Below are 109,854 nucleotides of genomic sequence, written 5' to 3'. Positions count from 1 at the left end.
CATTATGGGCCAATGTCTCTGCTGTACGATCTTTTACAGGAGAGAACGCATGTCTGCCCTTCAGTGTCCCGTCTGCCGGGGTGATTTCCGTGAGGTTTTGAAGGAGGGCATACTGATCGACGTCTGCACCCAGTGTCGTGGCGTCTGGCTGGACCGCGGCGAACTGGAAAAGCTGTTGTCACTGGCCGCCGGCGGTACTGTGGCGCAGCCCGCGCCGCAACCGGCCCCCTATGTGCCGCCGCAACAGCCGCACTATCAGCAACCGCCGCAACCCTACCCGCAGCAGCCCTATCATCAACAGCGCCCGCCTCAGATGGACAAGTACGGGCGGCCCGTCGAATACGACAAGTACGGTCGCAAGATCGAGTACGACAAGTACGGCCATCGCAAAAAGAAAAAGGGCTTCGATATGCTGGATATCTTCGACTTCGATTAAGGGAAAGGACGCGGGGCCTTTATCGCGCGCTAACGCTTCGCTGCCTGAGCGCCGGCCCCCCAATCTCTTTAGAACGAAGCCGCTGCTTCCGTAATCGCTTTGTTGGCCAGCCCATCGGCGCGTTCGTTCATCTCGTGCCCGGCGTGGCCCTTGACCCAGTGCCAGTGGATCTTATGTCGCTGACGGGCGGCATCAAGGCGCATCCACAGGTCGTCATTTTTCACCGGCTTCTTGTCAGCGGTCTTCCAGCCGCGCGCCTTCCAGCCGTGAATCCACTCCTTGATGCCTTTGAGGACGTACTGGCTGTCGGCGTGCAGATCAATTTCGCACGGCTCTTTCAGCGCCTCCAGCGCCATGATGACGGCCATCAGTTCCATACGGTTATTGGTCGTCTCGGCTTCATAGCCGTAGAGTTCCTTCTCATGCGGGCCGAAGGTGAGGATCGCGCCCCAGCCGCCCTTGCCGGGATTACCCTTGCAGGCCCCGTCGGTGTAGATGGTGACCTTCTTCATCTCAGGCGGACGCTTCGGTCAGGACGCGCGGCAGCTTGAAGGTCACGGTTTCGCGCACGCCATTGTCTTCGCTCATCGACACGTCGAAGCGCGCGTGAATGGCCTTGATCAGGTCTTCGATCAGGTTTTCCGGCGCCGAGGCTCCAGCGGACACGCCCACCGTTTTCGCGCCGTCGAACCAGCCCCAGTCCACCTCCGACGCGTCGTCGATCAGATACGCGCTACGGGCCCCGGCACGCAGGGCCACCTCGACCAGACGCTGCGAATTGGAGGATTTTTTCGACCCGATGACGAGGAAAAGGTCGCAGTCTTCGGCCACCCGCTTCACCGCCTCCTGACGGTTGGTGGTGGCGTAGCAGATGTCTTCCTTGTGTGGCAGGGAGATGTCCGGGAAGCGCGCCTTCAGCTCTGCTACGATATCGGCGGTGTCATCGACCGACAGGGTGGTCTGGGTGACGAAAGCGAGGTTTTTCGGGTCAACGGGTTGAAAGCTGCGGGCGTCTTCGACCGTTTCGATCAACTTGACCACGCCTTCGGGCAATTGCCCCATGGTGCCAATGACTTCGGGGTGGCCGGCGTGGCCGATCAGCAAGATTTCGCGCCCGGCTTCGTGATGACGTTCGGCCTCCACATGCACTTTGGACACAAGCGGGCAGGTGGCATCAAGGAAGAACATCTGACGCGATTGCGCTTCGGCCGGGACCGATTTCGGCACGCCGTGCGCCGAAAACACCACCGGGCGGTCCGGCGGACACTGATCCAGTTCCTTGACGAACACCGCGCCCAGGCCTTTCAGGCGGTCCACGACGTGTTTGTTGTGGACGATCTCATGGCGCACATAGACCGGCGCGCCGTAAAGTTCGAGGGCGCGCTCGACGATCTGAATGGCGCGATCGACACCGGCGCAGAAACCGCGCGGGGTCGCCAGTTTGAGAGTAAGGGCATCAGGCATGGGGCTTAGATAAGCGCTTTCGCGGCGGCGCGCCATAGAGTTTGTGCATCATACACAACACCGCTTCGCCATGAAGTCGCCCACATCCCTCTTTAGCTCTTTGAAATTCGCAGGCGAGACGCTACTAAGTGGGGGCGCTTCGCGGCGCCCTTTCGCCTTTTCAAGCTCAAGAGACCTGAATGTCTTCCAAATTGCGTGCGCTTCTGATTGGTCTGTCGCTGGCCGGTGTCGCTTCGGCGGCGATTCTGCCCGACCTTGCCTCAGCCCAGAATCGCGACCGTGACCGCGATCAATCGGAAGATGACGCGTCAAAGCGCGCCAAAAAGGAAGAAGAGTGGGAACAGAAGGACCTGCGTCTGGCCAAGCGTCGTGCGGATGGTCCGTGCCCCTATGTGAAGGTGCTGTACGAAGCCGCTCGCTATCACGAATTTGCCGACAACAAGGAGGCCTCGTCTGACGCCACCTGGACGGGTCAGATCAACGGCGTTGCGTCGGATTGCGCCTATAAGGGTGATCAGCCGATTGAAATCGCCATGATCATCGGCTTCTCGCTGGGCAAGGGTCCGAAGGCCCCGGCCGATACCAACACCTATCGCTATTGGGTGGCGGTGACCGACCGCGACAAGGCGGTGCTGGCCAAGGAATATTTTGACCTGCCGGTGCGCTTTAACGGTCAGCAGACGGTGGATGTGGCCACCCGCGTTGAAAACATCGTCATTCCGCGCGCCTCTTCGACCGTGGCGGGATCGAATTTCGAGGTTCTGGTTGGGTTTGATGTGACGCCGCAAATGGTGGACTTCAACCGTCAGGGCAAGCGCTTCCGCTTCGCCAAGGTCAAGCCGCAATAATTCTCCGGGTGGGTGAAAATAAAACTGTCACCCGAAAGATACTGACAAACGCCGAAACATGCGCTTTAGTGTTAGCAGAGGGTTAACGCTTGCGTCGTTTCGGGGTCCATGTCGCAGCCAGATAAAGCCAAAAATCATGGCACGGCACCGGTAACGGGACGCGGTCGAGGGGGCGGTTTCAGGATACCCTTTTTCCGTAAGCGCGCCGCTGTCTATTACGATGGCTTCAACCTGTATCACGCGGTGGATGCCTATAAACGACCCTATCTGAAATGGCTGGATCTCAAGGCGCTGGCGCAGGCGATCAGTCCGTCTGACGAAGTGGTCAAGCGCGTGGTGTGGTGCTCGGCCTTTCGCCCGCAAAACAAGTCGAAGATGAAGCGCCACGAAGACTATATGCGGGCGCTTCAGGCTCGCGGTGTCCTGTGCCGCATAGGCCATTTCGTGTCGGCCATCGATGGCTGCAATGCCTGCGGGCATCAGTGGCATCTGGCCATTGAAAAGCAAGGCGACGTCAATCTGGCCCTGTCGATTGCCTCGGATGCCGAAGATAACCTGTTCGATGTCTGCTATCTGGTCTCGGCCGATGGCGACCACGCAGCGACGGCGCGCTACCTCAAGGAACGCTTCCCGAAGAAGGAACTGGTGCTGGTCTGCCCGCCGGGGCGTTATCCCAACAAGCACATTCTCAAATTTGCCGATCGCGTGGTGGAGATCGAGCGAGAGCACCTTGAGGCGTCGCTGCTGCCGCAGATGACCAAATACCGGACGCGCTTGCTGGGACCGTCGTCAACAATTGAACGCCCTGAAGCCTATGACCCACCCGAACTGCGCGAAAAGGGCCACCTCAAGGTGGTGGTCAATAACGGTTAGGGACGGCCGCGCCGGTAAAACCGCGCCAGTACGAAAGCCCCGAACATCAGGGCACTGAGGAAAATCACCAGAAAGGCGAGGGTGTCGATGGCGACCTTGCCCTGCGCGCTGCCGTGAAACAGGTCGCGGACTTCGACTCTGAGGGCGGCTGCGGATTCGGTGGATTGTGAAGAGGGTGTCATGTACGGCTCCTGAACTGATGCGCTGAGTGTAGGCATAGCCACAAGGGGCGGGGACAGGTTGCAACTAACGCCTGTGAGTGAGGCGCGGCGAGAGACGGGCGGCCTATTGACTCTTGGGCCCGCCTCACGCACAAGCGAGATGACCCACGGGAGAGTGCATGACTCGTCATGCCGCCGAAGGCGCAACCGCCCCGGAAACGCTCAGGCCAAAGGACCGTGGATCATTTTACACGCTGGAAAATGGCGCCATGAGGCGCCTACCGACGGAGCAACGGCTCGTAAACCGGGTCTAAATCTCTCAGGTCACAGGGACAGCGGGGGCAGACTTTTTTAGTGAAAAGCTCTGCGATTCCGCACGTTTGCAACCCTGAGGCCGCGTATGACCGATGTCGCTCTGAAACCCACTCCGCTTGAAGACCGTCACGTCGCGCTGGGTGCGCGCATGGTGCCGTTCGCCGGCTACAACATGCCCGTTCAGTATGAAGGCGTGATGGCCGAGCACAAATGGACCCGCGCCGAAGCCGGTCTGTTCGACGTGTCGCACATGGGGCAGGCGCGCCTGAGCGGGACGGATGCGGTCCACACCCTCGAAGCCCTGACACCGACCGATTTCGCGGCGCTGAAGCCCGGTAAGCAGAAATATTCCCTGCTGCTCAACGAAGCGGGCGGCATTCTCGATGACTGGATGGTGTCGCGTCCGCAAACGGAGGGCTTCTTTCTGGTGGTCAATGCCGCCTGCAAGGATCAGGACTTCGCGATTATCGCCGACAACCTCAAGGGAGATACGACGTTCGACATCCTGGCCGACCGCGCGCTTCTGGCCTTGCAGGGGCCGCGCGCCCGCGAAGTGATGGCGCAGGTCTGCCCCGCCGCCTGTGACATGTACTTCATGGACTGCGGCACGTTCGAGATTCTGGGGGAAACGGCCTTCGTGTCGCGCTCTGGCTACACGGGCGAAGACGGTTTTGAAATCAGCTTCCCTGGTGCCCGTGCCGCCGAACTGTGGGACCTGCTGCTGACCATTCCGCAGGTGAAGCCGATCGGTCTGGGCGCGCGCGATTCGCTGCGCCTCGAAGCCGGGATGCCGCTCTATGGGCACGAAATGGACGAAACCTATGGCGTGGTCGAGTCGGGCCTGAGCTTCGGCATGTCGAAGTCGCGTCTGGAACGCGGCGATATCCGCGGCATCGAGCGTATCCGTGCGGAGCGCGACAACCCGCAGCGCACCCGCGTCGCGCTGCGTGTGCTGGAAGGCCCGCCCGCCCGCGACGGGGCCAAGATCCTCAACACCGAGGGTGAGGCCATCGGCATCGTCACCTCCGGCGTGCCTTCGCCGACGCTCGGCTATTCGATTGCCATGGGCTATGTGCCCGCCACACAATCGGCGCCCGGTACGCAACTGAAGCTGGAGGTGCGCGGCAAGCCCTATGCCTGCGAAGTCGTCACCATCCCCTTCGTCCCTAATTCATATTACCGCAAACCCAAGGCTTAAGAGGTCGTCATCATGAAATTCACCAAGGAACACGAGTGGGTCAAGGATCAGGGCGACGGTACGGCCTTCGTCGGCATCACGGCCTATGCCGCCGACGCGCTGGGCGATGTGGTCTTCGTCGAAGTCCCGGAAGCCGGCAAGACCCTGACCAAGGGCGACGCCTTCGCCGTGGTCGAGTCGGTCAAGGCCGCCTCTGACGTCTATGCGCCGGTCGATGGCGAAGTCATCGAAGGCAATGGCGAGCTGGGCAATGCGCCGGAAACCGTTAATGCTGTGCCGGAAGCCGGTGGCTGGTTCGCGAAAATCAAGCTGACCAATCCGTCGCAGCTTGATGCGCTGATGGATCGCGAAGCCTACGAAGCCTACCTGGCGACTCTGTAATCAAGTGCCTCCCCTGATGTCAGGGGAGGTGGATTCGCCGCCGGTCAGGCGGCGAAGACGGTGGGGTTAAAACCACCGGTGTAACCCCCCTCCGGCTTCGCCGGTTTCCCCCCTGAAATCAGGGGGGATGCTTAGAGGTAAATCTCATGCGTCAGTCCAATCAGCCCATCGAACAGGGCGCCTTTGTCCGTCGTCACATCGGTCCGTCCGAAGCCGAAATCTCCGCCATGCTGGCGGCGCTGGGGGTGTCCGATATCGACGCCCTGATCGACCAGACCATCCCTGTGGCCATCCGCGAACGCTCGCCCATGGGCGTGGGCGAGGCGATGGACGAAGAGGCGGTGCTGGCGCATCTGCGTGGCATTGCGGCGGAAAACAAGCCGTTCGTCTCGCTGATCGGGCAGGGCTATTACGGCACGCTGCTGCCGGGAGTCATTCAGCGCAATATTCTGGAAAATCCGGCCTGGTACACGGCCTATACGCCCTATCAGCCGGAAATCAGTCAGGGCCGCCTTGAGGCGCTGCTGAACTTCCAGACCCTGCTGTGCGATCTGACCGGGCTTGACGTCGCCAATGCCTCGCTGCTCGATGAGGCAACCGCCGCCGCCGAAGCTATGGCGCTGGCGCGTCGGTCTTCAAAGGTCAAGGCCGATCGCTTCTTCGTCGATGCCGACTGCCACCCGCAGACTCTGGCCGTCATCCGCACCCGCGCTGAACCGCTGGGCTGGGAGATCGTCGTCGGCAATCCGGAAACCGACATCGACGCCGAGGTTTTCGGCATCCTGCTGCAATATCCCGGCTCATCGGGTGAGGTGCGCGATTTCCGTCAGGTGATCGCGTCTGCCAAGGCCAATGGCGCGGTTGTGTCCATGGCTGCCGATCCGCTGGCCCTGACGCTTCTGACCTCGCCGGGCGAACTGGGTGCCGACATCGCCATCGGCTCCATGCAACGTTACGGCGTGCCGATGGGCTATGGCGGCCCGCACGCCGCCTATATGGCCGTAAAGGACGCGCTGAAACGTTCCATGCCGGGCCGCCTCATCGGCGTGTCGGTCGATAGCCGCGGGGAACCGGCCTATCGTCTGGCCCTGCAAACGCGCGAACAGCATATCCGCCGTGAAAAGGCGACCTCCAACATCTGTACCGCTCAGGTGCTGCTAGCGGTCATCGCCTCCATGTACGCCGTCTATCACGGTCCGGAAGGGTTGAAGGCCATCGCCTCGGCCATCCATGAGAAGACCAGTGCCCTTGCGGCGCATCTGCGCGGTCTGGGCTTTGAGGTCGTGACCAGGGCCGCCTTTGATACGATTACGGTGAAGACCGGTGCCGACACCGCCGCCATCCACGCGCGTGCGGTGGCCGACGGCATCAACTTCCGCCGCGTCGATGACGCTCATATCGGCGTGTCGCTGGATGAAAGCGTGACGCCGGCCGTGCTGGCGCGTGTTATCGCGGCCTTTGCCGCTGGCAAGGACGGCGGTACAGGCGAGGGCGTGGCCATTGCGGCGGCCCTGCGGCGTTCGGACGACATCCTGACCCATCCGGTCTTCCATCTGTATCGCTCGGAAACCGAGATGCTGCGCTATCTGCGCCGCCTGTCGGACAAGGATCTGGCGCTCGACCGCACCATGATACCGCTGGGGTCGTGCACCATGAAGCTCAATGCCACGACCGAGATGATCCCCATTACGTGGCCGGAGTTTTCGAACCTGCACCCCTTCGCCCCCAAGGATCAGGCGAAAGGCTATCAGCGCATGTTCGACGCGCTCGAAGCCTATCTGTGCGGCATTTCGGGCTATGACGCCGTCTCCCTGCAACCCAATTCCGGCGCGCAGGGCGAATATGCGGGCCTTCTCGCCATACGGGGCTATCACCTGTCGCGTGATGATGCGCACCGTGACATCTGTCTGATCCCGGCTTCGGCGCACGGCACCAACCCGGCCTCGGCCCAGATGGTCGGCATGAAGACGGTGGTGGTCGCCTGTGATGAGGACGGCAATGTCGATATGGCCGATCTGAAGCTCAAGGTCGATCAGTACGCGGCCAACCTGGCGGCTATCATGATCACCTATCCGTCCACGCACGGCGTGTTCGAAGAGGCGATCAAGGAGATTTGCGACCTGGTCCATGCGGCCGGCGGTCAGGTCTATCTCGACGGCGCTAACCTCAATGCGCAGGTCGGCCTGTCGCGTCCGGGGCACTACGGCTCGGACGTCAGCCACTTTAACCTGCACAAGACCTTCTGCATCCCGCACGGCGGCGGTGGCCCCGGCATGGGCCCCATTGGCGTCAAGGCGCACCTGAAACCCTTCCTGCCGTCGGACCCGCAAACGGGCGAGGCAGGGGCGGTGTCGGCGGCCCCCTATGGTTCGGCCTCCATCCTGCCGATCTCATTTGCCTATATGCTTCTGATGGGCGATCAGGGTCTGCGCAAGGCGACCGAGGTGGCCATTCTCAACGCCAACTACATCGCCGCGCGCCTCGAAGGGCACTATCCGGTGCTCTATCGCGGAGAAAAGGGCCGCGTGGCGCATGAGTGCATCATCGACCTGCGTCCGATCAAGGACGCCACGGGGGTGACGGTGGACGATGTGGCCAAGCGCCTGATCGACCACGGCTTCCATGCCCCGACCATGAGCTTCCCGGTGCCGGGCACGCTGATGATCGAGCCGACGGAGTCCGAGGCCAAGACCGAACTGGACCGCTTCTGCGACGCCATGATCGACATCAAGCGCGAAATCGACGACGTGGCCAATGGCCGCTTCACGGCGGAGCAAAGCCCGCTGCGTCACGCGCCGCACACCATCTTCGATCTGGCCTCCGATACGTGGGACCGCGCCTATAGCCGTCAGGAAGCCTGCTTCCCGACCGAGGGGGCGATGGCCAACAAGTACTGGTCGCCGGTAAACCGCATCGACAATGTCTATGGCGACCGCCATCTGGTCTGCTCGTGCCCGCCGATGGAAAGCTACATGGACGAGGCGGCGGAATAATCCGCCGACTCGGACAGCGTGCGACCGCACGCCGCCGCCCCTGCGGCGAGCCAAGCGGCGTTTGAGCGGGAAAACCGCGAGGCGGCGGAGTAGAGCCGTGTGCAGATAACCGCGAGGCGGCGTAGCTATTAACGGTTATTTCGCGTTGCGGCAAAAAAGTTACGCACCTGAATCCCAAGGCCCGCAACCGATTGCACTTTCGGTTGCGGGCCTTGTCGTATATGCGTCGCAAAAAAAATCAAAAAAACGAGATTGTTACAGGGTGGACACGCTCCTAGGCAGGGCAACCTTAAACGTTTCATATGGGGTTGTTCCTATGTCCAAGCTGATGGCCGCCAAGTCCGGCCTGCTTTTGTCCACGGCGCTCGGCGTCCTGTCTCTGGCCTGCGCCGCGCAAGCGCAAGAGTCCACGTCATCAACGGCTCAGGCCGCCGATTCGCAGGAGGTGATCGTCACCGCCCAGCGTCGTTCGGAAAACATCCAGCGCGTGCCGATTTCGGTGGCGGCGCTGAATGGCGATGCCCTGCGCAATCTGCAAACCTCGGGTGAAGACGTTCTGGCCCTGTCGGGTCGCGTTCCTGGGCTTTATGCCGAAACCACTACGGGCCGCATCTTCCCGCGCTTCTATATCCGAGGCCTTGGCAATATCGACTTCTATCTCGGTGCGTCTCAGCCTGTCTCGATCATTCAGGACGAGGTGGTGATGGAACACGTCGTGCTGAAGTCCACCCCGGTTTTTGACGTGCAGCAGATTGAAGTTATGCGCGGTCCGCAAGGCTCGCTGTTCGGCCGCAACACGACGGCGGGTATCATCAAGTTTGATTCGGTCAAGCCGTCGGAAGACTATAAGGGCCGTCTGTCGGCCGCCTACGGCACCTATGGCACGCTGACCGTCGATGGCGGCGTCGGTGGCGCCCTGATCCCCGGCAAGCTGTCGTTCCGTCTGTCGGCCCTGATGCAAAGCCGCGATAACTGGGTGGAAAACACCTACAGCGGCGTCAGCGCCGATGCGACCCAGTCGCCGAAAAAGGACGCCATGGGCGGTTATGAGGACGGCAATGTCCGCCTGCAACTGCTCTACACGCCGACCGAAGACCTCTCGATCCTCGCCGCCGTGCATGGCCGCAACTATAAGGGCACCTCGACCCTGTTCCGCCGTAAGTCCCTGACCAAGGGCTCCAACGAACCGGCGGGCGACTGGGACAAGGTCGCCTACGACGAGGCCCAGAACAATCCGCAAGCCTATCACACCAATGGCGCGTCGGTGAAGGTCGATTACGACTTCGGCGGCGTCAAGCTGACCTCGATCAGCGCCTATGAAACCGCCAATGGCTACAGCCGCGGCGATACGGACGGCGGCAATGCGGGTCAGGACACGCTGGCCTTCTACGGTCAGAGCATGGGCAAGCTGAACGACCTCGATCAGTACACGCAGGAACTGCGTCTGGCCAGCGACACCAGCGGCAACCTGTCGTGGCAGGTCGGGGCCTACTACTTCGAATCGAAGGACCTGACCGACTTCTATCAACGCGCCTATTTCACCGGTGCCAATCCGAACAACTGGGTGCGCCTGAAAAACGAGAACAAGTCGTCGGCCGTTTTTGGTCAGGTGGCCTATAAGGTGACCCCGGCCCTGACCCTGACCGCCGGTGTGCGTCAGACCGAAGACATCAAATCGACCCGCCTGCTGAAGACAGCGGACACGGCGGCAGGCGCGGTGACCTATACGGGTCGTCGCAATGTCAAGATGGTCGGCAAGGAGCCGAGCTGGGACCTGAGCGCCCTCTATGAGGTCAGTCCGGACGTCAGCCTGTTCGCCCGCGTCGCCCGTGGCTTCCGTGGCCCGACCATTCAGGGCCGTTCTGCGGTGTTCAACTCCGACTTCACCACGGCGGATTCGGAAACCACCACCTCGGTCGAGACCGGCATCAAGAGCCGCCTGTTCGACCGTACCCTGCGCCTGAATGCCTCGGTCTTTGCCTATCAGGTCAAGGACATCCAGTTGAACGGCAACGACTCCAACGGCAATGGCGTGCTGTTCAACGCCGACAAGGCCAATGCCTACGGTCTGGAAGCCGAAGCCGAATGGCGTCCGATCGCCAACCTCAGCCTGACGGGCGGTGTCAGCCTGCTGCACAGCGAGATCAAGGACAAGAAGGTCTATGCGCAGGTCTGCGCGCTGAACACCGTGCCGGCCAACCCGACCAATACGGTCGTGTGCACCGTGCAGGACCCGATCATCACGGTCGGCCGCAACACCTTCGCTCAGATCGACGGCAACCCGCTGCCGAACGCGCCGGAATATACGGTCAACCTCGGCGCGCGCTACAGCATCCCTTACGGCGCCAATGGCGAGCTGTTCGCTTCGACCGACTGGGTGTTCCAGGGCTATACCAACTTCGTCCTGTATAAGTCGGCGGAGTTCTATTCGGACAACACCTTCGAAGGCGGTCTGAAGCTCGGATATGTCAACCACAAAGACGGCTATGAGCTGGCCGTCTATGGCCGCAACATCACCAATGAGAAGAACCTCAAGGGTGTGATTGAAAACTACATGGCCTCCGTGCTGAACGAGCCGCGTATTGTCGGCGTCTCGGTCAGCGTCAAGATGCCGTAATCCGCATCCAGGCTACGATTACAGAGAAGGCGGTCCTGCGGGGCCGCCTTTTTTTGCGATAAAAAAGACACGGCTTGTGGCCATCACGTCACGTATCAGCGCTTTTACCTAAAGTGAGCCCAATTAAGGCCAAAGGGCCGCAATTTAGACCTTAGAGGCTCTTTATAAAGACGGTGACGATTCCCATATCGCGATCACGGCGGGATTATTAGCCTGAACTTACGATATCATAACCCTGGTATGGTAGCTTTGAACGGCTACTGACAGAATAGGGCCTGAAACGGTCTAGAACGACCCCACAGGACCACGGAGCAAGACGATGAGCGGGCCGAAGGGCTTATTGGCGGGACTTTTCAAACCTTCCTCCGGGAAGGCGTCGAAGTCGCGCGCGCTCGTGACCGCCTCGCCGAAAACCCGCAAGTCCAAAACCCGTCGCAAAGGCCATGTGCGCAGCGGTGCCAGCCGGCTGTGGCGCGGGGTTCTGGCCGGGCTCGGCTTCTTCATTGTGGTTCTGGGTGTGATTATCGCGCCCCTGCCGGGACCGATGGGCCTGCCCGTCTCCATCGCCGGCTTGGTTATTGTTCTGCGCAACTCTTACTGGGCCAAGCGGCAGTTTATCCGCACCTGGCGGCGTCATCCGAAGTGGCTGACCCCGGTGCGCCGTCTTCTGCGTCCGCGCGCCAGATTCCTGTCGATCATCTGGCATCAGATGTTGCGCACCGAGAAGCTGGTGATCACCAAAACCAAAGACCGCGTTCTGGGACCCGTTCGGCGGCGCTTCCTGCGCAAGGCGCGCCGCCATAGCTTCCGCCCACAGTCGGCCGATTAAAAAAACCTCCCGATCCTGGATCGAGAGGTTTTTTTGTGGTCTGAATGAGGGGCTCAGAGGGCCTTGACGCTCCCTTCGACCCTCTTCTTCGCATCGGCAAACAGCATCCCCCGCCGATGCGAAGTGATCAAAGGGCCTTGACGATCCCCTCGACCATCTTCTTCGCATCGGCAAACAGCATCATCGTATTGTCGCGGAAGAAGAGTTCGTTTTCGACACCCGCATAGCCCGACGACATGCCGCGTTTGACGAAGAGTACGGTCTGCGCCTTTTCGACGTCGAGGATCGGCATACCGAAGATGGCCGAGGTCGGGTCGGTCTTGGCCGCCGGGTTCGTGACGTCATTGGCCCCGATGACAAAGGCGACGTCCGCCGTGGCAAACTCGCTGTTGATGTCCTCCAGTTCGAAGACCTCATCATAGGGGACATTGGCTTCGGCCAGCAGCACATTCATGTGGCCCGGCATGCGGCCGGCCACAGGGTGGATGGCGTATTTGACTTCAACGCCTTCTTCTTTCAGCTTGTCGGCCATTTCGCGCAGGGCGTGCTGCGCCTGAGCCACCGCCATGCCGTAGCCCGGCACGATGATGACCTTGGAGGCGTTCTTCATGATGAAGGCGGCGTCATCGGCTGAGCCCTGCTTGACCGGGCGCGTTTCGACCTTACCACCGGCGGCGGCCGCCGAGGTATCGGCTCCGAATCCGCCCAGAATGACCGAGACGAAGGAGCGATTCATCCCCTTACACATGATGTAGCTGAGGATGGCCCCGGAGGATCCGACCAGCGCCCCGGTGATGATCAGGGCGATGTTTTCCAGCGTGAAGCCCAGCGCTGCCGCGGCCCAGCCCGAATAGGAGTTGAGCATGGAGACAACGACCGGCATGTCGGCCCCGCCAATGGGGATGATCAGGGTCACGCCCAGCACCAGAGACAGGGCAAAGATCAGCCAGAAGGCCCATTGCGCCTGACCCGCCGTGGCGATCAGCACCCCGATCAGGGCGAAGATGGCCAGACCGATGCCAATATTCAGCGCGTGTCGTGCCGGCAGGATGATGGGTGCCCCCGACATATTGCCGTTCAGCTTGGCATAGGCGATGACTGAACCGGTGAAGGTGATGGCCCCGATGGCAACGCCCAGGCTCAGTTCGATCACCGATTGCGTCTTGATGCCAAGGCCGGAGTCGATATGGAAGGCGTCGGGCGCATAGAGGGCCCCCACGGCGACCAGACAGGCCGCCAGACCGACCAGCGAGTGGAAGGCGGCCACAAGCTGCGGCATGGAGGTCATCGAGACTTTTTTAGCGATGGTCGCTCCGGCAAAACCGCCGACCGCCACGCCACCCAGGATTAGGGCGATGGTGACGGGGTCGATCTCACCGCCAATAAACAGGCCCAGAAGCGTCACGCCGACGGCGATGGCCATGCCGACCATGCCGTAAAGATTGCCCTGACGCGACGTTTCGGGTGACGACAGGCCGCGCAGGGCCAGAATGAACAGCACGCCCGAAACAAGATAGGCGAGAGCAGAGAAGTCAGCGAAAGACATCAGTGCGCCCCTTCTTTCTTAGCCTGAGCGGGACGCTCTTTTTTCTTGTACATGGCCAGCATCCGGCGCGTGACCATGAAGCCACCGAAGATATTGACGGCCGCCAGCGCGCTGGCGATGGCACCGGAGCCCTTGGCAAACCAGGTGCCGGCGCCGAAACCGGAGGCCGCTGCGGCGATCAGAGCGCCGACGATAATGACCGAGGAAATAGCATTGGTGACGGCCATCAGCGGCGTATGCAGGGCCGGGGTCACCGACCAGACGACGTAATAGCCGACAAAGACCGCCAGCACGAAGATGGCGAAATGGAAGACGGTGGGATTGATGTGTTCCACGGTTTCCCCCTTAATTTTGTAAGTTGGGGTGCACCACGGCACCGTTTTGCGTGACCAGAGCGGCCTTGAGAATCTCATCCTCAAAATCCGGGCTCAGCGCGCCGTCCTTGATCAAAAGCCCCAGAAAGGCCTGAAGATTTTTGGCGTAAAGCGCTGAGGCGTCGTTGGCGATGGCCGCGACGATATTGGTCGGGCCATAGATTTTGACGCCATTCGTTTCCGCCACGCTATCGGGCACGCAGCCCTCGACATTGCCGCCCTGTGGGGCCGCGATATCGACCAGCACTGAACCGGCCTTCATCGAGGCGACCTGCGCCGCCGTGACCAGTCGGGGGGCCGGGCGGCCGGGGATCAGGGCCGTGGTGATGACGATGTCCTGCTTGCCGATATGGCCGCTGATCAGTTCGGCCTGTTTGGCCTTATAGTCGTCGGACATTTCCTTGGCATAGCCGCCGGCGGTCTGGGCGTTTTTGAACTCTTCGTCCTCGACCGCGATGAACTTGGCCCCCAGCGATTCGACCTGTTCCTTGGTGGCCGGGCGCACATCGGTGGCGGAGACGACCGCCCCCAGACGCCGCGCCGTAGCAATGGCCTGAAGCCCGGCCACGCCGACCCCCATTACAAACACCTTGGCCGGGGCGACGGTGCCCGCCGCCGTCATCATCATCGGAAAAGCCTTACCGTACAGGTGCGCGCCTTCGATCACAGCGCGGTAACCGGCCAGATTGGCCTGAGACGACAGGGCGTCCATCACCTGAGCGCGGGTGATGCGCGGCACGAACTCCATGGCGTAGGCGGTAGCACCGGCCTCGGCCAGCGCTTTCAGCGCGTCTTTTTCGCGGTAGGCGTCGAGCAGGGCGACGACGGTCGCGCCTTTTTTCAGCGTTTTCGCTTCGGTGGTGGACGGACCGCGCACCTTGAGCAGGATGTCTGCCGACGACCACACGGCTTTGGTGTCCGCAATCTCTGCGCCCGCAGCGGTGAACGCTTCGTCGGTAAAGGCTGCGCTGAGGCCGGCGCCTGTTTCCACAACAACGCGCTGGCCGCTGGCGACCCATTTCTTCACCGTGTCGGGTGTCGCGGCGACCCGCGTTTCGCCTGTCAGGCTTTCCTTCGGTATTCCGATGACAAGAACCAAGTGTCTCTCCCCGGATTTGTCTGATTACATCAGAAAAATCCTCACAATTGCAACGATTTACGCCACTTTATTCTTCTTATGCTTTGGCCTTACGGCCTTGCCGGGGTTTAGTAAAGACAGTTTTAGAGGCTCAAGCGTTGAGCCAGGCTGACCTGCGGCGGGTGTCAACCTATCACGGTTCTGCGGATTTACGGTCTTCAACTTCCTGTGGGGCACGTGGCGGGATGACGAGGCTGACCATGACGAAGCTGAGAACCAGCAGCAGCGCCCACGCCCCCATCTTGTGCAGGCTGACCATGTGCCAGACGTCCTGATCCGGATAGACCCAGGTGCGCGTGGCCGTGCCGATATTTTCCGCCACCCACAGGAAGAAGGCCGTCAGGGCGTTGGCGAGGGTGAAGGGCATGCGCCGGTCTGTCTGATCGACACGGAAGACGATCCAGCTTCGCCACCACAGCCCGCCGATGGCGGCGAACAGCAGATAGCGAAAATCCCAGATATAGTGATGGGTGAAGAAGTTGAGATAGATCAGCGCCGCCAGCAAATAGGTCGCCCATAAGGGCGGATAGTGGGTGTATCTGAGGTCCATTACCCGACTGGCGCGGGCAATGAATGAGCCGACGCAGGCATACATGAAGCCTGTAAACAGCGGCACACCCGCGATGCGGATGACGGCTTCGTCCGGATAGGTCCAGGAGCCCATATGCGTCTTGAAAATCTCCATCACCGTGCCGACGACGTGATAGAGGAAGATGACCCGCGCCTCTTCGAAGGTTTCCAGACGCAGGACAAGCATCAGGATTTGCAGGATCACCGCCGCGACGAACAGGAAGTCGTAGCGCAGCAGCGGGGCCTTATCCGGCCAGAACAGGTGCGTGACGATCAGAAGCCCTAGCATGGCCGCGCCAAACAGGCATGACCACGCCATCTTCAGACCAAACAGGATGAATTCGGCCAGTGGCGCGGGCAACCGGTCGAGCGTGCGGTGGATGAGCCGCCGCGCCGGTTGCAAAAAAGGCCCCAGCGGGTGGGGCCTTGGGCTCTGATCTGCTGGCGCGCTCAGTGGGCGTCCGGCTTCTTCTTGAGCAGCAGAAAGCCAATCACGGCCACCACGGCCGAAACGAAGCCGGCGATGAAGAAGCCTGCACCCTTGACGGCGAACAGAAGCACGAAGAACAGGATGCCGACGGCGATGATCAGGCTGCCCCACTTGGTCAGGCCCATGAACAGATCGTAGGTTTCCGACTGTTCGTGAATGTTCATCTCGCCCTTGTGGTAGTCGCCCGATTGATGTCCGGCCATTGGATTCGTGTCCCTGAAAAAGTCTGTCGTTCGTACTTTTCTACAAAAGCAGGGCTTTGCGGTCAACGGCTGATGGACGCAGGCGCTGAAATCGCCTAAAACGGTTGCAAGTGAAATTATAAGACAGGTTCCGGCGTGATCCGGACAGGGATGAACGACAGGCGGGTGGAATTGGGTTTAGAGCCACACGCATGATTTTTGCCAGACTTTGGGCCTCACTGAAGCCCGGTAACACCAATGATGGATCGACGGAGCGTCTGAAGCACACGCCTCTGGAGGACGCCTATGCCTTCGCTATCGGCTGTTCGATGATCGTGCTGGGCATCGTCCTGCTGAAGACCGTCGGGCTGGTCACCGGCGGCGTGGCCGGGATTGCGCTGCTGGTCTCCTATCTGATCCCGCTGCCGGTCGGCGTGTTGTTCATGCTGATCAACGTGCCCTTTTTCATCTTTGCCTATCTGGGCATGGGCCGGGTCTTCATGATCAAGACGATCATCGTTTCCATGGCGATCATGGGGCTGGCCGTGCTGATGCCTATGGCCGTGCATATCGACTATGTGCAGCCCTTGTTTGCCGCCGTTTTCGGTGGGACGATCATCGGCATGGGGATATTGTCGCTGGCCCGGCACGGGGCCGGAGCCGGGGGAACCGGCGTCCTCTGCCTCTATCTGCAGAAAAAGCGCGGCATCAATGCCGGTCAGACGCAACTGATCATCGACCTCATCATAATGGCGGCGTCGATGTTCGTCATACCGGGTGAGCGGCTATTGTACTCGGTCGTGTCCGCAGCCGCCATGAGTCTGGTCATGATGAGCTGGCACCGCCCGGAGCGCTATATCGGGCGGTAAGAGATTTGCCACAAAAAACACGAAAAGCCGTTTGACGGCAAAGCCTGAGGTCAGTGCACGTCCGGTTTATGTGCAAACACGTTCTTATTTTTCGAGTTTTTCGTGTTTTTCGTGGCCATACCCTAAACCAACGCCTCGAACTGGTCGATCAGGCCTTTCAGCCGCTGGCAACCCATCTCCCAGAAGGCCTTTTCGCGCGGATTGAGCCCAAACGGGGCCAGTGCTTCGACATAGGTCTTCGTCCCGCCCGCCGACAGAAGCTGCGCGTAGAGCGGCGTGAAGGCTTCGGGGTTTTCGCGGCGCTTTTCCATCAGGGCCGACACCAGCAGGTCACCGAACGCATAGGCATAGACGTAGAAGGGCGCGTGGACGAAGTGGCTGATATAGGCCCACCAGTATTCGTAGCCGTCATTCAGCCTGATCGCAGGCCCAAGCGACTCGCCCATTACCTCGAGCCACAGGGCGTTCAGCCGATCGACCGGCACCTCGCCCTCAAGACGTTCGGCATGGAAGCGTTCTTCAAAGCGATGGAAGGCGATCTGACGCACCACGCTATTGAGGCCATCCTCGATCTTGCCGGCCAGCAGCGCCTTCCTGTCTTCGGGCGAGGCATCAGCCACCAGATATTCGAACACCAGCCCTTCGGCAAAGATCGACGCGGTTTCCGCCAAAGTTAGCGGCGTGTCGGCCAGAATCGACCCCAGAGGCGCGGCCAGAGTCTGATGCACCGCATGGCCCAGTTCGTGGGCCAGGGTCAGCATTTCGCGCCGCTCACCCGTGAAGTTGAGCATGACATAGGGGTGGTGGCTGGACGACACGGGGTGGGCATAGGCCCCCGACGACTTGCCTTCGCGCGGCTGGGCGTCGATCCACGGCTTTTCAAAAAAGACGGCGGCGCGTTCGGCGAAGTCAGGCCCCAGACGGGCGAAGGAATCGAGCACAATGCGTCTGGCTTCGTCCCAGCTATACAGTTTCGGAGCAGCGCTGGTCAGGGGGGCATTGCGGTCCCAGAAATTCAATACCGTCTTGCCCATGACCTTCGCCTTCAGCGCATAGTAGCGGTGCGACAGGGCGGCGTAGGATTCGCTCACGGCCTCGGCCATGGCATCGACAGCATCGCCATCGACCTCATTGGCCAGATGGCGCGAGGCGGCGGGCGTAGCGAACTTGCGCCAGCGGTCTTCGACCTGCTTTTCAAAGGCCAGCGTATTGAGCGCCAGAGCCAGTACCGGCGCATTGTCTTTCAAGGCCACAGACAGGCCTTCGGCGGCGGCTTTGCGCACGGCTTCGTCAGGCGAGGACAGGCGCGTCAGGGCGTCGTTGAGCGTCAGGACTTCGGGCTTCGACTTCGGCCCGATTCTGACGCGCAAACGGGTCAGGGTCTCATCGAACAGGCGCACCCACGAGGCCGCACCGGGCATCTTTTCCAGCAGCAGCTTTTCCAGATCGGCCGATAATTCATGCGGGCGGTTGGCGCGGATACGCCGCAGCCACGGTCGCCACTTCTGGGCCTTTTCGGTGACGCGCAGCGCCTGTTCTATTTCCCAGTCTTCCAAGTGGTTCAGTTCCAGCGACAGGAACAGGCTGTCGGTCGAGATCAGCGCTGCCTTGTTACGCAGGTCGGCATCGAGCTTGGCAATCTGTGTATCTTCGCGCGCGATGGTCGAAGCGAGCGTCGTATAGGCCATGGCCCCGGCCATGCGGTCCGAGGCGCGCTCATAAAGCGTGGCCGCCTGATCGATCAGCAGGCCCAGCCGCTCGGCATTACCGCGCGCCGCGACGAAATTGCCCTGTAGCTTCTGAAGCTCTTTCAGGGTCGCCGCCGCTTCGGCAAAGTCGGCAGCGATCTTCGGGTCGTCCACACCGCTGAAAAGATCGGTCAGGTCCCACACCGGCAGGGTTTGGGACAGGGCAGGGGCGGAATCGGGCGATGCGGGTTCGGTCATGTCTCTGGCTCTAACCAAAACAAAATTCAAAAGCGAGAGGGAAAGCGTTGGGCAAAGGTGAAGACAGGAGTCTCTCAACGGCACATTAACCTTGTCTTTCAACGGGATTTTCAAGGCTTTCGTTTACAAGCTGTCTCAAAATAAGCCGTGTCCGCCTCCCTTCGGACCGGTAAACCCGATGAGATGGTGTCCCAAATGGCCAAGACGATCCTGATTTGCGACGATGATCCGACCCAGCGGCGGCTGATTCAGGCCGTTTTGGAACGCGAGGGCTTTGCGGTCGTCCACGCCGAGAACGGATCGCAGGCCTATGATCGCCTGACCACCACCTCCGGCATCGACGCGGTCATTCTCGATCTGGTCATGCCGGGGCAGTCGGGTATCGACACGCTCAAGGACATCCGTGCGGCGGGCATTCGCACGCCAGTGGTTGTGCTTACCGCGTCAGGCGGCATCGACACCGTCGTCAAGGCCATGCAGGCCGGGGCGCAGGACTTCTTTATCAAGCCCGCTTCGCCAGAGCGTATTCTGGTCAGCGTGCGTAACGCCTTGCAGATGGGCGATATGGCGGCCGAAGTGACGCGCCTGAAAAAGCAGGTCACCAACCGCACCTCGTTCGACGATCTGGTCGGCACGTCTGCGGCCATGCAGATGGTGCGCCGTCTGGGCGAACGCGCCGCGCGGTCGGGCATCCCCGTGCTGATCCTGGGCGAAAGCGGCGTCGGTAAGGAACTGATCGCACGCGCCATTCAGGGCTCATCGGATCGCGCCGGCAAGCCTTTTGTCGCCGTCAACTGCGGCGCCTTACCGGCCAATCTGGTCGAATCCATTCTGTTCGGTCACGAAAAGGGTTCCTTCACCGGCGCGTCGGACAAGCACCTCGGCAAGTTTCAGGAAGCCAGCGGCGGCACCCTGTTCCTCGATGAGGTCGGTGAACTGCCGCTCGACATGCAGGTCAAGCTGCTGCGCGCCCTTCAGGAAGGCGAAATCGACCCCATCGGCGCCAAACGTCCGGTCAAGGTCGATGTCCGCATCATTTCGGCGACCAACCGCAACCTTCAGGATCAGGTTAAGGCCGGGCATTTCCGCGAAGATCTTTTCTATCGCCTCAATGTCTTCCCTATCGAAGCGCCGGCCTTGCGTGAACGCCGTGAGGATATTCCGGCCCTGATCGAACATTTCATCCGCCGCTTCAATGTCGAAGAGGGCAAGCGCGTGGCCGGTGTGGCCTCGGACGCCCTGCAACTCCTGTGCGCTTACGACTGGCCCGGCAATGTGCGTCAGCTGGAAAACACCATCTATCGCGCCATTGTGCTGGCCGATACGCCGCACCTTCAGGCCTATGACTTCCCAGCCATTTCGGGTCAGCACCTGCCGCAGGCGGCCGTGTCGGCGCCGGTGCTGCCGCCGGTCATTGCCGAGCATCAGGCGGCCATGACGCAGCTTGATGCGAGCCTGCCGGATCAGCCGGTGAAGATCCTCGACGGGGCCGGGCACCTGCGCAAGCTGGAAGAGATCGAACGCGACCTGATCGAGCATGCCATCAGCGTCTATGCCGGTCACATGTCCGAAGTGGCGCGCCGCCTCGGCATCGGCCGCTCGACCCTCTATCGCAAGGTGCGTGACTGCGGTCTTGAAGGCATGGTCAAGGAAGCGGGGTAACTATTTAAAGTCTTTGCTTAAAGACTCGGCCACCGGGGTCGGGTGTCCGGGCTTGATAAAGCTCAGGGTCACCCGCCCCACATGCACGCCGAATTTCGACACATCGGCGCGATTGATCGCGACCCCGTCCGCCACCAGATGCGACCAGTCGTCGAAGCGTACCTTAAGCGTGCTGCCCTGATAGGGCAGGTTGAGCAGGTAACGGATGCGGATGGCGTCGCCGCCCGTTTCGATGCGTGCCGTTCCGGCCACATCCTGTGCCCGACCTTCATAGAGGCCATTGCTGATTTTGCGGAAAGTCCAGGTGCGCGTCTGGCGCTCGCCATCATTCCACAAGAAGCGCTCATCCAGTACAAAACCCTCAGCCGTCTGCGTGCCGCGCGTCACTACGCTGAAGGTGCGGCTGACCTTGCCGCTGCGGTCCTCGAACACGCCATAGGCACGGGTTTCCCCGGCAAAATAGGACTCAAGCTCGAAGGCCGGTTGCGGGCGGCTGTTGCTGGCGATGTCCAGCGAGGCGCAGCCGGAAAGACTGCCCGCACCGACGGTGGTCAGAGCCAGGGCAAACAGAAGGGCACGTGAACGCATCGGACGCTCCATCAATAGCGGTTTATCAGAGTACGCTATCCGCCAGGCTTCGGTTCAGTCTTCTTCTTCGGCGGGCTTGGCGGCGCGCGATTTCACCTTCTGGCGGATTTCACGCAGTTTGACGCCTTGCAGCAGGGACAGGGTGCCATTCATCGCCCCCTTGTCCGGATCGGCGAAGGCGCGGCCATAGGTCTTTACGCGGTCGCTGACGCTGTCGATAAAGTCGTTTTCCCATTCGGACAGATCGACGCCCGCCTCGGCGGCGGCCTTTCTGGCGCGTTCCAGCGCCCGCAGGGTGCGCTTTTGCAGCGCCTTCTTTTCATCGCGTGGAGAGGGGGGCGGTTTGGGCGCAGCCGGCCGGGCAGACAGGCCGCCCCGTGATGACAGAGGGGCCTTTGTCTTCAGTTCGCTCTTGCGCGTCAGCCCCTTACCGGGCGTTTTGGACTTGAACGCCATTTGCGCATCACACGCCGCTCAGGCACTTGGGTCAAATAAAAAATCCTCTCCTTTGTCAGGAGAGGATCGCATCACAGCCCGCCAATGGCCGAAAGATAGAGGTCGAGCAGGGTTTCTTCTTCCTGAAGCTTGACCTTGTCCTTCTTGCGAAGGCTGACCACCTTGCGCATCACCTTGGTATCGAAGCCTTCGCCCTTGGCCTCGGCATAGACGTCTTTCAGATCGCCGGCGATGGCGGCCTTGTCTTCTTCGAGGCGTTCGATGCGCTCGATGAACGATTTCAGGCGCCCTTGCGCGGCGGCGGTGATGACGTCGGGGTGAGCGGACTGATCGTCGGCCATGAAACTATCCTTGAAAGGGAAAACGGAGGTCCCGTTCACCATAAACCATGCGAATCACCCGCTCAATACGCCGCGATTCGCCGGCTGCGCCTGAGCTGTGGATGAAATCCGTAGCCATGATAAACGAGAAAAGCGTCCGGAGCGGGCTCCGGACGCTGAATTCTTTGAGCCTTCAGGCCTAATCGGGGTCGATTAGCCTTGCTTGGCCTTGAAGCGCGGGTCGGTCTTGTTGATGACATAGACCACGCCCTTGCGACGGACGATCTTGCAGTCCCGGTGACGGGTCTTCAGCGACTTCAGCGAGCTACGGACTTTCATGGTCCCAACCTTTGACTAAGTAATGACTGAGGCTTTGACCGAATTCGCGCGGCCCATACGGGGGCGAAGCCTTCAAGCCATGTGTGAGGCGCGGTTCCTACGCGAAGCGCAGACACAAGTCAACAATCTGTGAGCGGCTTTTTGCACAAATCACGACCGGAGGCGAGCGGTCGATGGATTTATCGTTTTTAGACTAGTTTAAATTATAAACTGGTTTATATAATCCGACGCAACGGCGTTATGGCCGGGCTGACGCCGGAGGAGGGCGCCATGACGAATGAGACGCATAGGGTGGACGCAACGCGCTTTTATGCGCTGGATGCGGTACGGGGTGGGGCGCTGTTTTTAGGCGTCGTGCTACACGCCGGGCTGGCCTATATGTCGCCGCCCGCCTGGATCGTGAACGACCCCTCGGGCCATGCCGTAGTGGGATCGCTGTTTTTCACCATCCACATGTTCCGCATGAGCCTGTTCTTTATATTGACCGGGTTTTTTGCGCGTCTGTTGTACCGCAAGCGCGGTGCGGCGGGCTTTGTCCTTGATCGCGTAAAGCGCGTGGCGGGCCCACTGGTCCTGTTCTGGTTTCCGGTGCTGGCGGCCATTATCACGGTGCTCATTCTCGCCGCGCTGAAAGCCAATCCGGCGCTGGCGAACCAGCCGCCCGCTCCGCCGCCGCCCCTGACGGCAGAGACCTTTCCCCTGACGCACCTGTGGTTCCTGTACATGCTGCTGCTGCTCTATGCGGTGTGCGTACCGCTGCGCGGCCTGCTGGCCTTTATCGACAGCGGCGGGGCCTTGCGCCGCGCAGCCGACAGCGTGTTTGGCTTCGTCATCCGCTGGGACCTGACTCCGCTGGTGTTTGGCCTGCCTCTGTGGCTGCTTATTCAGGTGCAGCCGCAATGGGATCACTGGCTTGGTATCCCGACGCCGGACAAAGGCTTCATTCCCAACGCGCTGGCCAGCGCCGCCTACCTGTCGGCCTTCGTCTTCGGCTGGTGCCTGCATCGCAATGCGAACCGGCTGGAGATGGTGCGCAGGAAAGGCTTTCTGAATCTCTTGTCGGCCGTGGCGTTGACGCTGGCGGCCCAATGGCTGGGCGGGCATCAGGCAGAAACCGACGCGGTTACCGGCGGGGCCTGGCGGGCGCTTTATTCAGCAGCCTATGTGCTGGGGCTGTGGATCTGGTGTCTGGGGCTGATCGGTATCGCCCTGCGCTTTCTGGATCGCCCCAGCCGCTTCTGGCGCTACATGGCGGATTCGGCCTATTGGGTCTATCTGGTGCACCTGCCGCTGGTCTTGCTGATGCAGTACCTGCTGCTCGACCTCTCGGCACCTTATTTCGTCAAGCTGCCGCTGGCCGTTTTGAGCACGCTGTTTCTTTCGCTGCTCAGCTATCAGCTTCTGGTAAGGTACAGCTTCATCGGGGCGATTCTGGACGGTCGCAAGCGCGTTTCGCGCAAGCGCCAGACGCCTGCAACAACCGCTACAGTCTGATTGCTGATCATGGGTCGGATATTCTTCAAATCGCGCATTGCCGAAGCGGCGGATCTGGTCTTTGCCCGATCCTTCGCCGGGGAAGGGCCGCGGGCACAGGCTTCGGCGGGGCTGGTCTTCTTCTGGGCCGGGCTGCTCTATGGCCTTCAGACGCTTGTCTATGCGGCCATCGAAGCGGGCTGGCTGACGCTCACGCCGCCCTACGGCCTGTGGCTGGCCATCGGTCCGACCCTGCCGTTTCTGGGGGTGATCAGCTATGTCGCGTGGCGCGAGCGCAAGGGGAAGGGCGGTGTGGCGACGCGCGCCCTGACGGCCAGCTACACGTCCGCAGGACTTCTGAATCTGGTTATTGCGGTGACGTTCGGCTGGCTGGCGATCAGTCGCCAGTCCACGACGATCTGGCTTTTGTACCCCATCGTCATCTGCGCCATGCAGGGGGCAGTGTGGTACGCGGCGGCCCTGATTCGCCGAAAGCTATGGCTGGGTCTGGTTTCGGCGGGCTGGTTCGTCACCACACTGGCCTTGACCCTGCTGATGACGCAGGTGTCAGCCTATCTCTTCTGTCTGGGCATAGCCCTGCTGGCACTGATGGCGGCACCGGGCTATGTCATGCAGCGGTTGTCGGCGCGCGAGCGGGCGCCCGAAACGTCCACAAGCGAAAATGCCGCCGATGCCCACACCGACACAGACCCGCAGGCCGCGCGGGAAGCCCTGGCCTTTGTTAAGGCGTTGGTCGATCGCGGCGAGCAGGTGCAGCTATCGGGCGGCCTTTTGCTTCTGTCCGGCGGCCTGCTGTATGGCCTGCAATGCCTGCTGCACGGTCTGGACATGAGCGGCAGTGTCCGACTGGGGGCCTTAGGGCATCTGATCAATGGTGTTCTGCCGACGATTCTGTTTCTCATTATATTGAGCGTGGTCTTGTGGCGCGACCGGCACAAGACGCACGCCAATGCCGGCAGCCGGGCCATCAATGCGGCCTTTGGGGGCGTAGGCCTAGCCAATCTGTTTATGAACCTTGTCTTTGGCTATGCTGCCTTCACGCAAAAGCTATGGCTCATCTGGATGCTTTATCCGATTTCGCTTTGTGCCCTGATGGGGGCCGGGTGGTACGTGGCGGCGGTGGCCCAGCGTAAGCTGTGGCCTGCGCTTGTCTGCGCCGGCTGGTTTGCGACCGCCGTTCTTTTGGCGTGGCGGGTAGAAACGCCGGAATATCTGCTGATCCTGTCCAGCGCGCTGGTCCTGCTGATGGCGGTGCCGGGTTATCTTCTGATGCGTTTCGACGCCGGACAGCGGGCGTAAGTATGACCGGCTTTGACGTCAACCGGCTGGACGATGCGATCCACGGCCGCCTGCGGCTGGGGATTATGGCCTATCTGGCCGACGCCGAAGCCGCCGATTTCAACGAGCTGAAGGGCGTGCTCGAAGCCACGCAGGGCAATCTGTCGGTGCATCTGTCCAAGCTGGAGGACGCGGGCTATGTCGAAATCGTCAAGGGCTATCAGGGCAAGAAGCCGCTGACGCGCGTGCACATCACCCCTGCGGGACGTCAGGCCTTCGCCCGCTATATAGAGGTGCTGTCCGGACTGGTCGAAAAGCGCTCATAACAGCTTGTTTACCGCTTTGCGCTTGGAAATGACATCATTCCAAGGCTAAGATTCGCACCTGTAACGGAAGGATGATCTGTATGAAGCGGCGTGTACTCAGTCTGTGTCTGTTCCTCGGCGCCTGTTCGACGGCCTCCAGCCTGCCGACGCCGATCGAGAACAAGCCGCAGCCGCCACGCGTCGAAACGGGACCGGCGACCGATAAGCCGCAAACGCCGCCAAAGCCCGCACCGGCCTCTGCCCCGGTCACCTATGCCAATTTCGCCGACTGGCGCAAGGCCTTTGTGGCCAAGGCGGTGGCCAGAAGCTTTGACCGCGCCTTTGTTGAAAACCTGCTGGCCGATGTGCAACCGAAAGAATCGGTGGTCAAGGCCGATACGGGGCAGCCGGAATTTTCCAAGCCCATCTCGTCCTACGTGAAAAACGCCGTGTCAGCCGCGCGCATCCAGATGGGGCGCGAGCGCGTCAACGCCAATCCCGATATAGCCGCCATCGAAGCCCGCTATGGCGTGCCGCGCGAAGTACTGGGCGGCGTCTGGGGCATGGAAAGCGACTATGGCCGCGTGCAGGGCGATATTGATGTCGTTACCGCCTTTGCGACCCTGGCCTATGACGGACGTCGCCGCGACTGGGCCGAAACGCAGTTGCTCAGTGTGCTGTCTATTATAAAGAGCGGCAAGGCGACCCGTCAGGAGTTGAAGGGCTCCTGGGCTGGGGCGATGGGGCAGACGCAGTTCCTGCCGGAAAATTATCTTAAGCTGGGGCAGGACGGCGACGGCGATGGCCACGTCAATATCTGGACATCGGACTCTGACGCTCTGGCTTCCGCCGCCAATCTGCTGAAAAGCGAGGGCTGGCGTCCGGGGCAGGCGTGGGCGGTTGAGGTGACGCTTCCTGCGGATTTCGACTACTATCTGGCCGAAACCGAAAGCCAGACGCCCGACGGGTGGGCGCAAAAGGGTGTGATTCGTGCCGACGGTGGCAACTGGAATGCCAGCGAGAAGACGGCCCCGGCCGTGCTGATTCTGCCGTCGGGGGCCAAGGGGCCAGCCTTTCTGGCCCTGCCCAATCATTTCGTTATTCGCAAATACAATAATTCCACCGCCTATGCGCTGGCCGTCGGGTTGAATGCCGATGGAATTGCGGGGCGCAGCGCGTTGAAGACGCCGTGGCCGGATGAGCAACCCCTGTCACTGGCCGTGCGCAAGAATGTCCAGACGGCGTTGAATGCGGCGGGCTTCAACGCCGGGACCGTCGATGGGGTTATCGGCATCGGTACGCGTAAGGCTTTACGCGAATGGCAAAAGGCCAATGGCCGCGTCGCGGATGGCTATCTCAGCTACGAACTGGCAAGCGAATTGTCGGCCAAGGCGACGGGATACACGATCCTGGGCCCGTCGGGCCGTTAAACCGGTGCCGTTTCAGATGGCGTAAATCCGTTTTCCGGATGCTCCGAACACTGTCTTTTGCTGCAATGCGGGAAAATTTCCCGTCATCGGTAATATTTTGCCAGTGTTAGCGTTATCTTATGCCGCATAAAGGGCAAGGACATGACCGAATCCGGTCGCTTTCCGAGACGTGAGACGTCCGCGCGTTCGTAAAAACGTCTTTATAAATTTGACACATAGCGTTGAAAGCGGGTGGTTTTTTCGCCTTTTCGATGCAAGTCGCCCTTCGACCGGCACCCCGAATTAAAAAAAATTTATCTCACGCAAAAATATTCTCCCAAGCCTCTTGGAACTTAACTATCGGACATGTTTGAGTTTTTAACAAAAAAGCGCAGGAATTGCCTTGCCTGTGGCCGAAATGTAACGCGCGGTGGCACGATAAGCACCTTGACGGGGTGAGGGAGGATTGCTTTTTTAGTCCGCAAATCACTTTGTAACCACTGGTGTAACAGAGGGATCGTCCACGCTCGGTCATCCGGCAGGGCAGGGACAAAAGGTTTGTGCGCAGCGCAGCCGTATGCGGACGCAGATCCGTGACGATGCGTAACACAAGAGAGGTTCACGAAGGGACATGCGACCTTAACGGAAACATGGGCTTTCGTGTGCCACGTTCTAAATATGTCTTAGGCTTAAACCAGGGGGTTCACGCTGCCCCCGAAAATCCTTGGTCAGCCCTCCTACCGGGGGTTATCCTTATTCAGGAATTGGCGAAAAATGCTCGAACACAAGAAACACAACCCGCTCATTGCTCTGCTTGGCGCCGCTGCGCTGCTTCTGAGCGCTCCGACGATGGCTGCCGCGGCTGCGGCTACGTCGCCCGCCGCTGCTGAAGCCCCGGCTGCTGAAGCCGCCCCGGCGGCGACCACCGAAGAATCGTCCACCTCATCCGCTTCGGGCGGTCACGGCAAGATCACCGTTGCCTCGATGTTCATGCTGGCCGTGCCGGTCGTTAAGGCCGTCATGATCGGTCTGGTGGTCGCGTCCGTCATCTCCTGGACCATCCTGGTCATCAAGCTGATGTTCTTCGCGAAGCTCAACAAGGCGTCGAATAACTATCTTGAAGCCTTCCGCGGCGCCCGTTCTATCGCCGACATCAACCGCATCTCGACCTCGGATGAGTTCGCTGGCAACCCGATGGCCGACATGGCTGCCGTCGCCACCGAAGAAATCCAGATCTCGAAGCAAGCCGGTCTTCAGGTTTCGGGTGAGCATCGCGACTCGACCCTGCACCGCGCTTCGTCCTCGATCAACGCTGTTCAGGCCGGTCTGGCCAAGCGTCTGTCGGGTGGCCTGACCTTCCTCGCTTCGACCGGTTCGATCGGGCCTTTCGTCGGTCTCTTCGGTACGGTTTACGGCATCATGAACTCGTTCATCGGTATCGCTGACACGGGTACGACCAACCTGGCCGTCGTGGCTCCGGGTATCGCCGAAGCCCTGCTCGCCACCGGTATCGGTCTGGCTGCCGCTATCCCGGCCGTCGTCATGTACAACATCTTCAACACCTCGATCGCTGCTTACGGTACCCGTTCGGAGCAATTTGTTGCGGAACTGATGAACTCGCTGTCGCGTCAACTCGACAAAGGGGCGTAAGTACTCATGGGAGCCAAGCTATCCTCTGGCAGCGGCGGCTCGAAGTTTCATATCGAGCAGAACAGCGAAATTAACGTTACGCCGTTCGTCGATATCATGCTGGTTCTTCTGATTATCTTCATGGTGGCCGCTCCCATGGCCTCCGTGTCGATCGAAGTGAACCTTCCGACAGCCGTCGCCCCGCCGCAACAAAACCCGCCCAAGCCGATCTATATCTCCATCCAGCAGGATGGCGGTGTGTTCATCGGCGATAAACCTACCTCTCTGGCTGATCTTGGGGCCGACATGAAGATTCAGGTCGGCAAACGTGATCCGGACAAGGAGCGCATCTTCATTCGTTGCGATCGCAAGACCCGCTATGCGGACTTCATGCAGGTGATGAATGCCCTTCAGGACAACGGCTACTACAGCGTTGCTCTGATCGGTGAAGATGGTAACAAGTAAGAGGGCCTGAGATTATGGAAGAGACCCCACACAGGCGTCGAGATCCTATTCTCGACCCCCCGGTAAACAAGGACAAAACGCCCTTGTTCGTCGGTATTGGCGTGGCAATCGTGGCCCACGTGGGACTGGCCTACTACATCTATCACGAAAAGTTCGAAATCAAGCCGGTGGAATATGAAGACACCAAGATTGATACCGAACTGGTAGATCTGGCACCGCCCCCGCCACCTCCGCCGCCGCCTCCGCCTCCGCCGCCTGACATGCCTCCGCCTCCGCCGAAGCTTCAGGTTCGCGAACCGGTGATCCAGACCGATGCGCCTCCGCCTCCGGCTCCGATCCAGATCGAAGCCACGAAGAAGGAAGACCGCGTCGAGTATAAGGGTCCGCCGCAAATTGTCCCGGGACCTCCGCCGCCTCCGGCTCCGGTCGTTCCCGCTGGTCCGCGCTACACGACGGCTCAATGGACGCCGCCGACATCGGATCAGTTGCTTGACCTTTATCCCCCGCGTGCTCAGGACGCGGAAGTTGAGGGCGAAGTCACGATTGACTGCGTTCTGAACTCTGAAGGCAAGATCACGGGCTGTACTGTCGAAAGCGAAAAGCCTGCGGGTTATGGCTTCGGCGCGGCGACCGTGAAGGGCTTTATGCGTTATGCCAAGATCAAGAAGGGCACCGATGGTGAACTTCGCGATGGTGACCGCAAGAAGTTCCGCTTCAAGTGGACCCTGCAATAGGTTTCCTACTGAAACTCAGAAAAGCCCTCCGGCAGAACCGGAGGGCTTTTTTGTTTGCCGGGCGCAGGCTGAAATGCTGGGGCCATTTAAAGAAATCCGATCCAATATTCTGTTTTATAACATATTTTCCTTTCTATACCGCTGCGCGCGTATCGGAATGCACTTCAATCACGAAAAAGGCATTTGAACTTATAATTGCTAAGTGATATGTTTTGCTAAGTCAGAAGAGAATACCTTTCTCCCGATGGTTGGTCTCAGGCAAGGGGGCTTTGAGACGCACGGGCCCGCAGACTTCAAATCCTTACCGTCTCGCACGCGGTAACGTACCGGTTCCCGTTTTCCGGACGGACGCCGGCCATAAGGATCAGACCCTAAGGAAAGGAAACACCGTATGGCAACGACCATCATCCCCCCAACCCGCAACCCTTTGTTTCAGGCCCCCGCCCAAAAGCGCCTGTCCAGGCCCGTCATGGTGGGCATTGCCTTTGCCTCTGTGGTGCATCTGGGCCTTGCGGCCTACATCATCAACGAACGCTTTGAAGTAAAGCTGGCCCAGGCACCGGACGGCACGCCGGTTATCGAAGCGCCAATGATCACGTTCAAACCCAAGCCAACAGAGCCAACGGTTCAGGAACGCAGGCCTCAAACGACGCCGATCCGTTTGAACAGACCCGATACGCTAGCCCCGCCGGTTGAGGACAGCCTTCCGCTTGTGGCGACGCCGACGGACCTGCCCGAAGTGACAGGCCCCATACCGGTTATCACCGGTCAGCCTGGCCCGGTGGCTGAATCTGGGCCGGTCCATGCGGTTGGTCCGACCTACGTCAAGGCGGTGTGGTCGCGCTTCCCCGACTCAGCGGTCCTGATGGAATATTACCCCGCCCGCGCTATGGACGCCGAGGTTGAAGGGGCGGCAACGCTGGCCTGTACGGTGCGTGACACCAAGGGTCGCGTGAAGTGCGAGGTGCTGTCGGAAGACCCCCGAGGCTATGGCTTTGGTGATGCCGCGGTGCGCGCGGTGGAGGCCAAGGGCCGCGCCGACACATCGAACGGTGCGGTCGAGGTCGGAGCGACCATGCGCGTCAAGATGGGCTTTGCCCTCCAGTAGGCGCACTGCCTCCCGATTGTGATAGGGCCTCCGGACATCCGGAGGCCTTTTTACGTCCGGCTTATAGCCAAGGGCGCAGCCTTTATTGACCGAGCGCCGCGCAGACGCCATTATGTTTCAGGAAAAATCCGAGGGAGTCCCCATGCCTGCGCGCCTGAAAACCATTGTGAGCCCCAAAACCCTGACGATCGCGGCCCTGATTGCGGCCGCGGGGGCTCTGGTGGCCTGCGAAACCAACGACACCCTCGGCCGCAGTCAGTTCCTTCTGGTTGACAATGCCGATCTGGAGCCGTCGGCCCTGCAAGGGTGGCAGGAACTGATGCGGACCTCGAAAGTCTCGACCGACGCCGCGTTGAACCGCCGGGTCAAGACCGTCGGTGCCAAGATCGTCGCGGCAGCCGGCTATAATCCCAATCAGTGGGAATATGTGCTGTTTCAGGATGATCAGCCCAACGCCTTCGTCATTCCGGGCAACAAGGTCGGCGTGAACACCGGCCTGTTCAAGGTGGTGAAGAATGATGACCAGTTGGCGGCGGTTCTGGGCCACGAAACGGCGCACGTCCGGGGCAAGCACGCGGCTGAGCGCTATTCGCAGCAGGTCGGCACGCAGATCGCGCTTCAGACGGCCGCCGGGGCCACGTCGGGCCGCACCCAGCAGGTGATTGCCAATTACGGAGGCATGGGCGCGCAACTGGGGCTGCTGCTGCCCTATTCGCGCAAGCATGAACTGGAGGCCGACCGGATCGGCGTCGATATCATGGTCAAGGCGGGGTATAAGGCCTCGGAGTCCATCGCCCTGTGGCGCAATATGCAGGCCCTGAATGAGGGTAAGCCGCCGGAATTCCTTTCGACCCACCCGTCAGACAATACGCGCATCGCACAATTGGAAAGCTATATCCAGTCAAAGGGCTATAAATAGCACTATATAAGGGGGCGGGGCTATGATCGTTGAGGACGAGCGGGAGGCGGCTGCGCGCCGCCTGAAAAGACTCGTGGTGTGGCTTATCGTGGCCTTGCTGCTGTTTGTGGGGGCCGGCTTGCTGGCCGAGTACACTAAGCCACTTCCCACTCTGTCCCAAGTCTCAGACAGTATTGAGGCCTTCCTTTCGGAGGAGGTCACGCGCCAGACGCGCCACGAACCCCGTCCTTATGATATTCCCGCCGTAGAGGCATCGCCACCCGTTCCCGTAGACATTGACTCGAACACGATTAACGCAAGGTGGGACCTCGGCGATGATGTGGACCTCGCCGATTACATGCCCGATAGGGCCATAGATGCCAATGCAAAGGGTGAAAGCACGGTTGCGTGCCGCTGGGATGCTGGCGGGCGCGTGACAGGGTGTACGATCATCTCTGAGAGCCCGCAGGGATTTGGCTTTGGACAAGCAACGCTGCGTCTGATGCGTGACCACGGGCGGGTTGCCGCACGAAATCCGGATGAGACCTTTACGGCCGGCGAGGGATTGAAGATCCGCTTTCGCTGGGTGGTGGACTGAATGTTACGGAGCCGCTTTTTCACCGCTTATTGCGTCGGCGGGTGAAATTACCCCTTGATCGGCGGGCCGTCGCGGTTTAGAGGATCGGCCCTCACGATGGTCTGCCGTCTTAGCTCACTTGGTAGAGCGCCAGATTGTGGCTCTGGAGGTAGCTGGTTCGAAACCAGCAGACGGTACCATCGTGATAAAAGCTCCCCCGACAAGTCCATGGCATAGCCAAACCAGTCGTCCACGGACGGATTGACGCAAGGGTCGCGTGCGCTCTGGTCCTGCGGGCAAATCCGGTTATAAGGCAGGCCTGAAAAGGATATGCCTATGTTTTCGTCTTTCAGCCTTATCGTTATCGGTGGCGGCATTACCGGCCTCAGCTTTGCCCTGCGCGCGCTGGATTACGGTCTGGCGGTGACCCTTATTGCCAAGGACGCGGTCGAAGACACCACCTCGGCCCTGTCGGCGGGCATGATTGCCCCGGCGATGGAGGCCCTGACTGAAGCGCAGCCAGAGTTGTCCTATGCCCGCTACGTCGCTGCGCAAAAGCATTGGCCCGTCTTCGCCGCCGATCTGGGTTTGTCCGAAATCCTTGAAATGGCGCAACCCGCCGTATGGGTGTGGTCGGGTGAGGCGGGGCCGTCGCCCGACGACATGATGGCGCGCTTTACGGCGCTGGGAGCCAAGGGGCAGGTGATGGCCGAAGAGGACCTCGCCAAACTGGGGTTCCATGCACCTTTGCACGGCATCGAGATCGTTGGTGAATGGCTGATGGCCGCCGCGCCGGTGCTGGCCTTTATGAAAACGCAGTTCGAGGCGCGCGGCGGGCGCTGGGTCGAGGGCGATGTCACGCAGGTGGCCGCCCACAGCGTCGAGCTATCCGATGGTTCGGTGCATCAGGCCGGGCATGTGGCGGTTTGCGCCGGCTATGGGTCAGCGAGCTTTGCGGACTCTGTGCCGTCATTGAAGGCTCTGACGCCCATCAAGGGCCATCTGCTTGATCGCGAAGGGCGCAGCGACCCGGTTCTGGCCGGGCGGATGGTGCGCTCGCCCTGGGGCTACTGGGTGTTTCTGGACGGCCTGACCAAGTTTGGCGCCACCATGCAGGCCGGTAAGGCCGATGAGGGTGTGGAGCCGGGGGTCGTCGAATCGCTGAAAGATAAGGCGAGTAAGTTCACGCCGTCGTCCGTTGCACCGCTTCAGGACGTCACGCCGCGCGTTGGCGTGCGGGCGGCGACACCCGATCACTGGCCACTGATCGGGCGCGACATCAGCGGCGTCTATGTGGCCGCCGGAATGCGGCGCAATGGCTGGATATATGGTCCCTATGCGGCCACCGTGTTAACGGCCCTGATAACGGGGCAGGAACCGCCGGAAGGGGCGGAGGCCTACGCGCCACAGCGGTTTTGATTCATGTCTCGTTAACCTTCGTCGGGCAAAATTTGCCCATTCTTTGGTTAATTCGCACCTTTCATGTCCGGCCCTTCGTCTCCCGTCCCCGACTCTTCCGGCCTGTCGCCGCGAAAGCAGAGTGTGGTCTCCGCTATCACGCGGGCGGCCCAGCGGACGGGTGTCGATTTCAGCTATCTGCTGAAAACCGCTCAGCGCGAAAGCTCCTTAAACCCCAATGCCAAGGCCCCGACCTCATCGGCGGCAGGTCTGTTCCAGTTCATCGAACAGACCTGGCTGGCAACCGTCAAAAAGCACGGTGGCAAGCACGGCTATGGCGGCTATGCCGACGCCATCCGTCAGGGGGGCAACGGGCAATACTATGTGGCCGATTCGCAAGCGCGTCAGCAGGTGCTGGGCCTGCGCTACAATCAGGACGCAGCGGCGGCCATGGCGGCGGAGATGACGGCGGGCAATGCCGCCTATCTGAAAGGCCGGACAGGCCGCAACCCCACGGCGGGCGAACTTTATGCGGCGCATTTTCTGGGACCAGCGGGCGCAGCCAATCTGATTGAAGCGGTGGAGCGGCGGCCGGGTGCTGCGGCGGCCAGTCTGTTTCCGGCGGCGGCCAATGCCAATCGTTCGATCTTCTACCGCAATGGCGCGCCGGTCAGCGCCGCCCAACTGATGGCCAATCTCAATTCCAAGGCGGGCGGGGCCGTGCAGATGAACCTGCCCGATGTGCCCGACAGCAACACGCCGATGGAAGCCAATGGCAATGGTTACTTGCTGGCGCGTCTGCAACGCGTGCAATCGGACGCCCAGTTGCTCAATATCGCCTTTGGTAATGGAACGGGCGATCAGAGCCTGTTGTTCGCCACGCAACTTTTGTCGGCCTTCGGTCCGGAAAAGGACAAGAGCGAAGAGCGCGGCGGCTTCGTCTAACCCACCGTCAAAGCGCGACGGAGGGCGTCTTCCGATTGCGGCATCAACAAGGGCCGCACGCCCATTTCACTCAGCGGTTCCGCCTGCTGACCATCGGGCAACAGCGCCAGTATGGTCAGAGCTTCGCGCGCCTGTGTCGCCCTGAGACGTTCCAGCCACTCGGCCACCTTCTGGCGGTTGGCCGCATTGTCCAGATCCTCGAAGGCACCCGTGGCGATCAGCACGGCGTCGATATCCCCCTTGGCGGCCAGAGATACGGCGCGCGGCCGCGTGGTGGCCGTCAGGCAGCGATGCCCCAGTCCTTCCAGCGTGTCGCGCAGTTCTACCGAACGCAGAGAGTCGTTGGATACCAGCATGACCTTAAGGCCGCTTACGGACTCCTGTGTAGGCGCTTCCGGCTTGGCCACCGGACGGGGGGCGATGGCATCCGGGTCGTAGGGCAGGTCCAGCCAGAATTTGGAGCCTACATCCGGTGTGCTCTGGGCTCCGATCTCGCCATGCATCAGTTCGGCCAGACGACGCGACAGGTTGAGCCCCAGTCCCGCACCAGAATAGCCGGCTGAGGTACGTGCAATGCGCTCATGCGGCAGGAAGGCGCGGTGTAGTTCCTCCGGTTCCAGCCCCGGCCCGGAGTCCATGACCTTGAGCCGTAAAACGCCTTCGTCAGGTGGCAAAAGTCTGACCTCAACCTTGCCCTTGGGCGTGTACTGGATGGCATTGGCCAGCAGGTGGGACAGGATCTGTTCCACGCGCGAAGCGTCCCCAATCGCGGCTCCTGTTTCGGGTAGGGGGGGCAGGCTCAGGGTCAGATCCAGGCCCTTGGCAGTGGCCATGTCCTGAAAGCCGCTGGTGACGTCACGCATCAGACTTTCGATATCCAGCGGGCGCAGGTCGAGCACCATCTGACCGGAGCGTGCCTCACCTTCGTCGAGCGTGGTGGTGATCAGCCCCAGCAAATGGTCGATTTCGCTGCGCGCACTTTCGACATAGTGGCGCGGAGCCGGGGCACGGCTGAGGTGCGACAGGCCCTGATCCAGTGTCTGTTCCACGCTGCGCAGGCCGGTGGCGATTTCACGTGACAGGGTTTGCATCAGGGCCATCTGATCGCGGGTCAGGTTATCGCGGGCGGTAAGGGCGGCTTCGCGCTCCTGAAGCGTACGCACCTGCGCAAAGGCGAGTTGATAATGTTCCCGAAGATGACGATTCATGATCAGGCCCAGAGCCAGCGCCATGGCCAGCCCGCCGGTAACGAGGTTTGTCCATGTGCCGTCAGGTTGGGTGAGGTTGAGCGCCAGTATAGGTCCGGCCATGGCCAGCGGGGCCAGGGTCAGCAAAAACAGCAGGACCGGTGCGCTGAAAAAGATAATCCCGACGGCCGCGCCGGCGCAGATGGTGGCAAAGACCTGCGCCGCCGGACCGCCGCCTACGCTACTCAGGGACGCCACCAGCAGGCTCAGGGCCCATAGAGCGCCACACAACCATTGCCGCCGCAGCCTGACGTCCAGACTGCGGCGTGTCGGGACGGCGTCGGTTTTCAAAGAGGGCTTAAGGAAGAAGAAGGCCGTCCAGATGCAGACGAACAAGACCATGTTCAGCGCGATTTGCAGCGGCGACATGAAGTAGCTGGCACCCCAGATATAGACCGGCAGGCCGATGGCAAAAAAGCCAAGCGCATAGGGCAGCAGGCGCACCTGCGCCTTCAGACCGTAATCAAGCGCGATCTGTTCTTGCGTGGGCACGACCTCGGCGTCGGCAGTTAAGGGGGGCGTGGACTCTGACATGCCCCCACAATGGCGCAAACAGATTGCGGTCCCGTTACCAGAGCCGGAAAAATTAACTTTTGACCGGAGATCAGGCCTCAACGTAGGCCTTGGTAAGGATTCGTTAAGAGGCGGGGCGGACAATTCAGGAGCGTACCGTCTCGACTCGTCCGGTACGAGATGATCAGGACCTCCTCCCATGACCGCTTCGCGTAGCCTGCTTTCCGAAACGGACGTCGCCCGTCTGGTCAGAAGTGACAATGCCGATGATCGCGCTGTCGCCACCCATAAGGTGTGCCGCCTGATGGAACGCAGCGAACTGAGCGAAGTCGAGCGCGCCGCCGCGCAAGAAATCATCCGTCTGCTGGCTGATGACGCTGCCGAACTTGTGCGCAAGTCGCTGGCGGTCACCTTGCGCACCTCCAGCCTGCTGCCGCACGATGTCGCCTTGCGCCTGTCGCGCGACGTGCAGGCGGTCGCCGTGCCGGTGCTGAGCTATTCGCCGGTGTTTACCGACGAAGATCTGGCCGACATCATCCGCTCCGGCGGGCCTGTGCGTCAGATGGCCGTGGCACGCCGCGAAATCCTGTCGGAAACCGTGACAACGGCCCTGGCCGAACACGGCGTCGAAGAGGCGGTCGTGATTGCCTGCGCCAATAATCAGGCCGTGTTCAGCAGCGCCGGCATGGACGCGGTGCTAGAACGCTTTGGCGAGTCCGAAATTGTACAGAACACGTTGATCAATCGTCAGCACCTGCCGGTCTCGGTGACCGAAAAGCTGATCCATATGGTCAGCCAGTCGCTGAAAGAACAACTGGTGTCACGTCACGCCATCCAGCCGGAAACGGCGGTGCAGATCACCGAGGCGACGCAGGAGCGCGCCACGCTGGACGTCGCCGATCAGACAGGGGCCAGCCGTGATCCGGCGGCTCTGGCGCGCCACCTTGTCATCGCCGGACGCATGACGCCGTCCCTGATGCTGCGGGCGCTGGCCCGCGGGCATATGGCCTTCTTTGAACACGCTCTGGCGGAATTATCGGGCGTACCGCACGATCGCTGCTGGCTCATGGTGCATGATGCCGGGGCTTTGGGGCTGCGCGCCATCTATGACCGGGCGGGCCTGCCGGCGCGCATGTTCCAGACCTTCCGCATTGCGGTTGACACCTATCATTCGCTGGCCAGCGAAAATGCCGATCCTGACGTGCTGCGCTTTCAGGCGCGCATGATCGAACGCTTTTTGACTCAGGTGCCGTTCGCCCCACGCGAGGACCTGATCTACCTCTATGAGCGTCTGGACCGCGATGCGCGTGGTCGCCGCCGGGGTGGCAAATCAACCCTTCAGGCGGCGTGAGGAACGCCAAAAGAAAAAGCCCGGTCGCGAGCGATATGTCGAAAAGTGTGAGCGGTTTTTCGGCAAAAATATCGCGACAAAACAAAAATTTAGAGCGGGATGACGCTTCGATTTGAAATCATCTCGCTCTAATGAACGGGCTTTTCTGTTACTGGGTCGGCGCTGTTGCCGGTGGCGGAGGCGTCGTGGCCTCTTTGGCTTTGGCCTCGCTGACCGCCGTTTCCGTGAAAGCAATCACCTCCACCGTCACGCGCGAGGCGGCGCTCTCAAACCCTTCGATCATCGGCCCCAGACTGCCCTTGCGCACAGCGATCTCTGAGGAGATGAACTTCTCTGCCATCACCTGGCGGTCTTTTAACCGTACCAGACGCGCATCCAATGCCACGATAACCGTTGGCCGGCGCTTGGCATAGGCCGCCTCAAAGCGACGTACATTGATGTCGAGCCGGTATTCGCCAGACACACGGCCCTGATCACCAAGGCGAACCTCAGGGCTGGCCTGCCGCGCAAAGCCTTCGGACATCAGGTCACGGAACTGCCCCTGCGCCGTGCTGGCCCAGCGGCCGCCGGAGACGTAGGACACCTCATTGCCTTCGGTCGTCACGATGCGGTCCCCGGCGGCGGCGCGCGGAAAGCCGTCGAAATTGAGGAAGACATCGACCGGTTTGGCGTCGGGCGAGGCGGGCGGGGCCTTGACCTCGCCTTTTTCCAGCAGGGCCGGGTTGAAGCGAATGCTGTAGAGCTGCACCGCCTTCACTTCGGGCAGCAGGGTAATGCAACCGCTGAGGCCGGTGGCCAGACCGGCGGTCAGCAGGCCGAGGCTCAAAGAGCGACGTGTGGCGCGCGTCATCATTACGGATTGACCTTTCTCTCTTTGGCCTTGGGCTTGCCGATCAGGCCCTGCGGGCTGGCGCGAACCTCTTCAACGAGGTCTTCGACGGAGCGGGTGGCCTGATTGAGGTTACGCAGGCTGTCCGACAGGGCGGGCAGGGTGGTCTCGGACACTTCGTTGATCGGCCCCTGTGCCGCCTTCGACAGGTTGGCGACTTCGGTGGCGGCATCGGCCAGCTTGGCCGCCGCATCGTCGATGCGGTTCATGGTCTGCGGCACGCGATCCTTGACCAGCACATCGGCCGAATTGGCCAGCTTGGACAGGTTTTCAGCGGCGATGCCGGCCTGCACAATGGCCTCATGCGCGTCATCCAGCAGTTGCTTACGCTGTTTGAGATCTTCGGTGACTTCCCCAATGTCACTGGTGATGTCTTCGATATTTTTCATCGTCTTGGCAAAGGCGTTGAGGTTATCATCTGACATCAGGCGATTGATACGGTTGAGCGACTCATAGGCGCTTTCGATAACGCCGCCTGACCCGGCCAGCAGCTTGTCCAGACGGCTTTCGGTGGCGCGAATAACCGGGTTGCGGGCGCCGATACCGGGCTCACGCTTGAGCAGTGCCGCTTCCTTGGAGCCCGGAGAAATCTGGATGTAGTTGAGGCCGGTGACGCCCAGCGGCTCCAGCACGGCGGTGGAATCGACGCGCACGGGCGTGGAGGAATCGACGCGTACAGTGGCAATGACCTGAGCCGTATTGGCCTTGCCCAGCCGTAGCTCCTTGACCTCACCGACCTTGATGCCGTTGAAATGCACTTCGCCGCCCTCGGTCAGGCCGTTGACCGAAGAGTTGAACACGACGTCGTATTCCGAGTAGGTTTCGTTGAAACTGCCCTGAATCAGCCAGAAGGCAAAGACAAAGGCAGCCGCGGTGAGCACCAGGGTGATCAGTCCGACAACCGCGTAATGGGCCTGTCTTTCCATTTACTCTCCTCTCGTCACGGCGCGTTTGCCGCTCAGGGTCGTCGTGCAGGCGTGGACATCAACTCGGCAGGTCATGAGGCGTCTCCCGTCCCCCGGCTTTGCGAAGACCGGCCACGCGGGCCGTTGAAATACTCATGAATCCACGGGTGGTCGGATTGTTCCAGCACTTTCGGCGGGGCCTGTGCTACCACGCGCTTGTCGGCCAGCACCGCCACTTCATCGCAGATGGCGTACAGGCTGTCGAGATCGTGGGTGATCATGAAGACGGTCAGGTTCAGACTGTCCGACAGTTCGCGGATCAGCGCGTCGAACGCCGCCGCCCCGATGGGGTCGAGGCCAGCGGTCGGCTCATCGAGGAACAGAAGCTCCGGATCGAGCACCAGTGCACGCGCCAGTGCCGTGCGCTTGATCATGCCCCCCGACAGTTCCGAGGGCCGCTTGTCAGCGGCATCGAGCGGCAAGCCCGCCAGAGCCATCTTCATCAGGCCGATCTCGCGCATCTGTGCGGGTTTCAGCTTCGCGTATTCGGTCAGGGGCACGCAGACATTTTCGATGACGCTGAGCGCTGAAAACAGCGCCCCGCTCTGGAACAACACGCCAAAGCGCGACTGCATCAGGCGCAACTGTTTCTCGTGAAGCCGGGTAATGTCCTTGCCGAACAGATGGATCGCCCCCTTGGACGGCTTTTGCAGCCCAAGGATCGAGTTGAGCAGCACCGTCTTACCGGTGCCGGAGCCGCCAACCACACCCATGACCTTGCCCCGTTCGACCGTCAGGTCGAGGTTGTCGTGCACGACGTGCGGGCCGAACTGGTTGCGCAGCCCCTCAATAACGATGGGGTGCGCGGGGGCGGAAACGGGTGCAGGGGCTTCGGTCATCAGAAGTCAAACCCGTTGAACATCATGGCGACGATGGCGTCGATGAGGATGATGGTGAAAATGGTCTGCACCACGGCGCGCGTCACCTGTCGGCCCAGCGAGATAACATCTTCAGTGACATTCATGCCCAGCCGGCAGCCGATAATGGTGATAGCAATGGCAAACAGCGGTACCTTGATCATTCCGACAAAGAAGTTCACGAACGGCACGTACTCGGTCATGCGGATTGAGAAGAAGTGCGGCCCATAGCCCAGTTGCGCCCACACCACAACGAAACCGCCCAGAAGACCGGCCATGGAGCCCGCGAAGGTGACCAGCGGCATGGTGATGACCAGGGCGGCAAGGCGCGGGAAGATCAGGGCGTCAAACGGGTTGATGCCCATGACGCGCATGGCGCTGATTTCCTGATTCATCTTCATGGCGCCGATTTCGGCGGTGAAGGACGAGGCCGAACGCCCGGCGATCAGCACAGCCGCGATGACCGGGCCAAATTCGCGCAGGACCGAAATGCCGATCAGTTCGACGGCAAAGACGGCGGCCCCGAACTGCTGAAGCTGTAGGATGCCCAGAAACGCGATCACCGCACCCACAAAGAAGTTGGTGACGCAAACCACCATCAGCGACCCGAAACCCGCCTGCTGCATCTGGGCCACCAGCGGCGTCCAGCGGATGCGCCCCGGTGTGACGAGAGACAGGAAGGCGGTGACGACCAGATGCCCGATAAAGACATTCAGATCGCGCAGATCCTTAAACACGTCCTCGGTGCTGCGCCCCAGTCGCGCCAGCTCGGCGATGATGGGATTGGCTTTTTGCTGAGCTGTCTTTTTCTGCGCCTCAACCACCTTGGGCTGAATGTCGCGGATCAGTTCATAAACGGCGCTCAGGCGCAGATCGTGCGCAAACAGGGCGTCATCACCGTGTTCACCCAGAGCGGTACGCAGGGCATAGGCCCCGGCCGTATCAAAGCCGCTCAGATCATCGGTGTCGATGCGGACCGCTGAGGCCGACTTGAGGGCGGACTTCAGCCGTTCGCCGGCGTCGCGCAGGCCAATGGCGGTCCAGTCACCTGTCAGGCTGACGACCCTTGCCTCCCCTCCCGGCGGCGTCTCAATTTTAAAATCAGCCTTCGACATCAAACCTGAGGGTAAAAGCAAAACGCGTTATGCGCCACTCTTCAATCAATAGCGGATATAACGCCGAAAAGATAAGGTTCCGGAAATAAGGAGACAATAGGCGCCGGATTTATTCGACGCACAGGCAGTTAAGCCACATCTTACCACAGGCAGAGCGTCGGTCGCAGCGAAATGCGTGGGGGACTGTGGGCAGGAGCGGGGGTTAGGCCGCGCCCGCCAGTCGGATACGCCAGATGCCGCGGATACCGTCGAATTCGACCACCTTGCCCTTGCGCACCACCTCGATGCGCCCGGCTTCGACCAGTTGCCCGATGGCGGCGCGCACCTGCGGCAACTGGCGCCGCCAGTTTTCAGCGTTTATGGTTTTGGCGACTTGATTAGGACTCAGGGTTTCCTTATTTCCCAACTCGGTCAGGAGTTCGATAATCAGCTCTTCCACCGGGTTCGCCATGACGGGCCTAACTTTTTTGTGCGTGTTTAAACGAGGTATGCAAATGGCCGATCAGCCCAAACCCCTTCAGGTCGAGGACGGCGATTTCAAAGGGTGGTTCCTTTCGCCCTTCCATGACGACTATGTCAACCATATCGGGCCGTTTTATTATCTGCCCGGCGCAGACGGCAGGATGCAGGTGGCGCTGAAGGTCGAACAGAGACACCTCAATGGCGGCGGTATCATGCACGGCGGCTGCCTGCTGTCGCTGGCCGATACGGCGCTGTACGTGTTTGCGCTGGACAATCTGCAAACGTCGGGCGGCGTGACCATGCAACTGGATGCGCAATTCCTCAGCCCCGGCAATCTGGGCGACATCGTGATTGCCACCGGTGAGATCACCCGTGCCGGTCAATCGACCATCTTCGGGCGGGGTCAGATCAAGGTGGGCGACCGCATGGTCATGACCTTTTCCGGCGTCATCAAGCGCGCCAGCAAGTCGGGCGCCTAAGGATTTTGGCCACGAACAACACAAAAAGACACGAAAGCGACATTCACACTTCGGCGCGACGCGCTCAGCGTATCTCTGGGCGGTTCAATAATGGCCCTTCGGGCAAGATCAATACCGCGGCGTTTCGTGCTTTTCGTGGCTAATCTTCCAGCCCTTAGCGCAGCGCGACCTCATAGGTGGCCTGTGTCTGGGCGGCGATGTCGTCGAGTGTGACATCGGGGGCCAGTTCGACCAGCACGAGGCCTGAGCCGTCGGGCTTCACCTCAAAAACGCCCAGCGTCGAGATAATCAGATCGACCACACCCGCCCCGGTCAGCGGCAGGTCGCAGCGTTTCAGTACCTTGGACTCGCCGTGCTTGTTGGCGTGTTCCATAACCACCACCACCTTCTGCACCCCGGCGACGAGGTCCATCGCCCCACCCATGCCCTTGACCAGCTTGCCCGGTATCATCCAGTTGGCGATGTCGCCGTTTTCGCCGACCTCCATCGCCCCCAATATGGTCAGGTCGATATGGCCGCCGCGGATCATGGCGAACGAGTCCGACGACGAGAAATAGCTCGTTTCGGGCAGTTCGGTGATGGTCTGCTTGCCCGCATTGATCAGGTCGGGATCGACCTCGTCCTCATAGGGGAAGGGGCCCATGCCCAGCATACCGTTTTCCGACTGAAAGGTGACGGTCATGCCCTGCGGGATGTGGTTGGCCACCAGTGTCGGGATACCGATCCCCAGATTGACGTAGAAACCGTCCTGAAGTTCCTTGGCGGCGCGGGCCGCAAGATCATCACGTGTCCAGGGCATGATCAGGCTCCTTCTCTCTGACGCACGGTGCGCTGTTCGATGCGTTTCTCGAACGTGCCCTTGATCAGGCGATCGACATAGACGCCGGGCGTGTGGATGGTGTCGGGATCGAGCGAGCCGACCGGCACGATCTCCTCGACCTCGGCCACGCAGACCTTGCCGGCGGTGGCCATCATCGGGTTGAAATTGCGCGCCGTCTTGCGGAAGATCAGATTGCCGCGCTCATCGGCCTTCCACGCCTTGACGATGGAAAGGTCGGCGACCAGCCCCGTCTCAAGAACGTAGGTCTTGCCGTTGAAGTCTTTCAACTCCTTGCCCTCGGCGACCAGCGTGCCGACGCCGGTGGCGGTGTAGAAGCCCGGAATCCCGGCTCCGCCGGCGCGGATGCGTTCGGCCAGGGTGCCCTGCGGATTGAACTCCAGCTCCAGCTCGCCCGCCAGATACTGCCGCTCGAACTCCTTGTTTTCGCCGACATAGGACGAGATCATCTTTTTGATCTGACGGGTGTTGAGGAGCATCCCCAGCCCGAAGCCATCGACCCCGGCATTGTTGGAAATGGCGGTAATGCCGGTCACGCCTGAGTCGCGCAGGGCGGCGATCAGGTTTTCCGGGATGCCGCACAGGCCAAAGCCCCCGGCCATCACCGTCATCCCGTCAAACGTCAGCCCCTCCAGCGCACTCTTCGCGTCCGCATATATCTTCGACGGCATCGGTCTCTCCCGTTCGCGTATCTGATGAAGGCTAGACCGAAACCCTACCCCCTGTCATGCGTAAATTGCCGCAATGCAGCAGGTTTTAGCGGGTGGTCTGCAAATAGGGTTTTAGCGAGGCGTCGGCATCGGAGATGACGTTATCTTCCACTGCTACAGCCTTATGAATCAATTGCTTGCCCGCCATAAAATCCGCCGGACGATTGACGCTTTCGACGCAGATGACCTGCTGGCTATCGTTCAGGTGAAAGACGCTGAATGCACCCGTCATGGGATCACCGCGCGTGATCAGTTTGACACCGGGGCGCGTCAGGCCCGCGATCTGGAGCTTGTAGTCGTACTGATCGGACCAGAACCACGGCACTTCGGGCGGCGGGGCCTTGAAGCCGGTGATGGCGGCCGCCGCCTGCTTGGCCTGTTCCAGCGCGCTCGGCACGCTTTCCAGCCGATAGCGGCCCTCGTACCACGGTTTGACCTCGCGCGAGGTCACGTCGCCAATGGCAAACACATTCGCGGCCGAGGTACGGGCTTCGGGATCTACGACGATACCATTCGCGCACACGATCCCGGAAGCCTGCGCCAGATCATCGGCGGGCAGGGCGCCTATGCCCACCAGCAGCACATCGAATTCATGCACCGCGCCGTCGGCCATGTGCACGCGGCGCAGATCACCGTCGGCACTGACGCGCACCACTTCGGCCCCGGTGATCAGGTTGACGCCGTTATCGCGGTGGATGCGCGTAAAGGCCTCCGACAGAACGGGCGAGGCGACGCGCGCCAGAATGCGGCTTTCGCGCTCAAACACCGTCACCGCGCTGCCCAGCTTGCGCGCGGAGGCGGCGACTTCCAGCCCCACATAGCCCGCGCCGATCAGGCCGATGCGCTGCCCGGCCCTCAGGTGCGGCTTGAGCCATTCGGCATCGGCAATGGTGCGCAGCAGATGATAAGGCGTACCCTCGGCACCGGGACAGCCGAAGGGCCGCGCCTTTGAGCCAGTGGCGATGATCAGGTGCTCATAGCCGATGGGTTCGCCATCAATGGTGACGGTCTTGCCTGCCGTATCAATGGCTTCGACGCGGCGCTCCAGCCAGACGGCGATATTCGCTTCGTCATAGAAGTCCTGCGGCCGCAGATAAAGGTCGTCGCCCGACGCCTCGCCCTTCAGCCAGGCCTTCGACAGGGGCGGGCGCTGATAGGGCAGGTGCGGTTCGTCCCCGATCAGGGTGATCGGACCTTCGTAGCCGTACTGGCGCAGGAAGGCCGCCGCCGATCCGCCGGCGTGGCCTGCCCCGATGATGACGACGCCCGCGCTCATGATTTACAGGTCGCCGGGGACGGGCAGTCCGTGCTGTACGCAGGCCGCTTGCAGGGTGTTGTTGAGCAGGCAGGCAATGGTCATCGGACCAACGCCCTTGGGCACCGGCGTGATGGCCGTGGCGCGCGGCAGGGCGGCATCGAAATCGACATCGCCGACGATCTTGCTTTTGCCCTCGACCTCGATGCGGTTGATGCCGACGTCGATCACATAGGCCCCGTCCTTCACCCAGTCGCCCTGAATGAATTTCGGACGCCCGACCGCGGCGACCAGCACATCAGCGGTGCGGCACAGCTCTGGCAGATTGGTGGTGCGCGAATGGGCGATCGTCACGGTGCAGTTTTCATTGAGCAGAAGCTGCGCCATCGGCTTGCCCACGATGTTGGAGCGCCCGACGATCACGGCATTGAGGCCCGACAGATTGCCGTCACCGTGCGTTTTCAGCGCGTCCTTCAGCAGCATCAGCGAGCCCAGCGGCGTGCAGGGGACAATGGCGTCAAGGCCCACCGCCAGACGCCCGGCATTCTGCACATGGAAGCCATCGACATCCTTCAGCGGATCAATGGCGTCGATGACCTTTAGTGACGACATGTGCGCCGGCAGGGGCAGTTGCACCAGTATGCCGTTGACGCCGGTATCGGCATTTAGTTCGCCGATCAGTTTCAGCAGATCGGCCTCGGTGGTGTCCGCTGGCAGGACGATGGTGCGGCTTTCCATGCCGACGGCCTTCGTCGTCTCGCCTTTGTTCTTGACATAGATCTGGCTAGCCGGGTCTTCGCCGACGATCACCACCACCAGACAGGGCGTCAGGCCGTGTTCGGTCTTAAGCGTCGCCACGCGCCCGGCGATGCGTTCGCGCAGACCCTTGGCGTAGCCGAAGCCGTCGATAATATTGCCGCGCGCGCTCATGAGGCTCTCCGGAGAAGCTTGGAAATTTGGCGGCTCACTTGGCCTGTTTCGCCGCCGAAATCAAGGTCTCCAGCAACGGTTTCAGCGTTTGCGACAAAGGCCGGGCGCGTTGCGGGTCGAAACGGGTGGGGTCGTTCATGTCGAGATAGCAGCTTTGCACGATCTCGATTTGCAGGGCGTAGATGTGGTCTTCGGGGCGGCCGTGACCGCGCGTGGTGAAGCCGCCCTTGAAACGCCCGTCGAGCACGCTGGTCCAGTCGGTCGTGCGCTGCATCCAGCCTCGCAGAGCCTTGATCACCACGGGTGGCAGGGTGCGCCCGCTATCGGAGCCGAAGCTGAGATCGGGAAGCGCACCGTCAAACAGCAGCGGGATGGACGGGCGGATCGAATGGGCGTCGATCAGCAGCGCAAACCCGTGGCGCTGGCGCGTCGCCTCCAGCACCTCTTCCAGTCGGGCGTGATAGGGGAACCAGTACTGAAAACGCCGCTGTTCGGTCTCGGCAAGGCTTGGTTCCTGCCCTTCGAGATAGATGGGGTTGCGGTCGAAATCGCTCAACGGGCACAGGCCGGTTTCAAACATCCCCGGATAGAGGGGCGAAGAGTGCGGATCGCGGTTGAGATCGACCACATAGCGCGAATGGGTGGCAAACAGGGTCGTCGCCTCAAGCTCTGCCGCAAAATCGTACAGGCGATGGACGTGGAAGTCCGTCTCCATCACCGATAAACCCACCGGATTGAGCCGGGCCGCGATGTCCGGCGGCAGATATGTCCCGACATGCGGCGCAGCAATAACCAGCGGTCCGCCGCGTTCGGTCAGGGTGAAGAGGTCCGGAGACGAAAGGTCACTCATGATCACAGTTGAGACGACCGGCGACAGACTGTCAACCGCAGCGGTCTTACGAAGGCTTTTTGCCAGTCAAGCTATTGTGAAAGCCCCCCGAACGCCCCTATCTTCTGACGACGATTGCGGAGACGGCGCGTGGATACGGGATTACTGCTGAATGTGTTTGTGTTTCTGGCGGCGGCCTGTCTGGTCGTGCCGCTGGCGGCGCGATTCAAGCTGGGGGCGGTGCTGGGCTATCTCATCGCCGGTATCCTGATCGGGCCGTCAGGTCTGGGCTTTATCGACCGCGTTACCTCGACTATGCACTTTGCCGAATTCGGCGTGGTGATGATGATGTTCCTTATCGGCCTTGAGCTGGAACCCGCGCTCTTGTGGCGGCTGCGGCGCACCATTGTCGGCATGGGCGGGCTTCAGGTCGTTTTATCGTCTCTGGCCCTAATGGGGGCGATTCTGGTGCTCGGCAAGTTCGGCCTCAATCTGAGCTGGCAGACGGCGCTGGCCATCGGCATGGCGCTATCCATGTCGTCCACGGCGCTGGTGCTTCAGATGCTGGAAGAAAAACACCTGATGCAGACCCAGGTCGGTGAAACCACCTTCTCCGTCCTGCTGTTTCAGGACATTGCTGTCATCCCCATCCTGATCATCATCCCGCTGCTGGCGGTAGGGGGCGGGCAGGCCCCGGCGGCGCATGGGGCCAGTCTGGTGGAAAACCTGCCGGTGTGGGCGCAGGCGCTGGCGGGCCTGTCCACCATCGCCATGGTCATTGCCGGCGGGCAGCTTCTGTCGCGCTACTTCCTGCCGCGTATCGCGCGCACCAATCTGCGCGAAGTGTTTACGGCCACCTCTCTGGCGCTGGTCGTCGGGGTGACGCTGCTGATGCAGCTGGTCGGCGTATCCCCGGCACTGGGGGCGTTCCTGGGCGGCGTCGTTCTGGCCAATTCCCCCTATAAGACGACGATTGAAACCGACATTCAGCCGTTCAAGGGGCTGTTGCTCGGCCTGTTTTTCATCTCGGTCGGCATGGGTATGGACGTCGATCGTCTGCTGACTCAGCCGGTGCAGCTTATGCTGGCGGTCGTAGGGCTGATGGCCATTAAGGGCTTGATTCTATACGCTCTGGCGCGGCGGTTCGGCATGGACAATATCGCCGGGTCGGGGCTGGCCCTGTCTCTGGCGCAGGGCGGGGAGTTCGCCTTCGTGCTGTTTCAGTTGTCGGGGCAGTTGGGCCTGCTGACGCCCGATCTGCGGCGTTTCCTGACGCTGGTGGTGGCTATCTCCATCGGCATCACCCCGATCTGCCTTGAGCTGTTTACGCGCTATGTCGTGCCGCGCTTTCTGTCGCTCCTGCCTGAACGCGCGCCGGACGCCATCGAAGAACGCAACAGCGTCATCATCGCCGGGTTCGGCCGCTTCGGTCAGATCATCGGGCGTTTCCTGCGCTCGCAGGGGGTGACCGTGACCATTCTGGAGAACAATCCGGACCAGATCGAGCTTCTGCAACGCTTTGGTATCAATCGGGCCTATTTCGGTGACGCGACGCGGTTGGATGTGCTACGCAGCGCCGGTGCCGATCAGGCGCGGATGCTGATTGTGGCCATCGACGATGCCGAAGGCGCGGTGAAGATCGTGCAACTGGCCAAGGAAAACTTCCCGCATCTCAAGGTGTTCGCGCGGGCGCGCAACCGCCGCCACGCCTATGAACTGGACCGGGCGGGGGTGGACTACTACCACCGCGAAACGCTGGACTCGTCGATGGCGGTAGCGCGCGAAGCCCTGATCAGCATGGGCGCGCCCAAGGCTCAGGTCGAACGCCGCGCACAGGCCTTCCTGCAGCACGACATCGTAACGCTGCGAAAATCCTTCGCGTTCTTCGATTCCGAGCCTGATCTGGTCAACTTCACGCGCCTGAGCCAGAAGGAACTGGAGCGCATCCTAACCGACGACGAGTCCGACAGCGCCGAAGCGACCAAGACGGCTTAGGTTGAGCAAACCAAACGACAAATCACAGCGCCCTGCCATAAGCGGGGTGAGAGTGGAGCGAAGCGACTAGCGAGAATTTTTTGATGATCTAACGCTTCGCTTTTTGAGATCGGGCGGGAGCGCAGCCTGCGCGGCGCCCGTCTTGAACAAGATGCGGTGAAGCCTTTGAGCGCAAATAAAACCACAGCGCCCAAGCGGGCGCCGGCGATCGTTCGCCGCCCTAACGGAGCGGCGAGCCAATAGCGCGCCCGATCAGGGCGTGCGGCGAGCATGAGCGTGAGTGGAGAGAATGGTGGACGCGACAGGGATTGAACCTGTGACCCTTCGCGTGTGAAGCGAATGCTCTCCCGCTGAGCTACGCGTCCATCCAAAGCAGGGAGCGCGCTCATTAGTCGCTGCGCGCCGCCCTGACAAGAGCTTTTATCGCAGGATAGAGGCGATGGCTGTGGGCAGTTCGTCGAAATGGTCGATCAGGGCGGCCGGTGACATCGCCTCCATCGGCGTGTCGCAATAGCCAAAGCTGACCAGCACACAGGGGACGCCCGCGTTTTGCGCCGTCAGATAGTCGGTTTCGGAATCGCCGATCAGCAGCATTTTTTCCAGCGGCAGGCCGAGATCGTCGGCGCAGGCCTTCAGGTGACCGGCATCGGGTTTTTTGACCGGCACGCTATCCGCCCCGCGCACCGAGCCGAAACGCCCGATCAGACCGAGTTTCGTCAGCAGCAGTTCCGACAGGGCCGTCGGCTTGTTGGTACAGACGGCCAGCTTCGCACCGGCAGCGCTCAGTTGATCCAGAGCGGCCTCAAGTCCCGCGAAGGCGTGGCTTTCCTGATCAATGCGGCCGCGATAGAGGTCGAGAAAGCGCCCGACCATGGGCAGTTCGGCCTCTTCGCTGAGCGGGACATTGGCTGCCGCAAAGCCGCGTTGGATCAGCGATCGCGCCCCGCGCCCGACCAGACTGCGCGCCGCTTCGTAAGGGAAGGGCGGCACGTCGTATTCGGCCAGAATGGCGTTCAGCGTGCCGATAATGTCCGGTGCGGTTTCCACCAGCGTGCCATCGAGATCGAAGGCGATACCGTATCCGCTGAGGTCGGGAAGGGTCGTCATGGGCAAAATCGCTCCGGCGGGTGTTTTTCACGTTCAATTCGCCGGTGCTTTGGTCTAAATCGGGCCAAACGGCAACAGGTGAATCACGACAATGAGCCAAAACCGCAAACGCGCCGCCATCATTCTGGCGGCTGGGCAGGGCACGCGCATGAAATCGCCGCTGCCCAAGGTGCTGCACCGGGTGGCCGGTCGGGCCATGATGGACCTGGCGATCGACGCGGCCGAAGGGCTGAACTGTGAGCGCATCATCGTCGTGGTCGGGGCGCATTCGCCGCAGGTCGGCGACAGCGCGCGTCAGCGTCTGGGGGCCGACAGCGTGGTGGTGCAGGACCCGCCGCTGGGGACCGGTCATGCGGTGCTGGCGGCCAGGGCGGCGCTCAGCGATTTCGATGGTCAGGTCGTGGTCTCCTATGCCGATTGCCCGCTGATCGACACGCAGACGCTCAAGACCGTGTTCGATCTGGCTGAAAGCGCCGATCTGGCGGTGCTGGGTTTTGAGGCCGCCGATCCGGGGGCCTATGGCCGTCTGGTCATCGAAGGAACGGACGACCTCAGCGCCATTGTCGAGGCCAAGGAAGCGACGGCAGAACAACTGGCTATCCGCGCCTGCAATTCCGGCGTGCTGGCGGCGGATCGCGCCACTCTGTTCGCCCTGCTGGACGAAGTGCGTAACGACAATGCCAAGGGCGAATATTACCTGACCGACGTGGTGGGCATCGCCAAGGGACGCGGGCTGAAACCCAAGGTCTGTTTCGTAGCCGAAGAAGACGTCACGGGCGTCAATTCTCAGGTCGAACTGGCGGCGGCCGAAGCCATCTGGCAATCACGCCGCCGCAAGGCCCTGATGCTGAACGGCGTGACCATGCCCGCGCCGGAGACCGTTTTCCTGTCGTGGGATACGCACATCGCGCCGGGCGTGGTGGTCGAACCCAATGTCGTCTTCGCCGAAGGGGTGAGCGTTGCCTCAGGGGCGGTGATCCGCGCCTTTTCGCACCTTGAGGGGGCCAGCGTCGCCGAAGGGGCGCTGATCGGTCCCTATGCCCGCCTGCGTCCGGGGGCCGATATCGGCAAGGACGTGCACATCGGCAATTTCGTCGAGGTGAAGAACGTCAGGATCGGTGAGGGGGCCAAGGCCAATCACCTCAGCTATCTGGGCGATGGCGAGGTGGGCGCGAAGGCGAATATCGGTGCGGGCACCATCTTCTGTAACTATGATGGCTATTTCAAACATCGCACGGTGATCGGCGAAGGGGCCTTTGTCGGCTCTAACGCCTCGCTGGTCGCGCCGGTGACGGTGGGGGCCGGGGCCATCACCGGGTCGGGTTCGGTGATTACGGAGGATGTGCCCGCTGACGCACTGGCCTTCGAGCGTTCGCGCCAGACCGAAAAGGCCGGATGGGCCAGGGCCTTCCGTGAACGCAAGGCGGCGGAAAAAGCCGCCCAAAAGAAAGGTTAAGTCATGTCCGCCGATACGCAGAAACAGGCCGCCGGGCTGGCCGCCATTGACCATATCGAAAACGGCATGAAGGTCGGGCTTGGGACCGGCTCCACGGCCGCCTGGTTCGTCAAGGCCGTGGCCGACGCCGTGCAGGGCGGGCTGAAGCTGACGCTCGTTTCCACCTCGAACCAGACGACGCATCTGGCGCAGTCTCTGGGGCTGGAAATCAGGGATATCAACGATGTGGGCAAGCTGGATGTCTGCGTCGATGGCGCCGATGAAATCGGGGCCGGACTGGCCTTGATCAAGGGCGGCGGCGGCGCGCTTTTGCGGGAAAAGCTGATCTGGGAAATGGCCGACCGCTGTATCGTTATCGCCGATGCGGCTAAACACGTAGCCACGCTGGGGGCCTTTGCCCTGCCGATTGAAGTCGAACCCTTTGCCTATAAGGGCACGATCAACCGCATCTGCGACGTGCTTAGCGAGTTTGACATCGCCAAATTGCCGGTTTTACGGAAAAAAGGCGGTGAGCCCTTTGTGACCGACGGCGGCAATCTTATCTTTGACGTGCCGTGCGGGGCGATCCCTGATCCTTCCGGACTGGCCAGCGCGCTGAAAGCCACCACGGGGGTCGTCGACCACGGCCTGTTCCTCGATCTGGCTGACATTGCGCTGATCGGCACCGATAGCGGCGTCGATATCCTCCATCCTTAAGAAAGCGCGACATGTCCACATTCGACTATGATCTTTTTGTGCTGGGGGCCGGCTCCGGCGGGGTGCGTGCGGCGCGGCTGAGCGCACAACTGGGCCTTAAGGTCGGCGTGGCCGAAGGCGACAAGCCGGGCGGCACCTGCGTGGTGCGCGGCTGCGTCCCCAAAAAGTTCATGGTCTATGCCTCCGAAGTGCCGGAGCAGGTGGCCTATGCGCGCGGCTTCGGCTGGGAGGCGCAGACGGGCCGCTTTGACTGGACCAAGTTCCGCAATGCCAATCTGGCTGAGGTGTCGCGCCTGTCCGACATCTATGCCGCCAATCTGGTCAAAGCCGGGGCGGACCTGATCCCCGCCTGGGCGAAGCTCACCGGGCCGCATACGGTGCATCTGACGCCGACTAATGGCGACACGCCCTATGAGGTGACCGCCAAAACCATCTTGATCGCCGTCGGGGGGCAGCCCTTCGTGCCGGAAGAGGTCGAAGGGCATGAACTGGCCATCACCTCCAACGACATGTTCCTTCTGGATAAGCTGCCGAAATCCATCGCTATTGTTGGCGGCGGCTATATCGCGGTGGAATTTGCGGGCGTCATGAACGGCTGGGGTAGCGATACGCACATACTCTATCGCGGTGATCAGATTCTGCGCGCCTTCGATCAGGAGGTGCGTGAGCACCTGACGCAGGAGATCGGCAAGAAGGGCATCAAGGTCATGTGCCACGCCGACCCCAAAAAACTGGAAAAAACCGATAAGGGCATCAGGATTACCCTGACCGATGACACCGAACTGACGGTCGATAAGGTGCTCTATGCCACCGGCCGCCGCCCGCATACGGACGGGCTGGGCCTGACCGAGGTCGGGGTTGAGCTGGACCGCGATGGCGCGGTGGTGGTCGATGCCTATTCGCGTACTGCGGTTGAGCATATCTTTGCCGTGGGCGACGTTACCAATCGCTGCAACCTGACGCCCGTCGCCATCCGCGAGGCCGTGGCCTTTGTCGAGACGGCGTTCAAAGACAATCCGACGGCCTATGACTACGCCAATATCCCCACGGCGGTGTTTTCGCAGCCGCAGATCGGCACGGTGGGCCTCACCGAACAGGACGCCGTGGCGCGCGGTATCCGCGTCGATATCTATACGGCGCGCTTCAAGCCGATGAAGACGGCCTTTGTGGCGGGCGAAAGCCGCACCCTGATGAAGCTGATCGTCGATCACAAGACCGATATGGTGCTGGGCGCGCACATGGTGGGGCCGGACTCGGCGGAAATCATCCAGATGGCCGGTATCGCCGTGAAGGCGGGCCTGACCAAGGCCCAGTGGGACGCCACCTGCGCCGTCCACCCGACGGCAGCGGAAGAGTTCGTCACGCTCCGGGACAAGCGGATGGCGTAAGCTTGGCTCTAGATCATTATGATTTCTGGTGGAAACATAATGATCTAGATTTTTGTTTAGTCCCTCGCCGGGCGGTGGCTTCGCCACCTTGGCCGCCGCCTCAATGGCGGCTTGAGCGGAATGATTCTATTGGAAATCATTCCGCCCTAAGCTTGGGGATAAATATTGCGGCGCAGCAATTTTTGTCTTATTCCTGCACCAATTCGGACCTATGAGCGGGGCGTTCGCGAAAAGATTGTTCACATGACCCCGACCAAAGCTTCAATATTGCCGTTGCCCTCCTACACGGGTGTGATCATGGGGATCACGCTCGTCTTTCTGGCGTTCTTTACCTATGCCGGACCGCTGGGCTATGCGCTGACGGCGACCTTTGGCGGGCTGCTGCTACTGGGGTACTGGCGCTATGCAGGTCGTTTTGGCTGGATTGGCGTGGTACTGCTGGTCCTGTTGCTGTGGCTGGTGTCGCGTTCGACCCTGCTTTACGATCTCAATAGCGGGGCTGATTTCAGCCAGTACAAGACCTGGGAAGATCAGGAATGGCTGAAGATCATGCTTCAGCCCCTGTGGTACGGCGCTTTGATTTTGGCAGCCTGGGCTATGAAGCCCAAAACGGCGTCCGGCCTGATGAACGTGATGCTGTACGCCTATATCGGCCTGTGCGGCCTGATCATTGTCGATGCCCTGTCGGGTGCGCGCCTCTATCAGGCCGTGTCGGCTGCGCTCTATAAACCTATTCGCCCCGACCTCGCCATGGTCAAGGTGTCGCTCGCCACCTATGCCTTTGTGCTACTTTACTGGCCACTCATGCTGGCCGGAGAGCACCGGTTGCGTGTGGTTAAACTCGTTGCGCTCGCCGCCTGTATTATCGCGCCGCTGGTGACCGGGGGGAGTGCGCCGCTGATGGCCTTGATCATATCCGGAGCCGTGTTCTGGATTGTGCGCCGTTTTCCGGTCATCGCTGGCATAGGTATCTACAAGGTCATGGCCGTATTGGTCGGCTTGAAAATCCTGTTCACCCCCCTGATCATCGACCTTATCCGGCGTCTGGACTGGGGGGACAATGTGCGTCAGTTTCTACCCGCCTCATGGGATGCGCGCCTCGATATCTGGGAGTATGCGGCGCAGAAGATCCTGCAGAAGCCGTTTCTGGGCTGGGGCTTCGACGCCAGTCGCCATTTCGGCAAATCTATCCCGTTGCATCCGCACAATATGTCGATACAGGTCGGGCTGGAACTGGGGTATATCGGCCTGTTCCTGCTGGCAGCGGTGTGGGTTTTGCTGGTTCTGCGCATCGGGCGCGGGGCCCCGGAAGTGCCGTCCGCAGGCTTTGCTGAGTTACGCGAACTGTCCAAAGCCGAGGCCTCCCTACAAACCGATCCGCGGCCCTATGCGCTGGCGACGCTTTCGGCAGTATTTGTCATTGCGCAGCTCAGCTTCGGCATCTGGCAGGAATGGTGGCTGGCCCTGATGGCGCTCGTAACAGCCATCTATCTGATGGCGCGTACCGCCTCACAAAAGGTCTGAAAAACAGGGTGTAGTTGCGGAATATACTATAAATTACTGTGTTCTCAGCGGTTTTGGCAGATTTCGACGATTGTGGATATTGAGTTTGCTTCGCCCTCCGCTTAAATAGCGGCCATGAACAAGTCCTGGTCTCCCCATAGCTGGCGCGCGCGCCCCGCGCTCCACATTCCTGACGATTACCCCGATGCGGCGGCGTTACGTGCCGCTGAGGCCGAAATCGCCACGCTGCCGCCGCTGGTTTTTGCCGGTGAAGCCCGTCGCCTGACCTCTGCGCTGGGTAAGGTCGCCAATGGCGAAGCCTTCCTGTTGCAGGGCGGCGACTGCGCCGAAAGCTTCAAGGAGTTTTCGGCCGACAATATCCGCGACACCTTCCGCCTGATCCTTCAGATGGCCGTGGTGCTGACCTTTGCCGGCGGCAAGCCGGTGGTCAAGCTGGGCCGCATCGCCGGTCAGTTCGGCAAGCCGCGCTCCTCGCCGGTGGAAACCATCGGCGATGTGACCCTGCCAAGCTATCGCGGCGACAATATCAACGGCATGGAATTCACGCCCGAAGCGCGCATTCCGGACCCGCAGCGTCTGGTCAAGGCCTACCATCAGTCGTCCTCGACCCTGAACCTGCTGCGCGCCTTCGCCAATGGCGGCTATGCGGACCTCTACAACATCCACAAGTGGACGCTGGGCTTCGTGTCCGGTTCGCCGCAGGGTGAGCGTTACCGTGAACTGGCCGAAAAGATTTCCGAGACGCTGAATTTCATGTCGGCCATCGGCATCACTTCGGACAAAGCGCAGGAAATCCGTCAGGTCGATTTCTTCACCTCGCACGAAGCGCTGCTGCTCAATTACGAGCAGGCCCTGACGCGCGTCGATTCGACCTCCGGCGACTGGTACGACACCTCGGCCCACTTCCTGTGGATCGGTGAGCGCACCCGTCAGCTCGATGGGGCGCATGTCCACTTCATGCAGGGGATCAAGAACCCCATCGGCGTCAAGTGTGGCCCGACGCTGGAACCCGACGATCTGAAGCGTCTGATCGACGCGCTGAATCCGGAAGGTATTCCGGGCCGCCTGACCCTGATCGGCCGCTTTGGTTCGGACAAGGTGGCTGAGCGCTTGCCGCGTCTGATGAAGGCGTCGCGCGAACACGGCGTGCCGGTGGTGTGGTCGATCGACCCCATGCACGGCAATGTCGTCAAGGCGGCCAATGGCTACAAGACGCGCCCCTTCGACCGCATCCTGTCGGAAGTGCGTTCCTTCATCGACATTGCGGCGTCGGAAAACGTCCATCCGGGTGGCCTGCACCTTGAGATGACCGGTCAGAACGTCACCGAATGTCTGGGCGGCGCGCACGCCCTGAGTGAGGACGAACTGAGCCACCGCTACCACACGCATTGTGACCCGCGCCTCAATGCCGATCAGGCGCTGGAACTGAGCTTCCTCGTGGCCGAGCGTCTGCAAGGCCTGAAAGACAAGGTGACCAAAGCGGCTTGAGCCTGCTCACAGCGCTTGGTTTGGAAAAGGGTCGCTTCGGCGGCCCTTTTTTTGTTTGCAACCCTGCCCTTTAATAACTTGGTTACCATAGCGACAAATAGTCGCAGTCAGACTTTCCCGTTTGTCTGAGGCGTACCATGTCGATTTTTTCTACCCTGCGCGGCCGTATTCTGTCGGCAGCATTTGCGTGTGTCAGCGTGGCGGTACTCGCCATCGCCGGGATCGAATTTTTCAACTTTCGCTCCAATCTCGAAGCGCAGGTGCGCCGCGACCTCGAATGGTCCCTGCGCGTCGCCGCCGATCGCTATTCGCAGGCCAATGGTGCGCAGGTCGGGATCACAGATGGGGTGGTAACCGCGGTCACCGCCGAGAGCGTCACGCCGCCTGAGGATCACACGCTGGTCGATGATACGGGCAAGATCAACAAGGGCTATGTCACGGTATTCGGCGTCGATGCGGAAAAGCCCGGCGACTTTGTCCGCCTGAGCACCAATGTCATCAAGCCGGACGGCAACCGCGCCGTCGGCACCAATCTGGGTAAGGACAGTGCCGCCTGGCCATCGATCAGCCGTGGAGAACCCTATTTTGGCAAGGCCGCCATTCTGGGTGAGGATTACCAGACCGCCTATGCCCCTATCCGCAACGGTGCGGGTGAGGTGATCGGCATTCTGTTCGTTGGTGTGTCCAAGGTGGCGGATATTACCAAGGCCCTGTGGGCGCAGGCGTTTCTGCTGTTGGGGTTTGCGGTCGGGACGCTGCTGGCGACCATTGCGGTGCTTTATCCGCTGCTGGGCCGCGAACTGGGCAAGATTCAGAGGATTGCCTCGGCGGCCCGCGACGTGGCGCAGGGGCAACTGGATCGTGATATTCCGCACGCTGCGGGGCAGGACGAGATTGCCCTGATCGCCCGTGCCGTTACGGACCTGCGCGAGGCCGCCCGCGAACGCGAGGCCATGCGCCGCCAGCAGGCTGAGGAAACCGCGGCCGCTCTGGCGCGCCGTGATGCCGGTCAGCAGGACGTCGAGCGCTTTCTGGAACAGGTGCGCGGCCTGTTTGGCACGCTAAAGAGCGATATCGGTACCTTCACCGACCTTAGCCACACCCTGCGCGACATAGGCGGCCAGACCGAGCGCGCCACGGCACAGGCGGCGCAGACGAGTGCGCAGGCCTCTGGCTCTGTCGCGGATATGGCCGAAGCCACAACGCAACTGGCGGCGACCATCGAAGAGGTCACGGCGTCGGTGCAAAGTGCCTCGGACGTCATCCGCAAGGCCGGACAGGAGGGCGAACTCGCCTCGCAAAAGGTGGGGCAACTGGTCGAAGCGGCTGGCCGCATCGGCGATGTTGTCAATCTCATTCAGGCTATTGCGCAACAGACCAATCTGCTGGCGCTGAATGCCACGATCGAAGCGGCCAGAGCCGGGGATGCGGGCAAGGGCTTTGCCGTCGTCGCCACCGAGGTCAAGTCGCTGGCCAATCAGACGGCCAAGGCCACCGAAGATATTGTCAGCCAGATCAGCGCCATCCAGACGGCGACCCAGGAAACGGTTGAGGCCATCCGCACGATCACGGGCGTCCTGACCGAGGTCGAGAACCTGTCGGCGGGCATCCACGGTGCGGTTTATGAACAGAGTACGGCGGCGGCGGCCATCTCCAACGGCGCCAGCACGGCGGCGCGTAATGCCGACACCACGCAACAGGCTGTGCGGGACGCGGCCGCTCACGTGGCCCATTCGCGCGAAGCCAATCAGCGTCTGGATGATACGGCCCGGCGTGTGACCGATGCCCTGCAAAGCCTGTCTGCAGCAGTAGAGACCTTTGTCGGTCGCCGCGCCGCGTAGCGCTGACCACCGTCATTACCTGTCAGCAGAACCGTGATCACGGCGTTGATGCGGTAAGCGAAACCGGTTACAGGCGGGGGCATGACCAGAGCCCTCTATACCGCCGCCTTCAAGGAACTGTTTCATCTGTCGTGGCCGGTGGTGGGGTCGCGTCTCGGCTTCATGCTGATGGGGCTGATGGACACGCTGATCGTCGGGCACTACAGCGCGGCCGAACTGGGCTATCATTCGCTGGCCTGGGCCCCGACCTCGATCTTCCTCGTCACCTCGATTGGCCTGCTGGTCGGGATTCAGGTCAAGACGGCGCATTTTATCGGGGCCGATGAGCCGCACCGCATCGGGCCGGTGTTTCAGCGCGGCATGGTCTATGCCATCGTCCTTGGTCTTTTTGCGGCAGTGGTACTGTTCCTCGCCGGGCCGGGTCTGCTGCATCTGGCCGTCAAGCCAGACATGGCCGATGGTGCATCCGGCCCTCTGCTGGTCTTCGCCCTCTCCATGCCGTTTTACATGATCGCCGTGGCGGGCTCGGAATTTCTCGAAGGGCTGGGGCGGACCCGTCCGGGCCTCGTCTTCACCTGGGCGGGCAATGTCATCAATGGCGTGCTGTTGCTGTTGCTGGTGCCGGGCGTCGTGACCCTTCCCGGCATCGACAGCGACGGGGCGATGGGGGCGGCGCTTTCCACCCTGATCGCGCGCGCCTGCGTTATGGTGGCGCTGATCGTCTATGTCCTGACCCTTCCGGGCATTGCGCAATATGGCCTGTTGAAGCGACACATACCTGACCCGCAGGGCGGGCGCGAACAGCGTCAGATTGGCTATGCGGCCGGGGCTTCCTATTTCATCGAGGTGGCGGCCTTTGCCGGCATGACCCTGTTTGCCGGGCGCATTTCCGAAGAGGCGGTCGCTGTGTGGGCCATTGTGCTCAACTTTGCCTCCATCGTCTTCATGGTGCCGATGGGACTGGCCATCGGCTGTTCGGTGCTGGTCGGGCGCGCCTATGGGGCCGGGGATATGCCGGGGCTGGCGCGCATGGGACGGGTCAGCTTTTCGGCGGCGGCGGCCTTTATGATGGGCGTCTGTCTGGTGGTGCTGATCGGGTCGCAGTGGATCGCGTCGGGCTATACGTCGGACGACGCCCTGCGCGGCGGGGTGCAGGCGGCGCTTTTGCTGTCCTGCCTGTTTTTTGTGCCCGATGGCGTGCAGGTGGTGACGGCGCAGGCCCTGCGCGCGCGTCAGGACGTCGTAGTGGCACCGGTGCTGCACTATATCGCCTACGGGCTGGTCATGTTGCCGGTGGGCTATTGGCTGGCGCTGCACGTCGGGCAGGGGGTGCCGGGCCTGATCTATGCGGCGGCTTTGGCCAGTTGGGTGTCGGCCATCCTGCTTCAGGCGCGCTTTATGTGGCTGGACAAGAAGGCCCTGACCGCTATGCGCGCGGTCCCCACAGAATAAGCCCGGCCCCGATCAGGCAAACCAGCAAGCCCGACCCGTCCCACAGGTCGGGTTTTTGCTTTTCGATCAGCCACATCCACCCGAACGAGGCGGCGATGTAGATGGCGCCATAGGCAGCGTAGGTGCGCCCGGCGGCCCCGTTGTCGGGCAGGGTCAGCAGCCACGCGAAGGCCATCAGGCACATCAGGCCCGGCACCAGCCACAGCGGCGACTTGTGCAGACGCAGCACCGCATAGAGGCTGAAACAGCCACCGATTTCGCACAGGGCCGCGAGGGCATAGATGAGCAGGGTTTTCATGCCCTGAGCCTGCCCGATCAGACCCCCAAAATCCACCCTTCTTCGCCCAGTGCGATGGCGGCTTCGTCGGCGTTGAGGTGGGCCGGGGCGGCGAATTTGGCGGCCAGCGCGTCCTTGTCGTCCAGTTCAGCCAGAGCCGTGGCCGTCAGGCGCACCTGGGTCGCGTCCTTGACTTCGCCGGGTTCCGCGACGCCGGGATAGAGGGACGGATAGATTTCGGCCAGCACGGTGTTCACGCCGTCCAGCGTTTCTTCGTTTAGCGCGCCAAAGCCAGTATCAAACGGCCAGATGACCGCCTTGCCGTCAAGGGCCGTCTTTACGGCGCGCACCGCCGGAATCCCCAGCAGGGTCTGACCGCCGACCACGCCCGCGCCGTGCATCTGCCACACGCTCTTGGCCTGTGACGATTTGCCGAGCTTGCGCGCCGCCTCTTCGGTCAGGCGAAACTCCAGGAAGTCGCCGTAAGAGGCGGGTTTCAGCGTCGAAAGCCACTTCTGCGCCGCGCTCTTGGGGCAGCCCCAGAAGGGATAGGCCTCATCGGTCATCAGCCGGTTCATCTTGGCGGCGACCGCAAAGCGGTTATTGGTGTTGTCGGGTTTATCGACGACGTTCTTGACGAGGAAGTCCCACATCTGGGCCCAGCCATCGAGGCCGAGCTTGGCCGCCGTGCCGCGCGGGAAGCCGAAATTAAAATCGAATCCTACGAAAACCCGGTCGCCGCGCTTGTGCAGATCGGCGAGGAGGGTTTTCAGAAGCGCAACGGCTTCGGCGCGCGTAGCCGGATTATGCCCTTCGTAGGACAGGCGAAAGCGCACATCGCGCTTCATCACCCCGATCCATACCGAAGACTCGCCGGTCTTCTTGCCCTCGGCGGCGCTCCAGTCAACGATCACATAGGCTCCGAAAAGACGCGCCATAGGGCTACTCCGATACGGGGACAAATACGGGGGCAAACAATCGGGCGCTTTTAGCCCAAGGTGGCGGCGTGGCCAAACCCTAAACTGTGCATTGTCGGCGCGAATACCGCTTTTATGGTTACACAAGGGGGGAAATCCTGTGTACAACGGGCGCAATTCAATGCTTACAAGGGTGTGAGGCTCATGACCGTCCTACGCGCAGGGGTCGCCGGTGCCGGCGTTTTCGGGGGGTATCACGCCAACAAGTACAAGGAGGCCGAAGCGGCCGGCCATGTTCGCTTTGTGGGTATCTACGATCTCGATAAATCTCGCGCCGAGGCCGCGGCTGAAAAGCTGGGCGTCAAGGCTTTTGGCGGCGATGAGTTCGAGGCGTTTCTGGCCGAACTGGATGTGATTACCGTGGCCGTCCCGGCCTTTGCACACGCTCAGGTCGCTCTGAAGGCACTGGCGGCGGGGGTGCACACCTATGTCGAAAAGCCGCTGGCTATCACGGTCGAAGACGGTGACGCCATGGTCGCTATGGCCGCCGAAAAGGGCGTGGTGCTGGCCTGTGGCCATCAGGAGCGCGCTGTGTTTGAGGCCATGGGGCTTTACGCGGTGCCGGAACGTCCGCTGCGCATGGAAGCCGTGCGCAATGGCACGGTTTCGACGCGCAATCTCGACGTGTCGGTGGTGCTTGATCTGATGATCCACGACCTCGATCTGGGGCTGACCCTGGCCGCCGGAGAGGCCGGCGGTGTCGAGGTATCGGCGCGCTTTCGTGAAGAGGCCGGATACACGGCCGTGGGCGCCGATGAGGTCTCGGCCGAGGTCAAGTTCGACGACGGCTTTGTGGCGACCTTTGCGGCGTCGCGCATGGCCGAGGCGCGCGAACGCACCATGCGGCTGGTCTATCCGTCGGGGGAAGTGTTTATCGACCTGCTGAACCGCAAGTTTGAAAATGGCACGCCGTTCGAACTCAATCCCGACTTTGCGCAGGCCGATATTGCGCGTGACCCGCTGGGGACCAGCGTGTTTCGTTTCCTCGATACGGTAGCGGGACAGCGCGATAAGCCTCTGGCCACCGGCGAAGAGGCGCTGAAAGCCCTGTGTCTGGCGCTGGCGATTGATGACGCCGTGTCGGGTAAGGACGAGGCTTAGGACTCATATCACGAACGTCTTTGTGGGGATGTTTCGCGCGAAGCGCCTGATGCCGTAAATACGCCCGCACATCGAATGTACTTTGGGCACGAACAGAGTTGCCGCTCGGCATTCGTGTTTTTCGTGCCGTTCGTGGCTAAATCTTACCGGCTTTTGAAAATCACGGCAAAGGCCAGCACGGCATAACCCGCACCCATCAGCACATACTTGTACTGGGTCATGAAATCGACGCCTTCGCCCTCGAACGGGCGGAAATAGCCGATCAGACTGGCGAACACGAGGCTCACCGAGATCAGAAACAGCAAGATTGTCGTTGCCGTCAGTTTCATGAAATACCCGCGCGTTTACCCCGGTTCCGCATCCTATCCGCAGTTATTCAAACATTTGTGATGAGATCAATGGGGCGTTAAGGATTTTTTTGCGGCGTTGCACCGAAGTCGGGAAGTCGCCCGTCAACATTCGCGCACAGGGTGAAAAATAAAGAGTTTGCCGTGACAAACCTCAAAGCGCCGGCCGCAGGAACAGCAGTTCGTGCAGCACCACCAGACAGGTAAAGACCGAGGTGGCAACCATGACGCGCAGCACGCCCAGCTCCGACGGTTCAAAGCGTACCCGCTTCTGTGCAATGGCGAGGAAGGGCAGGATGGAGGTCGCGCGCATAATCGCCTGATAGGACTCGCCGTACTTTTCTTCGCGCTTGCGGTCGATGCTGTTGGCCCCAAGGAGGCTCAGCGCCAGTAACGTCCCGAAAAACACCCAGGCGGCCAGCGTGCCGGTGGTGATCAGGTGCGTCGCCGACAACAGGCCGATACCGGCCAGCACCGGGTGACGGCTGATGCGGATAATGCCGCTGATCGGATGGTCGGGCAGTTTGCTCAGCGAGCGCAGGGCCGTCGGGCTGGGGCTCAGGGCCCCGACGATAATCAGCATCAGGCTAATGAAGTTGACCCCGAAGGCCAGAATTTTCAGGACAAACGGTGCCGACCACAGGTGCAGATTGGCCGGGTCGCCACGCGAGTCGTAATAGGCGGCGATCATCCAGAAAAAACCCATGATCGACAACAGGCTGAACAGGATGAAGTAGGTGCGGGTGCCGATGGCGCCGATCATCTGCTGCCGCAGATCGGAGCCGGACACCAGAATATGAATCAGGATGAAGAAGGCGCAGGCCAGAGCCAGGGTCCACATGAGAAGATCGCCTTACAGGTACTGAATCAAAGGGGAATTGAGCACGTCGCCGTCCTTGGGGGCTGTTTTGGGTGCCGGCGGCGGGGCGTCGTCATTGTCCGTGTCATCAGTGCGATGATCGTGAACCGGCGGCTTGGGGGTGGGTTCTGGCGGCGGCGGCGCGGGGGGCGTCAGTTCTTTTTCGATCTCGGCCAAAGGTTTACGGATAATCGCTTCGACATGGTAGAACCAGCGCCGCGCGGTTTCCATGGCGGCCCTCGGCCCTTCGGCGCGCGCCGTCAGCGCGTCATTGGGATCCCACAGGATCAGTTCGAAATCGGGCTTTGACGGGTCGTTGAACATCAGGCGGATGGTGACGCGATCCACCTGTGGTGCGATATCGTCGAACATCTTGTGCGCGCCGCCGCGGATAATGCGGGCGGCGACCTTGTTATTGACGAAGACCTCGATGCCGATCAGTTCGGCCATGCTGTAGAGGCGCGTCGGCAGTTTTCCGAACTCGCGCACGATGACGCAGCGATTGCCGAGATAGGAGAGGGCGGCCGCAGCCTTGCGCGCCGGTTCGATGGAGGCCACATCGGCCTTGGCACCATTCAGCGCCTCAGCGACTTCGTCCTCAAGCTTTTTGGGCGCTTCGACGCGCGAATCCCATATCCGGTAAAGGATAAGCAGGATGGCCAGGGCGGCTGCCGTCAGGATGATGATGGTCGGCAGATACTGGTTCACGGCGCTTGCGTTCAACCCCCAAATACGAACAATGACGGCATATTAACCACGAATTGGCGCAGCCGTTAAGAGCCCGCACGCCACAGGTGTGGATTTAATCGTGCTCCGGTCGTTCGATTTGGGGTTCAGGCGCCGTCGGGCGGACCGGTTGCGCCTTGGGCGGCGTGCGTTTGATCACCGCGTCGATATGTGACAGCCATTTACGGCCCAGTTGTACCGCCTCGCTGGCCGTTTTGGGGTAGGCCGCATGAGTCGTCAGGTCGCCGAACAGGGTGACCTCAAACTCCGGCGTTTCCAGATCGTTGAAGATCAGGCGCAACACGACGCGCGACGCCCCCGGATAGGTTTCTTCGAGCACACGGCGCGGTTCACCCTTCTGCGTGCGGGCGACCACGCGCTCATCGACGATCAGTTCCGCCCCTTCGATTTCATCAAACGTAAAAACCAGCCCGTGCCGCCCCAGATCCCACAGAATGGCCAGATCGCCGTGCGTGAAGTCGAGGCCAGCGGCCTTTTTCGTGCCGGTATCAAAGATGATGGCGTCCGGGGCCTTGCCGATGGCGGCGGTCAGGCCGCGCGTCAGGCGGCGCGTGCTCTCATACCACCACAGGGCCCCTGACGCGACGAGGGTCAGGAGCAGGGCCGCAAAGGCAAACCACAAGATGACGCGGAAGGCTTCTTCCATCACACCGTTACATGACCGATCATATGTTTAATCAGTCCTTACCGGTATCGGGTTAAGAATAGGTATAGTGCCTGCTAAACGTCCAGTTCCACGCCCACCGGGACGTGGTCCGACGGTTTGGCATCGTCATGGGTGCGACCGCGGGCGTCTTTGTGGATTTCAAAGCCTTTCAGGCGGTCGGCGGCCTGCGGCGACAACAGGTGGTGGTCGATGCGGATGCCCTCGTTCTTTTGCCACGCCCCGGCCTGATAGTCCCAGAAGGTGTAGCGGTTGCCTTCGGGCGGCCTCAGGTCGCAGGCGTCGCTATAGCCGAGGTTTTTCAATGATTGATAGGCGGCGCGCGTCTCCGGCTGATAAAGCGCGTCATCCAGCCACGCCGATTCCCGGTAGAGGTCGGCTCTTGTCGGGATGGTGTTGAAATCACCTGATAAAAGGCTGATCTCTTCAAAGGCCAGTATCTCTTTGGCCCGCGCCTGCAAGCGCTTGTACCAGCGGTGTTTGTAAGGATATTTATCAGTGCCGATCGGGTTGCCATTGGGCAGATAGATCGAGGTGACACGCACCGGCACCGGGCCATCGACCACGGCTTCTATATAGCGCGACTGCTCGTCTTCCGGCTCGCCCGGCAGGCCGCGCACCACGTCGATCAAGGGTCGCTTGGACAACAGGGCCACGCCGTTCCACGTCTTTTGCCCGTGCACAGCGGCATTGTAGCCCAGCCGTTCAAAGGCCTCATAGGGGAATTTTTCGTCGAGGCATTTCAGTTCCTGAAGGGCGCAGACATCGGGCTGCGTCTCCTCAAACCACTCCAGGATCAAGGGCAGGCGCGCATTGACCGAATTGACGTTGTAGGTGAAGATTTTCATGCCGGACCCTGCTGAGTTGTTGAACGCTTCCTACCCCGCTTTGCGGCTTACCGCTACAGTTTGGGCTGCGGTTTTTTCGGCCCCTTCAGAAAACGCGGCAGGGTGACGCCCTGTGGTTTCAGCGTGTATTTCAGCTTATCGGGACGCGGCGGGGTGAGGAAGCTGTCGTCCGGCGTAAAGACCGGGATATTGGGGTGCAGGCTGATGCCCAGTTTGCGCAGCTGCGTCACGGGTTGCGCAAGCTGCGCCAGGCTTTGCACGCTGGTCTGATAGCCGGATTCCACCGCCAGATCATAGGCGTGCCATTCGCGGATTTCGACGCCTTCGGGTTCGGGAATGATCAAAAGGTCACAGGCCAGACGGCTTTGCTCCAGATCCGCCGCCGTGGTGATGGTGGCCGAGCGCATCAGTATCGAGACAATCGGTGGCCCCTTGCGCCAGTCGCCTTTGAGGAACCAGGTCGGCAGGCTTTTGGGGACGTGCACGCTTTTGGGGTCGATACCCTTGGCGCGCGTCACATCGACGCCGATCACCGTCCCCAGATGCGAATTGCGCATCATCAGCGCCGGGAAGGAGCGCATCACCGCGCCATCGACCAGCACCTGATCGTGTTCGACCACGGGCGGCATGACGCCCGGCAGGGAGATGGAGGCGCGCAGGGCCTGACGCAGGCGGCCGGTCTTGTGCACCTTGATGGTGCCGGAGGTCAGATTGGATGACAGGCAGAAGAAGGGCAGGGGCAGGTCTTCGATCAGCACGTCGCCAAAATGCTGCTCCAGCCGCTGATCGACCTTGCGCCCGCCGGTCAGGGCGACAAAGGGGAAGGTGACGTCATCCAGCGGCGAGGAGACGACAAAGGCTTCGCGGATATGGGCGTCGATTTCAGCGTCGGACCAGTCGAGTGCCACGCAGCCGCCGATGATCGCCCCCATGGACGAACCGCAGATAAAGTCGATGGGGATGTGGGCTTCACGCAGGGCCTGTACCGCGCCGATGTGCGAAAAGGCGCGCGCCCCGCCGCCGGAAAACACCACGCCGATGGAATGGCCGGTGACGATGCGGGCGATGCGCGCCGCGTCGGGCAGCGAGTGTTCACCCACGTGGAACCAGCGCGCCGGTTTGAAGGCGTCCAGCCAGTCGCGCGTATGCGCGATCACCTTACGCCCGTCGGCCTCCTGCGCCTGAATGAGGATCAGATCGGGCGCGCGTTGCAGCCCCAGCGGGTCGAGCAGTTGCGAGTCTTCGAGGTTCAGCGTGCTGGCCGGCAGGCGCGCCGGGTCGCTGTGGGGGCGCTGCGAATGGTGGCGGGCGTCGGCGATCCAGAAGGTGTGATCGACTTGACGTGAACTGAGCAGCCGCCAGTGGCTTTCCGCCTTTTCGGCGACGTGCAGCACGTAGTCGTTGTGCGCCTCAGCTTCGGCGAAAATATCGGCGCCGGTGCCGTGGTGATCCTTGTCGAGTACGGCGACGCGATAGCCCAGCGCGCGTACCTGTTCGGCGATACGTTCGACCAGCGGGCGGACGATGATGTCGTTCAGCGCAAAAAAAGCGAAGACATTCGGGGTGTTGTGGCGGCGGCCTTCGCGCGGGGTGCCGGAGCGGGCGCGTTCGATCATTTGCTTCGACAGGGCCAGCAGCACGTCCGGCGCGGCTTCGATGGCCTTGAGGAAGTCGGCCTTGGGCAGGACCATCAGCTCGCAGTCGCGCAGAGCAATGACGGTCGAGGTGTGCGGCGTGTCGGCAATCAGCGACATTTCGCCCACCGGCTCCCCCGGCTTGATCACCCCGATCAGGTGCAGACCCTGATGGTCGTCGTCGTGGCGGAACACGCCCATGCGTCCGCTGCGCAGCAGATAGAGGTGATCGGACTCGTCACCGGCGCTGAACAGCCGCGTGCCGCCGGTCAGGGTGATCCAACTGGCGGCCTTCAGTCCGGTCGGCGTGTTGAACAGTCGGGCGAGGGCGGCTTCGAGAGAGGTGTCTTCCGCCATGCGGGTGGCCTTGAATTATGAGTCTCTTGCCCATAGATAGCCCCAGCGGGCGCTGTTGCCAATGTGGTTAAAAATTGTGGAGCTTGCGTAGGATGAGCGTTAATCTGGTCAAGCTGTGTGTGGGGGCCGATACGGTCGATGACCTGCTCCGCTGGGAGCAAGGACACAAGACCCGCACCATCCATACGCGCCAGACGCCCAAACGCGCCGAAGAACTGCTGGATGGCGGTTCGCTCTACTGGGTGATCAAGGGGGTCATTCTGGTGCGGCGGCCGATCGTAGCCATCGACACGGTGGAGGGCGACCTGCCGCAATGCCTGATCACGGTTTCGACCGAACATATCCTGACCGAGCCGCAGCCGCGCCGTCCGTTTCAGGGCTGGCGCTATCTGGAGGTCAAGGATTCGCCGCGCGACCTGCCGCAAGGGGTGGGAGGCGAGGCTCTACCGGCAGACCTGATCGCGGCCCTGCGCGACGCCGGGGCGTGGTGACGATCTCTGTGCTAAGCTGGCGACGAATCGCCGGGGACTGACGCCCGGAGAAAGTCACAGGCGGAGGAACGTCGATGCGTTATCGCGAACTGTTGGACGGGCCTGTGGATTTTGGCGATGCCGGGTTTCTGGCGCGTCTTGACGCCTTAAGCCGGGCACGCTCCGATCTCGATTATGACCGCGTGCCGCTGGTGCTTCTGGGAGCGGGCTCGGTGATGGCCCAGAGCTTTGTCCGCTATGCCTGCGAGCGGCTGAATGTCATCGCCGTGGTCGATAATCTGCGCGACGGGCAAAGCCTTTACGGCCTGCCGGTGATTGGCGACGCGGCCTTGAGTCAGCTTCTGACAAAGACACCCGACGCGGTCGGCGTCATTTGTGCCGGCTCGGAAAAACCGGCCAAGCATTTTCAGGCCATCTGGGGCGCGCATCCGGGGCCCTTACTGTTCTATTTCGAGGTCATGCCAAAGCTGGGGCAAACCTTTAGCGGCAATGCCATGTTTACGGCGCTTCAGGCCTTTTCGGACCGCGACGAGGTCGCCGCCATCCATCGTCTGGGGCAAGAGCTGTTCACGGACACCGAAAGCCTTCGCACCCTGTCGGCGCTTCTGGCCTACCGTCTGACCTGGGATGCGGCGGCGCTGGACGGCATTGTCCGGCCGCAGGATCAGATCTATCTCGACAATGCGCTTTGCCCGCCGTCGCGTGATGATGTGTTGGTCGATGGCGGAGCCTATGATGGCGATACGGTGCGCGCCTTCTTCGGGCATCTGGGCGGGCCATGTCGGCAGGTGCACGCATTTGAGCTAGATCCTGAAAATTTTACGGCCCTGAGTGAGGCCTTTGCCGCGACGCCGCTCGTGACCTGTCACGCCGCCGGCCTGTGGAGCCAGGCCGACACGGTGCGGTTTTCAGCCACAGGGGCGATGGGGAGCCGTATCGACGCCGACGGTAGCATTGAGGTGCCGGTGGTCGCCCTTGATGCGCTGAATCTGGGGGAGGTCACCTTCGTCAAGCTGGATATCGAAGGCGCCGAAGGTCCGGCCCTCGAAGGGATGCGCCGGACGATTGAGACCTATCGGCCGAAACTGGCCATCAGCGCCTACCACACATCCGACGATCTCCTGCGCCTGAGCGCCCTGATCCAGGACATGCGGCCCGACTATCGCTTTGAACTCAGACACTATTCCGGCATGATCTGGGACACGCTGCTGTACGCCGGCTAACCCCTTAAACCGCGATATTGTCGATCAGGCGCGTCTTGCCCAGCCACGCCGCCGCCAGAAGGCGCAGGTTCGGCGTCTGCGCGTCGGCAACCGCCAGCGTATCGGCGTCGCGCAGCTCCACATAGTCCACCGGACCGAAACCGGCGGCCAGAAGGTTGGTCTTCGCCGTGTTGAGCGCCTTTTCGCGGTCGCCACCGGAACGCACGGCTTCAGCCACGGCGTTCAGTTCGACGATCAGGCGCGCCGCCGTCTGGCGTTCATCTGGGCTGAGATAGGCGTTGCGCGACGACAGGGCCAGACCGTCGGCTTCGCGCACGGTCGGCATCCCAACGACATTCACTGGTAGATCGAGATCGCGCACAAAGGTCTTTACGACCTGAAGCTGCTGGTAATCCTTTTCGCCAAAGACGGCGACGTCGGGTTGCACCTGATTGAAAAGCTTCATGACCACTGTGGCCACGCCGTCGAAAAACTGCGGGCGGAAGGTGCCTTCCAGTTCGCGCGCCGGGCCTTCGACGTGGACGCTTGAGGCAAAGACGGCGGGGTACATCAGATCAACGCTCGGCAGATAGAGCAGGTCCGCCCCAACGCTTTCCAGAAGCTGCGCGTCCTTGTCCTCGGTGCGCGGATAACGGTCGAAATCCTCATGCGGCGCAAACTGTTTAGGGTTTACGAAGACCGAAACCACCACCACGTCGCTTAAGGTTTTGGCATGCCGCACCAGCGCCAGATGCCCGTCGTGCAACGCGCCCATGGTCGGCACAAAGCCGATACGCAGCCCCTTGCGGCGAAAGCCGGAAACCGCGTCGCGCAGGGCGCTCAGGTCGCGGACGCGGGGCAGGAGAGAAGCAGCGGAAGCGGACATGGGGCATTAACCAAAATTACTAACGACGATTTAAACGGCTTGTGAGAGGATGAGGCTATGCGCTCTCTCTTTTCCGTTTCGAGACTGGCTCTGCTGACCGTCGCCTGCGTGGCGGCCGGACTGTCGGGGTGCGATATGCCCAAGGGCGACGGCAAGGATTTCCAGCGGATGGCCGCGCGTTTAGCCGAAATCGACATCGAAGGAAAGGGTGACCAAGCGTCATCCGCTTCGGAATCTTCCTCCTCCGCTACGCGTGACGAACAGATTCAACTGGCTTTTGAGACGGTCAAGGAACTGACCACGGGCAAGGATGGCCTGCTGGCCGCCGTGCCGAAGGACGCCGCCGGTAATCTGATCCGCGTGGTCAATCCGCTCGATATGGAGCGCCCTGACGCGGACACGCCGCTAGAGACGGGCGTTTCTCCTGCCGCGACGACGAGGCTGGCCCAGACCCAGACCGAGGCCCGGACAGAGCCACCGGTAAAGGCAGTGGTTGAAAAAGTTGCGAAAGCTCCGGTGCTCAAAACCGTAGCCAAACCCGCCGATAACGGTATCGAGCAAATGGTCCGCAGCGTTCAGGTGGGCTCATTCAGCTCACGCGCCGTGGCCGAAGCGGCGTGGCACGACCTGCGTGCCAAACATCCGGGTCTTGATAATTTCAATCCGATCCTGCAACCGGTCACCGCCGCTAGTGGTCAGGTGCTGGTGCGCCTGCGCATCGGGCCGGTACATTCACCTCAACAGGCCGAACGTCTGTGCAACCAGTTGGCTATTCAGGACGCCTGGTGCCGTAAGGCGGGGTAACGTCGGTATTAAGCCGCAAAACGATTTTAGCGAATCCCCGCGCCGTGTAAAGGTGAGGGGTATGAAGCATCACAAAGACATCAAAGCCCTTGTGCTCGACATGGCCATCGTCGCCGTGCCCAAGATCATGGCGGTATTGATGATGCTGGCCGGCGCCTTCCTGCTGGCTTCGGTGCTGTCGCCTATTGATCCCGAAGCCATGCCGTTTGTGCGTCAGTGGCTGCCGCTTGAGGTGGTGGAACTGTCGCACGTCGCCGGTGTCGCCACCGGGGTGTTGCTGCTGTTTGCGGCGCGTGGCCTGTGGGAACGGCTGGATTCGGCCTGGTATATGGCGCTGGGTCTGCTGGTCGCCGGGGCCATCCTGTCGATGACGCGCGAACTGGCCTTCGGCGTAGCCGAGGTGATGGTGGTCTGCGCCCTGCTGCTCCTGCCGTGCAAGCGCGCCTTTAACCGCCGCTCACGTCTGATGACGCTAACGCTGAAGCCGATCTGGTTGCTGGTGACGGCGACTGTGCTGATCCTTGTGGCCACGGCGGGCTTCTACTTCTATGAGCGCACCCCCTATGCCCATGAGTTGTGGCAGCGCTTCGCCTATGAGGCCAGCGTCTCGCGCTTCCTGCGCGGTCTGGTGGTCATCGCTATTACGGTGGCCTTGTTTGCCCTCTATCGCCTGTTCGGGCTGGCGCGCGCCACGCCGGACCTGCCCGATGATGAGGATATGGAGGATCTGCGCGGCGTGGTTTCGCTGGCGAAGGACCCGCAGGCCTGGCTGGCGCTTACCGGCGACAAGCATATTCTGTGGAATGAGGCGCGCACGGCCTTTGCCATGTATGGTGTCGCGGGTCGCAACTGGGTGGTCCTGTCGGCTCCGGTCGGCCCGCCGGAAGAGGTACAAAAGCTGGGCTGGCGGTTGAAGGAAATGGCGGCCCTGGCCAATGCCAAGCTGTCCATCTACCGGGTAACGACGGAGTTCCTGCCTCTGGCCATTGATCTGGGGCTAAGGCCCTTTAAGATCGGCGAAGAGGCGCTGGTGCCCGTGCAGAGCTTCGATCTGGCCGGGAAAAAAGGCTACGGCTTTCGGCAGGTGTGGCGCAAGTTCGAGCAGGCCGAGGCACAGTTCGAAGTGCTGCATCCCGAAGCGGTGGAAACCCATCTGCCGCGCCTGAAAGCCATTTCCGATGCCTGGCTGGAAGAAAAGAAGGGCAAGGAGAAGGGCTATTCTCTGGGCTATTTCGATCCGGACTATATCCGCCTGACGCCGATCGCCGTCATCCGCATCGGCGGTGAAATCATGGCCTTTGCCAATCTGTGGGCCGCCGAAGGCCGGACTTCTCTCAGCCTCGACCTGATGCGCTATGCGCCAGAGGCCCCGCCCAATATCATGGAGTATCTGTTTCTGCGGCTGATCTTTTACGCCCGCGACGAAGGTTATCAGTGGTTCAGCCTCGGCATGGCCCCGCTGGGCGGGCTGGAGGCGCGGCCTTTAAGCCCCATGTGGAACAAGATCGCGGCGCTGATCTACGCCTATGGTGGCGAGATGTACAATTTCGACGGTCTTCGCGCCTATAAGGAAAAGTTCAAGCCGGTCTGGAAGCCGATCTACTTCGCGGTTTCCGGTAACGAAGCGGCGCTGATGCCGGCGCTTCTGGCGGTGGTGCAACTGGGTGGGCGCGTCGATAAGGCCAAAGAGGCCTAACCCTCTATCTCCAGCGCATGGCCGTGGGTAATGCCATCGGGGGTGACGCGAAAGGCGTGGGCCAGAAATTCAACCCCGGCCGCGCGCGCCGCTGCAAAGGCCCGACCGAAGACCGGATCGAGGTCGTGCGCCACATCAAAACGAAACACATCGTCGCGCTGTACGCAAAAGACCACCACGGCGCGCGCGCCAGCCTCTACGCGCCCGATCAGTTCCATGAGATGTTTGGCGCCGCGTTCGGTCACGCTGTCGGGAAACTCCGCCAGTCCGGGAACGCGGCTATAATGGACGTTCTTGATTTCAACCCACGCCTCTGCCTGCTGAGTGTGTCCTTGCAACAGCCAGTCGATGCGCGAATTGTGCCCATAGCGCACCTCCGGACGCTGGCTGGCATAGCCGCGCAGTTCCGGCACCTGCTGATCCCTTATCAGGTCGCCGATCAGGCGGTTGGGCCACTGCGTATTCACCCCGACCCAGGTATCACCTTCGCGCAGAGCCTCCAGCCGCCAGCGCAGCTTTTTCGCCGGGTCACTTATTTCGGTCAAAAGCGCAGGTGTGCCCGGTCTCAGTAGCCCCAGCATCTTGCCGGGATTGGGACAATGGCTTACGACGGTTGCACCCGTATCCAGTTCGACATCCGCGAAGAATCGCTTGTATCTCGTTACCAGACGGCCTGGAGTAAATCTGTGCGCGAATGGCATGAGCGATTCCGGGGGCTAGAGCGAAATGACTTTGGGTGGAAACGCCATTTCGCTCTAAATTTTTGTTTTGTCGCGATGTTTTTGCGGAAAACCGCTCACACTTTTCCGCACATCGCTCTAATGTTCAGGGTCGTGATAAGGAGCCTGCCTCATGACGGTCAATACAGAAAATCCCACCGCCGCCGTTATCATTATCGGCGATGAAATCCTGTCGGGCCGCACACAGGACACCAATGTCAATACGCTGGCCAGATTCCTGGGCGCATTGGGCATCGACCTGATCGAGGTGCGCATGATCCACGACGATGCGCCGCAGATTGTGCGGACGCTCAACGAACTGCGTAGCGCTGTAGATTACGTCTTTACCACCGGCGGCATCGGGCCGACGCACGACGATATCACCGCCGACTGCGTGGCGCAGGCCTTTGGGGTGACGATTGCAGAGCGTGAGGACGCGCTGAAAATCCTGCTGGATCGCTATGGTGGTGACGCGCGCCTTCTTAACGTCAATAGCCGCCGCATGGCGCGTATTCCGGAGGGGGCGTCGCTGATCCTTAATCCAGTGTCCGGTGCGCCGGGCTTTCAGATCGAAAACGTCTTCGTCATGGCGGGGGTGCCGCGCATCATGGCCGGTATGCTCAACGACGTGGCCCCGCGCCTGCGTCAGGGCGAACAGGTTCAGGCGCGCACCGTCAAGGCGACCTTTGTGCCCGAAAGTCTGGCGGCGGACATTCTCAGCGCGCTCGACAAACACTATCCCGACCTGTCGCTGGGCTCCTATCCCTTCGGCATCTTCCCCGATGAGTTCGGCACGCAACTCGTCATCCGGGGGCGCAATCGCGAGGCCCTTGATGAGGCGTTTCAGGCCTTGCTCGACGGCCTGCCCGCCGTGGTCGAAAAGGCCCGCGAACGCTTCCCCGACGCCCGTTTTGAAGAACTCGTTACTCAGGATTGAACATGAAACTCAAGGCACTTCTTCTCGTCACCGCCGCGCTGGGTTGCGTGACCATCCCGGCCCTCGCCAAGCCGAAGGCCAAGCCCGCTGCCCCGGTTGCGGCCGTGGCCGAAGCGCCCGAAATCACCGCCACGCGCCTGCGGGACGCGGCCCTGCAATCGAACGGGGCCTATGAGTTCGTCACGCAACTGACGACGCGCTTCGGCGCGCGTCCGGCAGGCTCGGCGTCCGAGCGTAAAGCCGCCGAATGGTCGGCGGCCGAGCTGAAAAAAATGGGCTTTGAGAATGTCCGCATCGAAACCTTCCCGCTGGTCATCTGGCAACGCGGGGCCGAAGGCCTCGAAATCACCGGTCCCTTCGCGCAGAAGATGGTGGTGACGGCGCTGGGCGGCTCAGGCGCGACGCCAGCCGAGGGGGTAGAGGGCGAGGCGGCCGTGTTTGAAACCTACGCTGAGTTCATCGATTCCAAGGCCGACCTGACCGGCAAGATCGTCGTCATTCTGCAACCCACCGTGCGCACTCAAACGGGGCAGGGCTATGGCGTCAATTCCGGCTCGGTGCGCCGAAGTGGACCGGACGAGGCCAAGAAGCGCGGTGCCGTCGGGTATGTCATGCGTTCGCTGGGCACCGAGGATCATCGCTTCGCCCACACCGGTGCCACGCGCTTTACCGGGGTAGATGGCCTGCCGGCTCTTGCCATGTCGCCGCCGGATGCCGAACAGTTCGAGCGTCTGCTGAAGTTGCAACGCGCGGGGGAAGCCGGTCCGCTGCGCCTCAAAATGCTATCCACTCCCACGGTGCGCACAGGCGGGCAATCGCAGAATGTTATCGCCGAAATCAAGGGCTCCAAACGTCCGGAAGAGATCATCACCATAGGCGGCCACCTCGATAGCTGGGACCTCGGCACCGGAGCTATCGACGACGGCGCTGGTGTGGCGATCACCATGGCTACAGCCAAGCTGATGATCGATCACAAGCTGCGTCCGGAACGCACGGTGCGCGTGGTTTTCTGGGGCTCCGAAGAGGTGTCACAGCCGGGGGATCTGGGTCTGTCCGGGGCGGTGGCCTATGCCAAATCATCCGAAACGGACAAGCACATCGCCGCCGCCGAGTCCGATTTCGGGGCGGACGTCATCTATTCACTGGCCCTGCCCAAGAGTGACGCACCCGATTTCAACAAGACGCTGGGAAAGGTGCTCTATCCGCTCAGCATCTTCATCGAACGTGATCCGGCAACCGGCGGCGGCCCGGACACCAGCCCGCTGAACGCGAAGGGTGTGCCGATCTTCGACCTGCAACAGAACGGCACGGACTATTTCGATGTCCACCACACAGCGGACGATACACTGGACCGCATCGACCCGAAGAAGATGAGCCAAAACGTCGCCGCCTGGGCCGCAACGGTGTGGATGATCGCCAATACCAGCGTCACCTTCCAGCCGACCAACGGTAAGTAACGTAAAAGCAGGGCGGAAAACCGTTTACAGTTTTCCGCCCCTTGCTATAAGGGCCGACCGGTTTGCGGGCATGGCGGAATCGGTAGACGCAACGGACTTAAAATCCGTCGGAGCAATCCATGCCGGTTCGAGTCCGGCTGCCCGTACCAAGCCCTTGCGGCGGTGATTTTCAATACCTCAAAAAAAGCGGATGAGTTGAACCCTCTTTAACGCAGTGGATTATTGCGCCATGACATCTGTCGGTTAAGAATAGCGTTTAAATACGGAGTTTAGCCTTGTCGGAAGCGCACCCTGTCGATGTTCATGTCGGCACAATCATCCGCAATCGCCGCAAACAATTGAAAATGAGTCAGCAAGACCTGGCCAACGCGATTGGTGTCACCTTTCAACAGGTACAGAAGTATGAGCGTGGATCAAACCGCATCAGCGCGTCGAAGCTTTATCAGGTGTCACAGGTATTAATCATGCCCGTCGCCCATGCCTTTGAAGGGCTGGATTTGCAAAGTAAGGCGGCCTTCAGTGACACAGAAAACACAGTGTCCGTCTTTCTGATTTCGGCAGAGGGCGTTGAGATGGCAAAATACTTCGCCAAACTTTCGCCCATCCGTCGGCGCGGTGTCCTGACACTTGTCAAATCCATCCTCGCGGAAGACGACAAATAGCGGCAGCCTCTGTCCAGGTTCATTGCCCGATGTCGAATTACCGTGCAATATGCTCGGGCTGTTGCGGGGACAGACTAATGACCGAAATCAAAGCGGGGCTCAACTCATTGACGCCGCGCCAGAAAGAAATTTTGCGCCTCATAGCGAGAGGGTTTCAGGCAAAGGAAATTGCCAGGGAACTGGGTATAGCCGAAGGCACAGTACGCACCCACATGGAGGAGGCGCGGGCTCGCCTTGTTGTGGCCAGTACCCGTGAAGCGGCCCGCTTACTGAGCGCTGCAGAAGGCCTCCGTAATAATGACAGACGGCAGACATTGCAGATAGCGCCGGCGGCAACAGACACGCCATCCTCATCGGGCATTCCCACCTATGAGGCGACCCATGCAGAACAGGCAGTCAATCACAATACACTTCACCGATCTGCAAATGGCTCTGGAACGGCTGATGCCGCATCAGCGCGCGACGGAGATAGAAACCCTGGTCATGCAGGTGAAGCTCGAAGCCTCGACGGTCAGCGACAAAGCGGCCCTGCTGACGCTTCTGTGCGGCGTAGCTTTTCTCAACGATACATCGCCCTCATTGGTGGATTGAATGCCCTCAGCGTCATCCAGTGGTTTGCGCTGATTGTACTGGGCGCAGTCGTAGCCGTTTTGCTTTTCGGCGGTCTCATGATTGGCCTTTTCGGTATGCTTCAAGCCGTTCAACAAATTCGCCGCTAGCCCGGAAGCACTGGCTGGTGGTCCAGCCATGAAAGATCTATCCATGAAACGTTCTGTTGCTGTTCAAACCGGTGCCGATCAATTATTTGTCGTTGAGGCCAAGATCGACGATACTCTGGCCGAAGCCGCCGCTCTGATGACGACTCTCTCACGGCTGCGCATCGACGGGCGTTTCTCCGCCGTGCTGGGTCAGGACGCTATTGTGGCCGTGGGTCGTGTCGTCAGCACCCTGACCGAGGCCCGCGGTGCATTGGTTGAAGCTCATCATCACCTCGATACGGTGAAAACGCAGGTCGGCTGTGGTGCAATGGCCATTGGCGATCTGCAAAACAAACCTGAGAAAAAAGAAGACGATCGGATGCTGCGCCATACGAACAACGGAACTGAAGCCGCGTGATTAGTCTGTGGTCGATGAGCGGAACCGTATTCGCCGTGATTTTTGGCGTCTATATGCTTTTCCGCGCGACCGTATTGGAAAAATGGGGCGTGGCGGCTATTCTTTTTGGATGGTTCGCCACGCCCTTTGTTCAGCAGGGCTATGAGTTGGGCGTACTGGGTAAGCTGCTGGATGTCTTTGTGCTGGTGGTATTACTTGGCGTGTCCGTCAAGGTTCGGCGTGTTTGGACGCTGCTTGTCTGTTCGTTTCAACTGGCCACTACCTTGTCGCATGTGGTGGTGGCGCTGGCGAACTGGAACTCATCTGAAAATATTGGATACTGGGCCTATTTCACCACCATGGGCCTGTTAGGTGGCAAGGGGATCGCACTGGCGATGGGTATAGGGGCGTGGGAAGCGGCCTTCTGGCGCAAACAACCGCTTACCCCCGCCATAACGATTTGATAACGCGCGGACCTACGCGGCCGGCGACAGATGGCGCTGTGACTTCACCGCCTGCTCGGCGATGGGCTGCATGATGCGTCCCAGACCATCAACATAGAGGCCATAGAGGCGGGCAAAGCCCCCCATATGCTCCTGAAGCGTTTCAACCGTGGCGCTCTGAAGATTGACCATGTCCTGCACGGTACGCACGCCCATGGCCTGACGTGACAGGCGGTCATAGTGCGAGATCGACTGATTGCCCAGTTCGGTCATGGCCTGATTGAGTTCTGACATCAGGTCGGCCGTCTGATGGCCGGCGGTGACGCAGGCCTTCAGCGCTTCGCTGCCCATTTCGACCCCGCGCTGGCTGAGGCGCTGGGTTTCGGCGTGGGTGCGGTTCAGCGCGTCCTGACCGATGGCCATGCCGCGCTCAGTGGACTCCTTCACGGCATCCTGTGTGCGGTGCAGGGCGTCGGATGCGGCAGAGGTGGCGGATTGCGCCGCGCCGCTCAGCGTGTCGGCGGCCTTTTCGACGGGTTTTTCAGGCGAGTTTTGCGGGGTTTTCAGCGGGTCCATAGTCGCATCCTTAAGGTGCGCCACGGGCAAAAGCGCGTGGCCTGGGGAGGGAGGAAGGGCAGGGGGTGAGCCGGTGAGGCGGCCTCTGTATAGCCCTTTGTCCGTAAGGATGTTGCGGTGCTTCCCGCGATGAGGGGTAAGTATTGCCTAAGGTTTAGCCGCGCTGTCCATAAGCCGCATAGAAGGCGGCAACGGCGGCCTCGACCTCGGCTTCGATTTCGGCCTCGTCCGGTTCGGGGAGGTAGTTGAGGAAACGCGCCTTCTGATAACGGCTCTGGCACAGGGCGATGAACTGATGCGCCGCGCGTAAGGTATCGTCGATGACGAACTCGCCGGCCTGGGCCGCCTCGGCCAGAAAGTTGGCAACATTGCGCGCCCCGCGCAACGGGCCGTTTTCGTAAAAGGCCCGGCCTATGTCGGGCCAGCGTTCGGAAACTGCCATGATGACGCGGTAATTGCGCATGGTCGAGTCGGAGGTCACAATGCGTAAATATTGCTTGGCCCAGCGGCGCAGGGCTTCGCGATAGCCGCCGCCATCGACCTCAAACGAGTCAATCAGCCGCGCATGGATGGCGCAGTGGCGATCCACGAAGGCCTCGAACAGTTCCTCCTTGCTCTTGAAGTAGTTATAAAGCGTGCCCTTTGAGCCGCCCAGCTTCGCGGCGATGGCCGACATCGACGCAGCGTCAAACCCTTCTTCGAGGAAAATCCGGCTGGCCACATCCAGTATGGCTTCACGACGGGCGTCCTTGTCGGGACGAGATTTTAACTCTTGCATCTTAGCCTCGGTGTGGCGTGCAATCATTTGCAGACGTTGCGACGGACCACGTTTTGAATATGTGTCGTTGATACATCAGCCTTTTGCAGTGCGCAAAAAATTACTGACCGTACCGTACGGTTTGATTGACAATATAGCGATCGCGGCGTATAGGCGCAACAGATAAATGACCGTACCGTACGGTTCGCGAAACTGAGGGCGTACCTGATGTTTGTATTTAAACGACCCGCAATGGGTTTGCTTATGGGCGTTTCGGCCTTGGCGCTTACCGCCTGCGCCGCGCTGCCCAAGGCTGAGCCCGTTTCCCCGATCCCCACCGCCAGTGCTGTGCCTCAGGACATGCTGATCGGTCGCTGGTGGGAGGGCTATAAGGACGCGCAACTTACCGATCTGGTCCAAACGGCCCTGCGCGACTCCCCCAGTCTGACCGCTGCCGCCGGACGTCTTCTGAAGGCGCGCGCGCTGGAAGACACGCAGAAAGCGACGCTCTATCCTACGGCGACGGCCTTGGGGGCGTCCTTGCAGATGGGCGGCAAAAATCCTGCAATCGATTCACTGACGCTCGGCGGCATCAATTTCGGCTGGGAGCTGGATTTCTGGGGCAAGAACCGCGCCGGGGTAAAGGCGGCGGTGTCGGCCGCCGAGGCCGCCCGCGCCGACGGACAGCAGGCCGTACTGGTCTTGTCGACCTCTCTGGTCAATGCCTGGTTCGAGCTGGGTCATATGTATAAAGACCTCGATGTCGCCGAACGCAATCTGGCCATCCGTACAGACACCCAGTCTCTGGTCGCGCAAAAAGTCGAGGGCGGTCTGCGCCCGCGCGCCGAGCTGGAACAGGCCCGCGCCAATGTCGCCAACAGCAAGGGCGAGGTGGCGGCTCTGAACGAGCGCATCCTGATCCAGCGTCACCTGATCGCGGCGCTGGCCGGTCAGGCCCCGGCCTTTGGTGAAGCCCTGCCGAGACCCGTCCTGCCCGATACGCACGATTTCAAGGCCCCAACGCGCATTGATCTGGAGCTGGTTGCCCGCCGTCCGGACGTGGCCGCTGCGCGGGCGCGGGCCGAACAGGCCGTACACGGCACTGAGCGCGCCAAGGCGTCCTTCTATCCCAATGTCAACCTGATGGCCTTTGCGGGCAAGGTGTTCCTCAACGACCTGTCCGGGTCGGGCATGGACGCCATCAATGCCGGCCCGGTGATCAGCCTGCCCCTGTTTGAGGGGGGCAAGCTGCGCGCCAATCTGCGCGGCGCCGAAGCCGATCAGTCGGTCGCTCTCGCCAGCTATCATCAGTCCGTCATCAACGCCATGCAGGAGGTCGCCGATACCGGTGCCAGCCAGACAGCGCTGAGCGAGCGGCTGAGTCTCTCCAACGAAGCCCTCGCTGCCAGCGAGGAGGCCTATCGCATGGCCCGTCTGCGCTACGAGGCAGGCCTCAGCGATTACGCCAGCCTGCTGGTTATCGAACAAAATCTCCTGTCGCAGCGGACCGCCAATACGGCCCTGCAAAGCCGCGCCCTGACCCTCGAAGTCGCTATGGTCAAGGCGCTTGGCGGTTCCCACTGAATTCCACGCTGAAGAAAAAGTGACGCACCATGTCCGATACTGAAAACACCCCGCCCGTTACGCCGGCTCAGACGTCCCCCGCCAAATCCAATGATCGCCGCCGTCAGCTCCTGACCGGTCTGGCCGCCGTTGTCGCCTTGGGAGTGCTGGGCTATGGCGCCTATTACATGCTGGTCGCCTCGCACTATGTTTCGACCGACAATGCCTATGTCGGGGCCGAAACGGCGCAGGTCAACGCGCTGGTCGGCGGGCCCGTGGCCCGCATCCTCGTCAAGGAAACCCAGATGGTGAAGGCCGGTGACGTGTTGCTGGTCATCGACGATGCCGATGCCAAGATCGCCGTCGAGTCCGCGCGCGCCGCTCTGGCCACCGCCGAACGCCGCGTGATGGGCTACTACGCCAACGACAAGGCGCTGGGCGGTCAGATGGGGGCCCGCGAAGCCGACATCGTGCGCGCCGACGCCGGGATCAAGGCCGCTGAGGCCGAGGTGCACCGCACCAAATTCGAGTTCGAACGCCGTAAGAGCCTCGCCACCAGCGGGGCGGTGTCTCAGGAAGAGGTCGTGGCCACCGAAAGCGCCTATGCCGCGGCCATCGCCAACCTCAATGCTGCCCGCGCCGCCCGTATTCAGGCGCAGGCCGCGCTGGCATCGGCTGAGGGCAACCGTCAGAGCAATGCGACGCTGATCGCGGGGGTCAAGCCGGGTGAAAACCCGGAAATCATGGCAGCGCGCGCGCGTCTCGCCTCGGCGGAACTAGCGCTGGAACGCACCGTTGTGCGCGCGCCCGTCGCCGGTGTCGTTACCCGCAAGTCGGTGCAGGTTGGCCAGCAGGTGCAGATGGGTTCGCCGCTGATGTCGGTGGTGCCGATTTCGCAGGCCTATGTCGATGCCAACTTCAAGGAAGTGCAGCTCAAGAAAGTGCAGCCGGGTCAGGAGGTTGAACTGACCTCCGATCTGTACGGCGAAGGTGTCAAGTACAAGGGCAAGGTCGTCGGCGTGTCCGGCGGTACGGGCTCGGCCTTTTCGCTGATCCCGGCGCAGAACGCTTCGGGCAACTGGATCAAGGTCGTGCAGCGTCTGCCGGTACGCATCCAGATCGACGAAAAGGACCTTAAAGAGCACCCGCTGCGCGTTGGTCTGTCGATGAAGGCCAAAATCGACGTATCGAAGTAAGGCCTGTCGTACATAACCGCCTTCCGGCTACGCCGGTACCCCCTGATTCAGGGGGAGTTGAACTTAATGGAGCGCCTTATGGCCTCATCTTCTTCCTCTTCCGGACCCGCGCCGCTGACCGGCGTGTCACTGGCTCTCGCCGCCGTGGCGCTGGCGCTCGGCACCTTCATGCAGGTGCTCGACTCGACCATCGCCAATGTCGCCCTGCCGACCATCGCCGGTAATCTCGGCGTCGCCTCCGATCAGGGGACGTGGGTCATCACCTCCTTCGCCGTCGCCAACGGCATCTCGGTGCCGCTGACCGGCTGGCTGATGATGCGCTTTGGCGTGGTGCGCACCTTTGTCGTCTCGGTGGCCCTGTTTACGCTGGCCTCGTTCTTATGCGGTATTGCGTGGAACCTGCCGTCGCTGATCCTGTTCCGTATTCTGCAAGGGGCGGTGTCAGGCCCGATGATTCCGGGCTCTCAGGCCCTGCTGATCATGATCTTCCCCCCCGATAAACGCTCGACAGCGCTGGGGGTGTGGTCGATGACCACGCTGGTCGCGCCGGTGCTGGGGCCTATTCTGGGCGGCTGGATATCCGATAATTTCGCGTGGGAATGGATATTCCTGATCAATGTGCCGGTGGGGATTGCCTGTACGTGGATATGCTGGCGCTTCATGCACAATCGCGAAACCCCGACCGTAGCGCGTAAGCTGAACATGGTGTCCTTCTCTCTGCTGGTCTTCTGGGTCGGGACGCTGCAACTGGTGCTCGATACCGGTAAGGACGCCGACTGGTTCAATTCGGCCCATATCGTCATCCTGTCGCTGCTGGCCCTGATCGGGTTTGTGGCGTGGCTGATCTGGGAACTGAACGAAAAGAACCCGGTGGTCGATCTGTCGCTGTTCAAAAGCCGCAACTTCGCGTTTGGTGTTATCGCGCTGTGCGCCGCCTATGCGGTCTTCTTCGGCAACAATCTGCTGATGCCGCTTTGGCTGCAAACCAATATGGGCTATGTAGCGACCTGGGCCGGTCTGGCGGCCGCGCCGTCGGGGGTGGTGGCCGTCTTCCTGACGCCCTTCGTGGCCAAGATTTCCAACCGCATCGACGCACGCATCATGGCGACCATCTCGCTGCTGCTGTTTGCCCTGTCCTTCTATATGCGCTCACTCTATTCGCCGGATATCGACTTCGGTCACCTGATCCTGCCGATGTTCGTGATGGGCGCGGCGATGAGCGCCTTCTTCACCTCGATGATCACCGTGTCGTTCCGCGACGTGGCCCCGCATCAGATGCCGGCCGCGTCAGGCCTGTCGAACTTTGCCCGCATCACGGCCGGCTCGTTCGCGGCCTCGCTGACCACCACCTTGTGGGACAATTACGAAACCCACGCCCTGAACAATATCTCAGGTGCGATGGCGGGCGGTTCGGGCGGCGGCAATTCCGGTGGGGGCGGTGGCGTCGATCAGGTCGTGTACCAGATGATGCAGATGGGCCTGTCTCAGGCGCAGGCCGTCGCCGCCATCACGCGGCAAGTCAGTCAGCAGGCCTATCTGCTGGCCACCGTCGATATCTTCCGCATCTCGTCGATCATCATCGTGTGCCTGATCCCGCTGATCTGGCTGAGCCGCAAGGCGATGGCCAACGGACAGGTCCACGCGGCGGACTGATCCTCACGCAGGCTGAAACCACAAAGGGCTGGCGGAGATTTCCGGCAGCTCTTTTCCTGTCTTTGGGGCACACGGCAAGGTCAGCGAAACCATCTCTACTAAAGCCGCTCAAGCTGCTATTGAGGCGGTGGCCAAGGTGGGCAGGCGCGCCCGGCAAGGGCTAAAAATCCAGATATTTAGTCCCCTTAGGCGGGCGTCTGACAAGGCGGGCTGGCTCTATGTCGGCCGCCTTAACTTTGACGAAGACAAAATCTGCCGTCCGGCAATGAACAGGCCCGGCAGTACGCCGATGACCGACAAAAAGACAGGCAGGGCCGGCAAGGTCAGTACAGACCCCAGCAGCGGCGTCAGGAAAACGCTGCCCCCAAGTATGGCCATAGCGACCATCAGATAGAGGGCCATCTGTTTGCGGAAACGGCGGCGCTCGACGGCTTCGAGAACGCGCAGTTCGAAGGCCATATCGCGGGCGGGTACGTTCGTGGGGGCGAACATCAGACGCAATGGATCGCTCATGGCTCTACTCCCAGAAGTTCACACAGTCGGGCACGCCCACGCTGACTATGCGATTTTACTGTGCCAAGGGGAAGCCCCAGAATCCGGGCGGCTTCGGCGTGGCTGTAGTCTTCGGCTACGCACAGCGAAATGACCGCCCGCATATCGAGCGGCAGGGACTGCATGGCTTTGTCGAGGCTCAGGCGTGTTTCGTGCGTGGGCGTTTCCGCTTCGCTACGCAGCGACAGCCACGCCCCGTCGCGGCTTTCGGCACGTCGGACCCGGCGGCGGTCATTCTGCGCCTTTTTCCACGCGATGCCGCAGACAAAGGTGCGAAACGACACGCCGGGCTTCAGGCGGTCAATCCGCTCCCAGGCGGTGACGAAGGCCTCCTGCGCCAGATCATCGGCGTCGGCAGGATTGGCGGCCAGCCGTCGCAGAAACTGCCGCACCGCCTGCTGGTGCGCGGCTACCAGAGACGCGAAGGCCGCCTCTGATCTGCCGCGTGCCTGTGCGTTGCGGGTCGGGTTCACGCCTAGTCTTTCCGCATCATCTTGGCGATCAGAATGATGAGCGAAACGAGAGCGGCAGGGGCAAAGCCCAGCCCCAGCGCGAAATAGACGTCGCTGCCCTGCTTCCAGCCGACATAGCCAAAGGCCAGGGCGAAGGCCGAGAAGATGCAGACCATGGACACCAGACCGCTATTGGCGTTCTGGCCCGTTTTATCCATGCCATCGTCACCGTTTAAGCCTTCGAGCAGGGCCGCCGGTGGCTCCTTGCCCTGTTCGAGGTACTGACGGATCAGGCCGATGCGGTCCTGTCGGGACTTGTGGTTCATGTACATGGCGTAAATACCCATACCCATGCCGAAAAAGGGGAAAAGCAGCCACCAGTATTGCGCAAAAAGGGTGTCCATCCGTAGTCTCCGGTTGCGTTGATACCCCTGAGGCGAAGGCCCGCAGGGTAAGGCAGGGCAGGGGGTGAATGTTGGCATCGACATCCTGCCTTGTCCCTTAATGTGCGCCGCTGGGATGGATGGATGCAGGCCGGTCAAGATTTTCCCACAGCTTAATACCAACGGCCGAAGATGCTGACCGCATCCGGCCGTTGAAGACACGAGACTGTCTCATATGTATCAGCGACATGAGACAGTCTCGAAAGGAATACCAAGGGTCATTTTCAATGACTCTTGGTATAAGCCAAATCCCCTGCGTATCGAATGTTTATGCGCGCGGGCGTATCCTTAGAGGGCCGCAAAAGGTCGTTGATCCAGATCCACCTGCAACGGTCACACTGCGGCCCGAAGGCTCTGGTCTCTCTACGGGGCCTTCGTGATTTTGCCAGCGTCTCCCTATCGCCCCTTTATACGCTTCGGCCTAGTCTGCCCTTATCGCATCGGGCGGCGGGCACAGCCTTTCTGACCGTTGGGGTATAAAGGCTCCGGGGAGAGAGACCGGAGCCTTTTTCTGTGCCGGTTCTCCTGTAAATTTGCCGTTCTGATGGCTTGTCAGCCGTCGCAAAGCGCCTCACTATGCCGTGCATTCCAGCATACACAGAGGATGTCATGGCGTTTCGGGACCTGTCCGGCGCGGTCGATTTCGCCCACCTTGAGGCCTACACACTGAACGATGCGACGGTGATCGAGGAGGTGCTGCGTTTGTTTCAGCAGCAGGCCGACCTGTGGGCGCCGCTGCTCGATGTCGGCCATCCCGGCTGGCGCGACGCCGCCCATACGCTGAAAGGGGCAGCGGCCGGGATCGGAGCCAATGCGCTCTCGGCGGCCGCCGAAGTGGCCGAGCGCGGTGATGAGGGAGGGGCGCCAGGGCGTCTGGAAAAGGTCCGCGATGCACTCGATGCCGCGCTGATGGATGTGGCGGCCTATCTGCATGGACTGGAGCTAAACCGTCTCAAGAGCTGAAATCGCTTGTCGGGGCAGGTCGTGGCCGCTAAATGCGCCACAAAACCCCGAAAAGGCCCCCACAATGAGCGATGAACTCCATATCCTGTGCACGGACCGCGACGGCGTGCAGCACACCCTGCCGGCGATCGAAGGCTGGCGCATCATGGAGATCATCCGTGACAACGGCCTGCCGATCAAGGCCGAATGCGGCGGCGCGCTGGAATGCGCCACCTGCCACGTCTATGTCGGCGCGGACTGGCTGCCCAAACTGATCGAAAAGTCGGATGAGGAAGAGGAAAAGCTGGACGAAGCCTTCCTCGTGAAGCGCAATTCGCGCCTGTCGTGCCAGATCCTGATGCGCGACGATCTCAATGGCCTTGAGGTCACGCTGGCGCCGGAGGGATAACGCTGGTCGGCTAAGCGATGCTAGTGTCCTGAATCTGAGATTCACATGTGCTTGATATCGTCCACTGGTGAACTTCAGATTCAAGAGGGCACTAGCAAATTATTGTATCTATTATCGTTTTTTGAATTTGAAGTTCGCCCGGCTCTCGATATCAGAATGAAGCGAGCTTCAAATTCACGATACTAGCATTGGCGGGGCAAATCGGCTATGCGAACAGGGTAAATGACCCGTTCTCAAAGGTTCGCCCCCATGCGTAAGACCCTTCGTTCGCTGCTGATCACCGGCGTGGCCCTGCTTTCGGCCAGTTCCGCCCTTGCCTGGGGGCCGACCGGCCACCGCATCGTCGGCGAAGAGGCGGCGCGCGCGCTCCCGGCCTATATGCCGGAGTTTGTGCGCAGCGCTCAGGGTGTCGGCGATATCGGCTTCTATTCCAACGAACCCGACGCCTGGAAAGGCGCGGGCAAGGTGCACGATTTTGAACGCGATTCCGCGCACTTCATCGATCTGGATGACGAAGGCAAGACTCTGGCGGGCGTGCGTCTTCAGGAGGTGCCGCAGTCGCGTTCGGACTTCGACGCCCTGCTGCGCTCGAAGAACGTCATGCCGTGGAAGTCGGGCTATCTCAACTATGCGCTGGTCGATGCCTGGCAGCAGGTGGTCAAGGATTTCGCCTACTGGCGCGGCATGACCTATATGGAGGCGCACGAAAGTGACCCCAAGCGTAAGGCGTGGCTGAAGGAGGCGATCCGCCGGCGTGAGGCCCTGACGCTGCGCGACATCGGTATCCTGTCGCACTATGTCGGCGACTCGTCCCAGCCCCTGCACCTGTCGATCCATTATAACGGCTGGGGCAAGGAATATCCCAATCCGCAGAACTTCACGCTGGAGCCGATCCACGGTCCGCTGGAAAGCGCCTTCGTCAGCGCCAATATCAATAATGAAGACGTGCGCGCCGCCATGTCGGCCAGCGAGCCCTGCACCCTTGCGGCCGAGCGCTGCTTCGATGCCAAGCTGGAGCGCAACTGGAAATACGTGACGCCACTGTATGAGCTTTATAAGGCCGGTGGTTTCAATGACGGCGATGCGCGCGGCAAGGGCTTCATGGTCGGGCGTCTGGGGCAGGGGGCTTCGGACCTGCGCGATGTGCTGCTCGATGCGTGGCGCGAGTCCAAGACCATGGGCTTTGGCTACCCGGCGGTGACCTATGAAGACGTGGTGGCCGGTCGCGGCGATGCGTGGAAGGCCCTGCGCGGCCAAGACGACAAGTAATGCCGCTGCCCGCGCTCAATGCCTACGGGACGAAGGTGGCTGGCCTGACCTATCTGGCCCGCAGCGCCGCCTATGCGCTGATCGGGCGTGACGGGCGTCTGGCCCTGATGCGGCAGGACGGCAAGCTGGACCTGCCTGGCGGTGGCATTGAAGGCGACGAAACACCGCAAGAGGCGGTGGTCCGCGAATGCCGCGAAGAGGCGGGGTTTGAGGTCGCGGTCGGGGCCTTTGTGGGTGAAGTCTTGCAGTATTTCATCAATACGGATGGCAAGCCTTACGCCAACCATGCGCGCATCTATCTGGCCGACATCGTGGCGGAGCGGCCTGAAACCAAGGTCGAGATGGACCACGACACCGAGTGGCTGACGCCGGTTGACGCCCTGCTGGCGCTGGAAAAAGAGGGCTACGCTGCGGTCCTGCTACAGGCGCTGCGCAACCACCTTATCGACGCAGGATGAACTCAAGGTCGGTGGTGCCTCCCACCTTGAAACCGTAATCGCCGACGCGTCTAAACCCATAGCCTTCATAGAGTGTCTGGGCGCGGTAGTTTTCGCTCCATACGCCGATCCATTGCGGCGCATCGCCATAGCGCGCCTTGAGAAAGGCGAGCCCCAGCTCCAGCAACCGCTTGCCAAGGCCTGAGCCCTGCGCCTCGTGATGGACGTAGAGACGCTTGATCTCCCCTTGCGTTTGCGGATCGGCTTCGGGGTGAGGCAGGCCGACGGGACCGGCCTGAATATAGGCGATAGCGTGGCCCCGGTTATCGCGCACCAGTCGCCAGAACTGATCCTTCCCTTGCGTCTCCTCGCCCAGTACCTGCGGCGCGTAGGCTGTGTCGAGATAGGCCGCGAGGTCTTCGGCGGGATAGAGGTGGCCGAAGGTGTGGGTAAAGGTCTCGCGCCCCAGTCTGGACAGATCGCTCAGGTCAGCGCTTTGAACGGGTTGAATCAGCATGGTGGCGTTTATAGACGGTGGGGGCGGCGGAGGCTACTCCGCCGCCGTTGAGTGATTACCCTTTCAGAAGCCCCGTCAGCACCTCACGCACCGTCTTCGGAGTCTGACCGGTCAGCGTCTGCACCGTATCCGTCACCCCGTCGAGCTGCCCGGCGCGGATGGCGGCCTCGGCCGAGGTCAGCATATCGGCCACGAAGTCAGGCAGGCCCGCCGCCTTCAGGCCGCCGCCGAATTGATCATCGGTGAGCGGGATCAGGTTCACCGACTTGAAGGTGATGTCATTAGCGAGGGCCACGACGTCGCCATAGGTCAGGGCTTCGGGGCCGGTGACGGTAAAGGTACCGCCGGGGGCGTCACTGAGGGCCGCGGCGGCGGCGCGGGCCGCGTCTTCTCGCGCCACATAGGCCACGCGGCCTTCGGGGGCGGAGGTATAGAACTGACCGCTGTCCAGCGCGTGCGGCAGGCCCATCATCAGGTTTTCGATGTACCAGTTGTTGCGCAGGATCGTATGGGCGATGCCGGAGGTCTTGATCGCCTGTTCGGTGCCGTAATGGTCGGGGGCGAAGCTGATCTTGTTGCCGGGTTCGGCGTTGGGCAGCGAGGTATAGACGAGGTGCTGCACGCCCGCGGCTTTGGCGGCTTCGATGGCGGCCGTGTGCTGTTTCAGGCGCTGACCCGGCACGGCGAGGGCGTCGGTGGAGATGATTAGCACGCGGTCCACGCCTGTGAAGGCCTCAACGAGGGTGTCGGGCTGGTCAAAATCGGCGGTACGGGTGGCAAAAGACGTGTTCAGTTTCGACGGATCGCGCGAGGCGGCGATGACGGTGTGCGGGCTGTTCTCCAGCGCCTTCAGGACAAGCTGACCCAGTTGGCCCGAAGCGCCCGTGACGAGTATGGTGGACATGGGGTGGTCCTTTCTCTATATATATCACATTAGTCTCAAAATGAGATCATGTGCAAAATAGGAAGTTTTGTGTCCCTGTAAAGACGGCACTATTTCGGGAGATAGGGATGAAAAGGGAACCATTGGCGCGCAGCCCAAAAAGTGGGAACCGGTTTCTGGACTCGGCTGCGCAACCCCTCAGAATCGTGAGTGCGGAAGAACCGACGATTACCGAAGCCGTGCTCAATGCCGGGTTCGATATTTCGACTTGTCCGGTGCGCGATGTGATGGATCATATCGGTGGCAAGTGGTCGAGCCTGATGCTGCTGGTGCTCTCGACCAAGCCGCACCGCTTTGGCGAGCTGAAGCGCGCCGTGCCTGATATTTCACAAAGGATGCTGACCCAGACCCTGCGTGACCTGCAACGCGACGGTTATATCAGCCGCCACGTCTTCGCCACCGTGCCGCCTAGTGTCGAATATCGCCTGACGCCGCTGGGTGAGTCGCTGATGCCTGCCCTCAGGGCGCTGGTGGCGTGGGCCGTGGACAACCACCCGCGCATTGCTGAGGCGCGTCAGACCTTCGACGCCGCATGAAAAAACCCTCTCCTTTAGAGGAGAGGGTTGAGCAATTACGCCTTCAGCGCGTTCCAGGCGTCCACAAAGGAAGTGGCCTTGGCGTGGACGATTTCCGGCGTGTCGCCGGGCTTATAGACGCTGGAGCCGATGCCGAAGCCGGCGGCACCAGCGGCCACGAATTCCTTCATATTGCCGGGCTCAACGCCACCGACCGGGAAGACGGGCAAGGTGCGCGGCAGGACGGCCTTGACGGCTTTGAGGCCCTTGGGCCCGGCCAGTTCGGCGGGAAACAGCTTGAGCGCGTCAGCCCCGGCATCGATGGCCGCAAAGGCTTCGGTCGGGGTGAAGAAGGCCGGGAAGGAGATCAGCCCCAGCGCCTTGGCAAAGCGGATGACTTCCCGGTTTGTGTTTGGCGAAATGCAGATCTGCCCGCCGACATCGTGCAGCTTTTGCACGTCATCCAGCTTAAGCACCGTACCCGCGCCGACAATGGCCTTGTCGCCCAGATGAGCCGCCAGCTTTTCGATAGAAACGAACGGCTGCGGCGAGTTGAGCGGCACCTCGACCACCTTGAAGCCGGCGCTGATCAGGGCGTCGCCGACGTCCAGCGCTTCATCGGGGCCGAGGCCGCGCAGGATGGCGACCAGCGGCAGGGTGGCCAGCGTGTCCTGCCAGCGTTGGGTAAGGGTCATTTGGAACTCCGGAGCTTGTGAATCGCCCAAAGGCCCGATTCAGAGGCGGCATTGCCGTCGAAGCGGGTCACATCGGTAAAGCCGGCGAAGGCCAGCGCTTTTTCATAAAGATCGACCAGTGCGCCGTCGCCGACCAGACGCACCGGGCTCTTGCCGTGGCGCTCCAGCTCGGCGACGATTTCCGCGCCGATCAGTATGCCCGACAGATAGGTCGCCAGATGCTCTGGCGCGATGTGGTTAAACAGGGCTTCGGTGCGCACCGAGAAGATCACCGACAGGAAGGCGCGGTTATACATGCCGCGCTCAACGCCTTTCAGGAACACCTCTTCGTTGTCGGTGCCGTTTTCCATCAAAAGGCCAAGGATCGAATGGGCCTTCAGCACCTGGAACATTTCACCGGTCATGTGGGTCGAAAAGGATTCGACTTTGCCGCCACGCACCAGCGCCCACTTGGAATGGGTGCCGGGCAGGACGAAGAAGCCATCAGACGGATCGGACTGAAGGATGCCGAAAATCTGGGTTTCTTCGCCGCGCATGACGTTGAGCAGGCCCGTGCCGGGGCTTTCGGCGAACAGGCCGGGGACGATGGCGACGTCCAGATCGGACGGGGCCTTGACGAGGCCGTCGGCGAGGGTTTGCAGGCTGGCCGGGCAGGCGGCGTAGGGGGCTTCGACCCAGCCCTGACGCGATCCCACCATGCCGGACAGCAGGAAGGGCAGGTGCTCCAGACCGGCGAAATCGCCTTTCAACACGCTGAGGAGTGCCTGTTCAAAGCTCAGCACGCCGAGGTTTTTCAGGCCGATATTGGCGGCGTGGCGGGCGATGACCTGACCGGCCTCATCATAGAGGAACAGGCGGAAATTGGTGGTGCCCCAGTCGGCGGCGATCAGCGAAGGTGTGGTCATGGCTTTTCCTGAAATCTCCTCCCCTGCGTGGCGAAGGGAGGTGTCGGCTGGGTGTTCCTACCCCCTGAACTTTTGCGGTTCAAGGCCGGTATGGCCCCGCAACAGTTCACTTGGGATTTCAAACAAAGTCCCGGCTTCACGATCATCGGGCTGATCGACGGCGGCGGAGGTCACGAAGACGCGGTCCAGCGCCGCACCGGCGAAGCAGACATTGGTGATCTGTTTGGCAGGCAAGGCGATGGAAAAATCGAGCGCGCCGTCCGGCGTAAAGCGGCTGACCTTGCCGCCGCGCCAGTGGGCGATCCAGATGCCGCCCTGCGCGTCGGTGGTCATGCCGTCGGGCGAGCCCCAGTCGTCGGGGAAGTGCACAAATAGGCGCTTGTTGACCGCTTCGCCGTCCACGATGTCGAAGACGAAGACGTCGTTTTCGCCTGAGTCCGTGTGATAGATTTTGGCATGATCGGGCGAGAAGGTCGGCCCATTGGCCACCTGATAAGGCCCATCCACCTCGGTATGGCTGAGGTCGGTACTCAGGCGGTACAGCGCACCGGACTTCTTTTCCTGCGGCTTGTGCATCGACCCGGCCCAGATGCGGCCCTGATCGTCGGCCTTAGCATCGTTCAGACGGTTGCCCGGTTCGTGCGGGAAGGGGTTGGCGATGTGCTTGAGGATAAAGGGCTCAAGGGACAGTTCGTGGAACCCGCTCATCAGGCCGGCGATAAACCCGCCCTTTTCGCGCTCGATGACCCATCCGATATGATCCGGAAAGTACCAGGTCTTTTCCGACCCGTCGGCCAGATAGAAGGCGTGCAGGCGATTGCCCAGAATATCCACCCAATAAACGCAGCCGTCGCGTCGCGACCACAACAGGCCTTCGCCCAGAGCGGCCCCCGGTTTGGAGCGGCGAAGAATAGCATCGGTCATGGGGTTCCTCCGGTTTTTATCTGGCCTTTCTTTTGTCGGACTATAGAAGGTCGCGCAAGTCGTCAAGTTTGTATGATAAATAAGCCGTCTGCGCTCTTTGGTCAGAAGGCGGATCGGAGGCGGAATAATTCCTATTTAAATCAGGGAGCTACGAAAAAGTCTCGCGAATGTTACCTTACGTCTATCTTGACGTTCGCGTAAAGCGAGCGCAAGTAAGCACCCACGAGCGCATCCTGAAAAGTGTAAAGCGGTTTTCAGACAAGATGCGCGACCAAAAAAACCAAACCTCAGGAGGATGGCAATGGCCAGCTTAAGCCCAGGCGCCTATATTTACGACGCGGTGCGCACGCCGCGCGGCAAAGGCAAGAAGGACGGCAGCCTGCACGAAATCACGGCGCTGGACCTGTCGCGGCAGGTGCTCAAGGGTCTCAAGGACCGCAACGGTCTCGATACGGCGCTGGTCGATGATGTGGCCTTCGGCTGCGTCACCCCGGTGGGTGAGCAGGGCGGCGATATCGCCCGCGCGGCGGTGCTGGCGGCGGGCTATGCGGAAACGACCGGCGGCATTCAGGTCAACCGCTTCTGCGCGTCAGGCCTTGAGGCGATCAATATCGCGGCGGGTAAGGTCATTTCCGGCGAAGCCACCATGGCCATCGGCGGCGGCGTCGAAGCGATGAGCCGCGTGCCCATGGGCTCGGACGGCGGGGCGTGGGCCATCGACGTCAATGCCGCCTTCCCGACCTATTTCGTGCCGCAGGGCGTGTCCGCCGACATGATCGCTACCAAATGGGGCTTCTCGCGCAACGACGTCGATGCCTACGCCGTCGAATCGCACAAGCGTTCGGCGCAGTCCTGGGCCGAAGGGCGTTTCAAAAAGTCGATCCTGCCGGTGAAGGATCAGATGGGCGTCACCCGTCTCGATCACGACGAAACCATCCGCCCCAATACCGACATGCAAACGCTGGGCGGCCTCAACCCGTCCTTCGCCATGATGGGCGAAATGGCTTTTGATGCGGTGATCAATCAGCGCTATCCCGAAATCGAGCGCGTCAACCACGTCCACACGCCGGGCAATTCGTCAGCCATCGTCGATGGTGCGGCCGCCGTGCTGATCGGTTCGGCCGAAGCCGCCGCCCTGTCGGGGCTCAAGCCGCGCGCCCGCATCAAGGGCATGGCCTCCATCGGTTCCGAGCCGTCGATCATGCTGACCGGGCCGTCCTTTGCCACGGAAAAGGTGCTGAAAAAGCTCGGCATGAGTGTGTCGGACATCGACCTTTACGAACTGAACGAAGCCTTTGCCTCGGTCGTGCTGCGCTACATGCAGGCGCTCGATATCCCGCATGACAAGATCAATGTCTGCGGCGGCGCCATCGCCATGGGCCACCCGCTGGGGGCCACGGGCGCCATGATCCTCGGCACCGTGCTTGATGAGCTTGAGCGCACGGGCAAGGGGACGGCACTGGTCACGCTGTGCGTCGGCGGTGGCATGGCCACGGCCACGGTCATCGAGCGGATTTAAGAACAGTCGAGGGAGAAAACACAATGGAATGCTTCAAAACCGAACTCGACGCCGATGGCATCCTGCTCTGCACCTTCGACGTGCCGGGCAAGACGATGAACACCTTTACCAAGCAGGCCCTGACCGACCTGCTTGCCATTGCCGAGCGCGCCAAAACCGACGCTGAGGTCAAGGGTGTGGTGATTACATCGGGCAAGACGACAGGCTTCTGCGCCGGGGCTGACCTTGAAGAAATGCTGGGCGGAGCCTGGGAAGCCAAATCGGACCCCAGCGATCCCGAAGGCGCGCTGAAGGCCGGTTTCGCTGCTGCCTTTGAGATGAACCGCGTCTATCGCCAGCTTGAAACCTGCGGCAAGCCTGTGGCGGTGGCGCTCAACGGGCTGGCGCTGGGCGGCGGTCTGGAACTGGCGCTCGCCTGTCACTACCGCGTGCTGAATGACGGCCCCAAGACGCAGGTCGGCCTGCCGGAAATCAAGATCGGCCTCTTCCCCGGCGGTGGCGGTTCGCAACGCCTGACGCGCCTGATCGGGGCGCAGGCGGCGCTGATGGCCATGTCGGAAGGCAAGAGCTTCAAGCCGAAGGACGCCCTGTCTGCCGGTATCGTACACGAGGTGGTGCCGGTCGGTCAGGAGATCGAGGCGGCCAAAAACTGGATCAAAACCAAAGGCGATCCGGTCGCCCTGTGGGACAAGAAGGATTACAAGCTGCCCGGCGGCGGCCCCTACCATCCGGCAGGCGCGCAAATCTTCATCATGGCCAATGCCCTGCTGCGCAAGCAGTCCTACGGCAACTATCCCGCCGTGGTGAACCTGATGCGCGCCGTCTATGAAGGCCTGCAACTGCCGTTTGACAGCGCCATCAAGGTCGAAAGCCGCTATTTCGTCAACACCCTGCAAACCCCGCAGGCCAAGGCGATGATCCGCACCTTCTTCTTCTCCATGCAGCAACTGGGCAAGGGCTCCGGCCGCCCGGCGGGCGTGGAAAAGACCGACCCCAAGCAGGTGGCCGTTCTCGGTGCCGGCATGATGGGGGCGGGGATTGCCTATGTCTCTGCGCAGGCCGGTATCCGCGTCATCCTGATCGACCGTGACGACGCAGCCGCGTCGAAGGGAAAATCTCACTGCGAGTCCCTTGTCAAAAAGGCCGTATCGCGCGGCAAGATGACCCCGGAAAAGGCGCAGGCCCTGCTTGACCTGATCGTACCGACCTCAGACTATACGCAGATTGCCGGTTCCGATCTGGTCGTCGAAGCGGTGTTTGAAAACACTGAACTGAAGGAAAAGGTCACCAAGGACGCCGAGGCCCAGCTCTATACGGGCGATAAGGCCGAAACGGCGATCTTTGGCACCAACACCTCGACCATCCCCATTTCGCTGCTGGCCAAGGCTTCGGTCGATGCGTCGAAATTCATCGGCATCCACTTCTTCTCGCCGGTGGACAAGATGATGCTGGTCGAAATCATCCGCGGCAAGGAAACCTCGGACGAAACCCTGGCCAAGGCCATCGACTATGTGTTGAAGATCCGCAAGACGCCGATCGTCGTCAATGACGCGCGCTTCTTCTACGCCAACCGCTGCTTTATCCCGTTCACCGCCGAAGGCCTGCACCTGTGGGCCGAAGGCTACGCCCCGGCCCTGATCGACAATGTCGGCCGCGCCACGGGGATGCCGCGTGGGCCTCTGGAGATGATGGACGATGTGGCGCTTGACCTGCTGGTCAAGATCACCTCCGAAACCGCCAAGGCCATGGGCGATGCCTATGTGCCCATCCCCGGCGAAAAGGAGGTGGCGCAGATGGTCGCCGACGGGCGTCTGGGGCGCAAGAACGGCAAGGGCTTCTACGACTATCCGGAAGCGGGCGGTAACAAGAGCCTGTGGCCGGGCCTGTCGGACAAGTTCGCCCCCACCATCACCGACTCGACGCCGGAACTGGCCGAAGATATCCGCAAGCGCCTGCTGTATATTCAGGCGGTGACGGCGGCGCGCTGCTTCGAAGAGGGCGTCATCGGCGATCCGCGCGAAGCCGATGTCGGGTCGATCCTCGGCTGGGGCTTTGCGCCATGGTCGGGCGGGATCGTCTCGCTGATCGACGCCATCGGGACGGCGAAGTTTGTCGAAGAACTGGACGAACTGACGGCCAAGTACGGTGACCGCTTTGCCCCGCCGCAATTGCTGCGCGACATGGCGGCGAAGGGCGAGACCTTTTATGGCCGGTTTGGGAAGACAGATGCGGCGAAGGCGGCGTAACCTGTCTTAACGGAAAATACCGGAAGAGGGGGCCATTCAGGCTCCCTCTTTTGCTTTGGGAGAGCTGCGTTGAAACATCTGGTGGTCTTTTTACACGGTGTCGGTTCGTGCGGTGCGGACATGATCGGTCTGGGGCGGCACTGGGCTGAGGCCTTGCCGGACGTAGCCTTCGCGGCACCTGACGGACCTGATCCGTTCGATATGTATGTGCAGTCCAGCGGGCGGCAGTGGTTTTCGGTCAAGGGCGTGACGGCGGACAACCGCGCGCAACGCCTTGTCGAGGCGCGTGAGGCCTTTGATGCCACCCTGCGCGGAGTCATGGCCGAACGCGGCATAGACGATCCGGCGCGCGTGGCGTTGGTTGGCTTTTCGCAAGGGTCGATCATGGCGCTTGATGCCGTGGTTAGCGGACGCTGGCCCGTAGCGGCGGTGGTCGCCTATTCCGGTCGCCTGTCGTCACCGCTACCGTGGACGCCTGCCCCCACGCCAATCCGGCTGATGCACGGCGATCAGGATGAGGTGATCCCCTTTGCCGAAACCCTTGAGGCGGCTGAGCGCCTGACCGCCGCGGGCGTGAGCGCCGACGCCCACATTCTCAAAGGGCTGGGCCATAGTATCAATGCGCCGGGCTCGCGTTTGGGGCGCGATTTTCTGGTGACGGCGCTGAGTTAGGCTTCTGGATTAAGCCTCTTCCGGCGTCAGGGTCTGCATCGACAGGGCGTGGACCGGGCCGCTCAGTTCCTCACGCAGGGCCGCATTGACGGCGCGCTGACGGGCAACGCGGCTCTGCCCGCGAAACGCCTCAGAGACGATCAGGACGGAAAAGTGACTTTCGCCCCCTTCACGCGCGCCCGAATGCCCTTTATGCTTATCGCTGTCGTCCGTCACCTCCAGACGAAGCGGGGCAAAGGCCGCCGTCAGTTTGGTCTCGATGGTCTCGCGTGTTTTACCCATAATTTAACCTCATAAGGGCTTTATAGAGGCCCGACTCCGACCTATATGGTCGGTTTGCGTAAAGTTCAAAGGGTCGCGTTCGAAATCATGAGCGAAGGGTTCAAGTACAAGCCGAAGTTTGGTCTGGACATGCGTATTCGCCCGCCCAAGGAGGGCGAGGTGAATGGCAAGCGTCCCGAAGACGATGTGCTGTCGCTGAAGCCGGGGCAGGTGCGCTGCGAATGGCCGGAATGCCATCGTGCGGCCACGGCCAAGGCCCCGAAGTCGCGCGAAATGATGAACGAATACTATAACTTCTGTCAGGCGCACGCGGGCGAGTACAACAAGAACTGGAACTTCTTTGCCGGCATGTCCGAAGGCGAGGCCAAGGCGCACCGCGAAGCGACCATGACCGGCGGCCGCCCGACCTGGGCCTTCCGCGCTTCGGCCGCGTCGCGCGAAGCGGCGGCCTTTAGCGCCGGAAGGACCAAGGGCGCGGGCATGTACGACCCGCACTCGGTGTTTGGGGCCGGTGCCGCCCCGCGCAAGCCCGGCGAAGACGCACCGATCCAGCGTCAGTTCGGTAAGATCGAACGCGGGGCCTATGCCGACCTTGACCTTGAGGTCGGGGCCGAGCCGGAAAAGGTGCGCGCCGCCTATACCGAACTGCTCAAGCGCTGCCACCCGGACAATAATGGCGGCGACCGCTCGGCCGAGGACAAGCTCCAGCGCGTCATAAAAGCGTATAAAGTCCTCAAAAAAATGGGTCTGGCTTAAAAGCCTTGAATTTGGTGATCTGGTGCGTCGGCGTCACTTGCCCGCATTCATATACGGGCTGCGTTAGCCTCCGGCCATCTCATTCAAATTGAAGGCTTTTGGGTTATGCAAGGCTAAATCCCTCGCCCCTGCGGGAAGAGGGTTAGGGAGGGGATTATGGTCGAGGTCAGGACCGGTGGGTGTCAGTGCGGCGCGGTCCGTTTCCGCGTTGAAGGCGAGCTTGGCCATGCCTCTATCTGTCATTGCCGCATGTGTCAGAAGGCCTATGGCAATGTCTTCGCGCCGCTGGTCAGCGTGCGGCAGGCGACGCTCATCTGGAGCAAGGCCGAACCCAAACGCTTCCAAAGCTCCAACCTCGTTCAGCGCGGTTTCTGCCCCGACTGCGGGACGCCGCTGACCTACGAAGCGCCGGACGGTGTGGCGCTGTCCATCGCCGCCTTTGATGATCCCGTTGACATCGCTCCGGTCATTCAGTTCGGCACCGAAGGCCGTCTGCTGTGGGTCAATGGCCTGCACGCCCTGCCGGGGCGCACCACGCTGGAAGACATCGAGGCCGCGCCGTTTCTGGATAAGCTGATCAGCTATCAGCACCCGGACCATGACTGAACAGCCGTCAAAAAAATCCGTCTCCGGCGTGTTTTAGGGTTGAGTCTTGAGGGCATAGGTCTTAGCTGAAAAACGCATCCGTTCGTCCGTCCGAAAGCGTTTTTTGCCATGCCCGTACTCACCTCCGATACCCTGACCGATCCGCTTCTGGGCCTTGTGCCGGACAAGAAGGTATCGCTGCGTGAGGTATTCGGCGTCGATTCCGACATGCTGGTCTCGGCCTTTTCGACGCGCGATGAGCATGTGCCGGAAATCGACCCCTCCTATCGCTTCGACCCGCAAACGACCATCGCCATCTGCGCCGGCTTTGCCTATGACCGCCGTGTCATGGTGCAGGGCTTCCACGGCACGGGGAAGTCCACCCATATCGAGCAGATCGCCGCGCGGCTGAACTGGCCGTTGGTGCGCGTCAATCTCGACAGTCATGTGTCGCGGATCGACCTGATCGGTAAGGACGCCATCGTGCTCAAGGACGGTCAGCAGGTCACCGAGTTCAAGGAAGGCATCCTGCCGTGGTCGCTGCAACGGCCCGTGGCGCTGGTCTTCGACGAATACGACGCCGGGCGTCCGGATGTGATGTTCGTCATCCAGCGCGTGCTGGAGGCGCAGGGCCGCCTGACTCTGCTGGATCAGAACAAGGTCATCCGCCCCAACAGCTTCTTCCGCCTGTTTGCCACCACCAACACCATCGGTCTGGGTGACACCACCGGGCTTTATCACGGCACGCAGCAGATCAATCAGGGTCAGATGGACCGCTGGTCGATCGTCACCACGCTCAACTATCTCAGCCATGAGGCCGAGGTGGAGATCGTGCTGGCCAAGCTGCCGGAGTTCGATACGCCGGAGCGCAAGAGCCTGATCGACGCCATGGTGCGCGTTGCCGACCTGACGCGCTCGGCCTTTGCCAATGGCGATATTTCGACCGTCATGTCGCCGCGGACCGTCATCACCTGGGCGCAGAACACGCTGATCTTCGGCAATGACCCTGAGGTGGCTTTCCGCCTGACCTTCCTCAACAAGTGCGATGAGCTGGAGCGCCCGACACTGGCGGAATTCTATCAGCGCAGCTTTGGCGCGGATGTGAAGGAAAGCGCCCTCAAGGTGAAGGTGATATAAAAGTTCCTCCCCTGATTTGGCGTTAGCCGAACTTCGTTTCAGGGGAGGGGGACCGCGAAGCGGTGGTGGGGTTAATTCCTTCGTTTTAACCCCCTCCGGCGCTTACGCGCCACCTCCCCCTGAAATCAGGGGGAGTGCTAGGAAGCAAAAAGGTTCGATGGCCAAGCCCGTTACCGTTCTGTCCGATCCGTTTCGCAAGGCGCTGATCCATTCGACGCGCGCTTTGGCGGAAGACCCCGAACTCGAAGTCGTCTTCGGACCGGACGGGCCGCGTCTGGATGGCCGAAAGCTGGTCCTGCCCAATCCGCCGCGCGATTTAAATCCGAAACAGTCGCAGCAGATTCGGGGCATTGCCGACCGTCTGGCTCTGCGTTTTGCGCATCATGACGACAAGGTGCACGCCCGCGCCCGCCCGCGCGATCAGAAGAGTGGTGAGGCTTTCGATGCGCTCGAGGAGGCCCGCCTTGAGGCCATCGGGGCGAACGCCATGGGCGGGGTGCGGCTGAACCTCAATGCTGCCAATGTTGGCGCTCTGGAAAAGAGCGGCCTTGTCTCAAAGGAGACCAAGGACGAGGTCGGTATGGCCTCGATGCTGGGGCAGATCGCGCGGGAATACCTGACGGGGGACAAGGCCCCCGGTATTATCCAGCGCATCATCAACTTCTTCCGGGGCGATATCGAGAGCAAGACCGGCGAGCGTCTTCAGCAGTTGCTGCCTTATATCCATGATCAGGCGGAGTTCGCCAAAAGGGCGCGTTGCATCATCCGTGATCTGGATATGGAAGACGACTCTCAGGACGCGGAAGACGAAGAGCAAAAGAACGACGAAGGCGAGGACGAGCAATCCGAAGGCAATGACCCGTCGGCTGAGGCCGAAGAGGATGCCGAGGATCAGGACGATTCGCAGCCGCAGCAGGAAGAGGAACCCACCGGCGGCGACGATCAGTCCCAGACCGGTGACGAGGACTTCACCCAGATGTCGGGCGATCCTCAGTCTCTGGCTGAGGGTTCGGCCGATGAGGTGGTCGATGGCGAGGCCGCCGAGGCCAGCCAGATGCAGACCCCCAATGCGGGTGGTGAGCGCAAGGACTATGACGTCTTTACCAAGGCCTATGATGAGGTCATCAACGCCGAAGACCTGTGCGACCCCGAAGAACTGGAGCGGTTGCGCGGCTTTCTCAATCAGCAACTGGCCAATCTGTCGAACGTGGTGGCGCGGCTGGCCAACCGGCTGCAACGCCGGCTGATGGCGCAGCAGAGCCGCTCGTGGAATTTCGACCTCGAAGAGGGCGTGCTTGATGCGTCGCGCCTGACGCGGGTGATCATCGACCCCAGCGCGCCCTTGTCGTTCAAGCAGGAGAAGGACACCGAGTTCCGCGACACGGTGGTGACGCTGCTGCTCGACAATTCCGGCTCGATGCGCGGGCGGCCGATCATGGTCGCGGCCATCTGCGCCGACGTGCTGGCGCGCACGCTGGAACGTTGCGGCGTGAAGGTCGAGATTCTGGGCTTCACCACCAAGGCCTGGAAGGGCGGGCAGTCGCGCGAACAGTGGGTGCGCGAAGGCAAGCCGGCGGCGCCAGGGCGTCTCAACGACCTCAGGCACATCATCTATAAGGCGGCGGATAACCCTTGGCGGCGGGCCAACAAGAATCTCGGCCTGATGATGCGCGAGGGCCTGTTGAAAGAGAATATCGACGGGGAGGCCCTGCAATGGGCCTATACGCGCCTGCTGGGGCGGTCGGAGTCGCGCCGTATCCTGATGGTTATATCCGACGGCGCGCCGGTCGATGACTCGACCCTCAGCGTCAATTCGGGCCACTATCTCGAAAACCACCTGCGTAAGGTCATTGCCGACATCGAAGGGGCCGGGCGTGTCGAGCTGGCGGCCATCGGCATTGGCCACGACGTGACGCGCTATTACCGCCGGGCCATGACGCTGATTGATGTCGAGCAACTGGGTGGAGCGCTGATCGAAAAGCTGGCCGAGCTGTTCGACGAAAAAGCCGCCGCACGGCGGTGATATGTCCGCCTCTGGTTTGTGCAGGGTGTGGTCAAACGGAGGTCTCATGCGATTGGCTTTGTGGCTTTCTGCCCTGCTGACCACCACGGCTGTGGCCGGTCCCGTCCCCTATCAGGGCGGCACGCGGGTCACCTTCACGCCCTTGCCGGCGGTCAGCGACGCGCCTGCGCAAAAGGCCCGCTATGTCGGCGGCTATGAGGTCAAAGGAGAGGGCACGTCCTGGCTAACCGGCCTGTCCGATCTGGTCGTCAAACCGGGTAAGGACGGGGTTATGATCGACGCCATTGGCGATTACGGCAGCCGGGCGCGCTTCACCCTGCCGGTGCGCGGCACAGAGGGCCCGCTGAGCGTGGAGATGTTGCGCGCAGCCGACGGCAAGCCCTTTGGCAACAAGTCGCTGTCGGATGCCGAAGATATGGCCCTCGATCCGCGCGACGGCACGGTCTATGTCTCGTTTGAAGGCGATGCGCGCGTCATGCGCTATGGCCCCGATCTGGGCGGGCCGGGGGAGCGTCTGCCGCTGACCGGCCTGCCCGCCCTGCCGTCGAATGAAGGGCTTGAGGCCGTCACGCTGCACCTGTCTGCAAAGGGTGAGGCGTCGCTGATTCTGGGTGCCGAGGTCGGCGGTTTTTGGAAGTGCGCACTCGATACCTACAGATGCGAGACGCTTACCGGGCCGACCACGCCGGGCTTCACGTACAAGCTGGTGTCTCTGGCCCCGCTCGACCCGGCCAAACCCGATGAGATGCTGGCCCTCTATCGCTTCTATCTGCCCGTGGTGGGGGCGCGCAATGTCCTGCGTGTTTTGCGGCTGGAAGGAAATCGCCTCAAGCTGGTCGATACGATCCTGCGAATCGAACCGCCCCTGCCTATCGACAATTATGAGGGCGTGTCGGCGGTGAAAACGCGCGACGGTTACCGGCTTTATCTGATCAGCGATCCTATCGGGGACAATGACCCGACCCACCTGCTGATGTTCGATTATCGGCCCTGATGCTTACGCTGATCGCCCCGGCAACCGCTTCCGCCCAGATTATGCTGGCTGTTCTGGTCTGGCGGCAAACTGCTTTGCCGGGACGCCGCGAGATGGCAGCCGCCCTGTGTCTGGGGGCGCTCTATTTTCTACACGCTGCTTTTCCGGAAGCGCTGAAGCCCTTGGTGCCCATCATCGCGACCGGACCTCTGGTATTCAACCGCGCCGTGGGTTTGGGTCTGGAGCTGACGCCGCGCCCGCTGAAGGTCGATGCGGCGCTTCTGGTGTTGCTGGTGGGATTGTCAGGTATCGGACATGTCTTTTCAGCCCTGCAACTCGTCTGGGATGTCGTCAGTCTCTATCTCTTTTTTGAACTGCCTGTACGCCTGTGGCGGCGCTTGCCCGGCGACCTGCTCAACGCGCGGCGCCGCGCCAGCTATGCCCTGCTGGCCATTGGGACTTTGCTGGGTGCCGGTGTTGCCGTAGCCTCGATTCTGGGCGGGTCTGCTCCGGCGGCCACTGTCGGTGCCTTTCTCACGCTCTGTCTGTGTCTGGCGACCGCGGCCTTTGGCGGCGAACTTAAACGCACCCTGACGCCGCAGCGCTCAGTCCTGAACGTGGCCGAAACACGCCTGCTGCAACGGGTGCGCACCGAAATGGCCGAAGCCTATGCCGACCCCAACCTCACCCTGTCGCGGCTGGCGCAGCGGCTCGGCGTGGCCGAACACCACCTGCGCCGGGTTATTCACGCCGGCGAAGGTGAGGAGCATTTCAGCCGATATCTCAACCGCTGGCGCATCGAATCGTTCAAGGCGCGGGCAAAGGCAGAGGGTACTATTCTCGAACTGGCGCTCAGCGTGGGTTACAATTCGCTGTCAGCCTTCAATCGCGCGTTCAAGGCCTCGGAAGGCGTAACGCCCAGTGCCTTCCGTGCTGCCCTGAAGGCGAAGACCAGTGAGACGATGCCGAACACGGCGGATACGCCCAGCGGCCAATAGGTATTGCCCAGCAGTGTGCCTGCGGCAACCGACAGCAGGGCGCCGGTTAGTCCTGTCATCTTGAAAGCGTGCTCAGCTGGGTTCAGCCATCTACGCCAGCTTTGAGGCAGGAGGGCGCGCCCGACATCCCAACCGCCATAAAAGATCATACCTCCCATCGCCCCGTTGACGAGGGCGTGGGACCAATGCACGGCCCCACCGTGACGAATGTACCAGAACAGGCCAATGCCTCCTCCCAGCAGGGCGAGCGCGGGAACCATGTCCGGCCACGTACGGCCCCGGTCCTGCAAGCGCAGGGCGCGTGGCCCGCTCCATAGCTGATACGCGACCAGCACACTCACGCCTACCAGATCCAGCTTGCCACGAAACAGGAACGCCCCGATCAGGGCGGCGGCAACCGACAGGCCCGTCAGCCCCAGCATCAGGCGGCCGCTGAGTCGATGCAGGCGATCACCTTTGCGGCGGCCCAGAATGAATAGCCCGGTCAGCAGGGCGGCGCTGGCGCTCAGGACGTGGGTGAAGATGTTGAGACTGTGCAGGTCAGGCATAAAGGGCTCCTTGTGTAAGGGCCTTTGTGCCGGGCATATGTCGCTTCGACTGCGCGATTTCAGAAATCAGTCATACCAAGAGTCATTGAAAATGACTCTTGGTATTCCATTCGAGACCGTCTCATGTTGCTGATACATATGAGACGGTCTTGTTTTTTTCGACGGCCGGATGCGGTCAGAATCTTCGGCCGTTGGTATCTTCATGCCGCGCATTTTCAGGCAACAAAAAACCCCGAAGCCGGAGCCTCGGGGTTTTTCGCGTGTTCGGTTTATGCCTAAAAGATTAGGCCGCAGCCTTCTCAGCCAGCTTCGCCTTGATCTGCTTCTTCAGGCGACGGGCGCGCAGAGACAGTTCGGTATCGTCAGCCTTGACGAGGAAGGCGTCCAGACCGCCCTTGAAGTCCAGCGTGCGCAGGGCGGCGTTGGAGATCTTCAGACGGAAGGATTGACCCAGAGCTTCGGATTGAAGCGCGGTTTCACGAAGCGAGGGCAGGAAGCGACGCTTCGTCTTGATGTTTGAGTGGCTCACGGAATGGCCGACCATCGGGCCGACACCGGTGAGTTCGCAACGACGCGACATGATATCCACCTTCGTTAGAAACAATAGACAGGGCGCGGCCTTTCAACGGCAGCGCAAGAGGCGCGTTCTATAGGCAAAGCCAGCCACAGCGTCAAGCGGAAAAACCCCGTGTTCAGGCGAAAGCCTTCGGCAGGTCTGACATCGGCTTGACGACGATCTGCTGGGAATCGCGCCAGATGATTTCCTTGGCGATGCGCGCCTTGATGTCACGCACCGGCAGGCCACCTTCGCCAATAAGCCAGGCGCAGTAGCGCGCCCGCTCAATGGCTTCAAGCGCCTTCGGATCGAACCAGCAGATGCCCCAGATTGACCGCCGCCGCTTGAAGTGACGGCCGATTCGGTCGGGCACTGCCAGATAGCGGTTGTACCAGTCGAACTGCTCAGACAGTTCGTCGGTAATCCAGCGCGGCGCGCCGTTGCGATACAGATACCACGACGCTTGAAAGAAACCGCTTTCGACGCCGCTCCACGGATGGATCAGCGGCGTCACAAAGCGCACATATTGAGACGAGGACATGACCTTACACGCCCGCGCAGGTTCATGCGCGGGGTCCTTCTGTAGGTTGGGAACGGGAAAGCGAAAACGGCCCTTCCGGCCTATTTCAGGCCCGAAGGGAGATTGCGTTCGGATGGCCGGTTAATCTGGCGCATGCGGAAATCTCCGGTGTGAGGTCAAAGAGGCGCCCTGATACCTGCCTCGCGGTGATCAGGCAAGATGGTTAAAAATGAAATCATCTACTGTGGAAAACCGGCCACAGGTGAATCCGCAGTGACTCTTTATGGCATCAGGCCGAAATGTCCTTCCGGCGGCGGGTCACACCTATCACGAGGATAAAATGGACGACACCGCGAAGTTCGATACCGTCGCCGGTCAGGGCGGAGAAACCCATCAGCAGGTCCATCATTCTGGTCCGCATACGCCGCAAGGGCATCTGACTACCAATCAGGGGATTCGCGTCTCTGACAACCAGAACAGCCTGAAGTCCGGGGCGCGTGGCCCAACCCTGCTCGAAGACTTTGTTCTGCGCGAAAAAATCTTTCATTTCGACCATGAGCGCATCCCCGAACGCATCGTCCATGCCCGCGGTTCGGCGGCCCACGGCTATTTCGAACTTACGCAGTCCCTGTCCGACATCACCACGGCCGATCTGTTCCAGCGGGTGGGCGAGCGCGTGCCGGTCTTTGTGCGCTTTTCGACCGTCGCCGGCGGAGCGGGCAGCGTCGATACCCCGCGCGATGTGCGCGGCTTCGCGGTGAAATTCTATACGCAGGAAGGCAACTGGGATCTTGTGGGGAACAATATCCCGGTCTTCTTCATTCAGGACGCCATAAAGTTTCCTGACCTTGTGCACGCGGTGAAGATGGAGGCCGACCGGGGCTATCCGCAGGCGGCTTCGGCGCACGACACCTTCTGGGACTTCGTGTCGCTGATGCCGGAATCGACGCACATGCTGATGTGGGCGATGTCTGATCGCACCCTGCCGCGCGCCTTTCGCACCATGGAAGCGTTCGGCATCCACACCTTCCGCTTCCTCAATGCCGAGGGGAAGTCCACCTTCGTCAAATTTCACTGGAAGCCGAAGCTGGGGCTGCAATCGCTGGTGTGGGACGAATCGCTGAAGATTCAGGCCGCTGATAACGACTTCCACCGCCGCGACCTCTATGAGGCCATCGACAGCGGGGCCTTCCCTGAATGGGAACTGGGGGTGCAACTGTTCGATCAGGCGCTGGCCGACAGCCTGCCCTATGATGTGCTCGACGCCACCAAGATCATCCCGGAAGAGGTGGTGCCGGTGACCATAGTCGGGCGCATGGTGCTTGACCGCAACCCGGACAACTTCTTTGCCGAGGTGGAGCAGGTGGCCTATTGCCCGGCCAACATCGTCCCCGGCATTGACTTCAGCAACGATCCGCTGTTGCAGGGGCGGTTGTTTTCCTACCTCGATACGCAGCTCAAGCGGCTGGGCAGCACCAACTTCCACCAGTTGCCGATCAATGCGCCGAAGTGCCCCTTCCAGAACTTCCAGCGCGATGGCCACATGCAGATGCAGGTGCCCAAGGGGCGCGCCAACTATGAGCCCAACAGTCTGGGGGCACACGGCGAAGATGGCGGGCCGCGTGAATGCCCGGTGACCGGGTTCACGACGATCCCGGCTCAGGACGGGGCGAACGAGCAGGGTGACAAGCTGCGCGTGCGGCCGGAGCTGTTTGCCGATCACTATTCGCAGGCGCGCCTGTTCTGGAAATCGCAGACGGAGTCGGAGCGGGCGCATATCGCTTCGGCCTTCGTGTTTGAACTGTCGAAGGTCACTCTGCGGGGCGTCGCGCCAAGGATGGTGGCCAATCTGCGCAATGTCGATGACGAGCTGGCGGCGCGCGTGGCGGCGGGGCTGGGGATCGACCTGCCTGACGCAGCGCATGCGGCGCGTGAACCCATCGACCTAGCACCGTCCGACGCTTTGTCTATCCAGAAGAACCTGAAGCCGACCCTGCAAGGGCGCAAGGTGGGTATCCTGATCTGCAAGGATAGCGACGCAGCGGTTTTACGCCAGCTCAAGGCCGACATCACGGCGGCGGGCGCGACGCCCTTCGTGGTTGGGGTGCAGATCCACGGTATACCGCTATCGGATGGCAGTCTGGCCGATGCCGACGGGCAATTGCTGGGCGCGCCGTCGCAACTGTTCGATGCGGTGTTTGTCCTGCTGTCGGAGGCGGGGACGCAGCGCCACCTCAAAGAAGCGGCCTCGGTCGAATGGGTGATGAACGCCTTTGGGCACCTGAAGGCCATCGGCCACACGCCGGAAGCTCAGCCCCTGCTCGACAAGGCGGGCGTGGTGCCGGACTCGGGCGTGGTGGAGGCCGACGGCTTTATCGCTGCGGCGGCGCAGCGCTATTTCGACCGCGAACCGAGCCTGCGGACTCTGGCCTGAATGCAAGAAACCCCGGAGATCGCTCTCCGGGGTTGTCTTTGAGGCTGTCGCCCAAAATCAGGCCGCCTTGATCAGCGACTTGTTGAGCAGGGCCACGGCGGCGTCGCGGTCGATCTTTTCGATGGCGGCGACTTCGCGGGCCATGCGGTCCAGAGCCGATTCGTAAAGCTGACGCTCGGAATAGGACTGCTCCGGCTGATTTTCGGCGCGGTGCAGGTCGCGCACCACTTCGGCGATCGAGACGAGGTCGCCCGAATTGATCTTGGCTTCGTATTCCTGAGCACGGCGCGACCACATGGTGCGCTTCACGCGGGCACGGCCTTTCAGCGTGACCAGCGCCTGCGACATGACGGCGGCGGGGGCGAGGTGGCGCAGACCGGCCGTCTTGGCTTTCTTGGTCGGGACGCGCAGGGTCATCTTCTCGTGGTCGAAGGTGACGACATAGACTTCGAGCTGATAGCCGGCCACTTCCTGGCTCTCGACGGCGGCCACGGTGCCGACGCCATGCGCCGGATACACAACCTTGTCGCCCGTTTTGAATTCGAGTTCTGCTGCAACAGTCGTCATTGCGGTCCTCTTTCTGTTTGAATGAGGCCGAAGGTCAGGCGCTGAGCTAATCCGTTCACACGACGCCTACGGCTGACCGGCGATCAGGGAGGAGGCCGGAAGACGCAGACGCAAAAAAACAACGACGTCCCTTGATTGGCTTAGGGGCATCGCTGCTATGTATGAATGGACTAAGACAAGCCTGTCATCCGACCTTTGTCGAAGATGCCGGATGTGCGGGAGAGCGCAGGCGGCATTTTAGGTGAATATAGGGAGATGCCGGTGGAACGCGACGCGCGCCTTTGCATCAGTGAAATCATGTCTATCATAAAATTACACAAAAATAAAGTCCGGCTGTCAGGAAAGCGTCGCCGTGATGCGCGGCGCAGGGTTGAGGTCAGACACCAAGTGTATCTGCATCTTGCAAATGGACGGGTGTGGTAAATCCGGTGGTCATCCGCGCTTACACTTCCTGAAACAGCGAATTTTTGCATCGTTTTCAATCAAAATGGGCCTGTGTTTAATTTTAAATGACGATATTTCCTGTTTCATCAGGATTTTGGGCATGGCAAATTTCCGAGCGGGGAGGGGGCGCGTTCAAAAAGCTTGTGGATGAAAGTATAGGGGCGGGGGCGGTGGTGCAGAGGCATCACGTCGCAGGCGGCAACAATTATGAAGATTTGTTACGGCTGTCGTGATCGCGCGGGCCGAAGGCGGGCAGGCTCAGCGACCAGTGAATCGCCGCCCCGCGCAGCGCCAGGGCAGCGGCGAATCCGCTGAGGCCCGCCGGCCAGAAGGACAGGCCAAACAGGGTCAGGCTAACAAACACCGACGCCCCCAAGAGCGCGGCGGTGATATAGATTTCCCGGCGCAGCAACAGGTTGGG

Annotated in this window: 111 protein-coding genes, 3 tRNA genes and 1 riboswitch (1 of these 115 only partly in view); of the genes, 63 read left to right on the top strand and 51 right to left on the bottom strand. The window is 61.2% G+C overall.

All coding sequences use genetic code 11. The features are described from left to right. The first annotated feature begins 49 nt into the window (after window positions 1-49). Window positions 50-436, top strand: a complete 387-nt coding sequence (locus tag ACK8OE_RS01615) for a zf-TFIIB domain-containing protein (RefSeq protein ID WP_290797956.1) — start codon at window positions 50-52, stop codon at window positions 434-436. A gap of 68 nt (window positions 437-504) precedes the next feature. On the opposite strand, the gene rnhA is transcribed toward ACK8OE_RS01615, so the two are convergent. Next, window positions 505-948 carry a ribonuclease HI gene (rnhA, locus tag ACK8OE_RS01610; protein WP_410271119.1) on the bottom strand — a complete coding sequence of 148 codons (444 nt, stop codon included), beginning with the start codon at window positions 946-948 and terminating at the stop codon, window positions 505-507. A 1-nt stretch (window position 949) separates the two neighbouring features. Continuing rightward, the gene (gene ispH / locus ACK8OE_RS01605) at window positions 950-1,900 is read right to left on the bottom strand and encodes a 4-hydroxy-3-methylbut-2-enyl diphosphate reductase (RefSeq protein WP_410271118.1); all 951 of its coding nucleotides are present in this window, start codon (window positions 1,898-1,900) and stop codon (window positions 950-952) included. 179 nt (window positions 1,901-2,079) lie between these two features. On the opposite strand from ispH, the gene ACK8OE_RS01600 reads away from it, so the two are divergent. Both ACK8OE_RS01600 and ACK8OE_RS01595 read left to right on the top strand, forming a co-directional pair. After that, a complete protein-coding gene (locus ACK8OE_RS01600; RefSeq protein WP_410271117.1) occupies window positions 2,080-2,748 on the top strand; it encodes a Tat pathway signal sequence domain protein in 669 nt (222 codons plus the stop codon). A gap of 108 nt (window positions 2,749-2,856) precedes the next feature. Next, window positions 2,857-3,621: an NYN domain-containing protein gene (locus ACK8OE_RS01595; protein ID WP_410271116.1), complete on the top strand. Its 765-nt coding sequence runs from the start codon at window positions 2,857-2,859 to the stop codon at window positions 3,619-3,621. On the opposite strand, the gene ACK8OE_RS01590 is transcribed toward ACK8OE_RS01595, so the two are convergent. After that, window positions 3,618-3,803 carry a hypothetical protein gene (locus ACK8OE_RS01590; RefSeq protein ID WP_410271115.1) on the bottom strand — a complete coding sequence of 62 codons (186 nt, stop codon included), beginning with the start codon at window positions 3,801-3,803 and terminating at the stop codon, window positions 3,618-3,620. The genes ACK8OE_RS01595 and ACK8OE_RS01590 overlap by 4 nt on opposite strands. Window positions 3,804-3,940: 137 nt before the next feature. Next, window positions 3,941-4,030, top strand: a riboswitch (glycine riboswitch). Between the two features lie 152 nt (window positions 4,031-4,182). Between ACK8OE_RS01590 and gcvT the strand changes: the two genes are divergently transcribed. The 5 genes from gcvT (at window position 4,183) to ACK8OE_RS01565 (ending at window position 12,115) form a co-directional block, all read left to right on the top strand. Further along, entirely contained in the window at window positions 4,183-5,295 is a 1,113-nt protein-coding gene (gene gcvT / locus ACK8OE_RS01585; RefSeq protein ID WP_410271114.1) for a glycine cleavage system aminomethyltransferase GcvT, read from the top strand. A 12-nt stretch (window positions 5,296-5,307) separates the two neighbouring features. Then, complete coding sequence (gene gcvH, locus ACK8OE_RS01580) at window positions 5,308-5,676, top strand: glycine cleavage system protein GcvH (RefSeq protein ID WP_126420758.1); 369 nt, start codon at window positions 5,308-5,310, stop codon at window positions 5,674-5,676. A 146-nt stretch (window positions 5,677-5,822) separates the two neighbouring features. Then, window positions 5,823-8,669 (top strand): aminomethyl-transferring glycine dehydrogenase, encoded by a 2,847-nt coding sequence (gcvP, locus tag ACK8OE_RS01575; RefSeq protein WP_410271113.1) that lies wholly within the window; start codon window positions 5,823-5,825, stop codon window positions 8,667-8,669. A gap of 316 nt (window positions 8,670-8,985) precedes the next feature. Then, on the top strand, window positions 8,986-11,286 hold the full coding sequence (locus tag ACK8OE_RS01570; RefSeq protein WP_410271112.1) for a TonB-dependent receptor: 2,301 nt from the start codon (window positions 8,986-8,988) through the stop codon (window positions 11,284-11,286). A 319-nt stretch (window positions 11,287-11,605) separates the two neighbouring features. After that, a complete protein-coding gene (locus ACK8OE_RS01565; protein ID WP_410271111.1) occupies window positions 11,606-12,115 on the top strand; it encodes a hypothetical protein in 510 nt (169 codons plus the stop codon). 127 nt (window positions 12,116-12,242) lie between these two features. Here ACK8OE_RS01565 and ACK8OE_RS01560 read toward each other — a convergent pair whose 3' ends face one another. The 5 genes from ACK8OE_RS01560 to ACK8OE_RS01540 form a co-directional block, all read right to left on the bottom strand. Continuing rightward, window positions 12,243-13,661 (bottom strand): NAD(P)(+) transhydrogenase (Re/Si-specific) subunit beta, encoded by a 1,419-nt coding sequence (locus ACK8OE_RS01560; RefSeq protein WP_410271110.1) that lies wholly within the window; start codon window positions 13,659-13,661, stop codon window positions 12,243-12,245. Further along, window positions 13,661-13,996 (bottom strand): NAD(P) transhydrogenase subunit alpha, encoded by a 336-nt coding sequence (locus ACK8OE_RS01555; RefSeq protein ID WP_013479054.1) that lies wholly within the window; start codon window positions 13,994-13,996, stop codon window positions 13,661-13,663. Before ACK8OE_RS01555 ends, ACK8OE_RS01560 begins: the two co-directional genes overlap by 1 nt. A gap of 10 nt (window positions 13,997-14,006) precedes the next feature. Continuing rightward, window positions 14,007-15,134 carry a Re/Si-specific NAD(P)(+) transhydrogenase subunit alpha gene (locus ACK8OE_RS01550; RefSeq protein ID WP_410271109.1) on the bottom strand — a complete coding sequence of 376 codons (1,128 nt, stop codon included), beginning with the start codon at window positions 15,132-15,134 and terminating at the stop codon, window positions 14,007-14,009. A gap of 172 nt (window positions 15,135-15,306) precedes the next feature. Further along, window positions 15,307-16,146: a DUF817 domain-containing protein gene (locus ACK8OE_RS01545; RefSeq protein WP_410271108.1), complete on the bottom strand. Its 840-nt coding sequence runs from the start codon at window positions 16,144-16,146 to the stop codon at window positions 15,307-15,309. A 47-nt stretch (window positions 16,147-16,193) separates the two neighbouring features. Beyond that, window positions 16,194-16,436, bottom strand: coding sequence for an aa3-type cytochrome c oxidase subunit IV (locus ACK8OE_RS01540; RefSeq protein ID WP_410271107.1), 243 nt, complete (start codon window positions 16,434-16,436; stop codon window positions 16,194-16,196). A 191-nt stretch (window positions 16,437-16,627) separates the two neighbouring features. Here ACK8OE_RS01540 and ACK8OE_RS01535 point away from each other — a divergent pair, with 191 nt between their 5' ends. Then, window positions 16,628-17,284: a YitT family protein gene (locus tag ACK8OE_RS01535; RefSeq protein WP_410271106.1), complete on the top strand. Its 657-nt coding sequence runs from the start codon at window positions 16,628-16,630 to the stop codon at window positions 17,282-17,284. A 122-nt stretch (window positions 17,285-17,406) separates the two neighbouring features. Here ACK8OE_RS01535 and ACK8OE_RS01530 read toward each other — a convergent pair whose 3' ends face one another. After that, a complete protein-coding gene (locus tag ACK8OE_RS01530; protein ID WP_410271105.1) occupies window positions 17,407-19,230 on the bottom strand; it encodes a M3 family oligoendopeptidase in 1,824 nt (607 codons plus the stop codon). A gap of 195 nt (window positions 19,231-19,425) precedes the next feature. Between ACK8OE_RS01530 and ACK8OE_RS01525 the strand changes: the two genes are divergently transcribed. After that, window positions 19,426-20,892, top strand: a complete 1,467-nt coding sequence (locus ACK8OE_RS01525; protein WP_410271104.1) for a sigma-54-dependent transcriptional regulator — start codon at window positions 19,426-19,428, stop codon at window positions 20,890-20,892. Here the strand turns inward: ACK8OE_RS01525 and ACK8OE_RS01520 are convergent, their stop codons facing one another. From ACK8OE_RS01520 to ykgO, 4 genes are all read right to left on the bottom strand, one after another. Beyond that, window positions 20,893-21,480, bottom strand: a complete 588-nt coding sequence (locus ACK8OE_RS01520; protein WP_410271103.1) for a DUF3833 domain-containing protein — start codon at window positions 21,478-21,480, stop codon at window positions 20,893-20,895. A 54-nt stretch (window positions 21,481-21,534) separates the two neighbouring features. Next, window positions 21,535-21,936, bottom strand: coding sequence for a hypothetical protein (locus ACK8OE_RS01515; protein WP_410271102.1), 402 nt, complete (start codon window positions 21,934-21,936; stop codon window positions 21,535-21,537). 71 nt (window positions 21,937-22,007) lie between these two features. Beyond that, window positions 22,008-22,277 (bottom strand): DUF2312 domain-containing protein, encoded by a 270-nt coding sequence (locus ACK8OE_RS01510; protein ID WP_013479044.1) that lies wholly within the window; start codon window positions 22,275-22,277, stop codon window positions 22,008-22,010. 192 nt (window positions 22,278-22,469) lie between these two features. After that, window positions 22,470-22,595, bottom strand: coding sequence for a type B 50S ribosomal protein L36 (gene ykgO, locus ACK8OE_RS01505; protein WP_013479043.1), 126 nt, complete (start codon window positions 22,593-22,595; stop codon window positions 22,470-22,472). A gap of 270 nt (window positions 22,596-22,865) precedes the next feature. Here ykgO and ACK8OE_RS01500 point away from each other — a divergent pair, with 270 nt between their 5' ends. The 13 genes from ACK8OE_RS01500 (at window position 22,866) to ACK8OE_RS01440 (ending at window position 34,835) form a co-directional block, all read left to right on the top strand. Next, entirely contained in the window at window positions 22,866-24,089 is a 1,224-nt protein-coding gene (locus ACK8OE_RS01500; protein WP_410271101.1) for an acyltransferase family protein, read from the top strand. 9 nt (window positions 24,090-24,098) lie between these two features. After that, the gene (locus ACK8OE_RS01495; protein WP_410271100.1) at window positions 24,099-25,388 is read left to right on the top strand and encodes a hypothetical protein; all 1,290 of its coding nucleotides are present in this window, start codon (window positions 24,099-24,101) and stop codon (window positions 25,386-25,388) included. A 2-nt stretch (window positions 25,389-25,390) separates the two neighbouring features. After that, window positions 25,391-25,693: a winged helix-turn-helix domain-containing protein gene (locus tag ACK8OE_RS01490; protein ID WP_290798014.1), complete on the top strand. Its 303-nt coding sequence runs from the start codon at window positions 25,391-25,393 to the stop codon at window positions 25,691-25,693. Window positions 25,694-25,773: 80 nt separating this feature from the next. After that, complete coding sequence (locus ACK8OE_RS01485) at window positions 25,774-27,102, top strand: lytic murein transglycosylase (protein WP_410271099.1); 1,329 nt, start codon at window positions 25,774-25,776, stop codon at window positions 27,100-27,102. Window positions 27,103-27,855: 753 nt separating this feature from the next. Then, a complete protein-coding gene (locus ACK8OE_RS01480) occupies window positions 27,856-28,731 on the top strand; it encodes a MotA/TolQ/ExbB proton channel family protein (protein WP_410271098.1) in 876 nt (291 codons plus the stop codon). Window positions 28,732-28,737: 6 nt separating this feature from the next. Then, the gene (locus ACK8OE_RS01475; protein ID WP_013479037.1) at window positions 28,738-29,175 is read left to right on the top strand and encodes an ExbD/TolR family protein; all 438 of its coding nucleotides are present in this window, start codon (window positions 28,738-28,740) and stop codon (window positions 29,173-29,175) included. Window positions 29,176-29,258: 83 nt separating this feature from the next. Then, entirely contained in the window at window positions 29,259-29,909 is a 651-nt protein-coding gene (locus tag ACK8OE_RS01470) for an energy transducer TonB (protein ID WP_290798025.1), read from the top strand. 391 nt (window positions 29,910-30,300) lie between these two features. Then, window positions 30,301-31,017 (top strand): hypothetical protein, encoded by a 717-nt coding sequence (locus ACK8OE_RS01465; RefSeq protein WP_410271097.1) that lies wholly within the window; start codon window positions 30,301-30,303, stop codon window positions 31,015-31,017. A gap of 142 nt (window positions 31,018-31,159) precedes the next feature. Next, window positions 31,160-31,936 (top strand): M48 family metallopeptidase, encoded by a 777-nt coding sequence (locus tag ACK8OE_RS01460; RefSeq protein WP_410271096.1) that lies wholly within the window; start codon window positions 31,160-31,162, stop codon window positions 31,934-31,936. A 22-nt stretch (window positions 31,937-31,958) separates the two neighbouring features. Next, window positions 31,959-32,513, top strand: coding sequence for an energy transducer TonB (locus tag ACK8OE_RS01455; RefSeq protein ID WP_410271095.1), 555 nt, complete (start codon window positions 31,959-31,961; stop codon window positions 32,511-32,513). A gap of 103 nt (window positions 32,514-32,616) precedes the next feature. Beyond that, a tRNA-His gene (locus ACK8OE_RS01450) sits at window positions 32,617-32,692 on the top strand. 136 nt (window positions 32,693-32,828) lie between these two features. Beyond that, on the top strand, window positions 32,829-33,911 hold the full coding sequence (locus ACK8OE_RS01445; RefSeq protein WP_410271094.1) for an NAD(P)/FAD-dependent oxidoreductase: 1,083 nt from the start codon (window positions 32,829-32,831) through the stop codon (window positions 33,909-33,911). A gap of 123 nt (window positions 33,912-34,034) precedes the next feature. Continuing rightward, complete coding sequence (locus ACK8OE_RS01440; protein WP_410271093.1) at window positions 34,035-34,835, top strand: transglycosylase SLT domain-containing protein; 801 nt, start codon at window positions 34,035-34,037, stop codon at window positions 34,833-34,835. Here ACK8OE_RS01440 and ACK8OE_RS01435 read toward each other — a convergent pair. Beyond that, the gene (locus ACK8OE_RS01435) at window positions 34,832-36,616 is read right to left on the bottom strand and encodes an ATP-binding protein (RefSeq protein WP_410271092.1); all 1,785 of its coding nucleotides are present in this window, start codon (window positions 36,614-36,616) and stop codon (window positions 34,832-34,834) included. The two genes, ACK8OE_RS01440 and ACK8OE_RS01435, sit on opposite strands and share 4 nt — an antisense overlap. 178 nt (window positions 36,617-36,794) lie before the next feature. On the opposite strand from ACK8OE_RS01435, the gene ACK8OE_RS01430 reads away from it, so the two are divergent. Then, the gene (locus ACK8OE_RS01430; protein WP_410271091.1) at window positions 36,795-37,946 is read left to right on the top strand and encodes a DUF2336 domain-containing protein; all 1,152 of its coding nucleotides are present in this window, start codon (window positions 36,795-36,797) and stop codon (window positions 37,944-37,946) included. 148 nt (window positions 37,947-38,094) lie between these two features. Here ACK8OE_RS01430 and ACK8OE_RS01425 read toward each other — a convergent pair whose 3' ends face one another. From ACK8OE_RS01425 to ACK8OE_RS01405, 5 genes are all read right to left on the bottom strand, one after another. Beyond that, on the bottom strand, window positions 38,095-38,799 hold the full coding sequence (locus ACK8OE_RS01425; RefSeq protein ID WP_410271090.1) for an ABC-type transport auxiliary lipoprotein family protein: 705 nt from the start codon (window positions 38,797-38,799) through the stop codon (window positions 38,095-38,097). Next, the gene (locus ACK8OE_RS01420) at window positions 38,799-39,761 is read right to left on the bottom strand and encodes an MlaD family protein (protein WP_290798048.1); all 963 of its coding nucleotides are present in this window, start codon (window positions 39,759-39,761) and stop codon (window positions 38,799-38,801) included. The genes ACK8OE_RS01425 and ACK8OE_RS01420 overlap by 1 nt, the downstream gene beginning before the upstream one ends. Before the next feature lie 71 nt (window positions 39,762-39,832). Beyond that, window positions 39,833-40,639, bottom strand: coding sequence for an ABC transporter ATP-binding protein (locus ACK8OE_RS01415; RefSeq protein ID WP_410271089.1), 807 nt, complete (start codon window positions 40,637-40,639; stop codon window positions 39,833-39,835). Further along, window positions 40,639-41,772, bottom strand: coding sequence for an MlaE family ABC transporter permease (locus ACK8OE_RS01410; RefSeq protein WP_410271088.1), 1,134 nt, complete (start codon window positions 41,770-41,772; stop codon window positions 40,639-40,641). The genes ACK8OE_RS01415 and ACK8OE_RS01410 overlap by 1 nt, the downstream gene beginning before the upstream one ends. A 202-nt stretch (window positions 41,773-41,974) precedes the next feature. Further along, the gene (locus ACK8OE_RS01405; RefSeq protein ID WP_410271087.1) at window positions 41,975-42,223 is read right to left on the bottom strand and encodes a DUF3253 domain-containing protein; all 249 of its coding nucleotides are present in this window, start codon (window positions 42,221-42,223) and stop codon (window positions 41,975-41,977) included. Between the two features lie 43 nt (window positions 42,224-42,266). Here ACK8OE_RS01405 and ACK8OE_RS01400 point away from each other — a divergent pair, with 43 nt between their 5' ends. Beyond that, entirely contained in the window at window positions 42,267-42,713 is a 447-nt protein-coding gene (locus ACK8OE_RS01400) for a PaaI family thioesterase (protein WP_410271086.1), read from the top strand. A gap of 154 nt (window positions 42,714-42,867) precedes the next feature. On the opposite strand, the gene ACK8OE_RS01395 is transcribed toward ACK8OE_RS01400, so the two are convergent. The 5 genes from ACK8OE_RS01395 to ACK8OE_RS01375 form a co-directional block, all read right to left on the bottom strand. Then, window positions 42,868-43,512, bottom strand: a complete 645-nt coding sequence (locus tag ACK8OE_RS01395) for a 3-oxoacid CoA-transferase subunit B (protein WP_410271085.1) — start codon at window positions 43,510-43,512, stop codon at window positions 42,868-42,870. 2 nt (window positions 43,513-43,514) lie between these two features. Continuing rightward, entirely contained in the window at window positions 43,515-44,222 is a 708-nt protein-coding gene (locus tag ACK8OE_RS01390; RefSeq protein WP_410271084.1) for a CoA transferase subunit A, read from the bottom strand. Between the two features lie 85 nt (window positions 44,223-44,307). Beyond that, entirely contained in the window at window positions 44,308-45,537 is a 1,230-nt protein-coding gene (locus ACK8OE_RS01385; protein WP_410271083.1) for an NAD(P)/FAD-dependent oxidoreductase, read from the bottom strand. Window positions 45,538-45,540: 3 nt separating this feature from the next. After that, complete coding sequence (gene folD / locus ACK8OE_RS01380; protein WP_410271082.1) at window positions 45,541-46,446, bottom strand: bifunctional methylenetetrahydrofolate dehydrogenase/methenyltetrahydrofolate cyclohydrolase FolD; 906 nt, start codon at window positions 46,444-46,446, stop codon at window positions 45,541-45,543. 34 nt (window positions 46,447-46,480) lie between these two features. Next, entirely contained in the window at window positions 46,481-47,296 is an 816-nt protein-coding gene (locus ACK8OE_RS01375; protein ID WP_126420689.1) for an N-formylglutamate amidohydrolase, read from the bottom strand. Window positions 47,297-47,425: 129 nt separating this feature from the next. Between ACK8OE_RS01375 and ACK8OE_RS01370 the strand changes: the two genes are divergently transcribed. Then, window positions 47,426-49,270 carry a monovalent cation:proton antiporter-2 (CPA2) family protein gene (locus ACK8OE_RS01370; protein ID WP_410271081.1) on the top strand — a complete coding sequence of 615 codons (1,845 nt, stop codon included), beginning with the start codon at window positions 47,426-47,428 and terminating at the stop codon, window positions 49,268-49,270. A 290-nt stretch (window positions 49,271-49,560) separates the two neighbouring features. Here the strand turns inward: ACK8OE_RS01370 and ACK8OE_RS01365 are convergent. Continuing rightward, window positions 49,561-49,635: transfer RNA gene (locus ACK8OE_RS01365), tRNA-Val, on the bottom strand. A gap of 55 nt (window positions 49,636-49,690) precedes the next feature. Next, window positions 49,691-50,377, bottom strand: coding sequence for an HAD-IA family hydrolase (locus ACK8OE_RS01360; RefSeq protein WP_410271080.1), 687 nt, complete (start codon window positions 50,375-50,377; stop codon window positions 49,691-49,693). Window positions 50,378-50,468: 91 nt separating this feature from the next. Here ACK8OE_RS01360 and glmU point away from each other — a divergent pair, with 91 nt between their 5' ends. From glmU to ACK8OE_RS01325, 7 genes are all read left to right on the top strand, one after another. Beyond that, window positions 50,469-51,833, top strand: a complete 1,365-nt coding sequence (gene glmU / locus ACK8OE_RS01355; RefSeq protein ID WP_410271079.1) for a bifunctional UDP-N-acetylglucosamine diphosphorylase/glucosamine-1-phosphate N-acetyltransferase GlmU — start codon at window positions 50,469-50,471, stop codon at window positions 51,831-51,833. A 3-nt stretch (window positions 51,834-51,836) separates the two neighbouring features. After that, window positions 51,837-52,529, top strand: coding sequence for a ribose-5-phosphate isomerase RpiA (gene rpiA, locus ACK8OE_RS01350; protein ID WP_410271078.1), 693 nt, complete (start codon window positions 51,837-51,839; stop codon window positions 52,527-52,529). 11 nt (window positions 52,530-52,540) lie between these two features. Further along, entirely contained in the window at window positions 52,541-53,917 is a 1,377-nt protein-coding gene (gene gor / locus ACK8OE_RS01345; RefSeq protein ID WP_410271077.1) for a glutathione-disulfide reductase, read from the top strand. 243 nt (window positions 53,918-54,160) lie between these two features. Next, on the top strand, window positions 54,161-55,441 hold the full coding sequence (locus ACK8OE_RS01340; protein WP_410271076.1) for an O-antigen ligase family protein: 1,281 nt from the start codon (window positions 54,161-54,163) through the stop codon (window positions 55,439-55,441). Window positions 55,442-55,555: 114 nt separating this feature from the next. Next, on the top strand, window positions 55,556-56,929 hold the full coding sequence (locus ACK8OE_RS01335) for a class II 3-deoxy-7-phosphoheptulonate synthase (RefSeq protein WP_290798709.1): 1,374 nt from the start codon (window positions 55,556-55,558) through the stop codon (window positions 56,927-56,929). 137 nt (window positions 56,930-57,066) lie between these two features. Beyond that, window positions 57,067-58,770: a methyl-accepting chemotaxis protein gene (locus tag ACK8OE_RS01330; RefSeq protein ID WP_410271075.1), complete on the top strand. Its 1,704-nt coding sequence runs from the start codon at window positions 57,067-57,069 to the stop codon at window positions 58,768-58,770. Between the two features lie 81 nt (window positions 58,771-58,851). Next, on the top strand, window positions 58,852-60,222 hold the full coding sequence (locus ACK8OE_RS01325; RefSeq protein ID WP_410271074.1) for an MATE family efflux transporter: 1,371 nt from the start codon (window positions 58,852-58,854) through the stop codon (window positions 60,220-60,222). Here ACK8OE_RS01325 and ACK8OE_RS01320 read toward each other — a convergent pair. Continuing rightward, on the bottom strand, window positions 60,197-60,520 hold the full coding sequence (locus ACK8OE_RS01320) for a YnfA family protein (RefSeq protein ID WP_410271073.1): 324 nt from the start codon (window positions 60,518-60,520) through the stop codon (window positions 60,197-60,199). The two genes, ACK8OE_RS01325 and ACK8OE_RS01320, sit on opposite strands and share 26 nt — an antisense overlap. A 17-nt stretch (window positions 60,521-60,537) precedes the next feature. Further along, the gene (locus tag ACK8OE_RS01315) at window positions 60,538-61,437 is read right to left on the bottom strand and encodes a cobalamin biosynthesis protein CbiG (protein WP_410271072.1); all 900 of its coding nucleotides are present in this window, start codon (window positions 61,435-61,437) and stop codon (window positions 60,538-60,540) included. A 183-nt stretch (window positions 61,438-61,620) separates the two neighbouring features. Here ACK8OE_RS01315 and ACK8OE_RS01310 point away from each other — a divergent pair, with 183 nt between their 5' ends. Then, a complete protein-coding gene (locus ACK8OE_RS01310; RefSeq protein WP_410271071.1) occupies window positions 61,621-62,577 on the top strand; it encodes a Gfo/Idh/MocA family protein in 957 nt (318 codons plus the stop codon). Between the two features lie 143 nt (window positions 62,578-62,720). On the opposite strand, the gene ACK8OE_RS01305 is transcribed toward ACK8OE_RS01310, so the two are convergent. The 6 genes from ACK8OE_RS01305 to ACK8OE_RS01280 all read right to left on the bottom strand — a co-directional run bounded on the left by ACK8OE_RS01305 (window position 62,721) and on the right by ACK8OE_RS01280 (window position 68,033). Then, entirely contained in the window at window positions 62,721-62,906 is a 186-nt protein-coding gene (locus ACK8OE_RS01305) for a hypothetical protein (RefSeq protein WP_290798691.1), read from the bottom strand. A 172-nt stretch (window positions 62,907-63,078) separates the two neighbouring features. Further along, window positions 63,079-63,765 carry an NnrU family protein gene (locus ACK8OE_RS01300; RefSeq protein ID WP_410271070.1) on the bottom strand — a complete coding sequence of 229 codons (687 nt, stop codon included), beginning with the start codon at window positions 63,763-63,765 and terminating at the stop codon, window positions 63,079-63,081. A 12-nt stretch (window positions 63,766-63,777) separates the two neighbouring features. After that, window positions 63,778-64,491, bottom strand: a complete 714-nt coding sequence (locus ACK8OE_RS01295) for a hypothetical protein (protein WP_410271069.1) — start codon at window positions 64,489-64,491, stop codon at window positions 63,778-63,780. A gap of 94 nt (window positions 64,492-64,585) precedes the next feature. Beyond that, window positions 64,586-65,176, bottom strand: a complete 591-nt coding sequence (locus ACK8OE_RS01290; protein ID WP_410271068.1) for a hypothetical protein — start codon at window positions 65,174-65,176, stop codon at window positions 64,586-64,588. A gap of 74 nt (window positions 65,177-65,250) precedes the next feature. Beyond that, the gene (gene xth, locus ACK8OE_RS01285) at window positions 65,251-66,042 is read right to left on the bottom strand and encodes an exodeoxyribonuclease III (protein ID WP_410271067.1); all 792 of its coding nucleotides are present in this window, start codon (window positions 66,040-66,042) and stop codon (window positions 65,251-65,253) included. 53 nt (window positions 66,043-66,095) lie between these two features. Beyond that, window positions 66,096-68,033, bottom strand: a complete 1,938-nt coding sequence (locus ACK8OE_RS01280; RefSeq protein WP_410271066.1) for a patatin-like phospholipase family protein — start codon at window positions 68,031-68,033, stop codon at window positions 66,096-66,098. A 92-nt stretch (window positions 68,034-68,125) separates the two neighbouring features. Here ACK8OE_RS01280 and ACK8OE_RS01275 point away from each other — a divergent pair, with 92 nt between their 5' ends. Together ACK8OE_RS01275 and ACK8OE_RS01270 are read left to right on the top strand one after the other, a co-directional pair. Then, entirely contained in the window at window positions 68,126-68,524 is a 399-nt protein-coding gene (locus tag ACK8OE_RS01275) for a DUF1489 domain-containing protein (protein WP_410271065.1), read from the top strand. Window positions 68,525-68,598: 74 nt separating this feature from the next. After that, on the top strand, window positions 68,599-69,747 hold the full coding sequence (locus tag ACK8OE_RS01270) for an FkbM family methyltransferase (RefSeq protein ID WP_410271064.1): 1,149 nt from the start codon (window positions 68,599-68,601) through the stop codon (window positions 69,745-69,747). A gap of 4 nt (window positions 69,748-69,751) precedes the next feature. Here ACK8OE_RS01270 and panC read toward each other — a convergent pair whose 3' ends face one another. Further along, complete coding sequence (gene panC / locus ACK8OE_RS01265; protein ID WP_410271063.1) at window positions 69,752-70,612, bottom strand: pantoate--beta-alanine ligase; 861 nt, start codon at window positions 70,610-70,612, stop codon at window positions 69,752-69,754. A gap of 57 nt (window positions 70,613-70,669) precedes the next feature. Here panC and ACK8OE_RS01260 point away from each other — a divergent pair, with 57 nt between their 5' ends. Together ACK8OE_RS01260 and ACK8OE_RS01255 are read left to right on the top strand one after the other, a co-directional pair. After that, entirely contained in the window at window positions 70,670-71,416 is a 747-nt protein-coding gene (locus tag ACK8OE_RS01260) for an SPOR domain-containing protein (RefSeq protein ID WP_410271062.1), read from the top strand. A 61-nt stretch (window positions 71,417-71,477) separates the two neighbouring features. Then, window positions 71,478-73,112, top strand: coding sequence for a phosphatidylglycerol lysyltransferase domain-containing protein (locus tag ACK8OE_RS01255; protein ID WP_410271061.1), 1,635 nt, complete (start codon window positions 71,478-71,480; stop codon window positions 73,110-73,112). On the opposite strand, the gene sfsA is transcribed toward ACK8OE_RS01255, so the two are convergent. After that, on the bottom strand, window positions 73,109-73,813 hold the full coding sequence (gene sfsA, locus ACK8OE_RS01250) for a DNA/RNA nuclease SfsA (protein WP_410271060.1): 705 nt from the start codon (window positions 73,811-73,813) through the stop codon (window positions 73,109-73,111). The two genes, ACK8OE_RS01255 and sfsA, sit on opposite strands and share 4 nt — an antisense overlap. A gap of 151 nt (window positions 73,814-73,964) precedes the next feature. Between sfsA and ACK8OE_RS01245 the strand changes: the two genes are divergently transcribed. The 7 genes from ACK8OE_RS01245 (at window position 73,965) to ACK8OE_RS01215 (ending at window position 78,446) form a co-directional block, all read left to right on the top strand. Beyond that, window positions 73,965-74,768 (top strand): competence/damage-inducible protein A, encoded by an 804-nt coding sequence (locus ACK8OE_RS01245; protein ID WP_410271059.1) that lies wholly within the window; start codon window positions 73,965-73,967, stop codon window positions 74,766-74,768. Window positions 74,769-74,770: 2 nt separating this feature from the next. Further along, window positions 74,771-76,225, top strand: a complete 1,455-nt coding sequence (locus tag ACK8OE_RS01240) for a M20/M25/M40 family metallo-hydrolase (protein WP_410271058.1) — start codon at window positions 74,771-74,773, stop codon at window positions 76,223-76,225. Window positions 76,226-76,289: 64 nt separating this feature from the next. Beyond that, window positions 76,290-76,374, top strand: a tRNA-Leu gene (locus ACK8OE_RS01235). A gap of 126 nt (window positions 76,375-76,500) precedes the next feature. Beyond that, a complete protein-coding gene (locus ACK8OE_RS01230) occupies window positions 76,501-76,887 on the top strand; it encodes a helix-turn-helix domain-containing protein (protein WP_410271057.1) in 387 nt (128 codons plus the stop codon). Between the two features lie 77 nt (window positions 76,888-76,964). Then, window positions 76,965-77,606 (top strand): response regulator transcription factor, encoded by a 642-nt coding sequence (locus ACK8OE_RS01225; RefSeq protein ID WP_290798656.1) that lies wholly within the window; start codon window positions 76,965-76,967, stop codon window positions 77,604-77,606. Between the two features lie 28 nt (window positions 77,607-77,634). Then, window positions 77,635-78,003 carry a hypothetical protein gene (locus ACK8OE_RS01220; protein ID WP_410271056.1) on the top strand — a complete coding sequence of 123 codons (369 nt, stop codon included), beginning with the start codon at window positions 77,635-77,637 and terminating at the stop codon, window positions 78,001-78,003. Continuing rightward, complete coding sequence (locus ACK8OE_RS01215) at window positions 78,000-78,446, top strand: hypothetical protein (RefSeq protein ID WP_410271055.1); 447 nt, start codon at window positions 78,000-78,002, stop codon at window positions 78,444-78,446. The genes ACK8OE_RS01220 and ACK8OE_RS01215 overlap by 4 nt, the downstream gene beginning before the upstream one ends. A gap of 12 nt (window positions 78,447-78,458) precedes the next feature. Here ACK8OE_RS01215 and ACK8OE_RS01210 read toward each other — a convergent pair whose 3' ends face one another. Both ACK8OE_RS01210 and ACK8OE_RS01205 read right to left on the bottom strand, forming a co-directional pair. After that, on the bottom strand, window positions 78,459-79,001 hold the full coding sequence (locus ACK8OE_RS01210; RefSeq protein WP_410271054.1) for a phasin family protein: 543 nt from the start codon (window positions 78,999-79,001) through the stop codon (window positions 78,459-78,461). A 154-nt stretch (window positions 79,002-79,155) separates the two neighbouring features. After that, entirely contained in the window at window positions 79,156-79,779 is a 624-nt protein-coding gene (locus ACK8OE_RS01205; RefSeq protein ID WP_410271053.1) for a TetR/AcrR family transcriptional regulator, read from the bottom strand. A gap of 207 nt (window positions 79,780-79,986) precedes the next feature. Between ACK8OE_RS01205 and ACK8OE_RS01200 the strand changes: the two genes are divergently transcribed. The 3 genes from ACK8OE_RS01200 (at window position 79,987) to ACK8OE_RS01190 (ending at window position 84,170) form a co-directional block, all read left to right on the top strand. Beyond that, entirely contained in the window at window positions 79,987-81,342 is a 1,356-nt protein-coding gene (locus ACK8OE_RS01200; RefSeq protein WP_410271052.1) for an efflux transporter outer membrane subunit, read from the top strand. 29 nt (window positions 81,343-81,371) lie between these two features. Beyond that, the gene (locus tag ACK8OE_RS01195) at window positions 81,372-82,517 is read left to right on the top strand and encodes an HlyD family efflux transporter periplasmic adaptor subunit (protein ID WP_410271051.1); all 1,146 of its coding nucleotides are present in this window, start codon (window positions 81,372-81,374) and stop codon (window positions 82,515-82,517) included. Between the two features lie 78 nt (window positions 82,518-82,595). Further along, window positions 82,596-84,170 carry a DHA2 family efflux MFS transporter permease subunit gene (locus tag ACK8OE_RS01190; protein ID WP_410271050.1) on the top strand — a complete coding sequence of 525 codons (1,575 nt, stop codon included), beginning with the start codon at window positions 82,596-82,598 and terminating at the stop codon, window positions 84,168-84,170. A gap of 216 nt (window positions 84,171-84,386) precedes the next feature. On the opposite strand, the gene ACK8OE_RS01185 is transcribed toward ACK8OE_RS01190, so the two are convergent. From ACK8OE_RS01185 to ACK8OE_RS01175, 3 genes are read right to left on the bottom strand one after another with little or no spacing between them, the layout of a single operon-like run. After that, window positions 84,387-84,683 (bottom strand): hypothetical protein, encoded by a 297-nt coding sequence (locus ACK8OE_RS01185; RefSeq protein WP_290798636.1) that lies wholly within the window; start codon window positions 84,681-84,683, stop codon window positions 84,387-84,389. After that, window positions 84,680-85,195, bottom strand: coding sequence for an RNA polymerase sigma factor (locus tag ACK8OE_RS01180; RefSeq protein ID WP_410271049.1), 516 nt, complete (start codon window positions 85,193-85,195; stop codon window positions 84,680-84,682). The genes ACK8OE_RS01185 and ACK8OE_RS01180 overlap by 4 nt, the downstream gene beginning before the upstream one ends. Window positions 85,196-85,197: 2 nt before the next feature. After that, a complete protein-coding gene (locus ACK8OE_RS01175) occupies window positions 85,198-85,578 on the bottom strand; it encodes a hypothetical protein (RefSeq protein WP_410271048.1) in 381 nt (126 codons plus the stop codon). 648 nt (window positions 85,579-86,226) lie between these two features. Here ACK8OE_RS01175 and ACK8OE_RS01170 point away from each other — a divergent pair. From ACK8OE_RS01170 to ACK8OE_RS01155, 4 genes are all read left to right on the top strand, one after another. After that, the gene (locus ACK8OE_RS01170; protein ID WP_410271047.1) at window positions 86,227-86,580 is read left to right on the top strand and encodes an Hpt domain-containing protein; all 354 of its coding nucleotides are present in this window, start codon (window positions 86,227-86,229) and stop codon (window positions 86,578-86,580) included. Between the two features lie 64 nt (window positions 86,581-86,644). After that, complete coding sequence (locus ACK8OE_RS01165; protein ID WP_290798624.1) at window positions 86,645-86,968, top strand: 2Fe-2S iron-sulfur cluster-binding protein; 324 nt, start codon at window positions 86,645-86,647, stop codon at window positions 86,966-86,968. 249 nt (window positions 86,969-87,217) lie between these two features. Then, window positions 87,218-88,237, top strand: a complete 1,020-nt coding sequence (locus tag ACK8OE_RS01160) for a hypothetical protein (protein ID WP_410271046.1) — start codon at window positions 87,218-87,220, stop codon at window positions 88,235-88,237. Next, window positions 88,237-88,695 (top strand): NUDIX domain-containing protein, encoded by a 459-nt coding sequence (locus ACK8OE_RS01155; RefSeq protein ID WP_410271045.1) that lies wholly within the window; start codon window positions 88,237-88,239, stop codon window positions 88,693-88,695. Before ACK8OE_RS01160 ends, ACK8OE_RS01155 begins: the two co-directional genes overlap by 1 nt. Here the strand turns inward: ACK8OE_RS01155 and ACK8OE_RS01150 are convergent. Both ACK8OE_RS01150 and ACK8OE_RS01145 read right to left on the bottom strand, forming a co-directional pair. Next, window positions 88,679-89,191 carry a GNAT family N-acetyltransferase gene (locus ACK8OE_RS01150; RefSeq protein WP_290798615.1) on the bottom strand — a complete coding sequence of 171 codons (513 nt, stop codon included), beginning with the start codon at window positions 89,189-89,191 and terminating at the stop codon, window positions 88,679-88,681. The two genes, ACK8OE_RS01155 and ACK8OE_RS01150, sit on opposite strands and share 17 nt — an antisense overlap. 55 nt (window positions 89,192-89,246) lie before the next feature. Beyond that, window positions 89,247-90,095 (bottom strand): SDR family oxidoreductase, encoded by an 849-nt coding sequence (locus ACK8OE_RS01145; protein WP_410271044.1) that lies wholly within the window; start codon window positions 90,093-90,095, stop codon window positions 89,247-89,249. A 185-nt stretch (window positions 90,096-90,280) separates the two neighbouring features. On the opposite strand from ACK8OE_RS01145, the gene ACK8OE_RS01140 reads away from it, so the two are divergent. Then, the gene (locus ACK8OE_RS01140; RefSeq protein ID WP_410271043.1) at window positions 90,281-90,670 is read left to right on the top strand and encodes a winged helix-turn-helix transcriptional regulator; all 390 of its coding nucleotides are present in this window, start codon (window positions 90,281-90,283) and stop codon (window positions 90,668-90,670) included. A gap of 35 nt (window positions 90,671-90,705) precedes the next feature. Here ACK8OE_RS01140 and ACK8OE_RS01135 read toward each other — a convergent pair whose 3' ends face one another. From ACK8OE_RS01135 to ACK8OE_RS01125, 3 genes are read right to left on the bottom strand one after another with little or no spacing between them, the layout of a single operon-like run. Continuing rightward, window positions 90,706-91,344: a 2-dehydro-3-deoxy-6-phosphogalactonate aldolase gene (locus tag ACK8OE_RS01135; RefSeq protein ID WP_410271042.1), complete on the bottom strand. Its 639-nt coding sequence runs from the start codon at window positions 91,342-91,344 to the stop codon at window positions 90,706-90,708. After that, window positions 91,341-92,249 carry a 2-dehydro-3-deoxygalactonokinase gene (locus tag ACK8OE_RS01130; protein ID WP_410271041.1) on the bottom strand — a complete coding sequence of 303 codons (909 nt, stop codon included), beginning with the start codon at window positions 92,247-92,249 and terminating at the stop codon, window positions 91,341-91,343. Before ACK8OE_RS01130 ends, ACK8OE_RS01135 begins: the two co-directional genes overlap by 4 nt. Window positions 92,250-92,306: 57 nt before the next feature. Then, window positions 92,307-93,173 carry an SMP-30/gluconolactonase/LRE family protein gene (locus ACK8OE_RS01125; protein WP_410271040.1) on the bottom strand — a complete coding sequence of 289 codons (867 nt, stop codon included), beginning with the start codon at window positions 93,171-93,173 and terminating at the stop codon, window positions 92,307-92,309. 301 nt (window positions 93,174-93,474) lie between these two features. Between ACK8OE_RS01125 and ACK8OE_RS01120 the strand changes: the two genes are divergently transcribed. From ACK8OE_RS01120 to ACK8OE_RS01110, 3 genes are all read left to right on the top strand, one after another. Further along, complete coding sequence (locus tag ACK8OE_RS01120) at window positions 93,475-94,692, top strand: acetyl-CoA C-acetyltransferase (RefSeq protein ID WP_410271039.1); 1,218 nt, start codon at window positions 93,475-93,477, stop codon at window positions 94,690-94,692. 23 nt (window positions 94,693-94,715) lie between these two features. Continuing rightward, window positions 94,716-96,938: an FAD-dependent oxidoreductase gene (locus tag ACK8OE_RS01115; RefSeq protein ID WP_410271038.1), complete on the top strand. Its 2,223-nt coding sequence runs from the start codon at window positions 94,716-94,718 to the stop codon at window positions 96,936-96,938. Window positions 96,939-97,007: 69 nt separating this feature from the next. After that, the gene (locus tag ACK8OE_RS01110) at window positions 97,008-97,610 is read left to right on the top strand and encodes an alpha/beta hydrolase (RefSeq protein WP_410271037.1); all 603 of its coding nucleotides are present in this window, start codon (window positions 97,008-97,010) and stop codon (window positions 97,608-97,610) included. A gap of 9 nt (window positions 97,611-97,619) precedes the next feature. Here the strand turns inward: ACK8OE_RS01110 and ACK8OE_RS01105 are convergent, their stop codons facing one another. Continuing rightward, on the bottom strand, window positions 97,620-97,892 hold the full coding sequence (locus ACK8OE_RS01105; protein ID WP_126420608.1) for a BolA family protein: 273 nt from the start codon (window positions 97,890-97,892) through the stop codon (window positions 97,620-97,622). Between the two features lie 87 nt (window positions 97,893-97,979). Here ACK8OE_RS01105 and ACK8OE_RS01100 point away from each other — a divergent pair, with 87 nt between their 5' ends. The 6 genes from ACK8OE_RS01100 to ACK8OE_RS01075 all read left to right on the top strand — a co-directional run bounded on the left by ACK8OE_RS01100 (window position 97,980) and on the right by ACK8OE_RS01075 (window position 104,364). Further along, entirely contained in the window at window positions 97,980-98,648 is a 669-nt protein-coding gene (locus tag ACK8OE_RS01100) for a J domain-containing protein (protein WP_126420606.1), read from the top strand. 156 nt (window positions 98,649-98,804) lie between these two features. Further along, window positions 98,805-99,254: a GFA family protein gene (locus tag ACK8OE_RS01095; protein WP_410271036.1), complete on the top strand. Its 450-nt coding sequence runs from the start codon at window positions 98,805-98,807 to the stop codon at window positions 99,252-99,254. Between the two features lie 108 nt (window positions 99,255-99,362). After that, window positions 99,363-100,370, top strand: coding sequence for a cobaltochelatase subunit CobS (gene cobS, locus ACK8OE_RS01090; protein ID WP_410271035.1), 1,008 nt, complete (start codon window positions 99,363-99,365; stop codon window positions 100,368-100,370). Window positions 100,371-100,527: 157 nt separating this feature from the next. Then, window positions 100,528-102,393: a cobaltochelatase subunit CobT gene (gene cobT / locus ACK8OE_RS01085; RefSeq protein ID WP_410271034.1), complete on the top strand. Its 1,866-nt coding sequence runs from the start codon at window positions 100,528-100,530 to the stop codon at window positions 102,391-102,393. A gap of 46 nt (window positions 102,394-102,439) precedes the next feature. Beyond that, entirely contained in the window at window positions 102,440-103,387 is a 948-nt protein-coding gene (locus tag ACK8OE_RS01080; RefSeq protein WP_410271033.1) for an esterase-like activity of phytase family protein, read from the top strand. Continuing rightward, entirely contained in the window at window positions 103,387-104,364 is a 978-nt protein-coding gene (locus ACK8OE_RS01075; protein ID WP_410271032.1) for a helix-turn-helix transcriptional regulator, read from the top strand. Before ACK8OE_RS01080 ends, ACK8OE_RS01075 begins: the two co-directional genes overlap by 1 nt. An 831-nt stretch (window positions 104,365-105,195) precedes the next feature. On the opposite strand, the gene rpmB is transcribed toward ACK8OE_RS01075, so the two are convergent. After that, window positions 105,196-105,492, bottom strand: a complete 297-nt coding sequence (gene rpmB / locus ACK8OE_RS01070; RefSeq protein ID WP_013478599.1) for a 50S ribosomal protein L28 — start codon at window positions 105,490-105,492, stop codon at window positions 105,196-105,198. 112 nt (window positions 105,493-105,604) lie between these two features. Beyond that, window positions 105,605-106,009 carry a hypothetical protein gene (locus tag ACK8OE_RS01065; RefSeq protein WP_272740382.1) on the bottom strand — a complete coding sequence of 135 codons (405 nt, stop codon included), beginning with the start codon at window positions 106,007-106,009 and terminating at the stop codon, window positions 105,605-105,607. Between the two features lie 319 nt (window positions 106,010-106,328). On the opposite strand from ACK8OE_RS01065, the gene ACK8OE_RS01060 reads away from it, so the two are divergent. Next, a complete protein-coding gene (locus tag ACK8OE_RS01060) occupies window positions 106,329-108,422 on the top strand; it encodes a catalase (protein ID WP_410271031.1) in 2,094 nt (697 codons plus the stop codon). A 57-nt stretch (window positions 108,423-108,479) separates the two neighbouring features. Here the strand turns inward: ACK8OE_RS01060 and ACK8OE_RS01055 are convergent, their stop codons facing one another. Together ACK8OE_RS01055 and ACK8OE_RS01050 are read right to left on the bottom strand one after the other, a co-directional pair. Then, window positions 108,480-108,989, bottom strand: a complete 510-nt coding sequence (locus ACK8OE_RS01055; protein WP_013478601.1) for a CarD family transcriptional regulator — start codon at window positions 108,987-108,989, stop codon at window positions 108,480-108,482. A 649-nt stretch (window positions 108,990-109,638) separates the two neighbouring features. Then, a protein-coding gene (locus ACK8OE_RS01050) for a trimeric intracellular cation channel family protein (protein WP_410271030.1) crosses the window boundary here: on the bottom strand, window positions 109,639-109,854 show its 3' end. It continues 477 nt past the right edge of the window; the window shows 216 of its 693 coding nt (coding positions 478-693); the start codon falls outside the window, past its right edge; its stop codon occupies window positions 109,639-109,641.

Origin of the sequence: Asticcacaulis sp. W401b (genome assembly GCF_046503825.1) — a bacterium.
In the GTDB taxonomy this organism is placed as follows: Bacteria; Pseudomonadota; Alphaproteobacteria; order Caulobacterales; family Caulobacteraceae; genus Asticcacaulis.
This window is presented reverse-complemented; position numbering and strand designations above follow the sequence as displayed.

What these genes read in the sequence shown, in the direction of transcription:
- ACK8OE_RS01615 (WP_290797956.1), top strand. Translation starts at nt 50, where the DNA reads ATGTCTGCCCTTCAGTGTCCCGTCTGCCGGGGTGATTTCCGTGAGGTT.
- rnhA (WP_410271119.1), bottom strand. Translation starts at nt 948, where the DNA reads ATGAAGAAGGTCACCATCTACACCGACGGGGCCTGCAAGGGTAATCCC.
- ispH (WP_410271118.1), bottom strand. Translation starts at nt 1,900, where the DNA reads ATGCCTGATGCCCTTACTCTCAAACTGGCGACCCCGCGCGGTTTCTGC.
- ACK8OE_RS01600 (WP_410271117.1), top strand. Translation starts at nt 2,080, where the DNA reads ATGTCTTCCAAATTGCGTGCGCTTCTGATTGGTCTGTCGCTGGCCGGT.
- ACK8OE_RS01595 (WP_410271116.1), top strand. Translation starts at nt 2,857, where the DNA reads ATGTCGCAGCCAGATAAAGCCAAAAATCATGGCACGGCACCGGTAACG.
- ACK8OE_RS01590 (WP_410271115.1), bottom strand. Translation starts at nt 3,803, where the DNA reads ATGACACCCTCTTCACAATCCACCGAATCCGCAGCCGCCCTCAGAGTC.
- gcvT (WP_410271114.1), top strand. Translation starts at nt 4,183, where the DNA reads ATGACCGATGTCGCTCTGAAACCCACTCCGCTTGAAGACCGTCACGTC.
- gcvH (WP_126420758.1), top strand. Translation starts at nt 5,308, where the DNA reads ATGAAATTCACCAAGGAACACGAGTGGGTCAAGGATCAGGGCGACGGT.
- gcvP (WP_410271113.1), top strand. Translation starts at nt 5,823, where the DNA reads ATGCGTCAGTCCAATCAGCCCATCGAACAGGGCGCCTTTGTCCGTCGT.
- ACK8OE_RS01570 (WP_410271112.1), top strand. Translation starts at nt 8,986, where the DNA reads ATGTCCAAGCTGATGGCCGCCAAGTCCGGCCTGCTTTTGTCCACGGCG.
- ACK8OE_RS01565 (WP_410271111.1), top strand. Translation starts at nt 11,606, where the DNA reads ATGAGCGGGCCGAAGGGCTTATTGGCGGGACTTTTCAAACCTTCCTCC.
- ACK8OE_RS01560 (WP_410271110.1), bottom strand. Translation starts at nt 13,661, where the DNA reads ATGTCTTTCGCTGACTTCTCTGCTCTCGCCTATCTTGTTTCGGGCGTG.
- ACK8OE_RS01540 (WP_410271107.1), bottom strand. Translation starts at nt 16,436, where the DNA reads ATGGCCGGACATCAATCGGGCGACTACCACAAGGGCGAGATGAACATT.
- ACK8OE_RS01535 (WP_410271106.1), top strand. Translation starts at nt 16,628, where the DNA reads ATGATTTTTGCCAGACTTTGGGCCTCACTGAAGCCCGGTAACACCAAT.
- ACK8OE_RS01530 (WP_410271105.1), bottom strand. Translation starts at nt 19,230, where the DNA reads ATGACCGAACCCGCATCGCCCGATTCCGCCCCTGCCCTGTCCCAAACC.
- ACK8OE_RS01525 (WP_410271104.1), top strand. Translation starts at nt 19,426, where the DNA reads ATGGCCAAGACGATCCTGATTTGCGACGATGATCCGACCCAGCGGCGG.
- ACK8OE_RS01520 (WP_410271103.1), bottom strand. Translation starts at nt 21,480, where the DNA reads ATGCGTTCACGTGCCCTTCTGTTTGCCCTGGCTCTGACCACCGTCGGT.
- ACK8OE_RS01515 (WP_410271102.1), bottom strand. Translation starts at nt 21,936, where the DNA reads ATGGCGTTCAAGTCCAAAACGCCCGGTAAGGGGCTGACGCGCAAGAGC.
- ACK8OE_RS01510 (WP_013479044.1), bottom strand. Translation starts at nt 22,277, where the DNA reads ATGGCCGACGATCAGTCCGCTCACCCCGACGTCATCACCGCCGCCGCG.
- ykgO (WP_013479043.1), bottom strand. Translation starts at nt 22,595, where the DNA reads ATGAAAGTCCGTAGCTCGCTGAAGTCGCTGAAGACCCGTCACCGGGAC.
- ACK8OE_RS01500 (WP_410271101.1), top strand. Translation starts at nt 22,866, where the DNA reads ATGACGAATGAGACGCATAGGGTGGACGCAACGCGCTTTTATGCGCTG.
- ACK8OE_RS01495 (WP_410271100.1), top strand. Translation starts at nt 24,099, where the DNA reads ATGGGTCGGATATTCTTCAAATCGCGCATTGCCGAAGCGGCGGATCTG.
- ACK8OE_RS01490 (WP_290798014.1), top strand. Translation starts at nt 25,391, where the DNA reads ATGACCGGCTTTGACGTCAACCGGCTGGACGATGCGATCCACGGCCGC.
- ACK8OE_RS01485 (WP_410271099.1), top strand. Translation starts at nt 25,774, where the DNA reads ATGAAGCGGCGTGTACTCAGTCTGTGTCTGTTCCTCGGCGCCTGTTCG.
- ACK8OE_RS01480 (WP_410271098.1), top strand. Translation starts at nt 27,856, where the DNA reads ATGCTCGAACACAAGAAACACAACCCGCTCATTGCTCTGCTTGGCGCC.
- ACK8OE_RS01475 (WP_013479037.1), top strand. Translation starts at nt 28,738, where the DNA reads ATGGGAGCCAAGCTATCCTCTGGCAGCGGCGGCTCGAAGTTTCATATC.
- ACK8OE_RS01465 (WP_410271097.1), top strand. Translation starts at nt 30,301, where the DNA reads ATGGCAACGACCATCATCCCCCCAACCCGCAACCCTTTGTTTCAGGCC.
- ACK8OE_RS01460 (WP_410271096.1), top strand. Translation starts at nt 31,160, where the DNA reads ATGCCTGCGCGCCTGAAAACCATTGTGAGCCCCAAAACCCTGACGATC.
- ACK8OE_RS01455 (WP_410271095.1), top strand. Translation starts at nt 31,959, where the DNA reads ATGATCGTTGAGGACGAGCGGGAGGCGGCTGCGCGCCGCCTGAAAAGA.
- ACK8OE_RS01445 (WP_410271094.1), top strand. Translation starts at nt 32,829, where the DNA reads ATGTTTTCGTCTTTCAGCCTTATCGTTATCGGTGGCGGCATTACCGGC.
- ACK8OE_RS01435 (WP_410271092.1), bottom strand. Translation starts at nt 36,616, where the DNA reads ATGTCAGAGTCCACGCCCCCCTTAACTGCCGACGCCGAGGTCGTGCCC.
- ACK8OE_RS01430 (WP_410271091.1), top strand. Translation starts at nt 36,795, where the DNA reads ATGACCGCTTCGCGTAGCCTGCTTTCCGAAACGGACGTCGCCCGTCTG.
- ACK8OE_RS01425 (WP_410271090.1), bottom strand. Translation starts at nt 38,799, where the DNA reads ATGATGACGCGCGCCACACGTCGCTCTTTGAGCCTCGGCCTGCTGACC.
- ACK8OE_RS01420 (WP_290798048.1), bottom strand. Translation starts at nt 39,761, where the DNA reads ATGGAAAGACAGGCCCATTACGCGGTTGTCGGACTGATCACCCTGGTG.
- ACK8OE_RS01415 (WP_410271089.1), bottom strand. Translation starts at nt 40,639, where the DNA reads ATGACCGAAGCCCCTGCACCCGTTTCCGCCCCCGCGCACCCCATCGTT.
- ACK8OE_RS01410 (WP_410271088.1), bottom strand. Translation starts at nt 41,772, where the DNA reads ATGTCGAAGGCTGATTTTAAAATTGAGACGCCGCCGGGAGGGGAGGCA.
- ACK8OE_RS01405 (WP_410271087.1), bottom strand. Translation starts at nt 42,223, where the DNA reads ATGGCGAACCCGGTGGAAGAGCTGATTATCGAACTCCTGACCGAGTTG.
- ACK8OE_RS01400 (WP_410271086.1), top strand. Translation starts at nt 42,267, where the DNA reads ATGGCCGATCAGCCCAAACCCCTTCAGGTCGAGGACGGCGATTTCAAA.
- ACK8OE_RS01395 (WP_410271085.1), bottom strand. Translation starts at nt 43,512, where the DNA reads ATGCCCTGGACACGTGATGATCTTGCGGCCCGCGCCGCCAAGGAACTT.
- ACK8OE_RS01390 (WP_410271084.1), bottom strand. Translation starts at nt 44,222, where the DNA reads ATGCCGTCGAAGATATATGCGGACGCGAAGAGTGCGCTGGAGGGGCTG.
- ACK8OE_RS01385 (WP_410271083.1), bottom strand. Translation starts at nt 45,537, where the DNA reads ATGAGCGCGGGCGTCGTCATCATCGGGGCAGGCCACGCCGGCGGATCG.
- folD (WP_410271082.1), bottom strand. Translation starts at nt 46,446, where the DNA reads ATGAGCGCGCGCGGCAATATTATCGACGGCTTCGGCTACGCCAAGGGT.
- ACK8OE_RS01375 (WP_126420689.1), bottom strand. Translation starts at nt 47,296, where the DNA reads ATGAGTGACCTTTCGTCTCCGGACCTCTTCACCCTGACCGAACGCGGC.
- ACK8OE_RS01360 (WP_410271080.1), bottom strand. Translation starts at nt 50,377, where the DNA reads ATGACGACCCTTCCCGACCTCAGCGGATACGGTATCGCCTTCGATCTC.
- glmU (WP_410271079.1), top strand. Translation starts at nt 50,469, where the DNA reads ATGAGCCAAAACCGCAAACGCGCCGCCATCATTCTGGCGGCTGGGCAG.
- rpiA (WP_410271078.1), top strand. Translation starts at nt 51,837, where the DNA reads ATGTCCGCCGATACGCAGAAACAGGCCGCCGGGCTGGCCGCCATTGAC.
- gor (WP_410271077.1), top strand. Translation starts at nt 52,541, where the DNA reads ATGTCCACATTCGACTATGATCTTTTTGTGCTGGGGGCCGGCTCCGGC.
- ACK8OE_RS01340 (WP_410271076.1), top strand. Translation starts at nt 54,161, where the DNA reads ATGACCCCGACCAAAGCTTCAATATTGCCGTTGCCCTCCTACACGGGT.
- ACK8OE_RS01335 (WP_290798709.1), top strand. Translation starts at nt 55,556, where the DNA reads ATGAACAAGTCCTGGTCTCCCCATAGCTGGCGCGCGCGCCCCGCGCTC.
- ACK8OE_RS01330 (WP_410271075.1), top strand. Translation starts at nt 57,067, where the DNA reads ATGTCGATTTTTTCTACCCTGCGCGGCCGTATTCTGTCGGCAGCATTT.
- ACK8OE_RS01325 (WP_410271074.1), top strand. Translation starts at nt 58,852, where the DNA reads ATGACCAGAGCCCTCTATACCGCCGCCTTCAAGGAACTGTTTCATCTG.
- ACK8OE_RS01320 (WP_410271073.1), bottom strand. Translation starts at nt 60,520, where the DNA reads ATGAAAACCCTGCTCATCTATGCCCTCGCGGCCCTGTGCGAAATCGGT.
- ACK8OE_RS01315 (WP_410271072.1), bottom strand. Translation starts at nt 61,437, where the DNA reads ATGGCGCGTCTTTTCGGAGCCTATGTGATCGTTGACTGGAGCGCCGCC.
- ACK8OE_RS01310 (WP_410271071.1), top strand. Translation starts at nt 61,621, where the DNA reads ATGACCGTCCTACGCGCAGGGGTCGCCGGTGCCGGCGTTTTCGGGGGG.
- ACK8OE_RS01305 (WP_290798691.1), bottom strand. Translation starts at nt 62,906, where the DNA reads ATGAAACTGACGGCAACGACAATCTTGCTGTTTCTGATCTCGGTGAGC.
- ACK8OE_RS01300 (WP_410271070.1), bottom strand. Translation starts at nt 63,765, where the DNA reads ATGTGGACCCTGGCTCTGGCCTGCGCCTTCTTCATCCTGATTCATATT.
- ACK8OE_RS01290 (WP_410271068.1), bottom strand. Translation starts at nt 65,176, where the DNA reads ATGGAAGAAGCCTTCCGCGTCATCTTGTGGTTTGCCTTTGCGGCCCTG.
- xth (WP_410271067.1), bottom strand. Translation starts at nt 66,042, where the DNA reads ATGAAAATCTTCACCTACAACGTCAATTCGGTCAATGCGCGCCTGCCC.
- ACK8OE_RS01280 (WP_410271066.1), bottom strand. Translation starts at nt 68,033, where the DNA reads ATGGCGGAAGACACCTCTCTCGAAGCCGCCCTCGCCCGACTGTTCAAC.
- ACK8OE_RS01275 (WP_410271065.1), top strand. Translation starts at nt 68,126, where the DNA reads ATGAGCGTTAATCTGGTCAAGCTGTGTGTGGGGGCCGATACGGTCGAT.
- ACK8OE_RS01270 (WP_410271064.1), top strand. Translation starts at nt 68,599, where the DNA reads ATGCGTTATCGCGAACTGTTGGACGGGCCTGTGGATTTTGGCGATGCC.
- panC (WP_410271063.1), bottom strand. Translation starts at nt 70,612, where the DNA reads ATGTCCGCTTCCGCTGCTTCTCTCCTGCCCCGCGTCCGCGACCTGAGC.
- ACK8OE_RS01260 (WP_410271062.1), top strand. Translation starts at nt 70,670, where the DNA reads ATGCGCTCTCTCTTTTCCGTTTCGAGACTGGCTCTGCTGACCGTCGCC.
- ACK8OE_RS01255 (WP_410271061.1), top strand. Translation starts at nt 71,478, where the DNA reads ATGAAGCATCACAAAGACATCAAAGCCCTTGTGCTCGACATGGCCATC.
- sfsA (WP_410271060.1), bottom strand. Translation starts at nt 73,813, where the DNA reads ATGCCATTCGCGCACAGATTTACTCCAGGCCGTCTGGTAACGAGATAC.
- ACK8OE_RS01245 (WP_410271059.1), top strand. Translation starts at nt 73,965, where the DNA reads ATGACGGTCAATACAGAAAATCCCACCGCCGCCGTTATCATTATCGGC.
- ACK8OE_RS01240 (WP_410271058.1), top strand. Translation starts at nt 74,771, where the DNA reads ATGAAACTCAAGGCACTTCTTCTCGTCACCGCCGCGCTGGGTTGCGTG.
- ACK8OE_RS01225 (WP_290798656.1), top strand. Translation starts at nt 76,965, where the DNA reads ATGACCGAAATCAAAGCGGGGCTCAACTCATTGACGCCGCGCCAGAAA.
- ACK8OE_RS01220 (WP_410271056.1), top strand. Translation starts at nt 77,635, where the DNA reads ATGAAAGATCTATCCATGAAACGTTCTGTTGCTGTTCAAACCGGTGCC.
- ACK8OE_RS01210 (WP_410271054.1), bottom strand. Translation starts at nt 79,001, where the DNA reads ATGGACCCGCTGAAAACCCCGCAAAACTCGCCTGAAAAACCCGTCGAA.
- ACK8OE_RS01205 (WP_410271053.1), bottom strand. Translation starts at nt 79,779, where the DNA reads ATGCAAGAGTTAAAATCTCGTCCCGACAAGGACGCCCGTCGTGAAGCC.
- ACK8OE_RS01200 (WP_410271052.1), top strand. Translation starts at nt 79,987, where the DNA reads ATGTTTGTATTTAAACGACCCGCAATGGGTTTGCTTATGGGCGTTTCG.
- ACK8OE_RS01195 (WP_410271051.1), top strand. Translation starts at nt 81,372, where the DNA reads ATGTCCGATACTGAAAACACCCCGCCCGTTACGCCGGCTCAGACGTCC.
- ACK8OE_RS01190 (WP_410271050.1), top strand. Translation starts at nt 82,596, where the DNA reads ATGGCCTCATCTTCTTCCTCTTCCGGACCCGCGCCGCTGACCGGCGTG.
- ACK8OE_RS01185 (WP_290798636.1), bottom strand. Translation starts at nt 84,683, where the DNA reads ATGAGCGATCCATTGCGTCTGATGTTCGCCCCCACGAACGTACCCGCC.
- ACK8OE_RS01175 (WP_410271048.1), bottom strand. Translation starts at nt 85,578, where the DNA reads ATGGACACCCTTTTTGCGCAATACTGGTGGCTGCTTTTCCCCTTTTTC.
- ACK8OE_RS01170 (WP_410271047.1), top strand. Translation starts at nt 86,227, where the DNA reads ATGGCGTTTCGGGACCTGTCCGGCGCGGTCGATTTCGCCCACCTTGAG.
- ACK8OE_RS01165 (WP_290798624.1), top strand. Translation starts at nt 86,645, where the DNA reads ATGAGCGATGAACTCCATATCCTGTGCACGGACCGCGACGGCGTGCAG.
- ACK8OE_RS01160 (WP_410271046.1), top strand. Translation starts at nt 87,218, where the DNA reads ATGCGTAAGACCCTTCGTTCGCTGCTGATCACCGGCGTGGCCCTGCTT.
- ACK8OE_RS01155 (WP_410271045.1), top strand. Translation starts at nt 88,237, where the DNA reads ATGCCGCTGCCCGCGCTCAATGCCTACGGGACGAAGGTGGCTGGCCTG.
- ACK8OE_RS01150 (WP_290798615.1), bottom strand. Translation starts at nt 89,191, where the DNA reads ATGCTGATTCAACCCGTTCAAAGCGCTGACCTGAGCGATCTGTCCAGA.
- ACK8OE_RS01145 (WP_410271044.1), bottom strand. Translation starts at nt 90,095, where the DNA reads ATGTCCACCATACTCGTCACGGGCGCTTCGGGCCAACTGGGTCAGCTT.
- ACK8OE_RS01135 (WP_410271042.1), bottom strand. Translation starts at nt 91,344, where the DNA reads ATGACCCTTACCCAACGCTGGCAGGACACGCTGGCCACCCTGCCGCTG.
- ACK8OE_RS01130 (WP_410271041.1), bottom strand. Translation starts at nt 92,249, where the DNA reads ATGACCACACCTTCGCTGATCGCCGCCGACTGGGGCACCACCAATTTC.
- ACK8OE_RS01125 (WP_410271040.1), bottom strand. Translation starts at nt 93,173, where the DNA reads ATGACCGATGCTATTCTTCGCCGCTCCAAACCGGGGGCCGCTCTGGGC.
- ACK8OE_RS01120 (WP_410271039.1), top strand. Translation starts at nt 93,475, where the DNA reads ATGGCCAGCTTAAGCCCAGGCGCCTATATTTACGACGCGGTGCGCACG.
- ACK8OE_RS01115 (WP_410271038.1), top strand. Translation starts at nt 94,716, where the DNA reads ATGGAATGCTTCAAAACCGAACTCGACGCCGATGGCATCCTGCTCTGC.
- ACK8OE_RS01105 (WP_126420608.1), bottom strand. Translation starts at nt 97,892, where the DNA reads ATGGGTAAAACACGCGAGACCATCGAGACCAAACTGACGGCGGCCTTT.
- ACK8OE_RS01100 (WP_126420606.1), top strand. Translation starts at nt 97,980, where the DNA reads ATGAGCGAAGGGTTCAAGTACAAGCCGAAGTTTGGTCTGGACATGCGT.
- ACK8OE_RS01095 (WP_410271036.1), top strand. Translation starts at nt 98,805, where the DNA reads ATGGTCGAGGTCAGGACCGGTGGGTGTCAGTGCGGCGCGGTCCGTTTC.
- cobS (WP_410271035.1), top strand. Translation starts at nt 99,363, where the DNA reads ATGCCCGTACTCACCTCCGATACCCTGACCGATCCGCTTCTGGGCCTT.
- cobT (WP_410271034.1), top strand. Translation starts at nt 100,528, where the DNA reads ATGGCCAAGCCCGTTACCGTTCTGTCCGATCCGTTTCGCAAGGCGCTG.
- ACK8OE_RS01080 (WP_410271033.1), top strand. Translation starts at nt 102,440, where the DNA reads ATGCGATTGGCTTTGTGGCTTTCTGCCCTGCTGACCACCACGGCTGTG.
- ACK8OE_RS01075 (WP_410271032.1), top strand. Translation starts at nt 103,387, where the DNA reads ATGCTTACGCTGATCGCCCCGGCAACCGCTTCCGCCCAGATTATGCTG.
- rpmB (WP_013478599.1), bottom strand. Translation starts at nt 105,492, where the DNA reads ATGTCGCGTCGTTGCGAACTCACCGGTGTCGGCCCGATGGTCGGCCAT.
- ACK8OE_RS01065 (WP_272740382.1), bottom strand. Translation starts at nt 106,009, where the DNA reads ATGTCCTCGTCTCAATATGTGCGCTTTGTGACGCCGCTGATCCATCCG.
- ACK8OE_RS01060 (WP_410271031.1), top strand. Translation starts at nt 106,329, where the DNA reads ATGGACGACACCGCGAAGTTCGATACCGTCGCCGGTCAGGGCGGAGAA.
- ACK8OE_RS01055 (WP_013478601.1), bottom strand. Translation starts at nt 108,989, where the DNA reads ATGACGACTGTTGCAGCAGAACTCGAATTCAAAACGGGCGACAAGGTT.